The sequence below is a fragment of the Sphingomonas sp. SDUR79 genome (assembly GCF_056821745.1).
Map to the genome: position 1 here is coordinate 1471068 of NZ_JBPDIN010000001.1, position 112355 is coordinate 1583422.

At 66.1% G+C, this 112355-nt stretch carries 110 protein-coding genes (1 of these 110 only partly in view); 40 read left to right on the top strand and 70 right to left on the bottom strand.

Annotation, left to right across the window (positions count from 1 at the left end):
* Positions 1 to 2637, bottom strand: partial view of a hypothetical protein gene (locus tag ACRYLO_RS07085; protein WP_482659512.1) — the beginning only. The gene continues 4176 nt to the left of window position 1, outside the view; 2637 of the gene's 6813 nt are visible here — the first part of the coding sequence; the start codon lies at positions 2635 to 2637; the stop codon falls past the left edge of the window.
* Positions 2638 to 3129: 492 nt separating this feature from the next.
* On the opposite strand from ACRYLO_RS07085, the gene ACRYLO_RS07090 reads away from it, so the two are divergent.
* From ACRYLO_RS07090 to ACRYLO_RS07105, 4 genes are all read left to right on the top strand, one after another.
* Complete coding sequence (locus ACRYLO_RS07090) at positions 3130 to 3765, top strand: hypothetical protein (RefSeq protein ID WP_482659513.1); 636 nt, start codon at positions 3130 to 3132, stop codon at positions 3763 to 3765.
* Positions 3766 to 3886: 121 nt separating this feature from the next.
* The gene (locus ACRYLO_RS07095; RefSeq protein ID WP_482659514.1) at positions 3887 to 4480 is read left to right on the top strand and encodes a hypothetical protein; all 594 of its coding nucleotides are present in this window, start codon (positions 3887 to 3889) and stop codon (positions 4478 to 4480) included.
* A gap of 1 nt (position 4481) precedes the next feature.
* Positions 4482 to 5153: a hypothetical protein gene (locus ACRYLO_RS07100; RefSeq protein WP_482659515.1), complete on the top strand. Its 672-nt coding sequence runs from the start codon at positions 4482 to 4484 to the stop codon at positions 5151 to 5153.
* Between the two features lie 87 nt (positions 5154 to 5240).
* Positions 5241 to 5441: a hypothetical protein gene (locus ACRYLO_RS07105; protein WP_482659516.1), complete on the top strand. Its 201-nt coding sequence runs from the start codon at positions 5241 to 5243 to the stop codon at positions 5439 to 5441.
* A gap of 31 nt (positions 5442 to 5472) precedes the next feature.
* On the opposite strand, the gene ACRYLO_RS07110 is transcribed toward ACRYLO_RS07105, so the two are convergent.
* The 6 genes from ACRYLO_RS07110 to ACRYLO_RS07135 are packed head-to-tail and all read right to left on the bottom strand — an operon-like array spanning position 5473 to position 12043.
* A complete protein-coding gene (locus ACRYLO_RS07110) occupies positions 5473 to 6339 on the bottom strand; it encodes a hypothetical protein (RefSeq protein ID WP_482659517.1) in 867 nt (288 codons plus the stop codon).
* A 44-nt stretch (positions 6340 to 6383) separates the two neighbouring features.
* Positions 6384 to 6941 carry a hypothetical protein gene (locus ACRYLO_RS07115; RefSeq protein WP_482659518.1) on the bottom strand — a complete coding sequence of 186 codons (558 nt, stop codon included), beginning with the start codon at positions 6939 to 6941 and terminating at the stop codon, positions 6384 to 6386.
* A 56-nt stretch (positions 6942 to 6997) separates the two neighbouring features.
* Positions 6998 to 8452, bottom strand: a complete 1455-nt coding sequence (gatB, locus tag ACRYLO_RS07120) for an Asp-tRNA(Asn)/Glu-tRNA(Gln) amidotransferase subunit GatB (protein WP_482659519.1) — start codon at positions 8450 to 8452, stop codon at positions 6998 to 7000.
* A 1-nt stretch (position 8453) separates the two neighbouring features.
* Positions 8454 to 9938: an Asp-tRNA(Asn)/Glu-tRNA(Gln) amidotransferase subunit GatA gene (gene gatA, locus ACRYLO_RS07125; protein WP_482659520.1), complete on the bottom strand. Its 1485-nt coding sequence runs from the start codon at positions 9936 to 9938 to the stop codon at positions 8454 to 8456.
* Positions 9938 to 10225, bottom strand: a complete 288-nt coding sequence (gene gatC / locus ACRYLO_RS07130) for an Asp-tRNA(Asn)/Glu-tRNA(Gln) amidotransferase subunit GatC (RefSeq protein WP_310036847.1) — start codon at positions 10223 to 10225, stop codon at positions 9938 to 9940. The genes gatA and gatC overlap by 1 nt, the downstream gene beginning before the upstream one ends.
* 42 nt (positions 10226 to 10267) lie before the next feature.
* The gene (locus tag ACRYLO_RS07135) at positions 10268 to 12043 is read right to left on the bottom strand and encodes a DUF4153 domain-containing protein (protein WP_482659521.1); all 1776 of its coding nucleotides are present in this window, start codon (positions 12041 to 12043) and stop codon (positions 10268 to 10270) included.
* A gap of 111 nt (positions 12044 to 12154) precedes the next feature.
* Here ACRYLO_RS07135 and ACRYLO_RS07140 point away from each other — a divergent pair, with 111 nt between their 5' ends.
* A complete protein-coding gene (locus tag ACRYLO_RS07140) occupies positions 12155 to 13306 on the top strand; it encodes a DUF3089 domain-containing protein (protein ID WP_482659522.1) in 1152 nt (383 codons plus the stop codon).
* Positions 13303 to 13764, top strand: a complete 462-nt coding sequence (gene ruvX, locus ACRYLO_RS07145; protein ID WP_482659523.1) for a Holliday junction resolvase RuvX — start codon at positions 13303 to 13305, stop codon at positions 13762 to 13764. The genes ACRYLO_RS07140 and ruvX overlap by 4 nt, the downstream gene beginning before the upstream one ends.
* On the opposite strand, the gene ACRYLO_RS07150 is transcribed toward ruvX, so the two are convergent.
* Complete coding sequence (locus ACRYLO_RS07150; RefSeq protein WP_482659524.1) at positions 13761 to 14528, bottom strand: hypothetical protein; 768 nt, start codon at positions 14526 to 14528, stop codon at positions 13761 to 13763. The two genes, ruvX and ACRYLO_RS07150, sit on opposite strands and share 4 nt — an antisense overlap.
* A 158-nt stretch (positions 14529 to 14686) precedes the next feature.
* On the opposite strand from ACRYLO_RS07150, the gene ACRYLO_RS07155 reads away from it, so the two are divergent.
* Together ACRYLO_RS07155 and ACRYLO_RS07160 are read left to right on the top strand one after the other, a co-directional pair.
* Positions 14687 to 15679 (top strand): aspartate carbamoyltransferase catalytic subunit, encoded by a 993-nt coding sequence (locus tag ACRYLO_RS07155; protein ID WP_482659525.1) that lies wholly within the window; start codon positions 14687 to 14689, stop codon positions 15677 to 15679.
* Positions 15676 to 16884 (top strand): dihydroorotase, encoded by a 1209-nt coding sequence (locus tag ACRYLO_RS07160; protein ID WP_482659526.1) that lies wholly within the window; start codon positions 15676 to 15678, stop codon positions 16882 to 16884. Before ACRYLO_RS07155 ends, ACRYLO_RS07160 begins: the two co-directional genes overlap by 4 nt.
* A 53-nt stretch (positions 16885 to 16937) precedes the next feature.
* Here ACRYLO_RS07160 and ACRYLO_RS07165 read toward each other — a convergent pair whose 3' ends face one another.
* The 3 genes from ACRYLO_RS07165 to ACRYLO_RS07175 are packed head-to-tail and all read right to left on the bottom strand — an operon-like array spanning position 16938 to position 19533.
* The gene (locus ACRYLO_RS07165; RefSeq protein ID WP_482659527.1) at positions 16938 to 18263 is read right to left on the bottom strand and encodes an SPOR domain-containing protein; all 1326 of its coding nucleotides are present in this window, start codon (positions 18261 to 18263) and stop codon (positions 16938 to 16940) included.
* Positions 18264 to 18283: 20 nt separating this feature from the next.
* Positions 18284 to 18811: a hypothetical protein gene (locus tag ACRYLO_RS07170; protein WP_482659528.1), complete on the bottom strand. Its 528-nt coding sequence runs from the start codon at positions 18809 to 18811 to the stop codon at positions 18284 to 18286.
* Positions 18811 to 19533, bottom strand: coding sequence for a ParA family protein (locus ACRYLO_RS07175; RefSeq protein WP_294017893.1), 723 nt, complete (start codon positions 19531 to 19533; stop codon positions 18811 to 18813). Before ACRYLO_RS07175 ends, ACRYLO_RS07170 begins: the two co-directional genes overlap by 1 nt.
* Positions 19534 to 19718: 185 nt before the next feature.
* On the opposite strand from ACRYLO_RS07175, the gene ACRYLO_RS07180 reads away from it, so the two are divergent.
* Complete coding sequence (locus ACRYLO_RS07180; RefSeq protein ID WP_482659529.1) at positions 19719 to 20732, top strand: SPOR domain-containing protein; 1014 nt, start codon at positions 19719 to 19721, stop codon at positions 20730 to 20732.
* Between the two features lie 175 nt (positions 20733 to 20907).
* Here the strand turns inward: ACRYLO_RS07180 and serB are convergent, their stop codons facing one another.
* Complete coding sequence (gene serB, locus ACRYLO_RS07185; RefSeq protein WP_482661695.1) at positions 20908 to 21786, bottom strand: phosphoserine phosphatase SerB; 879 nt, start codon at positions 21784 to 21786, stop codon at positions 20908 to 20910.
* Between serB and miaA the strand changes: the two genes are divergently transcribed.
* The 6 genes from miaA to ACRYLO_RS07215 all read left to right on the top strand — a co-directional run bounded on the left by miaA (position 21779) and on the right by ACRYLO_RS07215 (position 28141).
* Entirely contained in the window at positions 21779 to 22708 is a 930-nt protein-coding gene (miaA, locus tag ACRYLO_RS07190) for a tRNA (adenosine(37)-N6)-dimethylallyltransferase MiaA (RefSeq protein ID WP_482659530.1), read from the top strand. The genes serB and miaA overlap by 8 nt on opposite strands.
* A gap of 85 nt (positions 22709 to 22793) precedes the next feature.
* Complete coding sequence (locus ACRYLO_RS07195) at positions 22794 to 24554, top strand: acetolactate synthase 3 large subunit (RefSeq protein WP_482659531.1); 1761 nt, start codon at positions 22794 to 22796, stop codon at positions 24552 to 24554.
* 4 nt (positions 24555 to 24558) lie between these two features.
* Positions 24559 to 25074 (top strand): acetolactate synthase small subunit, encoded by a 516-nt coding sequence (gene ilvN, locus ACRYLO_RS07200; RefSeq protein ID WP_482659532.1) that lies wholly within the window; start codon positions 24559 to 24561, stop codon positions 25072 to 25074.
* 107 nt (positions 25075 to 25181) lie between these two features.
* Positions 25182 to 26201: a ketol-acid reductoisomerase gene (gene ilvC / locus ACRYLO_RS07205; RefSeq protein ID WP_482659533.1), complete on the top strand. Its 1020-nt coding sequence runs from the start codon at positions 25182 to 25184 to the stop codon at positions 26199 to 26201.
* A 53-nt stretch (positions 26202 to 26254) separates the two neighbouring features.
* Positions 26255 to 27715, top strand: a complete 1461-nt coding sequence (locus tag ACRYLO_RS07210) for an ABC transporter substrate-binding protein (RefSeq protein ID WP_482659534.1) — start codon at positions 26255 to 26257, stop codon at positions 27713 to 27715.
* 30 nt (positions 27716 to 27745) lie between these two features.
* Entirely contained in the window at positions 27746 to 28141 is a 396-nt protein-coding gene (locus ACRYLO_RS07215; protein ID WP_482661696.1) for a DUF4112 domain-containing protein, read from the top strand.
* Between the two features lie 11 nt (positions 28142 to 28152).
* Here ACRYLO_RS07215 and ACRYLO_RS07220 read toward each other — a convergent pair whose 3' ends face one another.
* Both ACRYLO_RS07220 and nadC read right to left on the bottom strand, forming a co-directional pair.
* On the bottom strand, positions 28153 to 28602 hold the full coding sequence (locus tag ACRYLO_RS07220; protein WP_294017885.1) for a hypothetical protein: 450 nt from the start codon (positions 28600 to 28602) through the stop codon (positions 28153 to 28155).
* A gap of 37 nt (positions 28603 to 28639) precedes the next feature.
* The gene (nadC, locus tag ACRYLO_RS07225; RefSeq protein WP_482659535.1) at positions 28640 to 29485 is read right to left on the bottom strand and encodes a carboxylating nicotinate-nucleotide diphosphorylase; all 846 of its coding nucleotides are present in this window, start codon (positions 29483 to 29485) and stop codon (positions 28640 to 28642) included.
* Between the two features lie 136 nt (positions 29486 to 29621).
* Here nadC and ACRYLO_RS07230 point away from each other — a divergent pair, with 136 nt between their 5' ends.
* The 9 genes from ACRYLO_RS07230 (at position 29622) to nadA (ending at position 36454) form a co-directional block, all read left to right on the top strand.
* Positions 29622 to 29945 (top strand): DUF1476 domain-containing protein, encoded by a 324-nt coding sequence (locus ACRYLO_RS07230; RefSeq protein ID WP_482659536.1) that lies wholly within the window; start codon positions 29622 to 29624, stop codon positions 29943 to 29945.
* Between the two features lie 2 nt (positions 29946 to 29947).
* A complete protein-coding gene (locus tag ACRYLO_RS07235; protein WP_066661979.1) occupies positions 29948 to 30190 on the top strand; it encodes a BolA/IbaG family iron-sulfur metabolism protein in 243 nt (80 codons plus the stop codon).
* A gap of 2 nt (positions 30191 to 30192) precedes the next feature.
* Complete coding sequence (gene grxD, locus ACRYLO_RS07240; protein WP_482659537.1) at positions 30193 to 30522, top strand: Grx4 family monothiol glutaredoxin; 330 nt, start codon at positions 30193 to 30195, stop codon at positions 30520 to 30522.
* 367 nt (positions 30523 to 30889) lie between these two features.
* On the top strand, positions 30890 to 31258 hold the full coding sequence (locus tag ACRYLO_RS07245; protein ID WP_482659538.1) for a BlaI/MecI/CopY family transcriptional regulator: 369 nt from the start codon (positions 30890 to 30892) through the stop codon (positions 31256 to 31258).
* A complete protein-coding gene (locus ACRYLO_RS07250; RefSeq protein ID WP_482659539.1) occupies positions 31255 to 32850 on the top strand; it encodes a M56 family metallopeptidase in 1596 nt (531 codons plus the stop codon). The genes ACRYLO_RS07245 and ACRYLO_RS07250 overlap by 4 nt, the downstream gene beginning before the upstream one ends.
* A gap of 144 nt (positions 32851 to 32994) precedes the next feature.
* On the top strand, positions 32995 to 33852 hold the full coding sequence (locus ACRYLO_RS07255) for an MBL fold metallo-hydrolase (protein ID WP_482659540.1): 858 nt from the start codon (positions 32995 to 32997) through the stop codon (positions 33850 to 33852).
* Complete coding sequence (locus ACRYLO_RS07260; protein ID WP_482659541.1) at positions 33834 to 34574, top strand: DUF4230 domain-containing protein; 741 nt, start codon at positions 33834 to 33836, stop codon at positions 34572 to 34574. Before ACRYLO_RS07255 ends, ACRYLO_RS07260 begins: the two co-directional genes overlap by 19 nt.
* A gap of 58 nt (positions 34575 to 34632) precedes the next feature.
* Complete coding sequence (locus ACRYLO_RS07265; protein ID WP_482659542.1) at positions 34633 to 35406, top strand: hypothetical protein; 774 nt, start codon at positions 34633 to 34635, stop codon at positions 35404 to 35406.
* Positions 35407 to 35455: 49 nt separating this feature from the next.
* Positions 35456 to 36454, top strand: coding sequence for a quinolinate synthase NadA (gene nadA / locus ACRYLO_RS07270; RefSeq protein ID WP_482659543.1), 999 nt, complete (start codon positions 35456 to 35458; stop codon positions 36452 to 36454).
* A 3-nt stretch (positions 36455 to 36457) separates the two neighbouring features.
* Here nadA and ACRYLO_RS07275 read toward each other — a convergent pair whose 3' ends face one another.
* Positions 36458 to 37444, bottom strand: coding sequence for a phytanoyl-CoA dioxygenase family protein (locus ACRYLO_RS07275; protein WP_482659544.1), 987 nt, complete (start codon positions 37442 to 37444; stop codon positions 36458 to 36460).
* A gap of 79 nt (positions 37445 to 37523) precedes the next feature.
* Here ACRYLO_RS07275 and ACRYLO_RS07280 point away from each other — a divergent pair, with 79 nt between their 5' ends.
* A complete protein-coding gene (locus ACRYLO_RS07280; RefSeq protein ID WP_482659545.1) occupies positions 37524 to 38090 on the top strand; it encodes a Uma2 family endonuclease in 567 nt (188 codons plus the stop codon).
* 43 nt (positions 38091 to 38133) lie between these two features.
* Here ACRYLO_RS07280 and ettA read toward each other — a convergent pair whose 3' ends face one another.
* Together ettA and ACRYLO_RS07290 are read right to left on the bottom strand one after the other, a co-directional pair.
* A complete protein-coding gene (gene ettA / locus ACRYLO_RS07285) occupies positions 38134 to 39813 on the bottom strand; it encodes an energy-dependent translational throttle protein EttA (RefSeq protein ID WP_482659546.1) in 1680 nt (559 codons plus the stop codon).
* A gap of 75 nt (positions 39814 to 39888) precedes the next feature.
* Positions 39889 to 40347 (bottom strand): hypothetical protein, encoded by a 459-nt coding sequence (locus tag ACRYLO_RS07290; protein WP_482659547.1) that lies wholly within the window; start codon positions 40345 to 40347, stop codon positions 39889 to 39891.
* A 100-nt stretch (positions 40348 to 40447) separates the two neighbouring features.
* Between ACRYLO_RS07290 and ACRYLO_RS07295 the strand changes: the two genes are divergently transcribed.
* The 3 genes from ACRYLO_RS07295 (at position 40448) to ACRYLO_RS07305 (ending at position 42779) form a co-directional block, all read left to right on the top strand.
* Entirely contained in the window at positions 40448 to 41818 is a 1371-nt protein-coding gene (locus tag ACRYLO_RS07295; RefSeq protein WP_482659548.1) for a M28 family peptidase, read from the top strand.
* A gap of 142 nt (positions 41819 to 41960) precedes the next feature.
* Positions 41961 to 42185, top strand: a complete 225-nt coding sequence (locus ACRYLO_RS07300) for a hypothetical protein (protein ID WP_482659549.1) — start codon at positions 41961 to 41963, stop codon at positions 42183 to 42185.
* A gap of 255 nt (positions 42186 to 42440) precedes the next feature.
* The gene (locus ACRYLO_RS07305) at positions 42441 to 42779 is read left to right on the top strand and encodes a UrcA family protein (RefSeq protein WP_482659550.1); all 339 of its coding nucleotides are present in this window, start codon (positions 42441 to 42443) and stop codon (positions 42777 to 42779) included.
* A 55-nt stretch (positions 42780 to 42834) separates the two neighbouring features.
* On the opposite strand, the gene ACRYLO_RS07310 is transcribed toward ACRYLO_RS07305, so the two are convergent.
* From ACRYLO_RS07310 to ACRYLO_RS07320, 3 genes are all read right to left on the bottom strand, one after another.
* Complete coding sequence (locus ACRYLO_RS07310; RefSeq protein ID WP_482659551.1) at positions 42835 to 43578, bottom strand: LytR/AlgR family response regulator transcription factor; 744 nt, start codon at positions 43576 to 43578, stop codon at positions 42835 to 42837.
* Entirely contained in the window at positions 43568 to 44701 is a 1134-nt protein-coding gene (locus tag ACRYLO_RS07315; protein ID WP_482659552.1) for a sensor histidine kinase, read from the bottom strand. Before ACRYLO_RS07315 ends, ACRYLO_RS07310 begins: the two co-directional genes overlap by 11 nt.
* 121 nt (positions 44702 to 44822) lie before the next feature.
* Complete coding sequence (locus ACRYLO_RS07320; RefSeq protein ID WP_482659553.1) at positions 44823 to 45116, bottom strand: Hpt domain-containing protein; 294 nt, start codon at positions 45114 to 45116, stop codon at positions 44823 to 44825.
* Positions 45117 to 45197: 81 nt separating this feature from the next.
* On the opposite strand from ACRYLO_RS07320, the gene ACRYLO_RS07325 reads away from it, so the two are divergent.
* A complete protein-coding gene (locus ACRYLO_RS07325) occupies positions 45198 to 47495 on the top strand; it encodes a coiled-coil domain-containing protein (protein ID WP_482659554.1) in 2298 nt (765 codons plus the stop codon).
* A 94-nt stretch (positions 47496 to 47589) separates the two neighbouring features.
* Here the strand turns inward: ACRYLO_RS07325 and ACRYLO_RS07330 are convergent, their stop codons facing one another.
* From ACRYLO_RS07330 to ACRYLO_RS07375, 10 genes are all read right to left on the bottom strand, one after another.
* Positions 47590 to 48756 (bottom strand): serine hydrolase domain-containing protein, encoded by a 1167-nt coding sequence (locus tag ACRYLO_RS07330; RefSeq protein WP_482659555.1) that lies wholly within the window; start codon positions 48754 to 48756, stop codon positions 47590 to 47592.
* 13 nt (positions 48757 to 48769) lie between these two features.
* A complete protein-coding gene (locus tag ACRYLO_RS07335) occupies positions 48770 to 50026 on the bottom strand; it encodes a class I SAM-dependent methyltransferase (protein WP_482659556.1) in 1257 nt (418 codons plus the stop codon).
* 51 nt (positions 50027 to 50077) lie between these two features.
* Complete coding sequence (locus tag ACRYLO_RS07340; protein WP_482659557.1) at positions 50078 to 51445, bottom strand: cryptochrome/photolyase family protein; 1368 nt, start codon at positions 51443 to 51445, stop codon at positions 50078 to 50080.
* Entirely contained in the window at positions 51442 to 52407 is a 966-nt protein-coding gene (locus tag ACRYLO_RS07345; protein ID WP_482659558.1) for a metal-dependent hydrolase, read from the bottom strand. Before ACRYLO_RS07345 ends, ACRYLO_RS07340 begins: the two co-directional genes overlap by 4 nt.
* Before the next feature lie 12 nt (positions 52408 to 52419).
* Positions 52420 to 53445, bottom strand: coding sequence for a 2-oxoacid:ferredoxin oxidoreductase subunit beta (locus tag ACRYLO_RS07350; protein WP_482659559.1), 1026 nt, complete (start codon positions 53443 to 53445; stop codon positions 52420 to 52422).
* Entirely contained in the window at positions 53442 to 55319 is a 1878-nt protein-coding gene (locus ACRYLO_RS07355; RefSeq protein ID WP_482659560.1) for a 2-oxoacid:acceptor oxidoreductase subunit alpha, read from the bottom strand. Before ACRYLO_RS07355 ends, ACRYLO_RS07350 begins: the two co-directional genes overlap by 4 nt.
* A gap of 91 nt (positions 55320 to 55410) precedes the next feature.
* Complete coding sequence (locus ACRYLO_RS07360) at positions 55411 to 56313, bottom strand: histone deacetylase family protein (RefSeq protein ID WP_482659561.1); 903 nt, start codon at positions 56311 to 56313, stop codon at positions 55411 to 55413.
* Complete coding sequence (locus ACRYLO_RS07365) at positions 56310 to 58178, bottom strand: ABC-F family ATP-binding cassette domain-containing protein (protein WP_482659562.1); 1869 nt, start codon at positions 58176 to 58178, stop codon at positions 56310 to 56312. Before ACRYLO_RS07365 ends, ACRYLO_RS07360 begins: the two co-directional genes overlap by 4 nt.
* Before the next feature lie 135 nt (positions 58179 to 58313).
* Positions 58314 to 59483, bottom strand: coding sequence for a carboxynorspermidine decarboxylase (locus tag ACRYLO_RS07370; RefSeq protein ID WP_482661697.1), 1170 nt, complete (start codon positions 59481 to 59483; stop codon positions 58314 to 58316).
* 160 nt (positions 59484 to 59643) lie between these two features.
* Positions 59644 to 60849 carry a saccharopine dehydrogenase family protein gene (locus ACRYLO_RS07375; protein WP_482659563.1) on the bottom strand — a complete coding sequence of 402 codons (1206 nt, stop codon included), beginning with the start codon at positions 60847 to 60849 and terminating at the stop codon, positions 59644 to 59646.
* Positions 60850 to 60968: 119 nt separating this feature from the next.
* Between ACRYLO_RS07375 and ACRYLO_RS07380 the strand changes: the two genes are divergently transcribed.
* Positions 60969 to 61961, top strand: coding sequence for an alpha/beta hydrolase (locus tag ACRYLO_RS07380; protein ID WP_482659564.1), 993 nt, complete (start codon positions 60969 to 60971; stop codon positions 61959 to 61961).
* A gap of 97 nt (positions 61962 to 62058) precedes the next feature.
* Positions 62059 to 62499 carry an MAPEG family protein gene (locus ACRYLO_RS07385; protein WP_482659565.1) on the top strand — a complete coding sequence of 147 codons (441 nt, stop codon included), beginning with the start codon at positions 62059 to 62061 and terminating at the stop codon, positions 62497 to 62499.
* A gap of 22 nt (positions 62500 to 62521) precedes the next feature.
* On the opposite strand, the gene ACRYLO_RS07390 is transcribed toward ACRYLO_RS07385, so the two are convergent.
* From ACRYLO_RS07390 to ACRYLO_RS07455, 14 genes are all read right to left on the bottom strand, one after another.
* Positions 62522 to 64390, bottom strand: coding sequence for a hypothetical protein (locus tag ACRYLO_RS07390; protein WP_482659566.1), 1869 nt, complete (start codon positions 64388 to 64390; stop codon positions 62522 to 62524).
* Between the two features lie 101 nt (positions 64391 to 64491).
* A complete protein-coding gene (locus ACRYLO_RS07395; protein ID WP_482659567.1) occupies positions 64492 to 66381 on the bottom strand; it encodes an XrtA/PEP-CTERM system amidotransferase in 1890 nt (629 codons plus the stop codon).
* Between the two features lie 165 nt (positions 66382 to 66546).
* Positions 66547 to 68079: an exosortase A gene (gene xrtA, locus ACRYLO_RS07400; protein ID WP_482659568.1), complete on the bottom strand. Its 1533-nt coding sequence runs from the start codon at positions 68077 to 68079 to the stop codon at positions 66547 to 66549.
* Positions 68080 to 68081: 2 nt separating this feature from the next.
* Positions 68082 to 69302: a TIGR03087 family PEP-CTERM/XrtA system glycosyltransferase gene (locus ACRYLO_RS07405; protein WP_482659569.1), complete on the bottom strand. Its 1221-nt coding sequence runs from the start codon at positions 69300 to 69302 to the stop codon at positions 68082 to 68084.
* Positions 69302 to 70375: a FemAB family XrtA/PEP-CTERM system-associated protein gene (locus tag ACRYLO_RS07410; RefSeq protein ID WP_482659570.1), complete on the bottom strand. Its 1074-nt coding sequence runs from the start codon at positions 70373 to 70375 to the stop codon at positions 69302 to 69304. Before ACRYLO_RS07410 ends, ACRYLO_RS07405 begins: the two co-directional genes overlap by 1 nt.
* Positions 70372 to 71241 carry an XrtA system polysaccharide deacetylase gene (locus tag ACRYLO_RS07415; protein WP_482659571.1) on the bottom strand — a complete coding sequence of 290 codons (870 nt, stop codon included), beginning with the start codon at positions 71239 to 71241 and terminating at the stop codon, positions 70372 to 70374. The genes ACRYLO_RS07410 and ACRYLO_RS07415 overlap by 4 nt, the downstream gene beginning before the upstream one ends.
* A gap of 2 nt (positions 71242 to 71243) precedes the next feature.
* Entirely contained in the window at positions 71244 to 72350 is a 1107-nt protein-coding gene (locus ACRYLO_RS07420) for an AAA family ATPase (protein ID WP_482659572.1), read from the bottom strand.
* Between the two features lie 25 nt (positions 72351 to 72375).
* Positions 72376 to 73971, bottom strand: a complete 1596-nt coding sequence (locus ACRYLO_RS07425) for a TonB-dependent receptor (RefSeq protein WP_482659573.1) — start codon at positions 73969 to 73971, stop codon at positions 72376 to 72378.
* On the bottom strand, positions 73968 to 74975 hold the full coding sequence (locus ACRYLO_RS07430) for an AAA family ATPase (protein WP_482659574.1): 1008 nt from the start codon (positions 74973 to 74975) through the stop codon (positions 73968 to 73970). Before ACRYLO_RS07430 ends, ACRYLO_RS07425 begins: the two co-directional genes overlap by 4 nt.
* A gap of 10 nt (positions 74976 to 74985) precedes the next feature.
* Positions 74986 to 76509 carry an XrtA system polysaccharide chain length determinant gene (locus ACRYLO_RS07435; RefSeq protein WP_482659575.1) on the bottom strand — a complete coding sequence of 508 codons (1524 nt, stop codon included), beginning with the start codon at positions 76507 to 76509 and terminating at the stop codon, positions 74986 to 74988.
* Positions 76510 to 76527: 18 nt separating this feature from the next.
* Positions 76528 to 77172 carry an XrtA/PEP-CTERM system exopolysaccharide export protein gene (locus ACRYLO_RS07440; RefSeq protein WP_294017843.1) on the bottom strand — a complete coding sequence of 215 codons (645 nt, stop codon included), beginning with the start codon at positions 77170 to 77172 and terminating at the stop codon, positions 76528 to 76530.
* A gap of 250 nt (positions 77173 to 77422) precedes the next feature.
* Positions 77423 to 78265 carry an FkbM family methyltransferase gene (locus ACRYLO_RS07445; protein WP_482659576.1) on the bottom strand — a complete coding sequence of 281 codons (843 nt, stop codon included), beginning with the start codon at positions 78263 to 78265 and terminating at the stop codon, positions 77423 to 77425.
* Between the two features lie 110 nt (positions 78266 to 78375).
* The gene (locus ACRYLO_RS07450; RefSeq protein WP_482659577.1) at positions 78376 to 79578 is read right to left on the bottom strand and encodes a pyridoxal-dependent decarboxylase, exosortase A system-associated; all 1203 of its coding nucleotides are present in this window, start codon (positions 79576 to 79578) and stop codon (positions 78376 to 78378) included.
* Positions 79575 to 81086: an AMP-binding protein gene (locus ACRYLO_RS07455; protein WP_482659578.1), complete on the bottom strand. Its 1512-nt coding sequence runs from the start codon at positions 81084 to 81086 to the stop codon at positions 79575 to 79577. The genes ACRYLO_RS07450 and ACRYLO_RS07455 overlap by 4 nt, the downstream gene beginning before the upstream one ends.
* A gap of 120 nt (positions 81087 to 81206) precedes the next feature.
* Between ACRYLO_RS07455 and ACRYLO_RS07460 the strand changes: the two genes are divergently transcribed.
* The 4 genes from ACRYLO_RS07460 (at position 81207) to ACRYLO_RS07475 (ending at position 84133) form a co-directional block, all read left to right on the top strand.
* Positions 81207 to 81479, top strand: coding sequence for an acyl carrier protein (locus ACRYLO_RS07460; protein WP_482659579.1), 273 nt, complete (start codon positions 81207 to 81209; stop codon positions 81477 to 81479).
* Positions 81480 to 81520: 41 nt separating this feature from the next.
* Positions 81521 to 82177 carry an alpha/beta hydrolase family protein gene (locus tag ACRYLO_RS07465; protein WP_482659580.1) on the top strand — a complete coding sequence of 219 codons (657 nt, stop codon included), beginning with the start codon at positions 81521 to 81523 and terminating at the stop codon, positions 82175 to 82177.
* Positions 82165 to 82974: a hydrolase 1, exosortase A system-associated gene (locus ACRYLO_RS07470; RefSeq protein WP_482659581.1), complete on the top strand. Its 810-nt coding sequence runs from the start codon at positions 82165 to 82167 to the stop codon at positions 82972 to 82974. The genes ACRYLO_RS07465 and ACRYLO_RS07470 overlap by 13 nt, the downstream gene beginning before the upstream one ends.
* Before the next feature lie 124 nt (positions 82975 to 83098).
* Entirely contained in the window at positions 83099 to 84133 is a 1035-nt protein-coding gene (locus ACRYLO_RS07475) for a sensor histidine kinase (RefSeq protein ID WP_482659582.1), read from the top strand.
* A gap of 1 nt (position 84134) precedes the next feature.
* Here ACRYLO_RS07475 and ACRYLO_RS07480 read toward each other — a convergent pair whose 3' ends face one another.
* Positions 84135 to 85199 (bottom strand): serine hydrolase domain-containing protein, encoded by a 1065-nt coding sequence (locus ACRYLO_RS07480; RefSeq protein WP_482659583.1) that lies wholly within the window; start codon positions 85197 to 85199, stop codon positions 84135 to 84137.
* Between the two features lie 265 nt (positions 85200 to 85464).
* Here ACRYLO_RS07480 and ACRYLO_RS07485 point away from each other — a divergent pair, with 265 nt between their 5' ends.
* Entirely contained in the window at positions 85465 to 85773 is a 309-nt protein-coding gene (locus tag ACRYLO_RS07485) for a 1-deoxy-D-xylulose-5-phosphate synthase (RefSeq protein WP_482659584.1), read from the top strand.
* 353 nt (positions 85774 to 86126) lie between these two features.
* On the opposite strand, the gene trxB is transcribed toward ACRYLO_RS07485, so the two are convergent.
* Positions 86127 to 87098 carry an NAD(P)/FAD-dependent oxidoreductase gene (trxB, locus tag ACRYLO_RS07490; protein ID WP_482659585.1) on the bottom strand — a complete coding sequence of 324 codons (972 nt, stop codon included), beginning with the start codon at positions 87096 to 87098 and terminating at the stop codon, positions 86127 to 86129.
* 164 nt (positions 87099 to 87262) lie between these two features.
* Here trxB and ACRYLO_RS07495 point away from each other — a divergent pair, with 164 nt between their 5' ends.
* Entirely contained in the window at positions 87263 to 87901 is a 639-nt protein-coding gene (locus tag ACRYLO_RS07495) for a peptidylprolyl isomerase (RefSeq protein ID WP_482659586.1), read from the top strand.
* On the opposite strand, the gene ACRYLO_RS07500 is transcribed toward ACRYLO_RS07495, so the two are convergent.
* From ACRYLO_RS07500 to ACRYLO_RS07510, 3 genes are all read right to left on the bottom strand, one after another.
* Complete coding sequence (locus ACRYLO_RS07500; RefSeq protein WP_482659587.1) at positions 87898 to 88035, bottom strand: hypothetical protein; 138 nt, start codon at positions 88033 to 88035, stop codon at positions 87898 to 87900. The two genes, ACRYLO_RS07495 and ACRYLO_RS07500, sit on opposite strands and share 4 nt — an antisense overlap.
* 106 nt (positions 88036 to 88141) lie before the next feature.
* Positions 88142 to 89866 (bottom strand): hypothetical protein, encoded by a 1725-nt coding sequence (locus ACRYLO_RS07505; RefSeq protein WP_482659588.1) that lies wholly within the window; start codon positions 89864 to 89866, stop codon positions 88142 to 88144.
* 95 nt (positions 89867 to 89961) lie between these two features.
* Positions 89962 to 92115, bottom strand: a complete 2154-nt coding sequence (locus tag ACRYLO_RS07510; protein ID WP_482659589.1) for a prolyl oligopeptidase family serine peptidase — start codon at positions 92113 to 92115, stop codon at positions 89962 to 89964.
* Between the two features lie 458 nt (positions 92116 to 92573).
* Between ACRYLO_RS07510 and ACRYLO_RS07515 the strand changes: the two genes are divergently transcribed.
* Complete coding sequence (locus ACRYLO_RS07515; RefSeq protein WP_482659590.1) at positions 92574 to 92933, top strand: hypothetical protein; 360 nt, start codon at positions 92574 to 92576, stop codon at positions 92931 to 92933.
* Between the two features lie 427 nt (positions 92934 to 93360).
* Here the strand turns inward: ACRYLO_RS07515 and rplQ are convergent, their stop codons facing one another.
* The 8 genes from rplQ to soxR form a co-directional block, all read right to left on the bottom strand.
* Positions 93361 to 93783 carry a 50S ribosomal protein L17 gene (rplQ, locus tag ACRYLO_RS07520; protein ID WP_482659591.1) on the bottom strand — a complete coding sequence of 141 codons (423 nt, stop codon included), beginning with the start codon at positions 93781 to 93783 and terminating at the stop codon, positions 93361 to 93363.
* 161 nt (positions 93784 to 93944) lie between these two features.
* Positions 93945 to 95006 carry a DNA-directed RNA polymerase subunit alpha gene (locus ACRYLO_RS07525; protein ID WP_066659977.1) on the bottom strand — a complete coding sequence of 354 codons (1062 nt, stop codon included), beginning with the start codon at positions 95004 to 95006 and terminating at the stop codon, positions 93945 to 93947.
* A gap of 105 nt (positions 95007 to 95111) precedes the next feature.
* Positions 95112 to 95501 (bottom strand): 30S ribosomal protein S11, encoded by a 390-nt coding sequence (gene rpsK, locus ACRYLO_RS07530; RefSeq protein WP_066579261.1) that lies wholly within the window; start codon positions 95499 to 95501, stop codon positions 95112 to 95114.
* Between the two features lie 58 nt (positions 95502 to 95559).
* Positions 95560 to 95928, bottom strand: a complete 369-nt coding sequence (rpsM, locus tag ACRYLO_RS07535; protein ID WP_066659980.1) for a 30S ribosomal protein S13 — start codon at positions 95926 to 95928, stop codon at positions 95560 to 95562.
* Positions 95929 to 96170: 242 nt separating this feature from the next.
* Positions 96171 to 96686 (bottom strand): SRPBCC family protein, encoded by a 516-nt coding sequence (locus tag ACRYLO_RS07540; RefSeq protein ID WP_482659592.1) that lies wholly within the window; start codon positions 96684 to 96686, stop codon positions 96171 to 96173.
* Entirely contained in the window at positions 96683 to 98011 is a 1329-nt protein-coding gene (locus ACRYLO_RS07545; RefSeq protein ID WP_482659593.1) for a DUF418 domain-containing protein, read from the bottom strand. The genes ACRYLO_RS07540 and ACRYLO_RS07545 overlap by 4 nt, the downstream gene beginning before the upstream one ends.
* A 60-nt stretch (positions 98012 to 98071) precedes the next feature.
* A complete protein-coding gene (locus ACRYLO_RS07550) occupies positions 98072 to 100285 on the bottom strand; it encodes a S9 family peptidase (protein ID WP_482659594.1) in 2214 nt (737 codons plus the stop codon).
* Between the two features lie 60 nt (positions 100286 to 100345).
* Positions 100346 to 100831, bottom strand: coding sequence for a redox-sensitive transcriptional activator SoxR (gene soxR / locus ACRYLO_RS07555; protein ID WP_482659595.1), 486 nt, complete (start codon positions 100829 to 100831; stop codon positions 100346 to 100348).
* Positions 100832 to 100904: 73 nt separating this feature from the next.
* Here soxR and ACRYLO_RS07560 point away from each other — a divergent pair, with 73 nt between their 5' ends.
* The gene (locus tag ACRYLO_RS07560; RefSeq protein WP_482659596.1) at positions 100905 to 101279 is read left to right on the top strand and encodes a VOC family protein; all 375 of its coding nucleotides are present in this window, start codon (positions 100905 to 100907) and stop codon (positions 101277 to 101279) included.
* Between the two features lie 123 nt (positions 101280 to 101402).
* Here ACRYLO_RS07560 and ACRYLO_RS07565 read toward each other — a convergent pair whose 3' ends face one another.
* From ACRYLO_RS07565 to ACRYLO_RS07590, 6 genes are all read right to left on the bottom strand, one after another.
* Positions 101403 to 103040: a cation:proton antiporter domain-containing protein gene (locus tag ACRYLO_RS07565; RefSeq protein ID WP_482659597.1), complete on the bottom strand. Its 1638-nt coding sequence runs from the start codon at positions 103038 to 103040 to the stop codon at positions 101403 to 101405.
* A gap of 214 nt (positions 103041 to 103254) precedes the next feature.
* Positions 103255 to 103647, bottom strand: coding sequence for a hypothetical protein (locus ACRYLO_RS07570; RefSeq protein WP_482659598.1), 393 nt, complete (start codon positions 103645 to 103647; stop codon positions 103255 to 103257).
* Between the two features lie 90 nt (positions 103648 to 103737).
* The gene (gene rplS / locus ACRYLO_RS07575) at positions 103738 to 104130 is read right to left on the bottom strand and encodes a 50S ribosomal protein L19 (RefSeq protein WP_482659599.1); all 393 of its coding nucleotides are present in this window, start codon (positions 104128 to 104130) and stop codon (positions 103738 to 103740) included.
* Positions 104131 to 104135: 5 nt separating this feature from the next.
* A complete protein-coding gene (gene trmD / locus ACRYLO_RS07580; protein ID WP_482659600.1) occupies positions 104136 to 104861 on the bottom strand; it encodes a tRNA (guanosine(37)-N1)-methyltransferase TrmD in 726 nt (241 codons plus the stop codon).
* Positions 104858 to 105247 (bottom strand): PIN domain-containing protein, encoded by a 390-nt coding sequence (locus tag ACRYLO_RS07585; protein WP_482659601.1) that lies wholly within the window; start codon positions 105245 to 105247, stop codon positions 104858 to 104860. Before ACRYLO_RS07585 ends, trmD begins: the two co-directional genes overlap by 4 nt.
* Positions 105244 to 105555 carry an antitoxin gene (locus ACRYLO_RS07590; RefSeq protein WP_482659602.1) on the bottom strand — a complete coding sequence of 104 codons (312 nt, stop codon included), beginning with the start codon at positions 105553 to 105555 and terminating at the stop codon, positions 105244 to 105246. Before ACRYLO_RS07590 ends, ACRYLO_RS07585 begins: the two co-directional genes overlap by 4 nt.
* Before the next feature lie 43 nt (positions 105556 to 105598).
* On the opposite strand from ACRYLO_RS07590, the gene ACRYLO_RS07595 reads away from it, so the two are divergent.
* Entirely contained in the window at positions 105599 to 106507 is a 909-nt protein-coding gene (locus tag ACRYLO_RS07595; RefSeq protein WP_482659603.1) for an NAD(P)/FAD-dependent oxidoreductase, read from the top strand.
* Between the two features lie 6 nt (positions 106508 to 106513).
* Here the strand turns inward: ACRYLO_RS07595 and ACRYLO_RS07600 are convergent, their stop codons facing one another.
* The 7 genes from ACRYLO_RS07600 to ffh form a co-directional block, all read right to left on the bottom strand.
* On the bottom strand, positions 106514 to 106861 hold the full coding sequence (locus ACRYLO_RS07600; RefSeq protein WP_482659604.1) for a hypothetical protein: 348 nt from the start codon (positions 106859 to 106861) through the stop codon (positions 106514 to 106516).
* A gap of 107 nt (positions 106862 to 106968) precedes the next feature.
* Positions 106969 to 108465: a serine hydrolase domain-containing protein gene (locus ACRYLO_RS07605; RefSeq protein WP_482659605.1), complete on the bottom strand. Its 1497-nt coding sequence runs from the start codon at positions 108463 to 108465 to the stop codon at positions 106969 to 106971.
* A 49-nt stretch (positions 108466 to 108514) separates the two neighbouring features.
* Positions 108515 to 109015, bottom strand: coding sequence for an SRPBCC family protein (locus tag ACRYLO_RS07610; protein WP_482659606.1), 501 nt, complete (start codon positions 109013 to 109015; stop codon positions 108515 to 108517).
* Positions 109012 to 109344 carry an ArsR/SmtB family transcription factor gene (locus ACRYLO_RS07615; RefSeq protein ID WP_482659607.1) on the bottom strand — a complete coding sequence of 111 codons (333 nt, stop codon included), beginning with the start codon at positions 109342 to 109344 and terminating at the stop codon, positions 109012 to 109014. The genes ACRYLO_RS07610 and ACRYLO_RS07615 overlap by 4 nt, the downstream gene beginning before the upstream one ends.
* 132 nt (positions 109345 to 109476) lie before the next feature.
* Positions 109477 to 109995 carry a ribosome maturation factor RimM gene (gene rimM, locus ACRYLO_RS07620; RefSeq protein ID WP_482659608.1) on the bottom strand — a complete coding sequence of 173 codons (519 nt, stop codon included), beginning with the start codon at positions 109993 to 109995 and terminating at the stop codon, positions 109477 to 109479.
* 92 nt (positions 109996 to 110087) lie between these two features.
* Complete coding sequence (rpsP, locus tag ACRYLO_RS07625) at positions 110088 to 110597, bottom strand: 30S ribosomal protein S16 (protein WP_482659609.1); 510 nt, start codon at positions 110595 to 110597, stop codon at positions 110088 to 110090.
* A gap of 37 nt (positions 110598 to 110634) precedes the next feature.
* Positions 110635 to 112119, bottom strand: a complete 1485-nt coding sequence (gene ffh, locus ACRYLO_RS07630) for a signal recognition particle protein (protein WP_482659610.1) — start codon at positions 112117 to 112119, stop codon at positions 110635 to 110637.
* Positions 112120 to 112355 lie beyond the last annotated feature (236 nt).

A 112355-nucleotide genomic window follows, 5' to 3' on the forward strand; every position in this document is an offset into this window, starting at 1 on the left:
GTAATAACCGGGGTTGGATTCAGCGGGATCATAGCCGCCGACAAAGCTTGCGGCGGTCAGGTCCGATGCGCGCGTCAGTGACAGGAACATCACCATCACGCTGTCCGCGCCGGCGGTCCCGGTTGGATGGAACCACAGTTCGACGCCGCCCCCCGCACTGTCGCGCACCTGAATATGGCCAGTGGAAAAGGGGTTTAGCCCGGAGGCAGCTGTCCACGCATTGCCGGTAAACGCGGAAAGCGCCGCGCGGAAATCGATCTGGTTGCCAGTTTCGAATGCTAATTGGTAGAAATCGGACACGCGCAGGACGCCGCCCCCCGTGCCGAATCCGGCATCCAGCGTGATCACATCGTCGCCGCCGCCGAGCACCAGATCGACGTCGGAAGCGATCGACGCGACGCTGATCGCGTCATCGTCATCGCCCAGGTCGATGAACGCGCCGCCGGATCCGGCGAGCAGCGTCACCCGATCGGCGCCAATGCCCATCGATGCGCGATAGCCGGGGCCAACGGCGAGCGTTGCCTGATCATTGCCAATGCCCCCCTGGATATATCCTGGGCGAATATCGGAAAGCCATGGGGTCGATCCGACAACAAACACATCGTCGCCACTGCCGCCGATCAGGCCATCCTCCCCGTCCGGATCCTCGAACCGGTCGTTGCCGTCATGGCCGTCCAGATAATCGCGACCGGCTCCGCCGATCAGCGTGTCGTTACCCAATTCGCCTGACAGGATGTCATCGCCGTCCCCGCCCTGCAGCACATCGTCGCCCGCCTGGCCGATGATGATATCGTTTCCGCCGAGCCCGGACATCGTGTCCCCGGCATCGGTGCCGGACAGGCGATCGTCTTCCGCGGTTCCCGTCAGCGCCGTCGGGCGCGTCACGATCCCCAGGTTGAAATCGGTCAAGTCGGCGACGTTGGTGTTGCGAAAGATAACGAGGACCGGCGCGTTTGCGGTGTTCCCCATCCGCAGCAACGTGTCCGCTCCGGACTGAACCAGGACCGCATTGTCCTGATAGAACTGGTTGTACCAGGTCGGCAGGAACGGGTCGTAAATCGATAAGGGGCCATTGCCTCCCAAAACGGCCTGTGCGTACGCAAGCCAGTCGAGCCGGTCACCCGTATCGCCGGTCTGGAAATCGGTGATCTCGATCGTCAGGCGGGGGGGGCCTCCATTCGAATCCGGATGGATCACAATCACGTCCTGCCCGCTGCCGGTCGTGACTTGCAGGGGACCGGCGAGCGTCGTCATGCTATGCAGGACGAACCGATCATTGCCCGCGCCGAGATTGACCGCAACCGTGCCGTCCAGGTTGCTGCTCGAAAACTCGACCAGGTCATCGCCGCCTCCGCCATCGATCCGGATCGTTTCAGCCACCGGCCGCGAGCCATGCCGCACGATAATATGATCATTGCCTTCGCCGCCGTCGAGCGTGTCGGACCCTTCGCCCACGTCCTGCAGCACATCGTCGCCATCGCCGCCAATCAGCGTATCGTCGCCATTTCCGCCGGACAGCAGATCATCGCCCGCACCGCCATCGATCCGGTCATTGCCGTGGCTGCCAAGAATTTCGTCATCGCCGCCCAGCCCGTTCAGGACGTCGCCGCCGGCCGTGCCATCGATGAAATCCGCTCCGGCAGTGCCATTCAGCTGGACGCCGACCAGAGCCGAGCCATCGAGCGCAAATCCGTTGAGATTGAAGGCGGTGAGCGAAGACAGCGCAACGCCGTTGAGCCGCACCACCTGGGTCATGTCGCTGGACCCGCCATTCCCGTCATAATCCTGATAGATGACGGTGTCTGCCCCTTCCTGAACCGCGCGCAGGTGCCCGGTCGCAAAGGGATTGGCGTCGATCGTCCAGCCATTGGTGTTGGCGAGCGGACCAAGGTCGATCACGTCACCGCCGGCGCCCGCCTGGAAATCGGTGATGATGAGCGGCAGCGGGTCCGCGTTACTCCGCCATAAGTGGTAGTCCGCCCCAAGCTCCACGCGATCCTGGCCCGCGCCCAGAGTGACGGTCACTTCGACAATCCGGCTGCCGAGGTACAGGCGATCGTTGCCCGCGCCGAGATCGACCGCGGCCGTTCCGGTATAGCTGCCACCGCTGCCCCAGCGATCGAACCGAACATGCAAGTAAACCTGGTCGTTCCCGTCGCCCGCATGAATCGTCTGGGCAAAGCGAACCGGATCATAGGGAAACTGGTAGAATTGGGTTTCAAAGCGGATGATGTCGTCGCCCGCCCCCCCATCGAATCGGTTGTTCCCCACCATATCGGTCAGCACGTCATCGCCGTCGCCGCCGATCAGGACGTCGTCATTCCCGCCGCCCTCGAGGATATCGTCGCCCGTTCCTCCGCGCAGTTCGTCGCGCCCGTCCGACCCGGTCAAGCGGTCGTTGCCGCCAAGGCCGTCGATCACCGAACCCGCCGGGTCCGCGTTGAGCACGTCGTCGCCTTCGGTTCCGGTGATCACGGAATTGGCAGGATCCGCATCCTCGACCATAACGACAGGTCCGGGCTCAGCCGCTACCGCGACCGCATCAAGGTCGCGCACGAAACCGCCCCCGACCGGGGGCTGGTCAGCGACTTCATCCCGGTGAAACTGGCCCAGTCGCTGCTGTCCGAACGCTTCCATCATCTGCCCCCCGAGACAAAATCGCCAACAATTACAAGAATTATGCGCGCGATTCCCCCAAATCGGGGAAACTGATATTTCGGAATTGAAAGCAAAGCGAGACGGATTTTCACTGGCTATGCTGCACTAGGGCCGGGCAGCGCTGAACCAAAATATTGGCGGAGCGTTCGACAGGCACAGGAGACTCCCGATGCCCGTAGAACCGCCCATTCCAGCCCAGCCCTCCGTCCCGCCGCCCGAGGCGCCACCGACGCCTCAGCCCGGCCAGCCCGCCCCCGCGACACCCGAGATCGCGCCCCCGGCACCAGACATCGATATCCCGTCCCCACAACCCGGCGGCGATCCGCCGGCGACGCCGGTCCAGCCTGTGGCGTGAGGATCGCCTGGCCGGTCTGTTAAACCGCGCTGCTGTCGCCGGTGAGCCCCGATATTAGCCAGTTGACCGACGCACGTTCGAAGGGTTAGCCTCGGGTCAGGGCCAGGGGAATCAACATGGGTGCGATGTGGGTGATGGCCGCCATGTTGGCGGCTGCCGGGGTGCAGGACGACGCCGCGCCAAATTCCCAATTGCAGCCTTCTTGCGAACTTCACGTCTGGCCGGGATCGAAACTCGGGTCGGTCTATAGCGGGTGGGTCCGCGGCGGTATCGTCAACGGCGCGGTGACCGGGCGCGACGGCTATCCCAGGACGCCGGCGGACGCGATCAATACCGCGGAACAGGCGGAACTCCTCAAACAGGCCGGACTGCCAGCACTGCTGAAACTCGACACCTATCGGGTGGTGATGCACGCAGATGCCCTACCCAGCAGCGTCATACGGCGTTCGCCATCGCGCATCGCGACGTCGGAATCGCCTTGCTACGCGGAATTGATCGTCGACGACGTGATGATGCAGCATGACGCGTTCGTCTCCGGCAAGTTTTTGAAGGTTCTGTTCCGTTATCGGGAGTTTGGCACCGATCCGGCCCCGACCCGCGCTTTTGGAACATGGGTGCAGACGCGACTGGTGAAATTCCCACCGGCCCTTCCTGAGGAAGAAGAAGCCGCGCTCGCCGAAATCAAGCTGGCGTTCGCGAAAAACATCACTTCTTTCGCTGCCGCGTTACGGGCGCCAGCGAAAAAGCGCTGATCGGCCGGACATGACGATCTGGTTGGCATTCGCCGGTGCGGCACTTCCCGCACCAGCCCAGCCCCCTGCCGCCCTCCCCGATCAAGCGATATGCGAGCTGCATGTCTGGCCTGCATCCGGGATGACCAGCATTCGCCAACGCGCGTCCGAATCGAACCGGATGACCGGGTTGCTCCCGGAGCTGATTCAACGGGCCCAACGGCAGGCTGCGGAGCGTGCCGACGCAAAGGCGGACGCTCGGCTCGCCCAATCTGCGGCACCCGAACCCCTCTCGACCGCACGCCAGAAGGAAGTGCTCCACGCGCTTCCGCTTTCCGACCTGTTCGGAGGCTCCGACTATCGCACCGTGATTCACGGCGAACCGCTCGAAAGCCGGGCGATCCGATCCGTCAAGTCGCGCTATTCGGCCGCCACGATGCCCTGCTATGCCGAGCTTGTTCTGGTCGATGTGGTCTATTCGCGCGAATATGCGCGCGGGCGGAACCTCAAGACACTCTTCCGCTATCGTCAGTTCAATGGCTCGGCTGAGCCATATTACAGCTTCGGTACATGGGCCCAGACCAAGCTCGAGATCTTTTCGTTCGACCCGCTACGGTCGGACGAGGCCGCACTCAACGAACTTGCTTCGGCGCTGCGAAGCAATGTTGTGCTGTTCTCCGAATATTTGGAGCGCGGGCGACAGTCCACAGCGACCAACAATGGGAAGAGTGAATAGGATGAAAACATTCATCAGTCGCATCGCACTTGCGGCCTTCGGCGCTGCGCTGTGCACATCGACCGCAGCCGTGGCGCAGGACGCGGCGCCATGCGAACTCCACATCTGGCCGGCAGAACGTATGAACTCCGTAACGACGGGTCTCCTCGGTGGTGGCCTGCTCGATGCGGCCATTCACAGCGGGCGGGATGCCAGCAACAAGGCGAGCCTGGCGAGCGCGCTGGACAGCCCGTCGCAGCTCGAAGCCCTGGAATCCGTGAACCTTCAGGAACTGCTTCAGCTCAAGCCCGGCACCGTGCTCGTCAAGCACGAGACCCCGCTTGAGCGGAAGACCATGAGCAAGGTCAAGACGCGCCGTTCGGATTCGACCGCAGCCTGCTACAGCGAGCTGATCGTCGCAGACGTCTTCTATCAGAAGGCCGCAATTTACGGTCGTTCGCTCAGGACGCTCTTCATGCTGCGCGAGTTTGACTCGGCCCAGAAGATCGCGTTCGAGTACAAGGCATGGGGCGGTAACGGCCTCAAGCTGTTCCCACCCAAGGAAGGCGAGGATTCGATCGCCGCGCTCGACGAGCTCGTCACGGTCTTCAAGAAGAACTTTGAAGAATATGCGGGCAATGCCCGCAAGGCCATCGCCGCCCGCCCCGCGCCGAAGGCAAAGGCGAAGGGCTAAAAGACTCGCGTGACACGCGACTGAATAACCGATCACCCGGAGCATCTCGCCAATTGGCGCGTTGTTCCGGGTGAGAGGATTAAAGCCATGACCGATCGCCTGCCCGACCCGCATCCCGACAGCCTACCCGACGCAGACCATGACCAGCGCAGCGACCTCGAACGCGCGGTCACCGATACCAATCGCGACATCGAGAATGTTCAGGACGACACCCCGCCTGAGGGCGTCGACGGGGCAGTAGGCGGGACCGGGGGCGTCGTGAAGAATCAGGACGACACCGCGCAGTAACGCGAGTGCGCCAATCTAAACTATCGAATCCTCAGCGCCCGGTCGCGCCTCCGCGGGCCGGTGCGCCGGATTTGATATCGATCGCCCTGCCCCGCACATAGTCCAGCACGCCGGGGACGGGTCCCAGTCGATTGACCCCGCCATTGTTCAAATCGACGAAGCTCCCGACGGCAAAATACTCGGCCGGAGAAACGGTCATGCCCGCCAGAACGGCCGGAAGCGTGCCGTCGCGACGATCGGGGCGCACCGTCCCGCCGATCAGGAACCACGGCGTATCGCTGCTCGGTCCAAAGCCGGTTTCATCCTTCAGCTCCGGAATTTTGGAGCGGAACTTCGCCGTGTCGAAGAACATGGTGCCAAGGTCGCTGACCGTCCCCGCCTTTGCCGTGAACCCGACCGTCCCCAGGCACCAGCAAACTGCCAACCCCTGCGGCCCCATTCCCCAGGACGTGCCATAGAGCACATAATCGCCCGGAACCGCCTCGATCAGATAGAGGTTATCGGGCGTGCCCTTCGCCAACGGGAAATTGTGGCGGATCCCTGCAAGATTGGCGACGGCCGGATAGAAATAAGTGAATGTGTCGAGCGTGGGTTCGGGCGGTATCGGACCGCTCGGCTTGCGCCCCTGGCTTTCCTGCTCCGCGCGGCGGCGCAGGGCCTTTTCCCGCTCCTCGATCAGCTTCGGCCGGGCTTCCTCGAACGCCTTCGCCCGTGCCGTGCGATAATCTTCGAGCTCTGCCGATGTCGGCTTGCGCAGAAACACGGGCTCGAACGACGGAACGCCCTTGGGCCGGTGCATGCGGAACAGCAGATAGGCGCGGTCGGGGCGGATCGTGACCGGCTGTCCCTCACTGATCTCGACCAGCATGGGCTGAGGAGCGGCTGGCGTTTGCACCATCGCAGGCGCCGAAGCGGACAATGTTGCGAGCAAGGCGAGCAGCATCAGCGGTCCTCCGGCAGCGGGTCGGCATCGGGCCGCGGGCCCGACGCCGCCTTGGCCTGCATCGCGATCGAGGCGGACGAGAAATTGTCGGTCAGCAGCTCCCAGCGGCGCTCCTGCAGCGGATAGCGTTGATATCCGCGCGGCTCCATACAGCGGCGGAGCCGGGACTGATGCGCGCGGCGCACCAACGGCCCGGCAATGATCTCTCCGATCACCGCGCCGACAATTCCATAGGGTTGGATGACCGAGGGCTGCACCGTCGCGACGCTGGCCGCCTCCTCCCATGGCACGAACCGGGGGACCGAAGCGGTGGCATTGGGCGCCGGCATGAACCGATAGCAATCGGCGATGTCAGCATAGGCCTCGGCATAGCTGGTATCGGCGCGCCAGAAGTAGAAATATTTCCAGCCGTTGGACACGACCGCCGGATCGCGACCACCCGACAGGTCCGGGATGGTCACTGTGGCGGGATCGGGCGGCTCGACCGCCGTCTGAGCGAGCGCCGATGGTGCCAACGCGACCAGCATCAGCCCCGCGCATGCCATCCTGAGATCCATTCGCCCCTCCCCTGCGGGATGGTATCGCGCGCTCGAACTGCGCGCAATGCGAAGGATCAGCCCGCGAGCGCCTTCTTCAGCAGGTCGTTGACCACGCCCGGATTGGCCTTCCCGCCCATCGCCTTCATCGTCTGGCCGACGAAGAAGCCGAACAGAGCCTCCTTGCCGCCGCGATACTGTTCCAGCTGGCCGGGGTTCTTCGCCAGCACCTCGGCAATCACCGCCTCGATCGCGCCGGTGTCCGACGTCTGTTTGAGCCCGCGCTCCTCGACGATCTTGGCCGCGCTGTCGCCGGTTTCGAGCATGATCTCGAATACCTGCTTGGCGAGGCTGCCCGAGATGGTGCCGTCGGCGACCAGGCCCAGCAGCTCGGCCGCCTGGGCCGCCGCAACCGGCGACTCCTCGATGCTCTTGCCCAGCTTGTTGAGCGCGCCGAACAGCTCGGACGTCACCCAGTTCGACGCCGCCGCACCCTTTGCGCCCGCGTCGAGCAGCGCGTCGAAATAGCGCGCGGTCTCGACCTCGGCGGTCAGCACCCCGGCATTATACGGCGTCACCCCCGCCGCGATGTAGCGCGCACGCTTGGCATCGGGCAGTTCGGGCAGCGATGCGCGGCAATCGTCCAGAAACGCATCGTCCAGTTCGAGCGGGAGCAGGTCGGGATCAGGGAAGTAGCGATAGTCATGCGCGTCTTCCTTCGACCGCATCGACCGCGTTTCGCCGCGATCGGGGTCGAATAGGCGCGTCTCCTGCACGATCGTGCCGCCGCTCTCCAGCACCTCGATCTGGCGCTTCGCCTCGATCTCCACGGTCTGCATGACGAAGCGGACCGAGTTGACGTTCTTGGTCTCGGTGCGCGTGCCGAACTCCGCGCCGGGCTTCCGCACGCTGACGTTGACGTCCGCGCGCATCGACCCCTGATCCATATTGCCGTCGCACGACCCGACATAGCGCAGGATCGAGCGCAGCTTGGCGAGATACGCCCCGGCCTCAGCCGGCGAGCGCATGTCGGGCTTCGACACGATCTCCATCAGCGCGACGCCGCTGCGGTTGAGGTCGACATAGGACAGGCGCGGATGCTGGTCGTGCATCAGCTTGCCGGCATCCTGCTCGACATGGATGCGCTCGACCCCGATCGTCTTGGTCTCGCCATCGACGTCAATCTCGACTTCGCCCTCGCCGACCAGCGGGTGATAGAGCTGGCTGATCTGATAGCCCTGCGGCAGATCGGCGTAGAAGTAATTCTTGCGGTCGAACCGCGACCATTTGTTGATCTGCGCATCGATCGCCATGCCGGTGCGCACCGCCTGACGAATGCACTCCATGTTCGGTACCGGCAGCATGCCAGGCATCGCCGCATCGACGAGGCTGACCTGCGTATTCGGCTCCGCCCCGAACGCAGTCGCGGCGCCGGAGAACAGCTTGGCGTTGGACGTGACCTGCGCGTGGACCTCAAGGCCGATCACGACCTCCCACTCACCGGTTTCGCCTTTGATCCGATACTCGCTCATCTTACCACCACTGCTCCGGCCGCGCCGTAAATCCCGCGCGCTGTTCGATAGCGAGGCTCGCGTTGAGCACGCCCTGCTCGTCCAGCGGCTTGCCGATGATCTGCAGGCCGAGCGGCAGCCCGTCCTTGTCCAGCCCGCCCGGCACCGACATCGCCGGGATGCCCGCCAGCGAAGACGGCACGGTGAACACGTCGTTCAAATACATCGCCAGCGGATCGGCCGACTTCTCGCCCAGCGCAAATGCGGCGCTCGGCGCGGTCGGGGTCAGCAGCAGGTCGCACTGCGTCCACGCCCGCTCGAAATCGCGCGCGATAAGTGTGCGGACCTTCTGCGCCTGGGTGTAATAGGCGTCGTAGAAGCCCGCCGAGAGCACATAGGTGCCGATCAGGATGCGGCGCTGCACCTCCGGCCCGAACCCGGCGGCGCGGGTCGCGGCGTACATGTCCTGCAGCCCTGCGCCATCGGGCAGATCGCGCTGGCCATAGCGCACACCGTCATAACGGGCGAGGTTCGACGACGCCTCGGCAGGCGCGATGATGTAATAGGCCGGCAGCGCGTACTTCGTGTGCGGCAGCGAGACCTCGACGATCTCCGCGCCGGCATCCTTCAACCAGTCGATGCCCTGCTGCCACAACGCCTCGATCTCGCCCGGCATGCCGTCGACGCGATATTCCTTGGGGATGCCGACCTTCTTGCCGCGCAGATCCGCGCTGAGCCCTTGCTCCCACTTCGGCACGTCAAGCTTGAGCGAGGTCGCGTCTTTCGCGTCAAAGCCCGCCATCGCCTCCAGCATGATCGCGCAGTCGCGCACGTCGCGCGCCATCGGCCCCGCCTGATCGAGCGACGAGGCGAACGCCACCACGCCCCAGCGCGAGCAGCGGCCATAGGTCGGCTTGATGCCCGAAATGCCAGTGAATGCCGCAGGCTGACGGATCGATCCGCCGGTATCGGTGCCGGTCGCTGCGGGCACGAGCCGCGCGCTGATCGCCGCCGAGCTGCCGCCCGACGAACCGCCGGGCGCCAGCGGCGCATTGCCGCCATCCTTGCGCCGCCACGGGCTGATCACATTGCCGAAATAGCTGGTCTCGTTCGACGATCCCATCGCGAACTGGTCGAGGTTCAGCTTGCCCAGCATGCCCGCGCCCGCGTCCCACAATTTCTGCGAGACGGTCGATTCATAGACCGGCTTGAACCCCTCCAGCATATGGCTCGCGGCGGTGGTCTGCACGCCCTTGGTGCAGAACAGGTCCTTCATGCCGATCGGCACGCCGGCCAGCGGCTTGAGCGTTTCGCCAGCGGCACGCGCGGCGTCGGCTTCACGCGCGGCGGCGAGCGCATGCTCGGGGGTCTCGACGATGAAGGCATTGAGCTGCTTGGCCGCGCTCACCTTGACGATGAAGGCGTCGGCGACTTCGCGCGCCGAAAACTCGCCCGTGCGGATGCCGTCGCGCAGCGCGGCGACGCCGAGATTGGTGACGTCGGTCATTATTCGATCACCTTGGGCACGGTGAAAAAGCCATGCTCGGCGAGCGGCGCATTGGCCAGCACCGCGTCGCGCATGTCGCCGTCATTCACGACGTCCTCGCGCAGGCGCAGCGTGTTCGGGATCACGGCGGTCATCGGTTCGACGGACGAGGTATCGACCTCGCCCAGCTGCTCGATCCAGCCGAGGATGTTGTTGAGCTCAGGCGCGAGCCGCTCGGCGTCGGCATCGCTGATCGCGATACGCGCAAGGCTCGCGACCTTCTTCACGGTGGCGGGTTCTACGGACATGGGGAGCGCCTAGCAGCGACGCCCCCGTTTCAGCAAGCGGGGTTATTCGAACGGATCGCCGACCGGCACGCCGCCAACGAAGACCTGGCGGCGCTGGACGGGGCGGACTTCGATTGCTCCGGACTTCAGCCCGTCGGCTGAACGCGCGCGCGCAGATGGATCAGTCGCGGGGCTCGACACTGTGTTGGCATCGACCCATCGCCCGTTGACTGCGACGTGACGCTGCAAGTCCGCACTCCCTCCGTGACGAGCGGATCCTACCACTTCGAGCTTGGCAACCGGCGTTGCGGTAGACGCAGGCTCGGGTTCGAACTGCGAATGAACAAGCAGGACAGCCTCGTTATCGCCTGGAAGAAATGCGAGCGTGCAGCCCGTATCCCGGCATCGCCAATCGCGCGCAACTGCCTCGCGCAGTTCTGGCGGGAGCTGACGCCCGGCAGGCAAAATGCGCAGCGTCTTGTCGAGCGCCTCTTCGCGAACCGCTTGAGTGCCGTCCGGCGCGTCCCAGCGATACTTGGCCGTCGCAGCTTCAGTCGCCCCCTTGCGGATCCGCGCGTCCTTCGACGTTTTGAACCCATCCAACGCCCGCCGTCCTGGCTCCCCGAAATCGAACGCAAGCGCGCGCCAATCGAACTTCTCGGGCGTCACCTTGCCCGACTCAAGCCGCGCAACCTGATCGCGGGTCGAGATCGCGTTGAAGCTCACCAGCGGCGTTGCCAGCAGCAGTGCAACCCCGCAGACGATCATCGCCAGATGCAGGTTGGCGGGCCGCACCCGCTCCGCCCAGCCGCCGCGCCCGCGGATCACGCTGGCGAGGTACGCGACCGCCACCACGCTCGCGATAACGACAAAGGTCAGGCCCCACAGCCGCTCCGGCGTGAAACCATATTGCCCGATCCGAAGTCCAGTCGCGACGGCGGCGATCCCGACCAGCGGCAGGATCGCCACCGCCAGCACCAAAGCCGCCCAGCGGAGCGCGCGGTTGCGCGGCGCATCATCGCCGCCATTGCCAATCACCGCATTGACCAGCAACAGCGCCCCGACCGCGCAGGCGAGCAGGATCGGCGTCGTCGACTTGGTCGCTTCCCACAAAGGCTGCAGCCCGGTGAACGGCAGCGCGATCAGAAACAGCCCCAGCCCGACCGCCAGCACCGGCGCGAGCACCCCCAGCACCAGCATCGCGACATTTTGGAGCAATCCCACGATCCGCCGCTGTTCGCGCAGCAGTGCGAGGCCCAGCCCGAACGCCAGCCCGACGAGCGGGCGCCAGAACCACTCCTCCCGCAGCAGGTCAGAGAGCAGGTCGATCCCGATCAGGTCGAACAGCGCGGCAAGGAGAAAGGACAGCAGCAGCACCACGCCGACAAACGCCCAGCTGAGGCACCACAGCACCGCATTGGTCCAGGCGTGATCGTGCGCCATAGGATAGGAAATCGGCCGAAACCCGCCCTCACGCCCCGCCTGAAACAGCGGCGCGGCAATCCCGATGGCCAGCGCGAGGCAGACCAGCCGCCACCCCTCGGTCGCGCTCCACCCCGATGTCGCCCCGTTGAAATAGAGGATCAGCGCCGCGACCGCGCCACATCCGACCGCGAACGCCGCCGAGCGAATCAGTTCGGTACGGATCACGACGAACCCGAACAGGATCGCCGACACGCTGACAAAGCTGAGCAGCGCGAGCCGCAGGGCGCTGATCTCGGGCTGATAGCCGGTCCCGACGATCCAGTGCACGATCAGGCCCGCCGCGAGCCCCAGCCCGGCAAGGATCGGCGGCAGCAGCGGCCAGCGCTCGTCCCGTTGTTCGACCGCTTCACTCATCCCCTGCCCCCTCGATTGCGTTCGCCAAGGTTGCATCCTTCGCAACCATCGCGCAACGGAAAGCGATTGCCCGGCAGCGGCTCATGCTGCATTGCACAATGGAGAGCCGACGTGGCGCGTAAGTTCCTCTATCTCGTGGCGGTGTTGATCGTGCTCGCGCTTGCCGGCCATTTTGCATTCCAGTTCTGGGGCGTTGCTCTGACCCGCCAGTTCATGGTGCCAACCGGGAAATACGAATCGCAGGCCGCGCTCCCCGCCGACAGCTATGCCCGCCCCGAGATGTGGCTCGCGCGGCCCGACCGACCGGGCAACCCGGCGCTGTGGACGCCCGAAGGGATCAAGCCGGCAGCCAAGCCGGAGGCTGCGGTGTTCTTCATCCACCCCACCTCCTACCTCAACCGCGCAAAGTGGAATGCGCCGCTGGATGACAAGGAGGCGAATGACCGCGCCAAGCTGTTCCTGCGTGGCCAGGCGAGCGCGTTCAACGGCGCGGGGGCGATCTGGGCGCCGCGCTATCGTCAGGCAACGTTTGGCGCATTCCTCACGACCAAGGCGGACGCGCAACAGGCGCTCGACCTCGCCTATCGCGACATCACCGCCGCCTTCGACCAGTTCCTCAAGGAAGCGGGCGACCGCCCGATCATCCTCGCCGGGCACAGCCAGGGTGCGCTCCACCTCACCCGCCTGTTGCACGACCGCGTGGCGGCCAAGCCGCTCGCGAAGCGGATCGTCGCGGCCTATGTCGTCGGCTGGCCCGTGTCCAAAACAGCGGACCTTCCTGCGCTCGGCCTGCCCGAATGCACCGCCGCCGATCAGAGTGGCTGCATCCTGTCGTGGCAGAGCTTCGCCGAACCCGCCGATCCTTCGCTGATCCTCGACACCTTTGACGCCTCGAACGGCTTCACCGGCACCCCGCGCAATGGCAGCGCGATGATCTGCACCAACCCGGTGACCGGCAGTCCGGCGGCGAGCGAAGCGGCAATGTTCGATGTCGGCAATCTCGTCCCGGCTGCGGACCTGTCCTCGGCCACGCTGACCAAGTCTGCGACGGCGTTACGCTGTGACGGGCGCGGGTTCCTGATGCTCGGCACGGTGCCGTCGGGGGTTGGCGGCCAATATGTCCTCCCCGGCAACAATTATCATGTGTTCGACTATACGCTGTTCTGGAGCAATGTTCGCGCTGATGCGGAGCGACGGCTGACCGCGCATCGCGCGCAACGAACCAGCTGGATCGATCTGTTCGCGCGCCGGGCGGTGGGATGATCACCACCGACGCTGCCGTGTTCCGGGACGCCCTTCCCGCCGGCGGGCGGCTGCTCGGCCTCGATGTCGGGACCAAGACGATCGGCACCGCGCTGTGCGATGCCGGCTGGTCCTTTGCCAGCCCCGCGCATTTGATCAAGCGCACCAAGTTCACCGCCGACAAGGCAGAACTGGTGGCGCTGATCGGCCAGCAACAGGTTAAGGGGCTGGTCATCGGCCTCCCCCTCAACCTCGACGGGACCGACAGCCCGCGCACCCAGTCCACCCGCGCCTTTGCCCGCAACATGGACGACCTCGACCTGCCCATCTTCCTGTGGGACGAACGCTGGTCTACCGCTGCGGTCGAACGCCAGATGATCGCCGAAGACCTCTCCCGCGCCAAACGCGCCGAACGGGTCGACAAGCTCGCGGCAAGCTACATCCTGCAAGGCGCGATCGACGCGCTCGCGACCGGTTAACCGTCGACTTCGCGCGGCCGCACCAGTCCGCCGCGATCGAAGCGTGCGATCAGCCCGTCCAAAGTCCGCGCCGCCATCTCCCCGCGCGGCCGATTGCGATAGTCCGGCGAGTCGGGATCGGCGCGGTGCAGCCGTTGACCGAAGCGCTGAATATCGATGGCCAGCGTATCGGCATGTTCGGCGGCCGCCGCGAGCTTCGCACCGTGCGCACCGCGTCGCATCCGCCGCCCCAATCGGCGCAATGTCGCGCGGTTGGCTTCTGCCGCGACCGCGAAAGAGTCGCTCAGTCGCTGCAAATCCTCAAGATAGCGGAACGACACCACCTGTCCGGGCCGAAACCCAAGTTGATCGTCGCCATAGGCGACATTGCTGCCCACCCGGACCACCGCCTCGCGCAGATACAGTGCCGTCACTTCGCGCATCGTCGATGCCGCAACATCGCAGAATCGGGTCGTTGCCAGAATGGCAGGCGCCGTCCGCGCATCCACCGCATGGCCCAGAATCGCACATTTGTGGCGCAGCTGGCCCGCAACCTCGGCCTGACGCGCAATCGCCCGCCGCACCCGGGTCAGCCGCTCCAGCGGCGAAGCCTGATTTTCTCGGAACAACTCCCGCGATAGTGCGACCGCCGCCTGCGCCGTTTCGCCATGCGCCTCAAGCGCGGCATCGAGCAGCAGCCTGCGCAGCCCCGCCCAGCGCCACCGATCGACAATCCAGCTCCATAGCGGCACCGCGATGACCAGCAACGCGAGCTGTGCGGTCATGAACGTGATCACCACCGCCGGCGCGTCGGCAAGCCAAGTTTGCCATTGTCCCAACATCACGCCCCCCCGGCTCGCGATTTCTCATCGAATAGGGGCGAATTGCTTCAAGTGCACGACGCCTTGCGCCCGCCGCCCCGCCCCGCTAACCGGCACCTTTAATGCAACCGCCGATCGATCATCGCCCCGGCGCCCAGATTCAGGGGCGCGCCGTGTTTCCGCACGCGCACCTCACGGGCATTTCCGGGCTTCAGCCGCACGAAATCCTGTTCCTGCTCGACGAAGCGGAACAGTGGATCGAGGCGAACCGCAACCGCGCGCCCAGCGACCATCGCCTCGATGGGCTGACCCAGATCAATGCGTTCTTCGAAAACTCGACCCGCACGCTGCTGAGCTTCGAAATCGCAGGCAAGCGGCTCGGCGCGGACGTCGTCAACATGCACGCCGCGCAATCGAGCGTGAAGAAGGGCGAGACGCTGATCGACACCGCGATGACGCTCAACGCGATGCGCGCGGACGTGATCGTGATCCGACACATGAGCTCGGGCGCGGTGCAGTTGATCGCCGATAAGGTCGATTGCCCCGTGCTCAACGCCGGCGACGGCAGCCATGAGCATCCGACTCAAGCGCTACTCGACGCGCTCACCATCCGTCGCCGCCGGGGCGCGATTGCGCATCAGCGCGTGGTGATCTGTGGCGACATTCTGCACAGCCGTGTCGCGCGCTCGAACATCCTCGCGCTGACCGCGCTGGCGGCAGAGGTACGCGTGGTCGCCCCGTCGACGCTGATGCCCGCCGCGATCGAGAAGATGCACGTCACCCCCTTCACCGATTTCGATGCGGCGCTGGAGGGGGCGGATGTGGTGATGATGCTGCGGCTGCAGAATGAACGCATGTCGGGGGCGTACATCCCCTCGACCCGCGAATATCACCTCAATTACGGGCTGACGCTCGAACGGCTGAAGCGCGCCAAGCCCGATGCGCTGATCATGCACCCCGGCCCGATGAACCGCGGAGTCGAAATCGACTCGGTCGTCGCCGACCTGCCCGGCCGCTCGGCGATCACCGAACAGGTCGAGATGGGCGTGGCGGTGCGGATGGCGTGCCTCGATGTGCTGACCCGACGCGCGCGCGGCGTGGAGGGCTGGGCATGAACCGCATCTTCCGCAACGCCCGGCTAATCTGTACTGAGAACGGCGAGCGCAGCGGCGACCTGTTCGTCACCGATGAGCGGATCGTCGATACCGCACCCGACGGGGCCGAGGTGATCGACTGCGGCGGCAAGCTGCTCGCCCCTGCGCTAACCGATCTTGGCGTGTTCGCGATGGACAAGGCGGCGTGCCGCGCGGGCGGGATCGCGCGCATCGGCCTGATGCCCGACCAGTCGCCTGTGCTCGACGGCCCCGGCCTGGTCCAGCGCGCTGCCGACATGGGCAAGCCCGAGCTGTGGGTCCACCCGATCGCCGCCGCGACGCGCGGGCTGGAGGGGACCGACCTCGCCGAATATGCCACCAATGCCGGAGCAGGCGCACGCGCCGTCGGCACCGGTCGCGGCTGGATCGCGGACAGCGGCGTCATGCGCCGCGTGCTCGGCTATGCGCGCGATTGCGGGCTGGTCGTCATCTCGCACCCCGAAGACGCCGGACTGACCCGGAATGCCGTGGCAACGGAAGGCGAAACCGCGACCCGGCTCGGCCTCCCCGCCGCGCCCGCGATGGCTGAGGCGCTTGCGGTCCAGCGCGACCTGACCCTGGCCGAAGCGACCGGCGCAGCGCTGCATTTCCGTCAGCTCACCACCGCCGCCGCGTTCGACCTGGTCCGCGCCGCCAAGTCGCGCGGCGTACGCGTCACTTGTGGCATCACCCCGGCGCACCTGCTGCTGTCCGACATCAACCTGTCGGACTTCCGCACCTTCGCGCGCCTCTCGCCCCCGCTGCGCGACGACAGCGACCGCCATGCCGCGCTCGCCGCGCTGGCAGACGGGACGATCGATGTGCTGTGTTCAGGCCACGATCCGCGCGGGCCGGAGGAAAAGCGCCTGCCCTTCGCCGATGCGACGCCGGGCATGGCCGGTGCCGCGACACTGCTGACGCTGGGGCTGGGCCTCGTCCGTGAGGGGCATCTGACGCTCGACCGCCTGTTCGCGCTCGTTGCGCGCAACCCGGCGCGGATCCTCGGCATCGACACCGGCACGCTCGCGCCCGGCATGCCCGCTGACCTGGTGCTGGTCGATCCCGAAGTGCCGTGGCAGATCGTCGCCGACACCATGCCCGGCAAAGCTGGCAATACCCCGTTCGACGGCCTCCCGGTCCAGGGCAAGGCACTCCGCCTGTTCAAGGGCGGCAGCGAGGTCCACTGACACGAAAAGGGCCGGGAGTGACCCCGGCCCCTGGCTATTCCTGATTGGTGGCGTCAGCGCAGCCAGCTGGCCTTCTTGTCGCCCGCAGCCGGACGCACAAAGCAATTGCCGCCGTCACTGCGAACTTCACGGCACAGCGCATCGGCATCGGCACGGGCAAGCCCGCCGACCGACAGCCGCTGGAACGCGCCCGCCTTGGTCGAAACCCCGGCGCTCGCTGGAGTCAGTCCCTTGAGCTGCGGTGTGCGGCGGATCATCCGCCCCCATGCATCGCGCGCGACACCGATGCTGTCAAAAGCGCCGAGCTGAACATACCAGCTGCCCTTGGCGAAGCGCTGGGTCGAAGGCACATCGACCCGGACCGGCTTGATTGCACCGACGCTGGCGACCGACGTTTCGGCACGCACGGCGCGGGTCGGAACCGCCTGGACGATTTCCTGGCGCGGGCCAAAGACGATCTGCTGACCGCTCGGCGCGGTGACTGACGGACCCTGCGTGACTTCTGCAGCCGCCACATCCGCCGACGTTGCGGCTGCCGCTGCCGCCACCGCCTCGACCGGCGCAGGGCCGGGCATATAGGTTTCGACCGGATCGGCGACGCGGGTCGCGGCAACCGCACTGGTCATCGAATGCGCCAGCGCCAGCCGTTCGGGCTGGCCGTTGTCGGCGATCGGCGTAACGCCCAGCAGCGAGGCAACCTGATCATAGGCGTTCTGCGGCCGCGCAAAGCTCGCCCATTGCAGCATGCGGCCATCGACCTGATCGGGCGAGAGGTCGAGCGCGGCAATCGCCCGTGCCTGCGGCCACTGTCCTGCCAGCGCGAGGCTGAGCGCAAGATTCTGGCGCGTCTTGGCGTCGGCACCCGGCTGGCGCGCAATCTCCATCAGCAACGCCACCGCACCGGCCGGATCGCCCGCCAGGGCCATGGCGAGGCCACGGTCGCTCGCCGGGATGGTCGCGCTATGCGTCGCCAGGGTCTGGCGCGCGACGTCCCACTCGCCGGTCGCGATCTGCGCCAGCGCGAGGTTCAGCGCGGTGCGGCCATTGGCCGGATCGAGCGAAAGCGCCTCGTTCAGCGCCTGCGCCGCCGACACGAAGCGGCCTGCGAACAGATAGGTTTCGCCCAGCAGCTTGCGATATTCGCCATTGCGCGGATCGAGCGTGACCGCCGCCTCGGCATGCGTCACCGCCTTCTGCCCCTCACCCTTTTTCAGGGCCTTGGTGGCGGCGGCCGCTTCCTTGGCGGCGCGGCGCAGATCGGCGGTTTCAACGCCGCCGCTTGCGACGGCGAGTCCGCCGATCAGCGTCGGGCCACCGACGATCGGTGCGCCCAGCACCAGTGCAGAGACCGAAATGGTCAGGATACGACGAAGGTTCATGGCGCTCATTCCCCCAAAAATCAGCGAGCCTTGCCCGCAGGCAGCCGGTCAACCAGCGCCCCCAGTTCGGGCAGAGACTCGAGAAACACGTCCAGCGCCTCAGTGACGAGCAGCTGGGCCGATCGGCCCGTAACCGCCGACGCCAGGCGCAGCTTTAAATGACGTTCATGGTCGAGCCGCAGCGTGAAGGCGGCCTTGCCCTTGCGCGACGCGACCTCGCGCCCGATCCGGGCGGCGGTGGCGGTCGATACCGGACGTGCCGGCGCTTCAGGCTCAGAGATGTGCGCAACCGGTGCGGGAGCGGGATGCGACTCGGGCGCAAATTCCTCGACCAGTGTCTGGCGCTGCGTCAGCACCGGCGGCACCGGTTCGAACACCGGCGCGGGCGCGGGGATCTCGCCGCCCATGTCGTTCCAGCCGAGATCGTCGAGCGAGGTGCCCGGATCGAGGCCGACGAACCCCTGAGGGCGCATGGCGGGACGCGCCTGACCCTTGCGGGCGAGCAGGCCCGAAGACAGCGACGCGGCGGGCTTGGCAGAACCGAACATCAGCTCACCACCCGGCGGCCAAAGCCACCCTGCGGTCGGCCGGCAAAGGCGGCATGGGGCGCGGCCGCAACCGCGGGCGCGCTGAACACTGTGCGGCGGAAATTCTTCTCCAGCCGGTCATTGATATAGGCCCACAAAGCCGTCACCTCGGCGGCGGACTTGCCGTTGGGATCGACCTCCATCACCGTGCGCCCGTCGATCATCGACGCGGCGAAATCGGTGCGGTGATGCAGCGTTACCGGCGCGACCGTGCCGTGCTGCGACAGCGCGACGGCGGCTTCGCTGGTAATCTTGGCCTTGGGCGTGGCGGCGTTGACGACGAAGATCAACGGCTTGCCCGCGCGGTCGCACAGGTCGACCGTGGCACCCACGGCGCGCAGGTCATGCGGGCTCGGGCGGGTCGGAATGACGATCAGCTCGGCAACCTGGATCACGCTCTGGATCGCCATGGTGATTGCAGGCGGGGTGTCGATCACCGCCAGGCGGAACCCCTGCTGGCGCAAGACCTCAAGGTCAGCGGCGAGCCGGGCGACCGTGGTCTGCGCAAAAGCGGGGAAATCCGTCTCACGCTCGTTCCACCAATCGGACAGCGACCCTTGCGGATCGATGTCGATCAGAACGACGGGGCCATGGCCGGCCCGCTGCGCCTGCACCGCCAGGTGCCCGCTCAGCGTGGTCTTCCCCGAACCACCCTTTTGTGATGCCATCGCAAGTACGCGCATCGACCCCTCGAAAAAATCCCGGTTACCCAGATTTGGGGATGCCACCGGGAAGCTAAGAAGGGGTTAATACGGTAGTGATGCGGGGAATTGTCCCATGCCGGGCTTAACCAAAGCGCAAGCATATCTTGGCCATGCCATGGTTAACTGGCATTATCCAAGCGTGGCGGGATCGGGGAACTGACGGAATGAAGCACATGATCTGGGCGGCGGCGGCGGTCGGCGCGATGCTGGTCGGCGCGCCGGCATATGCACAGGCGGATGTGAAGACCGGGGTCGAGGCATGGCAGCGCGGCGATTATCGCGCGGCGGTCGCACAATGGCGCGGTCCGGCGGTCGCGGGCGATGCCGATGCCCAATTCAACATGGGCCAGGCGTACAAATTTGGCCGCGGCGTCCCCGCCGATCTCGCTCAGGCCGAGGAATGGTATCGCAAGGCCGCGCTGCAGGGACACCCGCAGGCCGAGGAAAATTACGGGCTCGCGCTGTTCGAAAATGGCAAGCGGCTCCAGGCTGCCGAATGGCTTGAAAAGGCCGCCGCCCGCGGTGCGCCGCGCGCGCAATATGTGCTGGGCACGATGTTGTTCAACGGCGATGCCGTGACCAAGGACTGGGTCCGCGCCTATGCCCTGATCGTCCGCGCCGCAGCGCAGGGTCTGCCGCAGGCATCGACGTCGCAGGCGCAGATGGACGGCTATATCTCTTTGGCCGACCGGCAAAAGGGGCTGGAACTTGCGCGCGTTTATGAACGCGACGCCGGTCGTCCGAGCATCGCCGCCGCGCAATCGCCACGCGGCACCCAGCCGCCCGCAGCGATCGGCCGGACGCAGCTCCCGCCATCTACGGCATATCAACCCCGCGACCCGATCCCGGCCCCGACCCAGAGCGCCGAAGTCCGCCCCACCCCGCCGATCGTCCGCCCGGCACCGAAACCGACGCCCAAGCCGGCGACGCCAGCCCCCGCGCCCACCGCAACCGCCGCAATCCGCGACGGCGGCTGGAAGCTGCAGCTCGGCGCGTTCGGCGAACCGGGCAATGCGCAAAAGCTGTGGTCGCAAGTCAGCGGCCGCTTCCCGGGCCGCAAGGTCAGCTATGTGAAATCGGGCCGCCTGACCAAGGTGCTGGTCGGGCCCTTCGCCTCCAGCGCCGAAGCGGGCGCGGCGTGCCGCGGGCTAAGCCCCTGCGTACCGGTGCGGGAGTAGATCTCATTCCTCCCCCGCGCAGCAGGGGAGGTGGCAGCGCGCAGCGCTGACGGAGGGGCCGCCCCGCAGAGGGCGGAATTTTGCCAAGCTGTGTTCGGCCGTCTGCGCGGTAGCCCCTCCACCACCGCTTCACGGCGGTCCCCCTCCCCTGAGACAAGCTCAGGATAGGAATAGGTCACTCCACCCACTCGCGCCGCGCAATCCCCTGCGCGTAGAGCAACGCGGTCAGGTCGCCATGGTCGATCCGCGCGCCCGCCGCCGCCGCAACGATCGGCTTGGCGTGATAGGCGACGCCCAGCCCCGCCTTGCGGATCATCGCCAGGTCATTCGCACCATCGCCAACCGCCATCGTCGCCGAGGCGTCCAGCCCCAGCTCCGCCATCGCACCGAGCAGGGTTGTTTCCTTGGTCGATGAATCGACGATCGGCTTGGTCACCGCGCCGATCAGCGCATCGCCCGCGATCAGGAGCTCATTGGCGATCACGCGGTCGAAGCCGATCTGCGCGCCCACCGGCTCGGCAAAGCGCGTGAAGCCGCCCGACACCAGGATCGCCGTCGCGCCGCGCGCCTTCATCGTCTGCACCAAAGTCCGCGCGCCCGGCATCAGCCGCACCCGCTCGGCAAGGCAGCGGTCGATCGCGTCGGCGCCCAGCCCCTTGAGCAGCGCCACCCGCGCATCCAGCGCCTCGGCAAAATCCAGCTCGCCGCGCATCGCAGCTTCGGTCACTTCGGCGATCTGCGCCTTGATCCCGGCATAGTCAGCCAGTTCATCGATGCACTCGACCGTGATCATGGTGGAGTCCATATCGGCGACGATCAGCGCCTTCTCGCGACCTTCCGCAGGCTGAACGACCACATCGACCCGGTCGAACGCCCCCTCCAGCGCCGCCCGCGCCGCATCGGGGTCGGCATCGAAGAACAGGTCGCTCGCCTTGTCCTCGTCCAGCGTCTCGACGCCGCGCGGCGCGCACCCGGCATCGCTCAGCTTGTCCAGCGCGGAGGAAATATCCGCCGCGTCGAGCCGATCCGCTGCTATCAGCGTCGCGATGAACATGCCGCACTCCTCCAGGCCAAGGGTCGCGCTCATTGCAGGACCGACCGCCAGCGGCAAGTCCGCTTTGGCAATCGCACTGGCACAGGCGACCGGCGGGACGGTGATCAACGCGGATTCGGCCCAGGTCTATGCCGAACTGCGCGTGCTCAGCGCGCGGCCCTCGGCGGAGGAAGAGGCACAGGCCGCGCACCGCCTGTTCGGCCACGTCACCGGCACCGACGATTATTCCGCCGCGCGCTGGGCCGCAGAAGCCAAGGCGGAGATCGCAGCGGCGCAGGAGCGTGGCAGCCTGCCGATCCTCGTCGGCGGGACCGGCATGTATATCCGCACCCTGCTCGACGGGATCGCCCCGGTCCCCGGCATCGACCCCGCAATCCGCGCCGAGGTACGCGCGCTACCGGTTGCCGAAGCCCACGCGCTGCTGGGCAAACGCGACCCCGAAGCCGCCGCACGGCTCGCCCCCGCCGACACCACCCGCGTCGCCCGCGCGCTCGAGGTGGTCACCGCCACCGGCCGCACGCTTGCCGGGTGGCAGCGGGCCAAGGTCGGCGGCATCGGGGATCAGATCGACCTCGCCCCGCTGATCCTCCTACCCGACCGTAGCTGGCTCACCGAGCGTTGCGACCGCCGCCTTGCCGGGATGTTCGACGCAGGCGCGATCGACGAGGTCGCCGCCCTGCTCTCCCGCGACGATATCCCTCCCGAAGCCCCGGTGCGCAAGGCGATCGGTGTGCCGGAGATCGCCGCGATGCTCGCCGGCGAAATCGGGCGTGCCGAGGCGCTTGAGCGCGCACAAGCGGCGACCCGGCAATATGCCAAACGGCAATATACCTGGCTGCGTCACCAGCCGCCGCCCGATTGGCCGCGCACTGATGCGACAGATATTATCAATCGAATGCCACATTTCGCACGAATCGTATAAAAACAATTCTTGACACGCATCATTCATACGCATAGCAGCGCGCTTCCCCCATCGCATTGCACTGCGGCAAACAAGGAGACCTGACGTGGCCGAGAAAAGCGGAGCCGATATCCTGATCGAGGCGCTGGTCGACCTCGGTGTGGAGGTCGTGTTCGGCTATCCGGGCGGCGCGGTGCTCCCGATTTACGATGCGATCTTCAAGCAAAAGAAGATCCGCCACATCCTCGTCCGCCATGAACAGGCGGCGACGCACGCGGCGGAGGGCTATGCCCGCTCGACCGGCAAGCCCGGCGTCGTGCTCGTCACCTCCGGCCCCGGCGCGACCAATGCGGTCACCGGCATCACCGATGCACTGATGGATTCGATCCCGATGGTCGTCATCACCGGCCAGGTTCCGACGCACCTGATCGGCAGCGACGCGTTCCAGGAAGCGGACACCGTCGGCATCACCCGCCACTGCACCAAGCATAATTATCTGGTGAAGGACCCCGCGCAGCTCGGCGCGGTGGTGCATGAGGCGTTCCATATCGCAACCTCCGGCCGCCCCGGCCCGGTCGTGATCGACATCCCCAAGGACGTCCAGATCGCGACCGCGCGCTACAGCAAGCCCGGCCCGATCCAGCACAAGACCTATCGTCCGCAGGTCAAGGCCGACAAGGCGCTGATCGAGGCGGCGGTCGAGATGCTGGCGGCGGCGGAGCGACCGATCTTCTATACCGGCGGCGGCGTCATCAACTCCGGCCCCGGCGCGTCACAGCTGCTGCGCGAGCTGGCGAAGATCACCGGCGCGCCGGTGACGTCGACGCTGATGGGTCTGGGTGCCTTTCCCGCTTCGTCCGACCAGTGGCTCGGCATGCTCGGCATGCACGGCACCTATGAAGCCAATTATGCGATGAACCAGGCCGACCTGATCATCGCCGTCGGTGCGCGCTTCGATGATCGCGTGACCGGACGGCTCGACGCCTTCGCGCCCCACTCAAAGAAGATCCATATCGACATCGACCGTTCGTCGATGAACAAGACGGTGCGGGTCGACCTGCCCATCGTCGCCGATGTCGGCCACGCGCTGGAAGACATGGTTCGCATCTGGAAGGCGCGCCAACACCCCAAGCCCGATCTCTCCGAATGGTGGCGCCGCATCGAAGGATGGCGCGCGGTCAAATGCCTCGACTTCCCGGAGGAAGGCGCCGGCATCGACGCCAACACGATCATGCCGCAACGCGCCGTCCGCGCCTTGTGGGAGGCAACGCGCGATCAGGCCCCGATCATCACGACCGAGGTTGGCCAGCACCAGATGTGGGCGGCGCAGCACTTCCACTTCGAAAGCCCGAACAAGTGGCTGACCAGCGGCGGTCTCGGCACGATGGGCTATGGCCTGCCTGCCGCGATCGGCGCGCAGCTGGGCAACCCCAATGCGCTGGTGATCGACATCGCCGGCGAAGCGTCGATCCAGATGAACATCCAGGAGCTGGCAACCGCGACCCAGTACCGCCTGCCAGTCAAGATATTCATCCTCAACAACGAATATATGGGGATGGTCCGCCAGTGGCAGGAACTGACCTATTCCAGCCGCTATTCGGAAAGCTACAGCGACTCGCTGCCCGATTTCGTGAAGCTCGCCGAAGCCTATGGCTGGAAGGGCATTTTGATCGAGCATCGCAGCGATCTGGAACGCGGCATTCAGGACATGCTGGCCTATGACGGGCCAGTGATCGTCGATTGCCGCGTGGCAAAGCTCGCCAACTGCTTCCCGATGATCCCGTCGGGTGCCGCCCATACCGACATGCTCCTCCAGGCCGCCGAAGTATCCGGCGAAATGGACGACGAAGCCAAGGCGCTGGTTTAAGCTCATGCACATCAAGGAAGAAAAGGCCGAGCGGCACACGCTCGCCGTGATCGTCGACAACGAACCGGGCATCCTCGCCCGGATCGCCGGCCTGTTCACCGCGCGCGGCTACAATATCGAGAGCCTGACGGTGAGCGAGATTACCGACGACAAGTCGGTCAGCCGCATCACCATCGTCACCAGCGCCAGCCCGCACGTGCTGGAGCAGATCGTGTCGCAGCTCGATCGCCTCGTGCCGGTGCACAAGGTGCGCGACCTCACGGCTGAGGGCGATCATGTCGAGCGTGAGCTGGCACTGGTGAAGGTCGCGGGCACGGGCGATCACCGGATCGAGGCGCTGCGCCTCGCCGATGTCTATCGCGCGCGGGTCGTCGATGCGACGACCTCCAGCTTCGTGTTCGAAGTGACGGGCAGCACCGAAAAGATCGACAAGTTCATCGAACTGATGGGCGAAGTCGGCCTGATCGAAGTCGCCCGCACAGGCATCGTCGCCATCGCGCGGGGGCGTGAGGCGGCTTAGGCCTCAAAAGAATTTCGTCATCCCCGCGCAGGCGGGGATCCATTATCACTGGCGTTGGCGAGAATGGATTCCCGCCTGCGCGGGAATGACAAGGGGAAACCTAGAACATGCGTGTCTATTACGATCGTGACGCCGACCTGAACCTGATCACGGGCAAGAAGATCGCCATTGTCGGCTATGGTTCGCAGGGCCACGCCCATGCCCAGAACCTGCGTGACAGCGGCGTGGCCGAAGTCGCCGTTGCGCTGCGCGCCGGTTCGGCGACCGCCAAGAAGGCCGAAGGCGCAGGCTTCAAGGTCATGTCGACCAAGGAAGCGGCCGCATGGGCGGACATCTTGATGATTCTCGCCCCCGACGAGCATCAGGCCGCGATCTGGGCCGACGACATCGCCGGCAACATGAAGCCGGGCGCCGCGCTCGCCTTCGCCCACGGCCTTAACGTCCATTTCGGCCTGATCGAGCCGCCGGCAGACATCGACGTGATCATGATCGCGCCCAAGGGCCCCGGCCACACCGTGCGCAGCGAATATGTCCGCGGCGGCGGCGTCCCCTGCCTGATCGCGATCCATCAGGACGCGACCGGCAACGCACATGACGTCGCGCTCGCTTATGCCTCGGGCGTCGGCGGTGGCCGGTCGGGCATCATCGAAACCAACTTCAAGGAAGAGTGCGAAACCGACTTGTTCGGTGAGCAGGCCGTGCTGTGCGGCGGCATCACCCATTTGATCCAGGCCGGGTTCGAAACGCTGGTCGAGGCGGGCTATGCTCCCGAAATGGCCTATTTCGAGTGCCTGCACGAGACCAAGCTGATCGTCGACCTGCTCTATGAAGGCGGCATCGCCAACATGCGCTATTCGATCTCGAACACCGCCGAATATGGTGACATCAAGACCGGCCCGCGCATCATCACCGACGAGACCAAGGCCGAAATGAAGCGCGTCCTCGCCGACATCCAGTCGGGCCGCTTCGTCAAGGACTTCGTGCTCGACAACCGCGCCGGCCAGCCCGAACTGAAGGCCAGCCGCAAGGCCGCCGCCGCACATCCGATCGAGCAGGTCGGCAGCGAGCTGCGCGCGATGATGCCGTGGATCGGTGCGAACAAGCTGGTCGACAAGGAAAAGAACTAACTCCGGAGCGGGGCGGGGTTGGCTTCCCCGCCCTGCCTCCATAAAGCTGGGGCATGCGCTCCCCTGCCCTGCCCTTCGCCGTCGCGCTCGCGCTGATCGCTGGCGGCTGTCAGGAGCGCCGTCCCGATGACGTGCCGGTCATCGTAAGCGCCATTGGCGGCCAGGCGACGTTACGCGATCCCGCGCGCGGCCCGCTCGACTTTCCTGACGCCGTCCTGCTCGGCGCCACCGCGCAGGGGCTGGTACGGTTCGACGCCAATGGCGGCATCGAGCCCGGCGTTGCGGAACGCTGGATCGTCAGCGACGAAGGGCGCAGCTACATCTTCCGTATCCGCAATGCCGAATGGCCCGACGGAACCAAAGTGACCGCCGCCGACGTCGTCGCGAGCCTGCGCGCAGCCATCGCGCCCAGCGCACGCTCACCCTATGCGCCGTTCGTCGCCGTCATCGACGAAATCGTCGAAATGACCCCGCAAGTGATCGAGGTAAGGCTGGACCATCCCCGCCCGGACCTGCTCAAGCTGTTCGCCCAGCCCGAATTTGCCATTCTGCGCCGCCCCCGCATCGCGGGAACGGGGCCGCTCCGTGCTGACGCCGAAGGCGGCGGCAGTCCGCTGCTCCGCCCTGTGCCAGATCCTTATGCGGTCATCGAAAATGCCGCCGCGCCCGAAGCTGCAGACAATGTGCGCCTCATCGGCGAACGCGCGGCGATCGCGCTGGCGCGGTTCGCAGCGCGCGAGTCTGACCTGATCCTCGGAGGCAGCTTTCACGACTGGCCCCTGCTCGACCATGCGGGGGTCGCGCCAGCCAATCTGCGCGTCGACCCCGCTGCCGGACTGTTCGGGCTGGCGATCGTATCGGAAGAAGGCTTCACCGCCGATCCGGCCAATCGCGCGGCGCTGGCCATGGCAATCGACCGCGCGGCGCTCACTGCGCGTTTCCGCCCTGAATGGACACCGGTTGAAACGCTGCTGCCCGCTCAACTCGACTCGGCTGCAGCGCCCGCCGCTCCGGCATGGCTTGCGCAATCGCTGGACGCGCGGCGCATCCTTGCGCGCAATCGGGTTGCCGCGTGGCGCGCCGCCAATCCCGACGCATCGCCGGTCATTCGCATCGCAATGCCGCGCAGCCTCGGGACGAAGCTGCTCTGGTATGGCCTCGTGCGCGATCTGCGCGCGATCGGCCTCCAGCCAGCCTGGGTGGAGGAACGCGCGGACGCCGATCTGCGGCTGATCGACGCGGTCGCGCCCTATGACAGTGGTCGCTGGTATCTTGCCACCGCCTGCCGCCAGTGCCCCGACGATCTGGCTGCGGTGATCGACGCGGCACGCGATGCGCCAACCCTTGCCGACCGTGCACGGCGCATCGCAGAAGCGGACCTCGCGCTTACGGCCGCGCATCGCTATATCCCGATCGCACAACCGCTGCGCTGGTCGGTGGCGGCGCTCAGGCTCAGGGCGTTTCAGACAAACCCCCGCGCCTGGCACCCGCTGACCCATCTGCGCGAACGATAAGGGAGGACCGACGTGGCCAAGGCGACCCGCATGCAACGCATCCCCGGCTTTCCGGTCGGTCGCGACCCTCATTCGGTGCGCCAGCGCGTCATCGCGATGGAAAAGCTGCTGGAGCGCAGCTTCACCATTCCCGGCACGCGCCAAACCGTCGGCCTTGATGCGCTGATCGGCCTGATCCCGGTCGGCGGCGATGTGATCGCAGCGGCGATGGGCCTCTACATGATCTGGGAGGCGCGAAATATCGGCATGTCGCGCGGCGCGATGCTGCGCATGGCCGGCAATGTCGGCTTTGACTGGCTGCTCGGCCTGATCCCGGGCGTGGGTGACGTCGCCGACTTTTTCTACCGCTCAAATTCGCGCAACTTGCGCATCATCAAGCGGCATCTCGACAAGCACCACCCGGCGACCGCGACGATCGACCGCTAGCCCCGATTTGGTCAGGCGACCGGCGGGGGCGGCGGCACGCTTCCGTCGCTCGCGCGGAACCACGCAGAGGCGTCGGACCGGAACAGCATCCAAACCGCGACCGCGTTGAGCGCAAAGGTCACCACGTTCAGCACGACTGGCAAAATGCCCGTCCGCTCAAACCCCGCGAGGGTAAAGGGCAGTCCCACCGCCGAAAGTCCGAAAAAGGCGACGATGATCCACTTTGCGACCTCGCTCGCCTTGCGCGCAGTGAAATACCAGAGCAGCAACGACACGAACAACGCAAACAGGGTAAGGCCGATCAACAGCCCGCGCATCGCCGGGATCATCTCTGGCATTTGCGCAAATGACGTTTCGACGGCGGCGATCTGCGTCCCCCAGCCAAGCGCCGTATTGATGCCCCACACGGCGATCGACGCCAGATAGGCCTGTTCGAACCGAATGATCGACTGCGGTCGCATGCTATTGCCTCCCCCTGAGTATCCTAAATGCTAAGCGTCAGGCGGGCGCGAAGTCCAGCCCGATATCGACCGCCGGTGCCGATTGGGTCAGGCGCCCGACGCTGACATAGGTGACCCCGGTTGCGGCAATCGCGGCGATCGTGTCCATGCGGACCCCGCCTGACGCCTCGGTCGGCACGCGGCCGGCGACCAGCGCGACCGCCTCGCGCAGCAGCGTCGGCCCCATATTGTCGAGCAACAGGTGCGTCGCCCCCGCCCCCAGCGCGGGTTCGATCTGCTCGATCCGGTCGACCTCGACGATGATCGCGCCGATCCCCGCGCGCACCGCACGCGCCACCGCCTCCTCAACCGATCCGGCGACAGCGACATGATTGTCCTTGATCATCGCCGCATCCCACAGGCCCATGCGATGGTTCTGCGCCCCGCCCATTCGGGTCGCATATTTTTCCAGCCGGCGCAGACCCGGGATGGTTTTGCGCGTGTCCAGCAATGTCGCGCCACACCCCGCCATCGCGTCGACATAGGCGCGCGTCATCGTCGCAATCCCGGAGAGATGCTGGACCGTATTGAGCGCGGAGCGCTCGGCGGTCAGCAACGCGCGCGCATTGCCGCGCAGCCGCATCAGGTCGCTTCCCGCCGCAGCCGCGTCACCCTCGGCCACGAGAATCTCGATTTCCACCGCCGGATCGAGCGCGCGGAAAAACGCAGCAGCGATCGGAAGCCCGGCCACGACCACCGCGTCGCGGCTGTCCATCACCCCGTCGAATACCGCATCGGGCGGGATGACCGCGTTCGCGGTTAAGTCACCGGAACCCACATCCTCAGCCAGTGTGGCGGACACGAACGCGTCGAGATCGAACCCATCGAGCTGAAAGACGGACATGCTGACTCCTCAATCCTGCACCGCCGCCTATCGCCCCCGGCCGGTGGGGGCAATGTCGGTCAGCGCCCTCGCGCCCGTTGCCATGCGCGCGGGCCGCCCCTATTTCCATGGAGAAACACTTTTAGGGGTAAGCGACATGACCACCTTCGACGACCGCGAGCGCGCGTTCGAAGCCAAATATGCCCGGGACGAGGAAATGGCGTTCCGCGTGACCGCGCGCCGCAACCGCCTGCTCGGCCAATGGGCGGCGGCGAAGATGGCGCTGACCCCGGAAGAGACTGACGCCTATGCCAAGGCCGTGGTCCAGGCCGATTTCGAGGAATCGGGCGATGAGGACGTCATCCGCAAGCTGCTCGGCGATCTGACAGCCGCCGGGATCGAGGTTGACGACGCGGCTGTGCGCGCGGCAGTCGAGGCAATGACGGTCGAGGCCCGCCGCCAGCTGATGGAAGCGCAGTAATCATGCCAATGGCGGCGAGCGAGATCGAGGCGCTGATCCGCGCCGGCATCCCCGACGCGGCGGTCGAGATCACCGACCTGGCCGGGGACGGCGATCATTATGCCGCGCGCGTGACCAGTGAGAGTTTCCGGGGAATGCCGCGCGTGCGGCAACACCAGGCCGTATATGCCGCGCTTGGCGGTCGGATGGGCGGCGTGCTGCACGCGCTCCAGCTGACCACCGCCGTGCCGGCAGGGAGTGAATGACCATGACCGACGATACCAACGCCCGCATCCAGACCCTTGTCGATTCGAACGACGTGCTGCTGTTCATGAAGGGAACGCCGCTGTTCCCGCAGTGCGGCTTCTCCAACCGCGCCGTGTCGATCCTCAACCATCTCGGCGTCGAATTCGGAAGTGTCGACGTACTGCAGGATCAGGAGGTCCGTCAGGGCATCAAGGCGTTTTCAGACTGGCCGACCATCCCTCAGCTCTATGTGAAGGGTGAGTTTGTCGGCGGGTCGGACATCATGATGGAAATGTATGAGAGCGGCGAACTTGCCCAGCTGCTCGACGACAAAGGCGTCGCCGCGGCCTGATCTGCGGCGATCCTGATTGCGCGGGCCGCCAGCGTGCGGCCCGCTGCTTCGGCGTGCACCGCCGGCCAATGCACTCGATATCGCTACAACGGGAAAGGGCGGATGGCTCGAAAGCCACCCGCCCCTGAAGCGTCGCACCTGACGGTGAACACATATGCGTGAAGTGTTGCACCGCGCGTGCCAGATCGCGCGACCCACGCATTTCCGCGCGTGACGCTGGTTAACCAAATCCGCCGCTACGCAAAGCTGTCAGCTTTTCCGACACCTGCGTCCACCCCACGCAGCCTGAACATCATTCATCGCGCGTTCAGCCCATTGACTACAGATGTGATCGAAGCGATTACACCCGTAGTCAAAGAGGGACGCAATGACCGAGCGAATCAGCGAAGCCGAACATGCGGTGATGGAGGTGCTGTGGGACGAATCCCCGCTCGCCGCCCAGGATGTGGTCGAGCGCGTCGCCCCGGCGCGCGGCTGGAGCGCCAATACGGTCAAGACGTTGCTTGGCCGCCTGCTCGCCAAGAATGTCATCGCCGCCGATGAGGATGGCCGCCGCTATCAGTACCGCCCGCTGGTCGAGCGCGGCGACTATGTCGAGGGTGAATCGCGCCGCCTGATCGACCGGCTGTTCGGGGGCAAGCTCACCCCGCTGGTCGCGCACCTCGCCGAGCGCGACGCGCTGACCGATCAGGACATCGCCGAGATCGAAGCCCTGCTGAAGGAGATCAAACAATGATCGCCTGGATGGTCGAAACCTGCATCGCCACCACGCTGCTGATGCTGCTGGTCCTCGCGCTGAGAAAGCCCGTCCGCGAACAATTCGGCCCCAACATCGCCTATGCGCTGTGGCTCTTGCCCGTGCTGCGACTATTGATGCCGCCCTTGCCCGGCGCGTGGAGCTTCACCGAACAGCTCGGCGGGCTGACCGCGTCGGCAGAAGCTCCCGCCGCCGCACCCGCCAGCACCCAGGCTATCATCGACCAGGCGGTGCTTCAGGCCCATGCCGACATGGCCGGCAGCGCGACGACCACGGTAGCGGAGACCAGCGTGATCATGTCGAGCGGCCCCAGCCTGCTGCTCGTCCTCGGCGCAATCTGGGCCGCTGGTGCGATCGGTTTTCTGCTGTGGCATATCGTGTCGCACAGCCGCTTCTGCGCCAATCTGATGCGCAAGGCCGAAATTCGCCGCACCGTCGCCGACGGGCGCGTCCATGTCATCGAAACCGACGCCGCAACCGGCCCGCTCGCCTTCGGCATCTGGCGCAAATATGTCGCGTTTCCGCGGGATTTCGCGGAGCGTTATGACCCGGTCGAGCGCAACCTCGCGCTTGCCCATGAACTCGGGCACCATCTTCGTGGTGACCTGATCGCCAACTGGATCGCGCTGGTCGTGCTCGCGCTCCATTGGTTCAACCCGGTCGCTTGGCGGGCGTTCCGCGCCTTCCGCGCCGACCAGGAACTGGCCTGCGACGCCCTAGTGCTCTCAGGCCGCGCACCGGCGCTGCGCCATGCCTATGGCCGCGCCATCGTCAAGTCCGCGCATGGGGGTGCGGTCTCGGCAGCTTGCCACCTACACACCGTCAACGAACTAAAAGGGAGGCTCAAAATGCTCTCGAAACACAATCCCAAGTCGCGTGCCCGTGTCACCACCGGAATTGCTGGCGCCGCGGCGCTGACCCTCGCCGGCCTTGCACTCACCGCCTCGGGTGCCGGCGCCGCCATTGCTCAGGCCGACGTGCCGACGCCGCCCGCCGCGCCCGAGGCCCCGGCTGCACCGACCGCACCATCCGCACCGACGGCTCCCGAAGCGCCTTCCGCGCCCGACGCTCCTGAAGCGAGCAAGGAAACGCGCGTCCACCGCATCGTCATGGTCGAACGCAAGGACGGCAAGGACAAGGACGGCAAGACCGTCAAGCACGAGACCCGCGTCATCCGCATGAAGGGCGACGGCAAGGAGTTCGTCTGGACCGGCGACATGGACATCGATGTTGACGTCAAGTCGATGAAGTGCGGCGGATCGAAGGATGACTCGGTCAAGGTCGAGAAGCGCGACGGCGACAAGCGGATCGTCGTGCTCTGCACCGACCGCATCGAAATGCGGGCCGATGCGGCCGCGGCCAAGGCCAAGGGTGCCGAGGCGCTCGCGCGCCGCGCCCAAGTCTTTGCCATCGCCAGCGCCGACATGGGCAAGCGCCACGCCATGATGGGCCTGAAGATGGCCCGGCGCTCGATCGAGGAACAGACCGACCTGGGCGCCGAACAAAAGGCCGCCGCGCTCAAGGGCATCGATGATGCGGTGCGCGAGCTGGAGGCCGCCGACAAGAACTGATCGCAAAGCGGACCACCGCGCGGCAGCCCATCGCCGCGCAGTGGCTCGACCAGGGCCGGCCGCGACCCCCTTCACGCGGCCGGCCCGTTCGCGTGTGCGCCTTCCGGGGTTGTGCGCGCCGCGACGAACCGCCATTTCAAGGCGATGGACGAAGCGACAACTGGCGTGGCGATACAGCTCGAACCGCTGGTGGCACGCGTTCTCGCGGCCAATCCCTCCCCCTTCACTTACACCGGCACCCAGACCTATCTGGTCGGAACCAGCGACGTCGCGGTGATCGACCCCGGCCCCGATCTGCCCGAGCATCTCGATGCCTTGGTCGCCGCAATCGCCGGTCGCCCGGTCCGCGCGATCCTCTGCACCCACACCCATCGGGACCACAGCCCAGCCAGCCGTCCGCTCGCCGCCGCCACCGGAGCGCCGATCATCGGCTGCGCTCCCCTCGCGCTCGACGATGACGGGCCGCGCTCCGACGCAGCCTTCGACCGCGACTACGTCCCGGACCGGGTGTTGGCGGACGGGGAACGCGTGTCCGGCACGGGCTGGACGCTCGAAGCGGTCGCGACCCCCGGCCACACGTCCAACCATCTCTGCTTCGCACTGCGCGAGAGCGGCGCATTGTTCACCGGCGACCACATCATGGGCTGGTCGACCAGCGTCGTCGCACCGCCCGACGGCGACATGGGTGCCTATATGGCCAGCCTCGACAGGCTGCTCACCCGCGATGACCGCGTTTACTACCCCGCCCATGGGCCGGAAGTGACCACCCCCCACCGCCTGGCGCGCGGAATGATGGGCCATCGCAAGCAGCGGGAGGGCCAGATCCTGCGCCTGATCGACCAGCAGGTTGGCGCGATCCCCGACATGGTGACACGCATGTATGTCGGTCTCGACCCGCGTCTCACCGGAGCGGCCGGTCGCTCGGTGCTGGCGCATCTGATCGACCTGCAGAACCGCGGGCTGGCGAAGGAGGAGGACGGCCAATGGCTAAGAACAGCGTGACGGACCGCCCGCTGCGCATCCTGCTGGCAACCGCCGCGCTCGCGGTCATCGCCGCAACCGCGTGGATCTCATGGGATCGCTTCGCCGAAACGCGGCTCGAAACCCTGCCCGCCGATGGCGGTGACCCGGTGACTCAGATCGTCACCGCGCGCCTCGATGGTGCAGGAACGCTCAAGGTCGCCGAGCTGACCGGCACGGTCCAGGCGACCGCGTCCGACACCCGCGCCCTTGGCCTCTTGCGCAGCGATCAGGTCGTGAAGATGCCCTATTCGGTCAGCTATTTCGTCGATGTGTCGCGGCTGAATGCGGATGATCTGCAATGGAACGGCCAGACGCGCACGCTGATCGTCGACGCGCCCGACGTCACCGCCGCCCCGGCCAACACCGACGAAGGCCGCCGCACCCTGGTCGAAACCAAGGGGCTGTTCGTCACGCGCGAAGCCGCCGAGGCGCTGAGCAAGAGCACCTCCGCCCGGGCGACTGCGGTGGCCGAGCGCGAGGCGAAGAGCCCCGAGCGTATGGCGCAGGCGCGCGAACTCGGTCGCACAGCCATCGCCCGCCTGCTCGCCCAGCCGCTCGCCGCAGCGGGAATGGGCGAGGTGCGGGTGGTCGTCACCTTCCCGCCGGAGCGGGCGCTGCGCGACGGCGAACGCTGGGACATGTCCAAACCAGTCGATCAGGTGCTGCGCGAACGCGCGGAGCGTGAGGGCGCGACAAAATAGTTATGAAGCGACGGCAGGCATGTTATGTCGCACCCGAAACTTTATCGGGGCGGACACTATGGCTACCCATGCACGAGCGGGTCTGATTTCAGCGCGGGACGATGGGTTCTTCCTGTGGGGCGGGCTCGCCATGGCCGCGATTATCGCGGCCGGATTTATCTTCTTCATCGCCATGGGCATTTCCAGCTTCCGTGCGCCGCTGGTCGTCCATGCCCATGCCGGCGTATTTTTCGGCTGGGTCACCATCTATGTCCTCCAAACCGTGCTCGCGACACGGGGCGGCCTGACGCTGCATCGCCGCCTCGGCTGGATCGGCGCGGTCTGGTTGGCAGTGATGGCGATCGTCGGCCCGCTGGTCGCGGTCGAGGCGATCCGCCTCGGTCGCGCCGCGCCAATCTACGAGCCAGCCTTTTTCCTCGTCATGGCGCCCCTTACCGTCTGGACCTTTGTCGGGCTGTCGACCGCCGCCATCATCATGCGACGGCGCACCGACTGGCACAAAAGGCTGCATTTTGCCGGGATGGCGGTACTCACCGGGCCCGGCATTGGCCGCCTCTTTCCGATGCCGCTGGTGATGCCGCATGCAGCGATCGTTGAGTTTGGGCTGGTCATGCTTTGGCCGCTCGCTGGCATGACGTGGGACCTGCGCAAGCATGGCCGGATTCATCCCGCCTGGCTGTGGGCAGTTGCCGCAGCTGTCGCGATGCGCGCGCTGTCGAACCTCATCGCCTATAGCCCGGTCGGCTTGTCGCTGTTCGAAGCCGTGACGACCGGCCAGCCGGGCGGTGCGCTTGCGCCCTACGCCTTCCCGCCGATGCCGCCAATGGGTTGAACCGCGTGCCGGACAAGGCCATGTGAGGCCCGAATCAGAGGGCATCATGATGAACGCACGCACCGACCTGTCCGGCATCGACATCCGCGCCGAGATCGACCGCCTGCGCAAGGAGCGCAACGCGGTCATCCTCGCGCATTATTACCAGAAGCCGGAGATCCAGGACCTCGCCGATTTCGTCGGCGACAGCCTGGAGCTGAGCCGCAAGGCGGCGGAGACCGATGCCGAAGTCATCGCATTCTGCGGCGTGCGCTTCATGGCCGAAACGGCAAAGATCCTGTCGCCCGACAAGACCGTGATCCTGCCCGACATGAACGCCGGGTGCAGCCTGGAGGACAGCTGCCCGCCCGACCAGTTCGCCGCGTTCCGCGCGCAGCATCCCGATCACATCGCGCTGACCTACATCAACTGCTCGGTCGAGGTGAAGGCGCTCAGCGACATCATCGTCACCAGCTCGTCCGCCGAGAAGATCCTGAGCCAGATCCCACCGGAGCAGAAGATCATCTTCGGCCCCGACAAGCATCTTGGCGGCTATATCAACCGCAAGATGGGCCGCGACATGCTGCTGTGGCCGGGCGTGTGCATCGTGCATGAGGCATTCAGCGAGACCGAGTTGCTCAAGCTCAAGGCACAGCACCCGAACGCCCCCGTCGCGGCGCACCCTGAATGCCCACCGCATGTGCTCGACCATGCCGATTATGTCGGGTCTACCAGCGGCATCCTGCAATATGCCAAGGACTTCGACGGCGACACGCTGATCGTCGCGACCGAGCCGCACATCATTCACCAGATGGAAAAGGCGGTGCCGGACAAGACCTTCATTGGCGCGCCGGGTGCGGACGGCAACTGCAACTGCAACATCTGCCCGTACATGGCGCTCAACACGCTCGAGAAGCTCTACGTGGCGCTCCGCGACCTCGAACCGCGGATCGAGATTGCCGATGATATCCGGCTCAAGGCCAAGAAGAGCCTCGACCGGATGCTGGCCATGGCGAGCGGTACGGTGGGGCTGGGCGACCTGGGGCCACTGCGTGTCACCGGCGACTGAGCCTCACCGCCAGTCGCGGTGGACGGTCAGCGTGGGCGAGTAGAAGTTCACATATTGCGCCATGCGCGGCCGGTTCGACCGGTTCGGGCTGGCGCCGTGCGGCAGGTCGTGGCGCCAGATCACCAGATCCCCCGCCCCCGCCGCGACCGGCACCGCTTGCGGATCGAGATGGACCATGCGCGGGTCGGTGTCGCCGATCTCCGCCAGCCACGCATCGAGCCGGTGGTGAAAGCCGGGCAACAGCGCGAACGCCCCCTGATTTGCCGCTGTATCGGTGAGGTAGAGGATGCCCTGCGTTGCAAACGGAATCGGCGGGGCGAGGCTGACGTCCCAGTGCATTTTCGGCCCCTGAAACGGCCGACCCGGGATTTCGGGCGGGTTGAAGCTCATCCGGTCGACGATGCACCACAGGTCGCTGGTGCCCCACAACTGCGCGAACGCCTTGTGCACCCGCGGCGCGCGGCGCGCGATCTCCAGCGCCGGATCCTGAAAATGCTGGACCATGATGCCGTTGAGGTCCTGCCCGTACCAGCTCTCCGGCCGCGCCGGATCGGCATCCAGCAACCGCCACAACAGCGCCTCCACCTGCCCCGCCTCGTCACGCGAGATCGCGCCGCGCAGCGTCACCCAGCCCTCGCGCTCCCACTGCGCCAGATCGTCCGCATCCAGCACGTCCGGCATCGCGTCGATCGCATCGAGCCGCGCCTGAACCACCTCAGGCAGCGGTACCCCGTCCAGCGTCGCGTAGTAGCGCGCAACGGTCAGCGGATCGGGCCGCCCTGCCGTCGCGATCACCCAATCCTCGAACGCATCGAGTTCGGCCCGCTCCCACCCCAGATACTGGATAAGCTGCTCCAGCCCCAGCCCGAGCGTGTCGATCAACATCCGCTCGCTCTGATCCAGCCGCACAACGCGCGGCGCACGGAACGTCAGCTCCGCCCACAGCGTCTCGAAACCACGGATATCGCGAAGCCCGGCCAGGGTCTGCATCGTCGCCACCATTCCGGGCGGAGGGCAATGCGTCAATGGCGGGGATTGAGGACCACCCCATCTATGATAGGATGTCGCCATGACCGCGCAGGACGTCCTCACGACCCCGCACCGCGCCAGGCTCCGCGTGGCGGACTTTCTGTTGCTCGCGGAATCGGGCGCATTCGCCGACTATGCCCGCACCGAGTTGATCGAGGGGGAAATCTGGGTCGTGAACTCCGTCCACCGCCGCCACGCCCGCGTCCATGCGCAATTGACGATCGAGCTCGGCATCGCGCTGAAGGAGATCGAGTCCGAGTTCGTCCTATACACCGCGCCATCGACCGAGCTGTCCGACGACTCGCTTCCCGAACCCGACATCGCAATTGGCGAGGTTAGCGACGCCAAGATTTTCCCCGGTCCGGCCATGCGGATCGCGATCGAGGTATCGGACACGACGCTGGACATCGACCTTGGCCGCAAAGCGCGACTCTACGCCCGCTACGGAGTCCCCGAATATTGGGTGGCTGACGTAGAGGCGCGAACCATCCACCAAATGTGGGGGCCGCAGGGCGATCACTATGCCGAGCGCCGCACGATCACTTTCGGCCAGATCATCACGGCAGCGACGCTGCCCGACCTAACGGTTGAGACCAACTCGCTCTGATCGGTAGGAAACGGCGGCGGACCCAAGTCCGCCGCCGCCAGTTTCACCGCGTCAGCTTCTTGTACGCCAACCGCGTCGGACGATCCGCAGCATCGCCCAGACGACGCCGCTTGTCCTCTTCATACGCCTCAAAATTCCCCTCGAACCATTCGACGTGCGAATTGCCTTCGAACGCGAGGATATGCGTCGCGAGACGATCAAGGAAGAAGCGATCGTGGCTGATGACCACGGCGCAGCCGGCGAAATTCTCGATCGCCTCTTCCAGTGCACCCAGCGTTTCGACGTCGAGGTCGTTGGTCGGTTCGTCGAGCAGCAGCACGTTGCCGCCGCGCTTCAGCATCTTGGCGATGTTGACGCGGTTGCGCTCACCGCCCGACAGCTTGCCGACATTCTTCTGCTGGTCCTGGCCCTTGAAGTTGAACGCACCGACATAGGCGCGGGTCGACTGGTCGTGGCCGTTGACCTTCATGTAATCGAGGCCGTCGGAGATTTCCTCCCAGACATTGTTGGCCGGATTGAGGTGGTCGCGGCTCTGATCGACATAGCCGAGGCGGACCGTGGTCCCCATCTCGATCGTGCCGCTGTCGGGCGTTTCCTGCCCGGTGATCAGCTTGAACAGCGTCGACTTGCCCGCGCCGTTTGGCCCGATCACCCCGACGATGCCGCCCGCCGGCAGCGTGAAGGACAGGTTCTCAAACAACAGCTTGTCGCCATAGGCCTTTGACACATTGTCGAGTTCGATCACCTTGCCGCCCAGCCGCTCGGGAACCTGGATGACGATCTGGGCCTTACCCGGCGTGCGCTGCGACTGCGCTTCGACCAGCTGCTCGAACTTGGAGATACGCGCCTTGGACTTGGTCTGGCGGCCCTTCACGCCGGCGCGGATCCACTCCAGCTCGTCCTTGATCGCTTTCTGGCGGCCGGTGGCCTCGCGGTCCTCCTGCTCCAGGCGCTTGGCCTTCTTCTCCAGATAGGTCGAGTAATTGCCCTCGTACGGGAAATACTTCCCACGATCGAGCTCGAGGATCCAGTCGACCACATTGTCCAGGAAATAACGGTCGTGGGTGATCATCAGCACCGCGCCGGCATATTCCTTGAGGTGGTTTTCCAGCCACTTGACGCTTTCGGCGTCGAGATGGTTGGTCGGTTCGTCGAGCAGCAGGATCGAGGGCTTCTGGATCAGCAGCCGAGTCAGCGCCACGCGGCGCTTTTCACCGCCCGAGAGGTTCTCGACCGCCCAGTCGCCCGGCGGGCAGCGCAGCGCTTCCATCGCGATCTCGAGCTGGTTGTCGAGGCTCCAGCCATCCACCGCGTCGATCTTGGCCTGAAGATCGCCCATCTCCTCCATCAACGCGTCGAAATCGGTGTCGTCCTTGGGATCGCCCATTTCCGCGCTGATCGCGTTGAACCGCTCGACCAGATCGGCGGTCTCGCGCGCGCCGTCCTTGACGTTTTCCAGCACCGACTTGCTGGGATCGAGCTGCGGCTCCTGCTCCAGATAGCCGACGGTGATATTCTCACCCGGCCACGCCTCGCCGCTGAAATCCTTGTCGATGCCGGCCATAATCTTGATCAGGGTCGACTTGCCCGCGCCGTTCGGACCGACGATGCCGATCTTCGCGCCCTGATAGAATTGCAGGCTGATATTGCTCAGCACCGGCTTTTGCGCGCCGGGGAAGGACTTGGTCATGTCCTTCATGACATATGCGTATTGGGCGGCCACTTGTGGTCTCCGTTCGATCGAACTGGTGGGTCGGGATTTGACGCGCGATGTAGCGACGGCGCGCCCTCAAGGCAATCAGCGCAGCCAGCGGACCATTGCGGGATAGGCCGGAGCCCCCTCCGGCGCGGACAACGCACTATGCGCCATGCCCGCCGCAACCAGCTCGGGCAGGCCGATATAGAGGCCCATCGCATAGGACTGGCCAAGCATCGGTCCGCGCCCGTGATAGCCGCCCTCATGAAACACCACACCGGGGTCGATGCCCAGTTGCACCGCCGCAGCATAGGACCACGCCATCGCCGCAAGTTCGAGCGCGCGGTCGTCCGGCACGGCACCGCTTCGCGCGTCAGCCTCCAGCACCGCCAGATGCCCCGCCTCATGCAGGATGTCACCCGGCCATTGCAGGCGTGCGCGGTCCACCACCACGCCACCGCCAGCCACCGCGACAGCAGGCAGGAACGAATCGGCTGCGACCAGGTCCTCCGTGACCGGAATGCCGATCGCGCGCACGAATGCGACGATTCGGTCAAACATGTCTGACTCGCCATCCATCAGCCTGACCTACCGCAGTTTTTGTCGATCTGAAGGGTTTTCGGCCCATGACGAATGCGATTTGGGATTCTAGGAGCGGGGCATGACGCATCTCCTCACCCGCCTCGCCGCCGCAACCGCCCTGTTTGCGCTTCCTGCCACCGCCTCTGCGCAAGCAATGGACCCGGTCGCCCTGCGCGACGCCGCGCTCAAGGACGATCTGGCCTATGAGATTACCGAAGGACTGACCACCGAAGTCGGCCCGCGCCTTGCCGGGACCGAGGCGGAGGCACGGGCGCGCGCCTGGGCGCTCAAAAAGCTGACCGCCCTTGGCTTCAAGAATGTCCGGAACGAACCGTTCGAGATGAAGACCTGGGTGCGCGGCGTCGAAACGCTCGAAGTGCTCGCCCCCTTCCCCCAGCCGCTGCACCTGACCGCGCTCGGCAATTCGGGCGCGACCGGAGCAAAAGGGCTTGAAGCCGAGATCGTCTATTTCCCCGACCTCGCCGCGCTCAACACAGCGCCCGATGGCAGCCTCAAGGGCAAGATCGTCTTTGTCAGTCACGGCATGACCCGCACCCAGGACGGATCGCAATATGGCGCCTTCGGTGCCGCGCGGCGGAGCGGGCCGACCGTCGCGGCGCGCAAGGGCGCGGCGGCGATCCTGATTCGCTCGATCGGCACTGACTATCACCGCAATCCGCATACCGGCGTCACCAATTTTGCCGAGGGCGTCGCGCCGATCCCCGCAGCTGCATTATCCCTTCCGGATGCGGAGCAGCTGGAGCGCATTCTGAAGCGCGGTCAGCCGGTAAAGGTCAAGCTGACCCTGACCCCGCGCCAGATCGGCACCACCGAATCGGGTAATGTCATCGCCGAAGTCCCCGGCAGCGATCCCGCCGCCGGCATGGTCGTGGTCGCCTGTCACCTCGACAGCTGGGACCTTGGCACCGGTGCGTTCGACGACGCCACCGGCTGTGGCATCGTGGCTGCTGCCGCCAAGCGGATCATGGACGCTGGCACCCCGCGTCGCACGATCCGCATCCTGTGGGCAGGCGCCGAAGAGGTCGGCGTGTTCGGCGGAAAGGCCTATTTCGACGCGCACAAGAGCGAAAACCACGCGCTCGCCGCCGAATCGGACTTCGGGGCCGATCGCGTCTGGCGGGTCGATTTCCGACTGCCCGACAGCGCCAAGGCGGTCGGGGACCGGGTCGCCGCCGCATTGGCCCCGCTCGGTATCAGCCGCGGGCGCGACCGCGCCGGCGGCGGGGCGGATGTCGCCGCGCTGATCGCGGCGGGTGTTGCTGGGATCGACTTGCAACAGGACGGCAGCCGCTATTTCGACCTCCACCACACCCCCGACGACACGCTCGACAAGGTCGATCCGGCACAATTGCGCCAAAATGTTGCGGCATGGACCGCAATGCTCGCCGTCGTGGCCAACGCGCCTGAGGAAATCGGCCCGGTAAAGTGATGCACCGCACCATTTCGGGTGGTCGCAAACCTTGCTGAGAGATGAATTTCCATTGACGGACGCGTAACGGGCGCTATTCCGACTAACTCGCACGGCAATCGGGCCGGGGCGAACCGAAATAGCTTTGCTTGGGAGCAAACGAATGAAGAAGATTCTCATCGTCGCTGCCGCGACCGGCCTGATGTCGCTCGCTGCTTGCAACACGCCTGCTGCGAACAACACCGCCGAGAACGTCGCTGCCGGCATGGAAGCCGAAGCCGACAACATGGAAATGGTTGCCGACAACGCGACCAACGAAGTCGTCGAAGACGCGGCCGAGAACGCTGCCGACAACCTGGAAGCAGCTGCCGACAACGTCGCTGGCTAATTCCGGTTCGGCCTACCGGCTCGTTTGAGCCGGTCGAATCGAAAGGGCGTCCCTGCGGGGGCGCCCTTTTTTCTTGGGCGGTGACCGCTGCGGGGCATGTCGCCTGTCGATGATCAACGGCGTTTGATCGCCACCAACGAACCTGATCGACTGGCTCATGCCCCCAGTCGATGCGGCGTCGTCCCCATTGCGTCCCACGGCTAGCTGCGGACCTGCGTTCAGCCCCCGAACGCGTTGAACCCAAAGAGGTCCGTGATGTTCTCCACTCTGTTCCGCACGGCCGCGCTCGGCGCGGTGCTGCTCCTTTCACATCCCGCTGCGGCTACCCCGGGCAAGTCGGTGACGGTGCGCCACGCCGATCTCGACCTCACGGTCGCGGCCGGAAGACAGACGCTCGAGCGGCGCATTGCGCATGCCGCCATGGCGGCCTGCGGCGGCCGTCCCGACTATCGCAACTTGACGGAAACCCGCGCGCACAACCGTTGCGTCGCCAGCGCGCTCGAATCCGCGCGACCTTCCATCGATCTTGCCTTTCGCAGCGCGGCCACGCGCCAGCTCGCTGCCCGCGACCAAAATGTCAGAGTAGCTCCCTGACATTCCCTGCTCCGCCCGGCGAACGAGTCGGGCGGAGCCTCTTTGCGGATCGGCACTATCGGCCCGCCAGGAACGCCTTGACTGCGGCCTGATAGGTGCGTCCGATCCGCACCTGCGCATCGTCGATCAGCTCGGCGTACCACACCCCCAGCCCATCATGGCGCAACTTCACGATGCGGTCGCGCCGCACGATCACCGACCGATGCAAACGGATGAAGCGTTCCGGGTTCAACCGTCGCTCCAGCTCGCTGATCGTCTGGTGGATCAGATAGCTGCGCCCGCCGATGCTCAATCGCATATAGTCGCGCTCTGCGTCGATCCGCTCGACATCATCGGCGCGGACCCGAATCATCTCGGACCGATGCGGGACCCAGAAATCCTCGATCCAGCGGGAGGGCGGTGGTGCGGGGTCGCCGCTCCGCAGCCCCTTCGCCTCGGCCGCCCGGGCGACGGCACGCGCCAGCCGCTCGGCGCTGACTGGCTTTAGCACATAATCCACCGCCGCAACCTCGAACGCGGCCACGGCATGCTGGTCGAATGCGGTGCAGAAGATCACCGCCGGCCGGTGCAGTGCGCGCGCCAGCGACTGCGCGACCGAAATTCCGTCGCAATGCGGCATGGCGATATCGAGCAGGACCAGATCCGGCTTCAACACATCGATCAGGCGCAGCGCCGCGTCGCCATCCACCGCCGTGCCGACCAGGTCCACCTGATCCAGCCCCGCGCACAATATCTGCATCCGCTCGACCGCCAGCGGCTCGTCATCGACGATCAGCGTGCGCAGCCGCTCAGCAGCCATGGGTCGTCACCGGAACGCGGATGGTCACGGCGAACCCACCCTCGGGGCGCGGCCCGGCCTCCAGTGACGCCGCGTCGCCGAACCGCACGGTCAATCGGTCGCGAACATTTCGTAGGCCGACGCACGTGCCTTTTGCCCCTTGTACGCCTTCGCCATCGTCGATTACCGCAATCACGAGCATTGCGCCGTCGATCCGCGCGCGGACGCGGACCTCGACCGGACGACGCGCGGGCGCCACACCATGCTTGATCGCATTCTCGACCAGCGGTTGAAGCAATAGCCCGGGCACGCAGGCGCGCTCCGCCTCCGGTGCGATGTCGAACGCACTGCGCAGCCGCTGGGGAAAGCGGATCGCCTCAATGTCCAGATACAGGCGCTGCAACGCGATCTCGTCAGCCAGCGGTACGTCCTCGGTCGGCTCGGCAGACAGGCTGGTGCGGAAAAACGTCGACAGGTTGAGGATCATCGTTTCGGCATCCTCGTGCCGCCCGGCCATCACCAGCGACGAGATCGAGTTGAGCGTATTGAACAGGAAATGCGGATTCACCTGATAGCGCAGCGCGCGCAACTCCGCGGTCTGGGCCGCGGTGCGCAGCCGCGCCGCCTCCCGCTCGGACGCACGCACCGCTCCGGCATAGGACAAGGCAAGGTAGAGAATCGCCCAGGCGAGGTTGAAGAAATACCAGTGGATCGCATTGTCCGCGATTACATGGGCGGGTCCCTTCTTCTCCTCATGCGCCTCCTGCCCCTCGCGCGTCGCGGACTTCTCCGCGTCCGATTTTTCCAGTTCGGGCTTTGGATCGACGACGTAAAAGGACAGATAGTTGACCGTCGAATATGCGGTGGACGACACCGCCGCGAACAGGAATGCTGCCGCGATGCGTAACCGCAGGCTGCGCTGCTCCAGTGGACGCAGCGCCAGGTACATCAATGTCGTGAAGCCAATCCCGAACAACGACACCCAAGCACGGTTGTCGAGCATTACCCAGTGATCCGGGTAATCCATGATCCAGGCGCGCAGCGTGACGCTGACATAATAAAACGCCCAGAAGCCGATGATCGACAGCACCGCAACGCGCGGCGAGACCGTGAATTGGGAGGGCGCGTGCGGGTGACTGGCCATCACGTCATCTAACGTGATCGCCCCTTCCGATACCACTAACGCAAGGCGCGTTGGTCGAAGCGGATAGGTCGTCCGTCGAAAGCCGGTTTGTACGCGGCGCACATCGCGCACCGCTGCCCGATCAGAGCCGTTCCACCGCGCGCTCGAGCTTGCGCAGCACCGCGCGGTCGCCGGCGGGCGCATCCGCCGCGTCCTGTGCCAGCGCCATCAGGCGGATCGCGCCAAAGCTCGCCGCCAATCCCTTGAGCCGCAGCGCGGCACCACGCCAAGCCTCGGGATCATCGGCCTTCGCCAACCCTTCCAGCGCGCGCTTCGCGCTTTCGAGGAACGCCCCGCGAAGTTCCGCGATCAGCCCGGGCTCATCGCCCACCGCCGCCGCCAGAGTCGCATCGATTGCACCGGGATCATACGCCATGCCTGACTCTAGATTCGGCGTGCTTAATGAGTGGTTTCACAATGCTAGGCGGCGATGGTGCGATTGTGCTAAACCGGGACGATGAACGGGGGAACGAACAAGATGGGGCCGCGTCCGCTCGACGATGCGGATGACGAACTGCTGCTCGTCGAAGAGGCGCCTGAACCGATCATGGGCACGCCCGCGACGGATGTTGCGGATGAAGACGAGCCACCGGCGCTGCGTACGCCTTGGCTCGCCGCGACCTTCGCCATCGGGCTGGTCGTCGCCTGGATCGGTGTGGCCGGCTGGTTGCTGCAGCCGCTATTCGCCGCGCCGCCACCTCCTGCCCAGCTTGTTCAGTTGATCGCGGCGCTGTGCGTGCCGCCGGCGCTGATCGGCATCCTGTGGCTGCTCGCCCAGCGCAACAGCGCGGCGGAAGCGCGCCGCTTCGGCCAGACCGCCCGCGCCATGCGGGCCGAAGCCGCGAGCCTGGAGCGCGTCGTCGCCACCCTGTCGCGCAAGATCGAGGCGAACCGAGCGGAGCTCGCCGATCAGACCACAGCACTGATGGCGATGGGCGACCGCGCCGCCGAACGGCTTCAGGCGATCTCCAACGGCATGGCCGCCGAAGCCCGCGCCGTGTCCGACAGCGCACAGAAACTGGTCGACAGCAGCGCCACCGCCGAAAAGAGCGTGGGGATCGTTCTCTCCTCACTACCGCGCGCGCATGAGGAAATGACCGGCATGGCCGCGACGCTCGACGCCGCGGGTATGAAGGCCAGCGAACATGCCTCCGCACTCGACGCGCAGCTCGCCGCGCTCGGCGAGCGCGGGCGTGAGGCGGACAACATCGCCGGTGGCGCCGCCCAGCGCCTCGCCGCACACATCGCCCGCATGGAAGCGACCAGCGAGAATGCCGGCACCAAGCTGGAGGGCGTCGCCGCCAGCATGTCCGAAACCGTCGACGCAATGCTCGACCGCGCCGCCGCTGCTGTGGACGAGGCGCGCAAGGGCATTGCCGCCCAAGGCGAAGCGATGCTCGCCATGCTCGCCGCCAACCAAGCCTCGCTCGACAAGGCCGGGCGCGACAGCATCGATACGGTCGGCGCACGCATCGGTGAGGTCGAGGAGACGATCGGCCGTATCGCCGACCGGCTGGGCGAGGAACAGACCCGCGTCGACATCCTCCTCGCCTCGGTCACCGGCGGTATCGCCCAGGCCGATGGCCAGCTCGCATCGCTCCACAGCCACGGCATGGAACGCACCCAGGCGCTTGCCGCGTCGATCAGCGCGCTCGACAGCTCGGCGAGCGCCATGACCGAAACGCTGCGCGACGGCGACGCCACCGCCCGCCGCGTCATCGCGACCGCCGAAGAACTGCTCACCGCGCTCGACGCCTCCGCCCGCGAGATGGACGAGACGATGCCCGAGGCGCTGGTGCGGCTGGAGGAACGGATCGGCGCGACGCGCGGCGTCATCGCCGCGTCGAAGCCCGAACTGCTCGCTTTGGTCACCGCTGCCGAAAGCACCCATGACGCGATCGAAGCCATTGCCGACGTTGTCCGCACCCAGCGCGACATGCTCGCCAAGACCCAGGCGTCGCTGCTCGAATCGCTCGAAGACGGTCAGGCCAAGACTGCCCAGTTGGAGGATGTCGTCGATCGCGCCATCGCCAATGCGCGCCGCTTCGCCGAGGACGCCGCACCCCAGCTGGTCGATGCGCTGCTCCGCATCCGCGAAACCGCCAACGCGGCGTCCGATCAGGCTCGCGCCGCGCTCGCCAGCATCGTACCGGAGGCGACCCGTCAGCTTGAAGACGCTGGCTCCGCCGCACTGCGCCGTGCGCTCGACGCGAGCGTGCGCACCCAGTTGATCGAGCTGGGCGAAGTGACTCAGGGCGCGGTCAACGCCGCCGCGCGCGCCAGCGAACGGCTCGCACAGCAGATGCTGTCGATCCACGACGCATCGGCTCAGGTCGAGGCGCGGATCGACGAAGCCCGTGCCGAACGCGAAAACGCCGATCGCGACAATTTCGCCCGCCGCGTGTCGCTGTTGGTCGAAGCGCTCAACTCCGCCTCGATCGACATCTCCAAGGCGTTCGCGCACGAAGTGTCCGACAGCGCCTGGGCGGCCTATCTGAAGGGCGACCGCGGCGTCTTCACGCGCCGCGCCGTCCGCCTGCTCGACAGCGGCCAGGCCCGCGAAGTGTCGTCGCTTTACGAAGGGGACCCCGACTTCCGCGAGCAGGTCAACCGCTACATCCACGATTTCGAAGCGATGCTGCGTCAGGTCCTTGCCCTGCGCGACGGGGCGCCACTGGGCGTGACGTTGCTCTCGTCCGACATGGGCAAGCTCTATGTCGCACTGGCACAGGCGATCGAACGGCTGCGGGGATAGTCCTCACAGCCGCTTGCCCTGAGCCTGTCGAAGGGCGAAATACACAGCTGTCAGGAGCAGCCCTTCGACAGGCTCAGGGCAAGCGGCGAGAGACTTACTCCTTCGCCGCCGCCTGCACCTTCATCGCAAACGCCATCCGCTCCTGCGCCAGCGCCCGGTCGCTTGCACGCGGCCAGGCGGCACTGGTGACCATCACCAGCTTGTTCGCCGGATCGACGATGATCGATTGCCCGAAAATGCCCTGAGCCGCGAACACTCCGCCCGCCGGGACCCACCATTGATAGCCATAGCCGCCGCCGGGGAAGCTCACCTGCGCCTTGGTCGCGTCGGCGAACCAGCCGGCGGGAACGATGCCCTTCCCGCCCTCCAGCGCCATCTGCCCGATCCGCCCATAATCGCGCAGCGACACCGACAGGCAGCATCCCGACACTTCCGCCCCGGTCTGGTCGGTCATCCAGAACGCATCGCGCTCCATGCCGTACGGCTTCCAGATCTTCTCTTCGAGATAGGCCGAGAGCGTCTTGCCCGTCGCGCGGCGCACCAGCACGCCGATCAGATTGGTCTCGCCGGTCTTGTAGACAAACTTCACCCCCGGATCGCTCTCGCGCGGCAGCTTGCGCATGTAGAAGACGGTCGGGTCCTGCCCGGCCGGCACCGCTTCGGCGAACATCCGCGCCACATCGCTATTGGGGTTGGTGTAATCCTCGTTCCACTTCACACCCGACGTCATCGTCAGCAGCTGGCGGATCGTCACTCCGTCATAGCCCGCCCCGGCGAGATCGGGGATGTAGCGGGTGACAGGATCGTCGATCGACTTGATATAGCCATCCTTGATCGCCGCACCGACCAGTGTCGACGTCACCGACTTGGCGACCGAAAAGCTGGTCCAGCGCCCCTCCGGCCCATAGCCGCGGGCATACCGCTCCAGTCGCACCTTGCCGTCCTGCAGCACCAGCAGCCCGGTGACATTTTGCGCGGCCATGAACGCTGACACATCCGCCTCAGCGATCGGCAGCGGCACGCCCTTGGGCAGCGCGCGGACCTTGCGCCCGGCCTTGGCGGTGGTGCCGGGGAAGATCGTCTCCATCGCCGGGAAGTTCTTGAACCGCTCCTCCTGCGACCAGAACAGCACGGCGGCACCGACCTGACGCAGCTTCGCGACATCCTGCGGCGCGACCTGTACGGCCGGCGGCGGCGTTCCTGCACCCGCTGCGCAGCCCGCCAATGCCAGCGCGCTGAGCGCTACTCCCCATGCCCGCATCATCGCTCTCCCTTTAGTCTTTTATCAGCGTGACTTGCGCGACATGGATGCCCCTGCCGCGAAACCCGCCTTCGCAATACATCAGGTAATAGCGCCACAGATCGACGAAATGGGAATCAAATTCGGCGGGCAGCCGCCTCTCCGCCACCGCCGCGTCAAACGCCTCCCGCCACAGCTTCAGCGTATCGGCATAATCGACGCCGAAATTGTGCTGATCGGCCCAGCGCAATCCCTGCGCCTGCGCCATCGCGCGGAACCTGCTCTCGGAAAGCAGCATCCCGCCCGGAAACACATAGGCCTGGATGAAATCGACGTTGCGCGCATAGGCGTCGAAGATCGCGTCATCGATCGCGATATACTGGATCGCCGCGCGCCCGCCGGGCTTCAGCACCCGCGCGATCGTCGCCAGATAGGCGGGCCAATAGTCCTGACCGACCGCCTCGACCATCTCGATGCTCGCCACCGCGTCGAACACTCCGGTGACATCGCGATAATCGGTCAGGCCGACAGTGACGCCCTCCAGCCCCGCCCGCGCCATCCGCGCCTCGACATAGGCCTTCTGCTCCGCCGACAGCGTGATGCCGTGCACCTGTCGCCCGCCACGCGCGGCCAGCTCCGCGAACGAACCCCAGCCACACCCGATCTCGAGAATGCGGTCCCCCGGCCCGGTCCCGGTCCGCTCCAGCACCGCCGCCAGCTTCGCCGCCTGCCCCTGCGCCAGCGACGCCACGCCGGGGGCGAACAGCGCGCTCGAATAGGTCATGCTCGCGTCCAGCCACGGCGCGTAGAAGTCGTTCCCCAGATCGTAATGATAAGCGATGTTGCGCCGCGATCCCTTGCGCGAATTGCGCTGGAACCAGTGCCACACCCGCTTGGCAATCCGCCCCACACCCCCTGCGCGTCCGGCATCGCCCAACGTCGCGCGGTTGCGCACGAACAGGTCGAACAGCGGCACCGGATCGGGGCTGGTCCACTCACCCGCCGCCCACGCCTCATACCAGCCCGCCGACCCGCCGGTCGCCAACCGCCACAGCGCGCGCCAGCTGCGGATCACCACCACCGCCTCCGGCCCCGGCGCCCGCCCGCCGAGCCGCCGCTGCATGCCGCCGGGCAAGGTCGCCGCTATCGCACCCTCGGCCAGCCCCGCATCGATCCGGTCGAGCAGCCGGTGGAGCCACGGCTCCGCCACCCCCGCAATCAGCGCGCTCGCCGTGCCACGGAGGTGCGCTCCGTCACGACGGCCACGGTTGCGGGTATGGGTCTGGTTCACGCGCGCAACAACCACGGCCAACACGAGTCGGGCAAGGTGCAATCGGCCGGATTAAATCCCCCGCACCGCCGCCAGCGCCCGTTCGCGCGCTTCGCGATGCCCGATGATCTTGCGCGGATAGTCGCTCGGCCGCCGCCCATGTTCTTCCGGATCGTGGATCACATCGTCATGCAGCCGGGCCAGTTCCGGCACCCACTCACGGATATAGCCCGCCGCATCGAACTTCTCCGACTGCGACAGCGGCGCCATGATCCGCACGAACATGTTCGAATCGATGCCCGTCCCCGACACCCATTGCCAGTTCACCGCATTGCTCGCGTAATCGGCATCGGCCAGCGTATCCCAGAACCAGCGCTCCCCCGCGCGCCAGTCGATCAGCAGATGCTTGATCAGGAAACTCGCCGCGATCATCCGCACGCGATTGTGCATCCACCCGGTCGCCCATAGCTGCCGCATCCCGGCATCGACAATCGGGTAACCCGTCCGCCCCTTGGTCCAAGCGTCGAAATCCGCGCGGACTGCGGTAGACCCGGTGTCACGCCATGGGATTGCGTCGAACTTCTCCCGCGCATTCTTTGCGGCATAATCGGGGAATTGCAGGATCACATTCTGCGCATAATCGCGCCACCCGATCTCGCTCAGGAACACGTCCACCGACCCGCCCGCATCGGCAACCCGGTGCCACACATAGGCCGGCGATACCTCGCCGAAATGCAAGTGGGGGCTAAGCCGCGAGCTGCCCTCGATCGACGGCAGGTTGCGCGTGCGGTCATAGCCCGCCGCCTTGTCGACAAAGGCATCAACCCGCTTGCGCGCACCCGCCTCGCCCGGCTCCCACTCGGCAAAGCCCGTCGCCCAGTCGGGCTTAGTCGGCAGCAGCCCCCAATCCTCCAGCCGGTCCGACTTCGGCCAGCTCGACGGCGCAGGAATGTCGCGCGGCCGGTTCACCGGAGGGGCCGGCGGCATTCGCCCCTGCAACGCCCGCCAGAACGGCGTGAAAATCTTGTACGGCTCGCCCGACCCCGTCGTCACCGATCCCGGCGGGGCGAGGTAATTGCCGTCATGGCACACCAGTTCCAGCTGCTTCGCCACCGCCCGCTCGGCATTGCGCCACCACGGCTCATAATGCCGGATGCAATGGACTCGCTTCGTCCCGACTTCCTCCGCCAGCGTCGCCAGCACCGCATCGCACTTGCCCCGCCGCAGGATCAGCCGCGCCCCCTTCTCCCGCAGCGCCGCGTCGAGGCTGGCCAGGCTATGGTGCAGCCACCAGCGCGACGCCCCGCCCATGGCGCGATGCTTGGGCGTCTCGTCGTCCAGGATATAGACCGGCACCACCGGCCCCTCCCCCGCCGCGGCGATGAGCGCCGCCTGATCCGACAGTCTCAGGTCACGGCGAAACCACAGGATGCTCGTCATTCAGTTTCCCTGTCGGGCGGGATGCGGACGCTGAACCGTCCGCGCGCCAGCTCGTTTCCGAAGCGCTGGTCGCCGATGACGATGCTGTCATCCGCGCGCAGCTCTGCAAAGGGCATGCGCGACCAGAACAGGAATGCGCGAACTTCGGGGTCGCGCGCCGCCGCCGCCGCGATGCGCGGATCGTCCATCCCGATCGGCAGCGGCCCGCGCTCCGGCTCGGCGAACAGGCTGGGCAGCACGCCACCGGTCAGGTTCAGCGACCCGCTCCCGCGCTGCCCCTCCCCACGCCACAGCGTCTCGCGTTGCCAGAAGGCGATAGGCACCGGGTTGGCGACCACCAGTTCGGGCGTGATGCCATAGTCCGCCCGCACCCGCTCTGCCGTCTGCGCTTCGGCGAGGCCCGTCAGCACGCCATTGCCCAGGATATAGGCGCTGATCGCCACCACCACGATCCCGCCGCGCCGCCGCCAGTCACCCCCGCGCCGCTCGGCCCGGCGTGACCACAGGAAGCCGCCAATCAGCATCGCCCACATCCACACATCGATGATGAAGATGCTGTCGCCATAGAACCAGCGCGACGAAAACGGTTCGAGCAACCGAACGCCATAGCTGTTGAGCCAGTCGAACGCCGGATGGCTGAGCGTCCCGATGAACGCCAGCAGCAACAAATGCCACGGCCGCACCGGCGCGCGCGCCTCGGGCCGCTTGCCCCGCCGCGCCTGCCACCGGTCGAACCCGACCATGATCGCGGTCAACAGCACCGGCAGCACCAGCATCGCGATCGGCCCATGCGTCAGCCCGCGCCGCATCTCCAGTGACTGGATGCCGTAAACGGTGCACGCCGCGTCCAGATCGGGGATGTTCGCCGCGATGATCAGCGTCGGCATGCCCAGGCCCGACAGCTTCTTGAGCCCCGCCTGCCCCAGCGCAGCACCGATCATGCTGTGTGTTAGGTTATCCATAAGGCAGGTGCCCTATGCTTCGCGGGGTTCCTTGTCGACCTGCCAGGTTTGGCCCTTGCTGACGAGCTTTTGCAGGTCCGGAACCTTGCCCTCGCTCGCCGCGCGGTTCTGCGCCACCACCGCGCTTTCAAACGTCGGCGCGGGATCGTCATAGATCACGCCCAGTGCCATCGGGAACGGCCCGAACGGCATCTCGACCAGCATGTGCGCAAGCCCGCGATTGGTCTGGTCGTGCACCACCACGCCCGACACATCGCCATCGACGATGTCGACCACCTTCAGCGTCAGCCGCTCGACATCCAGCGCCAGCCCCTTGGTCCCGCCCGCGAATACCAGCGGCTTGCCATGCTCGACCCACAGCTGATGCCCGGCATTGGCCTTGTCCACGAACGACGCGAACACATCGGCGTTGTAGACGATGCAATTCTGGAAAATCTCGACGAACGCCGCGCCCTTGTGCGCATGCGCCGCCTTGAGCACCACAGGCAGATTCTTGTTCACGTCGATCCCGCGCGCAATGAACCGCGCGCCCGATCCGAGCGCAAAGGCGCAGGGCTTGGCGGGGTGGTCCACCGACCCGAACGGCGTGGAGGGCGACCGCGTCCCCTCCCGGCTGGTCGGCGAATATTGGCCTTTGGTCAGGCCGTAAATCTCGTTGTTGAACAACAGGATCTGGCAATCGAGGTTGCGTCGCAGCAGGTGCATCGTGTGATTGCCACCGATGCTCAGCCCATCGCCATCCCCGGTGATGATCCACACATCCAGGTCCGGATTTGCCAGCTTCACCCCCGTCGCCACCGCCGGCGCACGCCCATGGATGGTGTGGAAGCCATAGGTTTCCATATAATAGGGAAAGCGCGACGAGCAGCCGATGCCGCTGACGAACACCGTCTTCTCAGGCGTCGCGCCGATCTCCGGCATCGTCCGCTGCACCGCCTTCAGGATCGCATAGTCGCCGCAGCCGGGGCACCAGCGGACCTCCTGATCGGTCTCCCAGTCCTTCGGCGTCGACGGGCGGATGGTGGTGATCTCGTTCATGCCAAAGCCTCCTCGATCGCCGCCTCGATCTCATGGATCCGGAACGGCTGCCCCGACACCTTGTTCAACGGCCGCGCATCGACCAAGAACTGATCCCGCAGCACCGTCTTCAACTGCCCGGTGTTCATCTCGGGCACGAGCACCTTCTCGTAACTCTTGAGCAAATCACCCAAATTCCCCGGCATCGGCCAGATATGGCGGATATGGATGTGGCTGACGTCCAGCCCCTTGCGCCGCGCGCGCCGCACCGCCTGGGTGATCGGGCCATAGGTCGATCCCCAACCGACGACGACCAGCTTCCCGCCCGGCGCGCCCTGCTCCACCACCTGATCCGGGACATCGATCCCCGCCACCTTGTCACGGCGGATATTGGTCATCGCCTGATGATTGTCGGCCGAATAATCGAGATTGCCCGTGTTCAGCTGCTTCTCGATCCCGCCGATGCGGTGAAGCAGGCCCGGCGTCCCCGGCTTTACCCATGGCCGCGCCAGCTTTTCATCGCGGGCATAGGGTTGAAACTTCTCCCCCTCACCCGGCGCATCGGTTTTGAACGTCACCGGGAACGGCGCATAGCCGCTCATGTCCGGCACCTTCCACGGCTCGGCGGCATTGGCGATATAGCCGTCGGTCAGGATCATCACCGGCGTCATATATTGCGTCGCGATCCGCACCGCTTCGATCGCCACGTCGAAGCAATCGGCGGCGGAGCGCGTCGCGATCACCGGCATCGGCGCATCGCCATTGCGGCCATAGACCGCCTGATACAGGTCCGACTGCTCGGTCTTGGTGGGAAGGCCCGTGGATGGCCCGCCACGCTGCGAATTGACGATGATCAGCGGCAGCTCGGTCATGATCGCGAGGCCCATCGCCTCGCCCTTCAGCGCGATGCCCGGCCCCGAGGATGAGGTGACGCCCAACTGCCCGGCATAGGACGCGCCCAGCGCCGACGCGATTGCCGCAATCTCGTCCTCCGCCTGGAAGGTGGTGACCCCGAACTCCTTCAACCGGCTGAGATAATGCAGGATCGCCGACGCCGGCGTGATCGGATAGCCGCCAAAGAACATCGGCAGCCCGGCCAGCTGCGCCCCCGCGACCAGTCCCATCGAAATCGCTTCGGCCCCCGTCACCGTGCGGTACAGCCCCGGCTCGACCGGCGCGGCGGGAACATGGACCTGCGCAATGCCCAGCGCGCCCAGCTCCGCCGTCTCGCCATAGGCATGGCCTGCATTGAGCGCGGCAATATTCGCCTCGGCCAGCTCCGGCGCCTTGGCGAATTTGGTCTTGAGCCAGTCGATCAGCGGCCCGCGCTCACGGTCGAACATCCACAACGCCAGCCCCAGCGTCCACATATTCTTGCAGCGCAGCGCTTCCTTGTTGCCAAGCCCGAACGGCTTCACGGCATCCAGCGTCAGCTGCGAGATGTTGAGCTTGAGCAGCTGCCATTTGGCGAGGCTGTCGTCCTCCAGCGGGTTCGCGGCGTATTTCGCCTTGTCGAGGTTGCGTTTGTTGAACTCGCCTTCGTCCGCGATGATCAGCCCGCCGGGCTTGAGATCGCCGACATTGGTCTTGAGCGCCGCCGGGTTCATCGCGACCAGCACATCGGGCGCATCGCCCGCCGTCTCGATCGCCGCCGACCCGAAATTGATCTGAAAGGCGGAGACCCCGAACAACGTCCCCTGCGGCGCGCGGATTTCGGCGGGGAAGTCGGGGAAGGTGGCGAGATCATTGCCCGCCAGCGCGGTCGACAGGGTGAATTGCCCCCCGGTCAACTGCATCCCGTCACCGGAGTCGCCAGCAAATCGGACGACGACCGCCTCGGGTGGCGGATTGGCGGAAGCCTCTTCGGGCGTGACCTGATGGGCGGCAGTGGCCATTCAGTCTCTTCCTGCAATGTCCCACCCTCTTACGCCTCGGGGTGGGTTGCATGGAAGGTAGAAGGATGGTGCGCGGTTGCAACCGCTTCTTTTAGGGGGCGCCGCCCAGCGCCAGGATCGACGCGACATGCCGCGCCGACACCTCCAACGCATCGACGCCATAGCCGCCACCCAATGCGCTCGCGAGCGGCAGGCCGCGCCGCAGCGCGAGTGTCGCGATCCATGAGTCGCGCACGATCAACCCTTCCAGGCTCAGCGCCAGCCGCCCGAGCCGGTCGCCCTCCCATGGATCAACCCCGGCCTGATACAGCAGGATCGTTGGCTCGAACGCGTCGACCAGCCCCGGCAACGTCGTGGTCAGCGCGTCCATATAGCCCGCATCATCCACCGCATCGGGCAGCGCGACATCGAGCGTCGATCGCGCCTTGCGCACCGGGAAGTTCTTGTCGGCATGGATCGAATAGGTCGCAATATCGGTGCGCCCGGCGGTCAGCGCCGCAGTGCCGTCGCCCTGATGCACATCGCAATCGACGATCAGCACCCGCTCCCCCTCCTCCGCCAGCCGGTGCGCGGCAATGGCGAGGTCGTTGAAGACGCAGAACCCCGCCCCCGTCGCGTGCAGCGCATGATGGCTGCCCCCCGCGGTATTTGCGGCAAAGCCCCGCTGCTGCGCGATCTTCGCCGCCGCATAGGTGCCACCCGGCACGGCCAGCGCCCGCGCCGCTACCTCGGGCGTCACTGGAAAGCCGATGCGCCGCTCCTTTTCGCGCGGCACACGGCTCTCGATCACCTCGGCGACATAATCGGGATCATGCACCGCCTCGATCCAGTCACGCGGCATCGGCTCAGGCTCATGCCATTCCAGCGCCTCGCCCAGATCGCGCAACAGGTCGCGAACGAGGCCGTTCTTGTTCCACTGATACTGGCTGCGCGCAGGGGCCGGCGCGACGTAAAGTGGATGGTGGACGACAGCGATGGCCGTCCCGCTACTCACGCCGCCAGCGTCTCCAGCGCCTCCTGCGCCTCCAACCACGTCACTTCCGCCGCCTCGATCGCCTTCACCACCACGCCGCGCTGTTTCATCAGCTCGGTCATGGTCAGCTTGGTGAACTCGGGCGCAGCGCTCGACGGGTCGAACATCGCCCGGTCGATCGCGCTCAGCTTTTCCTGAAGCTTGGCCAACTCCGCCTCCGCCGCCTTGGCGGCCTTGCGCATCGCATTGCCCTTTTCGCGCGCCTCGGCTGCCTCACGCCGCGCATCTTTGCGGTTGACCCCGCCCTTCGCGCCCTCAGCCTTGGGCTCCTTGGCGAGCACGAAGGCGATGTAATCCTCGATGCTCCCGTCGAACGGCTTGGCGGTCCCGCCATCGACCAGCACCAGCCGGTCGGCGGTCATCTCGATCATATGCCGGTCATGGCTGACGATCACGACACAGCCCTGATAGGCGGTCAGCGCCTGGATCAGCGCCTCACGCGAGTCGACATCCAAATGGTTGGTCGGCTCGTCGAGGATCAGCATGTGCGGCGCGTCGCGGGTGATCAGCGCCAGCGCCAGCCGCGCGCGCTCGCCGCCCGACAGCTTGCCGACCTTGGTCATCGCCTTGTCGCCGGCAAAGCCAAACCGACCGAGCTGGCCGCGCACTGCCGACGGCTTCTCGCCATCCATCAGCCGTTGCATATGGTCGAACGGCGTCTCGTCGCTGTGCAGCTCCTCGACCTGATACTGGGTGAAATAGCCCACCCGCATCTTCGCCGACGCCGCCTTCTCGCCCTCGATCGGGGTCAGTTGCGCCGCCAGCAGCCGCGCCAGCGTCGTCTTGCCGTTGCCGTTGCGCCCGAGCAGCGCGATGCGGTCGTCCGGATCGATCCGCAGGTTCAGCCGCGACAGGATCGGCGTTCCGTCATAGCCGACACTGGCATGGTCGAGCGTGATCAGCGGCGGGCGCAGCTGGTCGGGATCGGGAAAGCCGAACGCCAGCGTCGGATCGTCCATGACCGCCGCAATCGGCTGCATCTTCGCCAGCGCCTTGGCACGCGACTGCGCCTGTTTGGCGGTCGATGCGCGGGCCGAGTTGCGCGCGACGAAATCCTGCAGCTTCGCGCGCTCCGCCATCTGTTTTTCGCGCGCGGCCGCTTGCTGCGCCTGTCGCTCGGCGCGCTGGCGTTCGAACGCGTCATATCCGCCGGGATAGAGCGTGAGCTTGCCCCGCTCGAGGTGCAGGATATGGTCGACGACGTTGTTCAGGAAATCCCGCTCATGGCTGACGATCACGATCGTCGCGGGGTAGGAGATCAAGAAATCCTCAAGCCACAGCACCGCTTCAAGGTCGAGGTGGTTCGACGGCTCGTCGAGCAGCAGCAGGTCCGGCTGGCTGAACAGCAATGCCGCCAGCGCAACGCGCATCCGCCACCCACCCGAGAAGCTGTCGAGCGGACGATGCTGCGCCTCCTCGTCAAACCCCAGACCGACCAGAATCCGCGCTGCCCGCGATGGCGCGGTATAGGCGTCGATCGCGCCCAGCCGCTCATGAATCTCGCCCAGCCGGTGCGGATCCTCAAGGCCCTCCGCCTCCGCCATCAACGCCGCGCGCTCGACATCGGCTTCCAGCACCGTCTCGAACGGCGTCGTCTTGCCCGCCGGAGCCTCCTGCGCGACATAGCCCAGGCGCGCACCGCGCGGCATGTCGGCGCTGCCCTCGTCCGGGTCGATCATCCCGGCGATGACCTTGACCAGCGTCGACTTGCCCGCGCCGTTGCGCCCGATCAGGCCAATGCGCCCCTTCGGCGGCAACGCCGCGCTCGCACGGTCGATGATAACGCGGCCACCAAGGCGCACGGTGATTCCGGAAAGATTCAACATGACTCGCTCACAAAATGCCTCGTCGCCCCGGCGGAGGCCGGGGCCGCCATGTGGTAAGCGCTGCGCCCAAAACGGGGCGGCCCCGGCCTGCGCCGGGGCGACGGATTTGCGGCGGCCCTAACACCGCCACCCGATTCAGGAAAGCCGCCCCTCGAAATCCGCATAGCCGAACGACTTCACGATCCGCAGATCGTCAGTCCGGCTGTCCCACAGCGCGATGCTCGGCAGCGGCACGCCGTTGAAGGTCGTCGTCTTGACCATCGAATAATGCGCCTGATCGAGGAACGCGAAGCGCTGCCCCGGCACCGGCCATTCCGGAAAGCGGAAATCGCCCAGGATATCGCCGGCGAGGCACGACGGCCCGCCCAGCCGCACCAGCACATCGCCCTCCTCGCCCAGCATCGCGGGGCGATAGGGTGCCTCGATCACATCGGGCATGTGACAGGTGGCGGAGATATCAACGACTCCGATCGGCATGCCGTTGGTGAAGACATCGACGAACTCGCCGACCAGAATTCCGGTATCCAGCGCGATCGCCTCGCCCGGCTCGAGGATGACCTCAAGGCCTGTCTCGTCACGCACCTGCTTGAGGAAGTCGACCAGATCGTCGCGCTGATAATCGGCGCGGGTGATATGATGCCCGCCCCCGAAATTGAGCCATTTCAGCTGCCCCAGATAGGGCGCGATCCGCGGCTTCAGTGCCTCCCATGTCCGGCGCAGCGGCGGGAAATCCTGTTCGCACAGCGAGTGGACATGAATACCATCCACGCCCTCCAGATGCTCCGCCTTCAGCTGGTCGGCGGGAAAGCCAAGCCGCGAGTGCGGCTGGGCGGGGTCGTATTTCTGGACCTCACCCTCGCTGTGCATCGGGTTCAGGCGCAGCCCGACTTCGAACGTCTCGCCCCGCGCCCGCGCCGCCGCCAGTTCGCTCTTCATCGCCGCATGCTGGAACGGCGTGTTGAAGATCACATGATCGGAAATCGCGCAGATTTCCGCCATGTCGGACTTTTTATAGCCCGAGCAATAGGTCGCGATCTCGCCATGATAATGGTCCCGCGCGAGCCGCGACTCATACAGGCCCGACGTCGCGACGCCGTCCAGATAGCGCCCAACCAGATCGCCCAGCGACCACATCGAAAACGCCTTGAGCGCCAGCAGGATCTTCACCCCCGCGCGATCCCGCACATCGGCGATGGTCTTGAGGTTCCGCTCCACCGCCGCCGCATCGACGACGAAACACGGCGATGGCACGCGGCTCAGGTCAAACCCGGCAAACGCGCCCGGATCCCCGGCCTTGGTGGACATGACGGGCGACGCTGCACGGGTATCGGCCAAGGGACTAAACTCCGTTTGCCCTGAGCTTGTCGAAGGGCGGTCTTGTATCTGGAAAAAGGGAGCGGTGCTTCGACGACCCCGGATCAAGTCCAGGACAAACGAAAGAAGGGAGCCGAAGCCCCCTTCCCCATCAGAACTTCAGCGGCTCGGGCAGCTCATGCACCTGCCACGGCAGGCCATGCTGGTTCAGCATGTCCATGAAGGGATCGGGATCGAACTGCTCCATGTTGAACACGCCTTCGCCCCGCCACTGGCCATTGAGCATCAGCGCCGCGCCGATCATCGCCGGAACGCCGGTGGTGTAGCTCACCGCCTGGTTGCCCGTCTCCTCGAACGCATCCTCGTGGTCGCAGACATTGTAAACGTAGAAGGTCTTCTCTTCCCCGTCCTTCATGCCGGTCGCGATGTCGCCGATATTGGTCTTGCCCTTGGTCGTGGTGCCGAGCGTCGATGGCTCGGGCAGCACAGCCTTCAGGAACTGCAGCGGCACGATCTCGCGGCCTTCGTACATGATCGGCTCGATCGAGGTCAGGCCGACATTCTGCAGCACGCGCAGATGCGTCAGATACTGTTCGCCGAACGTCATCCAGAAGCGCGCGCGCTCCATTTCGGGGATGAACTTGGCCAGGCTCTCCAGCTCCTCATGGTACATGAGGTACATGTTCTTCGCGCCGACCTGATCGAACTCGAACACCTGCCGCGTCGACAGCGCCGGGGTCTCGACCCATTCGCCATTCTCCCAGTGCCGCGCGGGCGCGGTGATCTCGCGGATGTTGATCTCGGGGTTGAAGTTGGTCGCGAAATGCTGGCCGTGATCGCCGCCATTGCAGTCGAGAATGTCGAGCGTGCGGATCGTGTCGAGCAGATGCTTCTTGATGTACATCGCGAACACGCTGGTCACGCCCGGATCGAAACCCGAACCCAGCAGCGCCATCAGCCCCGCATTCTTGAAGCGGTCCTGATAATCCCACTGCCAGCCATAATGGAACCGCGCCTCATCGCGCGGCTCGTAGTTCGCGGTGTCGAGATAGTCGGTGCCGGTGTTCAGGCACGCGTCCATCAGGTTCAGGTCCTGATAGGGCAGTGCAAGGTTGACCAGCAGGTTCGGCTTAACCTGCTCGATCAGCTTCGACGTCGCCGCGACGTCGTCGGCATCGACCTGCGCGGTGTCGATCGTGACGCCAAAGCGCTCCTTGACCGATTCGGCGATCGCATCGCACTTGAACTGGCGGCGGCTGGCGAGCGTGATCTTGCCGAACAGCTCGGGATTCTTCGCCATCTTGTGCACCGCGACCGACGAAACGCCGCCTGCGCCGATTACGAGAACGTCCTTCACGCCTTGTCCTTCCTCTAATGTCCCGGGGGAATGCGGCCCCCATATGGGAGGCGCGGCCCGGATGCAAAGGGCGAAGCACGGGCTGGCCCCGAGCCGCTGAATTCCCCTATGACTGCGACATGAGCATGACGATCGGACGCAGGACATTCATCGGCGGCGCGGCCGCATTCGGCCTGAGCGGCACGGCCGCCGCGCAATCGGCGCAAAAGGTGTTTGCCCCGCTGCCGCCCTGGCCGCCGCGCGAAACGCTGATGCTGTGGCCGACCCTGCCGCCCGGCACCCCGCCCGGCATCGCGCCGTCGAAGGAGCCGGTCCCCCTGCCCCCCGGCACGCCGCAGCGCTGGGAAAAGGGCATTCGCCACCCGTACATCGGCGTGTTCCGGCCGCAGCGGCCCGACGGGCGCGCGGTGCTGGTCATGCCCGGCGGCGGCTATGTCTTTGTCAGCCTGATCAATGAGGGCGTGAACGTCGCGCGCGTGCTCAACCCGCTCGGCATCACCGTGTTCGTCCTCGCCTACCGCCTGCCCGGCGAAGGCTGGTTCAACCGCACCGACGTTCCGCTGCAAGACGCGCAGCGCGTGATGCGCCTGATCCGCGCCAATGCCGTGCATTACCGGATCGACCCGGCCAAGCTTGGCATTCTCGGCTTTTCCGCCGGCGGCCATCTCGGCGGCACGCTGACCGTCGGCCATGCCGATCCGGTGTACAAGGCACGCGACACCGCCGACAGCCTGTCCGCAAGGCCCGCCTTCTCCGGCCTGATCTACCCCGTCACCCAGTTTGCCAGCGCCGGCCCCAACAGCCGCTCCGGCCCCAATTTGTTCGGCGGCCCGCCCCCCGCCGGTGCTGCCTCCGCCCGCTTCGACGTCCTCACCCGCGCCAGTCCGGCGATGCCGCCGCTGTTTATCGCGCATGCAATGGACGACGGCACCGTTCCGGTCAGCCAGAGCATCGCCCTGATCGAAGCCGCGCGCCGCCACAAGGTGCCGGTGGAGGCGCATCTGCTCGAACGGGGCGGCCACGGCTTCGGCGCGCTGTCGCTGAAACCAACCAACCCCGGCCACAAATGGCTGGAGTGGTTCGCCACCTGGACCGCGATGCACACCAAGTAGCCAATTCCTCCGCTGGGCAAGCTCAGGGGAGGAATTGGTTGCAAACCCGTTCCAATCGCCGCACCCTCCCACTCAAACAAAAGGGGGAGGACACACAATGCACAGCGCCATCTTCGGCCCAGTGATCGCACTGATCGGCTGGACCCTCATCATGTGGCTATGGATGTACTTCACCCGCATCCCCGCGATGAAGGCCGCCGGGATTGACGTCGCCAAACTGACCGGCGGCACCGGTGCCGACCTGCGCGCGAAGATCGAGACGAAATCGCAATGGCCCGCCGACAACTACAACCACCTGCTCGAACAGCCGGTAATCTTCTACGCTATCTGCATCGTGCTGGCGCTGATGGATCAGGGCGACAATCTCAACGCGACCGTCGCCTGGGCCTATGTCGCCCTGCGCATCGCCCACAGTCTGGTTCAGGTCACCACCAACCGCGTGATCATCCGCTTTTCGCTGTTCAGCCTCGCAACGATCGCGCTGATCATGCTGACGGTGCACGCCGCGATGACCTACTGGGGCGTCAGCTTACACTAGAGCCGCATCTGGCGCGCGGTCGTCAGCGCGGCTGCGGCGTCGGCGTCGGCGGTGCGCTCAAGCGGATGCGCGGTGCCGGTGTGGGGGACGGAGTCGGCGTCGCACGCGGCGCGGGTGCCGCTCCCTGCCGGGGAACGACCAATGGGGCGCGATTGCGCGACGCGTCGGGCTGCGTCGGGGGAAGCGGTGTGCCCGCGCCGGGTGCCTTGATCCCTTTCGGCACCCCGCCCGGCGTCAGATTGCGTAACGTCTGGACCCGATCGACCCGCACCGCGCGCGACTTGGGCACCGCCGCAGCATAGATCGGGGTCGTGACGGCGGCATAGGTGGATTTGGGCTTCGCCTTGCGCGCCTGCCCCGCCGCGATCACCGCATCGTCGGCAATCGCGCGGATCGCGTTGCTGCACGCGGGGGTCGGACAGCCCTTACCCCAATGGGCGACAAATCCGGTGGACCACGCCTTCGGCCCCTTGTCCCACCAGGCCGCCTCGACCGCGAGCGCCGCGTTTTCCTCGGCCTTGTCAAAGGCCGGGCGCGTCAGCAGCGCATAGCTCGGCTGCCCGTCGAACATCTTGGCCTTCGGGGCCTCGGCCTGGGCATTGGCGCGGATCAGCGCGACAGCCGCGCGACAATTTGGCGTCGGGCATTTGGCCTGCCAGCGCGCCTCGAAATCCTTGCCCCATAGCGGCAGCTTCGTCGCGAACTCATTGGCCAGCAACTGCTCCTGCTGTGCAAACCACGCTGCGCGCTCGGCCCCGGTCGAACATTGATAGGGGCCATTGGGACGCTTGCTGCAAAAGGTCAGATCCTTGCAGGTAAATTCGAACGGCGTCTGCGCCAGCGGGTTCGACTCGGAAATTCCCCCCGGAAACTTGACGCTCAACGTGCCTCCCATCGGCGCGCAATATTGCGCGGCAAAGGCGTTCGCGGTCTGCACGCCGGTGGGCGGAGGCGGTGGTGCCTTGGCCTTGGAACAACCCGCTCCGAAATAGCCATAGACGGTGCAGACGACCTTCTTGCCCCCCTGATAAGCCGCGCTGACCCCCGCCTCCGCCAGGCCGACCCCGCCGTCGATCAGTCCGTTGATCCCGTCGATCACCGTTCCAACGAACCCCGCGCACGCGCCTTTGGCCAGTTGACCCAGAATCGGCGTCCGCCCGATCACGCCACCCAGCACCGCCTGGTCGACCAGCGAACATGCGACCTGCTTGTCGGCGCCAAGCGTCATCAGCAGCTTGACCCCGGTGACGACATCGCCCTCGCGCATCGCCGCATAGACATCGCGCACCAGCCGCGCCTTGGCCGACACCAGCGTCTGGATGTCATTCTCGATCGTAAAATCCGTCTCGAAGGCAAAGCGGCAGATCGTCTCGATATCGCCGAAATAGGGCACTGCCTCGGTCAGTTGCCGCTTGGCTTCCTCCCGCGCCTCATTCGTCTGCGCCTGGGCATAGGCCGCAGCAAAGTCTGCTGCCGACTGCATCGCCGCATTGGTGTCGGCCTTGCCCTTGGCACTGCTGATCTTGTTCGACGCCTGATTGAACACGCCATCGACCGCGGTAATCGGAAAGACGCATTTGGCGTAGGTGAACACGCCGATCTTGGGCAGCGTCTCGCCCTTCGCCGCCTTCGCCGCGCCGACCAGTGCAAAGAACGGGTAATCCTGCGCGGCGGCACGGGCATAGACGGTCGATGCCTCGGTCGGCCGCGAAATCGTGAACGCAGCCATCTCGATTTCATCGGGCTTTACCCCGATCGCCAACAGCGTCGGACGCAACTTCTCGAGCAGCGTGTCGGCAAAACCCGCCCGCGCCGGAACGGTAGACGGCCCGGCGATCAACCCAGCCAGAGCGATCGTCGCAAGGATCACGCGAACAGAATGCCAGGCCATAGCTACCGCCCCATTCTCAGGATCGTTACGATGACGCTACGACTAACCGCGCATCGTGACAATCCGGCATTGCGCGCCTCGATCCGGCGGAAGCTATCGGATCACGGGAACAGCCGCGCGAGGCTCCGCTCCAGCATCATCAGCTGCCACAAGGTTCGCCCATGTTCCGCGCGGCCCGACCGATGCTCCTCCGCCAAACGGGCGATCGCCTTGGGCTCGAACCACCCGCTCCCGGCCAGCACGCGCGACCGCGCCAGCCCGGCCGCTTCGTCCGCCAGACCTTTACGGAACCACGCCGACACCGGCGTCACGAACCCCATTTTCGGGCGGTACAAAATGTCCTTGGGCAGATACGGCTCCAGCGCCTTCTTCATCAGCCATTTGCCCTGCCCGCCCCGGATCCGCATCGATGCGGGCAGGGTCGCGGCGAACTCAACAAAGCGGTAATCCAGCAACGGCTCGCGCGCCTCCAGGCTCACGGCCATGCTGGTGCGGTCCATCTTGGTCAGGATATCGCCGGGGAGCCAATGCTTGAAATCGGCATATTGCGCGCGGTCCAGGCCGTCGCGCGCTGGAGCCTCCCGCATCGTCGCGACATAGCGCGTCTCGGCGCGATACTCGCCCAACGTCGCCCGCGCGGCATCGGTATAAAGGCCAAAGCGCACCCCCGGCGTCGTCACCCCCACCGCCTTGGCATAGGCCGCCCCGCCCTCGTCCGCCAACGCCAGCAGCGTCGTCTTCGCGCGCAGCGGTCGCGGCGCCCAATCGGCCTTGGGATAGACCCGCCCCAGCGCCCCGAACATACCGCGCACCGATTCCGGCAGCACCGAGCGCACCCGCTCCTCCGCCGCATGGAATTTGTATCGCCGATACCCGGCCAGCGCCTCGTCCGCGCCGTCGCCCGACAGCGCCACCGTCACGCTCTCCCGCGCCAGCTCGCACACCCGGTACGTCGCCAGCGCCGACGCATCGGCAAACGGCTCATCGAAATGATGCACCAGCGTGTCGATCAGCGCGTAATCATCCGCCGCGACGGTTTTCACCCGATGCTGAGTGGCAAAGCGCTCGGCGATCAGCGCGGCATGCGCCGTCTCGTCATAGCCCGCCTCGTCGAACCCGATCGTACAGGTCTTGACCGCCGCCCGGCTCGCTTCCGCCATCAGCGCGACCACCGCGCTCGAATCCACCCCGCCCGACAGGAACGCGCCCAGCGGCACATCCGCGATCATCCGCGACCGCACCGCAGCGCGCAGATGGTGGATCAGCTCCGCCTCCAGATCGCGCGCCGACCCCTTGGCCCGCTGCGAAAAGTCGATGTCCCACCATTTCACCGGCGCAGGTACGGGCTTGCCGCGCTCGAGCAAAAGATAATGCCCGGCCGGCAGCTTCTTCACCCCCGCCAGCACGCTCGCATCGTCGGGGACGTAGCCCAGCCCCAGAAAATCCTCGATCGCCGTGAAATCCGGCGTCCGCCGGAACAGCGGATGCGCCAGCAGCCCCTTGATCTCCGAAGCAAACGCCACCGCTCCGTCCGACAGCTCGACATAATGGAGCGGCTTCACCCCCATCCGGTCACGGGCGAGCAACAGCGACTGCGTGCGCGCGTCGTAGAGCGCGAAGGCGAACATCCCGTTCAGCCGCTCCAGCACCCGAACGCCCCACGCGCGCCAGCCATGCAGCAGCACCTCGGTATCGCTATGGCTGACAAACACCGCGCCCTTCGCTTCCAGCTCGGCGCGGACCTCCTGAAAATTATAGATTTCGCCGTTGAAGCTGACGACGACATCGCCCTGCGGCGTCGCCATCGGCTGCCCGCCACCCGCCAGGTCGATGATCGACAGCCGCCGATGCCCGAGGCCAACGCCCGGCCCGGTCCACACGCCTGCCCCGTCCGGCCCGCGATGCACCAGCGCATCGGTCATCGCCCGCACCCGTGCCGGCTCCACCGGCTTGGGCGTCCCGGGATAGTAAAGGCCAGCTATGCCGCACATCGTATCGTGAACCCCGCCCGCTCAGCCGTCACCCCCGCGAAAGCGGGGGCCCATCTCCGGCACTCTCCCAAATTACCACGATCGTGCTGGGGGCACGTCCGGGAGATGGGCCCCCGCTTTCGCGGGGGTGACGAAAGGTTGCAAGCCCAGCCCGACGAACTGCCTCTATTTCGCCCCGGCCGCCTGATCGGCCAGCACATCCACCGGCGGCATTGCGCCCAGAAACCGCTTGATCGCTGCCCGCGTCGGCAGGTCGGACTTCTCCGCCGACACCATCACCGCCACCGCGCGCTGCCGCCCGCCGAGCAGCTTCGCCTTCAGCGTCTCCGCCTTCACCCGCGACGGGCTGCCCGTCACCGTGTCGCCAACGCGATACCAGGTCACGACCTCACGCTCGACCGGTCCGGGCGCCGTCATCCGCAGCGCGCTTCCGCCCTCCAGCGCGGGCAGATCCTCGATCCGCACCCAGCTGTCATTCTCGCGGATCGCGCCCTGCCCGAACCCGACCAGCTCCTTGCCCTCGCGCTGGCTGGCATAGACGGCGATCACCAGATCGACCTGCGCGCCCATGCCATCGGAATAGCGCGTCATCACGAAATGGTCCGCGCCCGGAAAATTGGGTTTCCACACCGCGCGGGTGCTCAACGGCCCCTGCGTCCACCCCGCCACCTGCGGCGCGACGACCTTCGCGGGCAAAGTATCGGCACGCGCCGCGATCACCCCGGCCCAGGCCATGAACAGGCTCACCACCGTCAGCGCAACCAGCGCCACCACCGCCGGCATCTGCGCGGTACCCGGCCAGCGCGCCTGAAGCTTGGCGGGATCGAACCACGGCGCATCGGGATCGCGGTCGAACCACTTCCACCCGATCGCCAGCACGCCCGCCATCACCGCGCCGAAAAACACCCAACCATACAGGATATGGTCGAACCCTGTCGCAGCCTCGACCGATGTCAGATACGCGGCATAGACCGTCCCGAACGCGCGCACGCCATTGGCCAGCATCGGCACGATGAGCGCGACCGCCATAAACGCCACGCGCCGGGTCCAACGCGTGTAGCAAACATTCGCCACCAGCGCGCCGTACGCGATCATCGCGATCACGAACTTCGCGCCCGAACACGCCTCGGCCACCTCGAAATAGCCATTAGGGGTGGTGATCAGCACGCCATCGACATGCGCCGGCACGCCGAACAGGTCGAGCAAGGGCACCAGGATCGCGACGGTCAGGTCCTGCAGCGGCTTTTCCAGCCCTTCGCCAAACGGAACCAGGAAGATCATATAGGCCAGCGGAAACGCCAGCGCCCGCACCACATTGGGTCCGAGCAGCGCAATCACCGCCCCCTGCAGCATCACGACCAGCCCAAGATGCCGGAACAGCGCAACACCGGCAGCATCGCCCAGCATCCACGCCCCCGCGCCGCCCGCAACCACGACCAGCCCCGGCCACCAGGCGACAGGCGGCACCTTGGCCAGATCCACCCGCCGTTGCCACACCAGCCAGCCGACGACCGGCGCGACGAACAGGCAATGGCCGAAGGTGGTGTTGGTCCAGTAGATGGCGGCCAGATCGCCGACATCGCCGCGGAACAGGATCAGCAGCAGCGCCCACACTCCGGCCACCATCGCCGCGTGCCGCTGCCACACCGTGTCGAACAGCGGCTGGCCCGCCGCGACCGGAACCGCCGCGCTCGCCATGTTCAGGCGGCCGCCGGGCGAGCCGTGCGGCGATCGTTGCGGCCGCGCAGCCCCAGAAGTTCGTCCAGCACCGACAGGCGGGCATCCCAGCTATAATGGTCGATCACCCGCTGCCGCGCGAGCGCACCGAACTCCGCGCCGGTCTTCGGGTCGGCCAGAATGCGCGTGACCGCATCGGCGATCTCGCCCACCGTTCCACCCACCTCGATCGTGCCGCCATGGTCGATGCCGGTCGCCGCCGCCGCCGAAGCCACGACCGGCCGCGCCATTGCCATCGCCTCCAAGACCTTGTTCTGGACCCCGCGTGCCAGCTTCAGCGGTGCGACCACCACCGATGCCGCCTGCAACCAAGGACGGACATCCGCGACCTCGCCGGTCACGGTAACGCCAGGGTGCTTGGTCAGCGCCTTGACCGCGTCGGTCGGCTTGCGCCCGACAATGGCAAAGCGTGCATTGGGATGGCGCAGCCGGATATGCGGCAGGATCGTCTCGACGAACCAGGTCACGCCCTCGATATTCGGGCGATAATCCATCTGGCCGGTGAACACGATCAATTCGCCCATCGTGTCGATGCGCTTGAACTGCGCGCCGGGGTCGAAAATGCTCGTGTCGATGCCATTGCAGACCGCATGGACCCGCTCCGCCCCGGTGCGCTGGCGGAACAATCGTGCTTCCTCTTCGCTGACGAACAGGCTGGCATCGGCGCGCGCAGCAATCGCCTTCTCATGCGCAGCCAGCAGCCGCGCCTCGCGCCGCATCATCCATCCGGTAAAGCCCCGGCTGGTCTCGCCGTAACTCGCGAACTTGGCCGAATCCATGTCGACAAAGTCCATCACGACACGCTGCCTTGGGCGCAGCGGGACATATTGCGCCATCTGGCTGGAAAAGACGTAGATCGTGTCGATCGCATGCCGCGCCAGCATCGCATCGACCGCGCGATGCACCTCGGCATTGTCGAACGCGGTCAACGACACTGGCCGATGCGACAGCAACGACTGTACTCCCGCCAGCGCCTGTGGCTTGCTGCGCCACACGATCTGGCGGTTGCCGGTCAGCTTGGCGAGGCCCGACTTGCGCTTGAGGTCAGCCGGATCGTCGGCGAACGCGATCAGGTGCACCCGCTTGCGCTCGCTCAGGTAGCGGATGATGTTGAACGCGCGGATCTTGTCGCCGCGATCGGGCGGAAACGGCACGCGATGCGCCAGGAACAGGATGTCACCCATCAGCCGAGCCCCCGCGAAATCCACGGGCCCACGCGGTTGGCGATGGCAAGCGGCAGCTTGCTCCAGACGGCGACCTGCAGCCGGTATTTGGGGTTCAGCGGATTGGCGTCACGGATCGCCGCGCCCTCGGCAACCCGGTCATAATAGGTCAGCGGCTGTGGCTCGAAGCCCCAGTTTTTCTTGAACGCCGCCGCCCCAGTGCCGACCTTCGACCGGCCGAAATCGAAGCGGGTGCAGCCCCGCTCGCGCGCATGACGCATCAGCTCGAAATACATGCGGTCATTGGCGCGCAACCGGCGCGCCTCCGCCGTGCCGCCGCCCCAATAGGGAAACACCGTTCGCCGCCAATAGAGACTCAACACAGCGGACACCGGCCTATCCTCACGCCGCACAACCAGTACATCGGCTGCGCTACCGAATTCCTGCAACACTTCCGTGAACAGTGCACGCGGAAACACCGGAGTACCCAGATTGCGCACCGATTCTGCATAAACGGCATAGTGCGTCGCGACATTGGCCGGGTCGCGCCCGACGGACACGTTCAGGTCGGTGTCCAGCGCCTTGCGTATCTCGGCCCGCTGCTTGCGCGGGATAGCGAGCAGTTCGGCACCGTCATCCTCTGCCAGCGGACGGGCAAAGCCAAGATAATGGCTGTCGTCCTCACTCCATTCCGGCCCGGGTCGCGGCCCGCCACGCACCTCGACACTCGGGCAGCTCAGCCGCTGCGCCAGCGCCCAGCACGCCTCCGCGAGCGCCTCGGCTACGACTGGCTTGTCCGCCAATATGCCACCGCCCACACCGAACCCGGCGGATGCCAGCACCCGTCCGAACAGCGGCGAATGCAGCTCGGTCAGCGGCATGACTCCGACGATGCCGCGCTCGCCACGCTCGGCGACAAGGTAATGGCTGCGCTGCCCGCACCCCTTAGCCACCGCCGCGCTCCACGCGGGCAGGTGAAACGGCGTGGCATCGACATGCTCATGAACATAGGCGCCGATCCGCGCGCGATCGATCGTATCGCCAAGGTCAGCGACGCGCAGCGTCAGCGGGCGCAGCTGCATCGGTGCGTTCATGCCGCCACCTCCAGTGCCGGAACGAGATCGAGCAAGGCCGCTTCCGCCGCCGCCACCCGATCGGTGCGATCCCAGCGATGCGTCGCGAACAGCGTCCGCAGTTTCCCCGCCATCGCCCCCAACCGGCTGTAATGCCGCAGCTTCGACTTGAACGGCGCATTCTCGACGCGCGGCTGGCCCGGATCGACCTCCCACGGATGGAAATAGAACACCGCCGGCTGCCCCTGCGCATTCATCGCGCGGATCGCCCCCTGCACCACGCTGCCCGGTAACAGGCGGAAAAACCCGCCCCCGGTCGTCACCTCCCGCCCCAGGAAGCGCGCCGTCGTCACCGGCAGCTCGATCAGGTCGCTCCCCACCACCGGGCGATAGGCGCGGCGCGGCGCATCGGCCCAGCCATAATGATCATGCCCGATCGGCGCGACGCTGGACGAATAGGCATAGCCCTCCTCCGCCAACACCTGATGCGCCCAGGGCGTGCGGACATCGATCGAAAAGCTCGGCGCGCGATACCCGCTCACCTTCTGCCCGGTCGCATCCTCCAGCACAGCACGCGCGCGACCGATATCGGCGCGAAACTGTTCCGGCCCCATGGTGAAGACGCGCTGATGGTCCCAGCCATGGCTGGCCACCTCATGCCCCGCCTCGGCAATCCGCCGCATCAGCGCGGGATAGCGCTCGGCCACCCAGCCCAGCGTGAAGAACGTCGCCTTGACTCCGCCCTCGCCGAACAGCGCCAGCACCTTGTCGGTATTCGCCTCGACGCGGTGCTCCAGCGCCGCCCAATCGTCGCGCGCGATCACCGTCTCAAAGGCGCCGACCTGGAACCAGTCCTCGACATCGACCGAAAGGGCGTTGGCGACCATCGTCAGGCAGCGGCTCCCCGCCGCGTCGGCCGGGCATCCTCGACCTCGATGAAGTCGACCATCAGCGTCAGCACGCGGCGCAGCGCCGCATCCTGTTCCTCGATCCGCGCCTCCAGCCGCGCGAATCGCGCCGCCAGATCGGCATCCACCACCGGCGCGGGGACGGGAGCCGCTGCCGGCGCAGCAGGAGCGGAAACCTCACGCCGCAACGCCTCACGCGCAGCCTGTGCAGCCTCGGGCGGTGCCGGAACCGGAGCGGCAGCCGGACGCACAGGCGCGGACGGCGGCATCGCTCCCGACAGATCGCCTTCCAGATCGGCAATCACCGCCTCGACATCCGCGCCGGTAAAGCTCGTAATCTCCTCGATCGCGCCGAGCAGCAATACGCGGCCGGCGAGCAGGTTCACCTTGCGCGGAATCCCGCCCGACCAGCGATACATCGCCGCCACCGCATCATTGGTGAAGCGCGGCTTGCCCCGCCACCCGACACAGGACAGCCGGTGGATCAGATAGGGTTCCAGCTCATCCGCGCCCATCGGGTCGAGCGCGTGCATCGCGATCACCCGCTGGCGCAGCTGGTCGAGCCGCGGATCGGACAGCCGCGCACGAAACTCGGGCTGGCCGAGCAGGAAGATCTGCAGCAGCGGATAGCCGCCCGCCTGGAAGTTGGAGAGCATGCGCAGCTCTTCCAGGCTCTCCAGCGGCAATGCCTGCGCCTCGTCGGCGATCAGCAACGTCCGCCGCCCCTGCCGCGCGACCGCGTGCAGCTGCTTTTCGATCGCCGCGAGCAGCTGCGCCTTGGCGAGGTGCGCGCCATCGATGTTGAGCCCCGCCGCGACCAGCAGCAACAGGTCCTCGGCTTCGACCTGAGTCGTCACGATCTTGATGACGTGCAGCCGCTCGGGGTCGATCGTCTCCATCAGGTGACCGACCAGCGTCGTCTTGCCCGCACCGGGTGCGCCGGTGATGACAATGAACCCCTCGCCCTGGCTCAGGCCATAGCCAAGATAGGCCATCGCCTTTTTATGCGTGGCGGTATCGAACCAGAACGCCGGATCCGGCGTCAGCTGGAACGGTCGCCCGCTCAGTCCGTAATGGTCGTGATACATACTGCCATCCCTGGACCAAAAACCTTCAGAAACCGTAGCGAAGGCCGAGCTGCGCCTGTGCCTGGGTGTTGCTGCCCTCGCCATCGACCTCGAAGCTGGAGATGCCGAGCGAGGCGACCGCACTCAACGGGCCGAAGCTATGATAATAAGACCCCGCCGCGCCGCCGCCGAACACGCCCGGCGCTCCGGCGATACCGCTCTGGAAATAGTTGACGAACACATTGCCGTTCACCCCGGACCGGCCACTCAGCGCGCGGGATGCGAACAGCTGCGCATAATAGGTGTCGTCGCTGCTCCCGGCCAGGACCGAGCTGCCTGCCGGGACCAGATAGCGGCGGTTGGCATAGCCTGCCCCCAGCCCCAGCGTGGTGCGGCCCGAATTCATCGCCAGCACGCCGGTGATCCCGCGTGCACGGTAATTGGCGCTGGCGACCGATCCCAGCGCGTTGGTCAGGCACCCGCCCGCCGCCGTGCCGCTGTCGCCGAAGATGCACCCATCGAACTGATCGCCGAATGAATCGGTCGGCACATTGAAGCTGGTCGGCAGCGCGGCCAGATCGCTGGCCAGCTGGCGGCCAAAGCTCTGCACCGAATCATACACCCCGACCTGCAATCCCGAACGCCGCGAGATCTGCCACTGCAGCGACCCGGTATAGCTCATCGAATCGTACCGACGCCCTGCCCGCGCCTCCAGCATCAGCCGCGCATTGGGCTTGTACAGCACCCCCGCGTCCCAGAAGATACCCTCGATTTCGTACGCGATCCGCGGTGGCGATGCCGGATCGGTCACGAACCGCCCCGCCCCGTCGCGCACGATCGCGCCGGTCCCGTCGCGCAGCGCGTCCTTCTGCGTGATCTCGATCTTTTCATAGCCCACGCCACCGACGACCGCGAGGCCGCGACCGATCGGCAGCACCGCGTCCGCGCGGCCATATTTGCCGTCGAACTTCTGGTCGAGCTGGCTCATCTCCTCGCGCTGCCACGCGCCCGCCACGCTCAGGCCCACTGGCAGGAATGTCCCCGCCTTCACCCCCGCGCGCACCTGCGCCAGGTGATTGGTCGAACTGTCGAACACGTCCACCGCCGGCGCGGTCGGGTCGATCGACGAGATCGTCGGCGCCTCGACCTTGGTATAGCCAAAGCGATAGGCGGCACTGACGCTCGCCGGACCATTGCCGGTGTGGAAGGTCGGCCCGCCATAGACGGAATAGACCTGGCTCACGTTGCGGACATTGCCTGCCAGATTGGTCGGCGCATCGCCGCGAATATCGCTGCGCGCGCGCGTCGCCAGCGCCCCGCCCTCGACCGTGAAGCCGGGCGCGACCTTCACCGCTGCGCGCGCCAGGCCGCTATGCGTGTCCTGATCGGCGACTGGCTTCTGATAGTCGAAGCGGCGCTCATATTTATACGACAGCTGCACCTCGACCCGGCGCGTCTGGATCGACGCATCGACCCCGGCACCGATGGTGGAATAGGTCAGCACCTCGCCCCCGCCCGACAGGTCGGCGACCAGCACCTGCCCCGCATCGACATAGGGAGTGATCGACTTGCTCTTGTCCTTCGCAACGGCCGGAGCCGCGATCAGGGCGGTGGCGGCACATGCCGCGGCAAACAGCCTCATTGGTCGGGTTCCCCATAATAGGCGCCATAGCTGCCAAAGCGGCGCCCGCCCGGTTGGATGGAAACGCTGTTGAGCAACAACTGGATATGGTCGCACCCGTCGAGCAGCCCGACCGCATCGCGCAGCTCGCTCTCGCGCGTGCGGTCGGCGCGGACCACCAGCATCACCTGCCCGACATGGCTGGCAAGCGCGCTGGCGGGCGATGCGGCGAGGATCGGGGGCGAATCGAAGATCACGATACGGCGCGGATTGGCTGCTGCCAGCCCGTCGAGGATGGCATGTGCCCGCGCGCTGGCCAGCAATTCGGTGTCGGCCACGCTGCGCGTTCCGGCGGGCAGGACCGACAGCTGCGGGACATCGGTGTCGATGATGCAGTCCTCGACATTCTTCACGCCACCCGACAGCGCATCGAGCAGCCCCGGGCCGTCCGGCGCACCCAGCCGCGCCAGCACATCGGGCTTGGCGAAATCGGCATCGACCAGCAGGATTTCGACATCCTTTTCCGCCGCCAGCGACAGCGCGAGGTTGATCGCGCAGAACGTCTTGCCGTCATTCGGCTTGGCCGAGCAGACCAGGATCATCCGCGACCGGTCGTCCGCGCCGTCTCCGCCGCCCGCACGGATCTGTCGCGCGGTGGTCAGCAACTGGCGCTTCACCAGCCGGAATTCCTCGGCCAGCGCGGTCACCGTCGCACCGGGCACCAGCATGCCGTGCTCGGCCAGCTTCTTGCGATCGATCGCCACGCGCCGACGCGTGCTCGGTTCCTGGACAGGTTGCGCTGCGGCGACCGGCTCCGGACGTACCAGCGGCGCACGCGGCGCTTCCACCGCGCCGAATACCGGAATGTCATGGCGCGGCTTCGGCACGGGCGGGGCCACCGGGGCCGCAGCCGCTTGCTGCGCCGGAGCATGTTGCTGCGCAGCCTGGCGCTGGACGAACGCCTGATGCGCCGCCGCCCGCTCGACTAGCGATCCGCCAAGGCGTTTTGGGGTCTGGTCGTTCATGGCCTGCCCCTCACGCGCTCATGCCGCGCTGAAGCATTTCCAGCCCCAGCAACGCCACCCATGCCACGACCAATCCGGCGGTCGCCGCAGCAAACATCTGCAGCCGCTTGCGACGCAGCGCGGTCTGCGCGCTCGTAACGACTTCGCCGATCGATCCGATCACCGGCATCCCGCTCATCTTTTCCAGCCGCGCCGTCGTCGGGAACGTCCCCGCGAGCTGGCTCAGGCCGAACGCCACAGCGACGCCTGCGCCCAGTCCGACGATCAGCACGCCGGTCAGCAACAGCGGCCGGTTGGGCGCGGTCGGAGAACGCGGCGCGGTCGGCGGATCGATCACGTTGAACTTGACCGCATCGGCCTGGCCTGCAGCCTGGCTGCGCAGCTTCACCTGCTCGCGATCGGCGAGCAGCTTGTCGTACGCGGCCTTCATCACCTGATAATTGCGGTCGATCTCGGCCTGTTCCTGCGCGGCCGCGGGATCGCCCGCGATCTTGTCGTCGATCGCGGCCATGTCGGCCTCGATCTGCGCCTTGCGGTTGGTCAGCGCGGCGACCTGCGCCGACTTGTCGGCCTGCATCGCCTTGAGGCTGAGGTAGAGCGGGTTGGCGCTCGCGCCGCCGCCGCCGCCCGAATAGACCGGCTCGCGCTTCGCCGCGCTCTGAGCCGCCGACAACTGGCTCTTGAGCGCGATGACATCGGGGTGGCTGTCGGTCCAGCCGCGCGCGCGCGCCTCGGTGAGCTGCCCCTGGATCGCTGCCAGCCGCGCCCGTGCCGGCCCGGCCACCGCGCCACCGCCGCCCGCTCCTGCGACCGTCGCGGACGTGCCCGCCATCTGGCCGTTGACCGCAGCAAGGCCGCTCTGCGCCGCTGCCAGCTCCTGATTGACCTGCGCCAGCTGCGCTCGCGCCGCCGAGAGGCGCTCGGCGAGCGTGCCGGTGCCGGGCAACGAACCGAGATAGCGGTTCTGGAAATCGGCCTTCTTCGCCTCGGCCTCCTGCAGCGCCTTTTGCCGCTGGGCGAGCTGCTGGTCGAGGAACTGGAGCGACTGGCTCGCCTCGTCGCGGATCGTGCCGAGATTATCCTCGACGAAAATGTCGATCAGCTTCTGGACGATGGTGCGCGACAATTTGCCGCTGTCCGCCGTGGCGGTGATCTCGAACAGATTGTCCTGCTGCGCGGTGATCTTGATCTTCTTCTGCAGCCCCGCAACCCGGTCCGCGACATCGCGGTCGGTCGCGACCGTGTTGGCCAGGTCGGTGCCGCGCACCACCTTTTCCAGATTGGTCGCGCTGGCCAGCGTGGTCCGGACGCGATCGATGTCCTTCTGCTGCTCCTGCTGCGTCGCAATGCCCTCACCGGGCAGGATCGACCGCAGCTGCACGAAGATGCGCGCACGGCTCTCATATTGGTTGGGGATCTGCGACACCACCAGCCATCCCGCCAGGCACACCGCCCAGGCGACGGCCATGGCGATCCAGCGGCGTTGCCACACGCCGTGAAGTGCCGTCCTGATCTCGTCCCACAATCCCCCCACCGGGCGGTCTCCGTCTGGTTAGAACATGCTTTCGGGAATGATGATTACGTCGCCCGGCTCCAGCCGGACGTTCGCGCTGGTGTCGCCATTCTTCAGCAGGTCGGACAGGCGCACCTTATATTCGCGCTGCTTGCCCGTCGCCTTGTCGTACCGGACCAGCCGCGCGCGATTGCCCGCCGCAAATTCGCTCAGCCCACCCACCGCGATCATCGCGTCGAGCAGCGTCATGTTGGCGCGATAGGGCAAGGACGCCGGCTTTTCGGTGGCACCGACGATGCGCACCTGCTGGCTGAACGTGCCCGAGAAGCTCTTGACCACGACTGACACGATCGGGTCCTTGATATACTCGCCCAGCGCGTATTTAAGGTCATCGGCCAGCATCGCGGGCGTCTTGCCCACCGCCGGCATGTCGCTCACCAGCGGCGTGGTAATGCGTCCGTCGGGGCGAACCTGCACCTCCGCCGACAATTCCTGGTTGCGCCAGACAAAGATCTGCAGCGTGTCGAGCGGGCCGATGACATATTCCTCGCCCGGCCCCTCACGGCTCGCGACGAAGGTGGTCGGCGGCAGCTCCGGGCGATTTCCGCCGCCCATACAGCCCGAAAGCGCCACCGCCATCATCAGCGGAAGCGCCAACTTCTTGCCGGCATGTCCCAAACGCATCACTCTCAAACCTCCTGACGCTCGCGCAGTCCCGGCGTCCCGGGACGACGTGCACGAACAACCGCTTTGCTATGGCGGCGGGAGGTAAAGATTGCGTTAGGAACGCGGCCGCTGGCGGCGTGACGTCAACCTTCGCAGCGCCTTTGGCACTGCGGCGTCTGGCGGCGGTCTCGGCGGCGGTTGGGTGCCTCCAAATCGCCCGACGCGCTCTGGAGTGCCAACCGGCGCATCGTCGCCCCCTGATATCAGCTCAGTTTCGGGAGATGGAGACGTTACTCACGTTCCAGGTGAGCGACCGCGCGCCAATCGCATCGACGCGATCGTTGCGCACGAGGACATAATTTGCCTCGAAAAAGCGATCAATTTCAGGGTTCCAGTGGTCGAACAGATCAACTCCGCCGGAAACCACCCGCCCCAATTTATACGGAATGTCCTTGATTAACTGGAACACTTCAAACAGGCTACCCTGGTTCTGGAGCCAGCGGTGATTATACTCGAACTGAAGTAGCTCGATCTTGCCCGATTTCAGAAATTCGATGTTGGACCGCAATATCTGAATATCGTGACCCTCGGTATCCATCTTGACCAGGTGAACGGTATCGATTCCGCCACGCTGCATAAAGCCTTCCAGCGTCACCAGCTTCACCTGGACCGCTTCCGTCGCGCTGGTCGGCCGCGCGTCGAGGCTGTTCGTTCCCGCCGTTGGCGCGACAAGATGCATGGTCGTTTCGCCGTCCTCACTGGAAACGGCGCAACGGTTGATCGTCACGTTCGGCACACTGCCGACGACCTGGGCAAGATGGTTGGCGGCGGTCGGTGCCGGCTCGAACACCTCCAGGCGGTACGGCGATTCGCCGATTTCCCTGATGAACGTCGACGACCATTCGCCAAGGTGTCCGCCGATATCAAAAGCCACAAACGCGCCCGGTTCGGAACGCGCGCGCCATGCGCTGATGGCCGACCGGATCAATTGCGCTTCGCCGTTTTCGCTAATCCCGTTGGATGCCTCGCCACGCGCGCTGAGGTACAGGCTCCGGCCAATCCGCCACGATAGCTGGCGACCGAGAAGTTTGGATGCAAATGCTGTCAACATGGCCGCCCCCTAGGGAATTTAAGCAAATATTCAAATAGCGCGTGATCATTTCCATCAGAAAATGATGTGCGTGTGAATGCACCAGGGCCTGTTGGCGGCGTGACGTCAGGTCAAGCGACGATTTCGGCCGCCGGACCATGGCCCAGAAAGCCCGCCGGGCTGGCACTCGCCCCATAGGCTCCGGCAAGAAAAACCGCGACCACATCGCCGACCTGCGCCTCCGGCAGCGCAACCTTGTCACCCAGCCGGTCCAGCGGCGTGCATAGCGGCCCGACGACCGAAACCGTGTCCGCCGCCTCGGCCCCCATTCGATCCGCAATCGCGATCGGATAATTGCGCCGCACCACCGTGCCGAAATTGCCCGATGCCGCGAGTTGATGGTTCAACCCACCGTCACAGATCAGGAAGGTTTCGTCCCCGCTCACCTTCCGGTCGACAATCCGCGTCAGATAAACGCCGCACTCCGCCGCGATCCACCGTCCCAGTTCGATCGCATAGCCCTGATCCGGCTCGAGAACTTCGCTAAGCCGCGCGCCAACCAGCCCGATGTCTACCGGCGTATCGCCCGCGAAATAGGGCACGCCCAGGCCACCGCCGATATTCACCAACGGCGCCCGCGTCCCCACCGCCTCGGCCAGCTCGCGCGCCAGCCCGACGGTCGCCGCCTGCGTCTCGCAGATCGCTTCGCTGTCCAGCGCCTGCGACCCGGCAAAGATATGAAACCCGCGCCAGTCCGCGCCCGCCGCGATCAGCCGCTTGACCAGATCGGGCACCCGCACCGCATCGATCCCGAACGGCGAAGGCCGCCCGCCCATCTTCATGCCCGAGCCCTTGAGCTCGAACGACGGATTGACCCGCACCGCCAGCTTTGGCGTCACCCCCAGCCGCTCGCCAATCGCGAGCGCCCGGTCGGCCTCGCCCTCGGATTCAAGGTTCAGGGTCGCCCCGGCGACAATCGCCGCCTCCAGCTCGACATCGCGCTTGCCCGGCCCGGCAAAGCTGATGTGCGCCGCATCCTTGACCGCCAGCGCCTCGGCCAGCTCCCCCCCGGACGCCACGTCAAGCCCGCCGACCAGCGGAGAAACCACGGCGAGAAACTCGGCTAAGGGGTTGGCCTTGATCGCAAAATGGATCTCGACCGCATTCGGCAGCGCCGCGCGCAACTGCCCCAACCGCTCGCGCACGATTCCCGTGTCATAGACGAACAGCGGAGTCCCCGCCTGCGCCACCCAGTCGCGCGCCGCGCGTCCGGCGATCCGCAAGTCCCCACGCTGCCCCGCAAAATAGGGCGGGATCGGCCCCATCGGCTTCATGCCGTCAACTCCGCCTTCAGGCCCGACCGGTCGAGCTTCCCGTTCGCATTGCGCGGCAAATCGTCACGCCAGACATAGCGCGCAGGCTGCATGAACGCGGGCAGCTCGCGCCGCAACCGCTCGCGCAACGCCGCCTCCGCCGCCTCGGCCTCGCCCCGCGCCACCGCGATCACCACCACCGCCTGCCCAAGTCGCGCATCCGGCACGCCCAGCGCGACAGCTTCGCGCGCCTCGCCAGCGGCAAGCACCGCTTCCTCAACCTCGGTCGGGCTGATCCGGTTGCCCGACGACTTGATCATCTCGTCATCGCGCCCGACAAAGCGCAAGAGCCCGTCCGCGCCCTCGACCACCGTATCCCCCGAAAACACCGCCATCCCGCCATAGCTGGACTCGGCCGGTGCCGGCTTGAACCGCAGCGCGGTCCGCTCCGCATCCTGCCAATAGCCTTGCGCGACCAGCGGCCCGGCATGCACCAGCTCGCCCGCCTCGCCCGGATCGGCGCGCGTCCCATCGGGCCGCACCACCATGATCTCGGCGAACGGAATCGCCCGCCCCATCGATTCCGGGTGCGCGTCGACCAGCGCCGGATCGAGATAAGTCGACCGAAACGCCTCGGTCAGCCCGTACATCGGATACAGGTCCGCCGCCGCAAACCGCGCCCGCAACTCCCGCACCATGCCGACCGTCAGCGCGCCGCCCGAATTGGTCAGCCGCTTCAGCTTGCCCGCGACCTCGACCGGCCATTCCGCTTCCAGCAGCTGCGTCCACAGTGGCGGCACCCCGGCAATCGTGGTGGCGTCATGCCGGTCCACCGCCTTGATCACATCGCGCGCGGTCAAATAATCCAGCGGGATCACCCGCCCCCCAGCGGCCCAGGTCGACAGCAGCTGGTTCTGCCCATAATCGAAGCTCAGCGGCAGCACGCCCAGCACGCGGTCGTCCGCCGCCACCTTGAGATAATGCGCGACGCTGATCGCGCCGAGCCACAAATTGGCATGGCTGAGCATCACCCCCTTGGGCCGCCCAGTCGATCCCGATGTATACAGGATCGCCACCAGATCGCCGGGATTGCGCTCCGAAAACACCAGCCCTTCGCCCGCCAGCGGCGCATCGCCATCGAACACGACGCGGCTCCCGGCGGGCACATCGCCATCCTCCAGCGTCCCCGCCCGCGACCCTTGCGTCAGCAACAACCGCGCCCCGCTATCGGCCAGAATATGCGCCACCTGCGCCCGCTTCAGCACAGGATTGACCGGCACATGCACCAGTCCCGCCCGCGCCGCCGACAGCGGCATCACGCACGCATGCCGCGTCTTGGGCAACCAGGTCGCAACCCGGTCGCCCGGCTCCAGCCCCTGCGCGCGCAGCCACTGCGCCAGCGCAGCGACCGCAGCCTCAAGCTCAGCATAGGTCAGCGTCCCCGCGCGATCCTCCAGCGCGACTGCATCGGGCACACCGCGCGTCGTCAGCGCATCGATCGGGTACGGGGTCGGGTCGAGTTCCACCATCGCGCCTGCATATCCCGCATCGGTTAACGATCCAGTGTCTATTATCGCTTAGCGGGTGCAGCACTTGGCATCGCCGCGTCCAGCGCGTAACGGGCGCAAAACAACCGGGGATTTTGGGCCGTGCAGCCTGACGGATATAATGAAGTCGAAGAAACCGTGCGCGGCGTGCTGCGCGACGTGCTGGGCATCGACGCCGCCCGCGCCGCGACCTTCGACGAGGCGACGCCGCTGTTCGGCGCGCTCCCCGAACTCGATTCGATGGCGGTCGCCGGCGTGCTGACCGAGATCGAGGATCGCCTCGGCATCATCATCGACGATGATGAGGTGGACGGCGACATGCTCGAAACCTTCGGCGCGCTGGTGCAGTTCGCCGCGTCCAAGGCGCTGACCTGATCCGCGCAGACGCCTATGACTGGGCCGAGGGCCGCGAAGCGATGCTCCGCTTCGGCCCCGACACCGGTCCCGTAGTGGTTGTTGCGCTCCCCCTGTTCGAAGAAGCCAACCGCACCCGCGCCTTCGCGGTAACGATCCTGCGCGCGCTGGCGGAGCGCGGCATCGCGGGCGCACTCCCCGACCTGCCAGGGCAAGGCGAGAGCCTCCTGCCGACCCACGAAACCGATCTCGCCAAATTGCGCACGGCCTTCGCCGCCGCCGTCGCCAGCCTCGCCCCGCCCATCTTCACCCTCGCCATCCGCAGCGGCGCCCTGCTCGACGCCGACGCAGCCGTCACCGCCCGCTACCACCTCTCCCCCACGACCGGGGCAGAGCTGCGCCGCGAACTCATCCGCGCGCGCCAGGCATCCGCGCGCGAGTCCGGTGAGCCGTTCGATCCCGCCAGCCTCGACACCGCCACCGCTCCGGTCGAGCTCGCCGGCAATCTGATCAGCCCGGCCCTGCTCGCCCAGCTCAGCGACGCCACGCCGTCACCCGATCAGACCCGCACCGTCCGCCTCGCCACCGAAGCCAAGCCCGCCGACGCCAAGCTCCCCGGCAGCCCGCTCTGGCGCCGCGCCGAACCCGACAACGACCCCACCTTCGCCCAGGCCGTCGCCGACGACATTGCCCAATGGATCGCGACATGCGCCGACTGATCAGCTTCCCCTGCGCCGGCGAAACCCTCGCCGCCACGCTCGACGAAGCGCCCGGCGCTACCGGCCTCCTCATCGTCTCGGGCGGCAATGAAATCCGCATCGGCGCGCATCGCGGCATGGCCGAACTCGCCGCAACCGTCGCCGCAGCGGGCCATCCGGTCTTCCGCTACGACCGCCGCGGGATCGGCGATTCATCGGGTGAAAACAATGGCTTCGAATCCACAGCGCAGGACATTTCCGAAGCTGCAACCGCCTTCCTCCGCAAAGCCCCGCACCTCACCCGAATCATCGCTTTCGGCAATTGCGACGCCGCCAGCGCCCTTATCCTGTTCCACGCACAGGCACCGATCGACGCCCTGATCCTCACCAACCCCTGGACGATCGAGCCCAGCGCCGACGGCAACGACCTCCCCCCCGCCGCCGCGATCCGCTCACGCTATGTCGAAAAGCTGAAGAACCCCCGCGAACTCATCCGTCTGGTCACGGGCGGCGTCAATATACGTAAATTAATCAGTGGCTTGGCCAAGGCATCGGTGAAACAGTCTCAACCCCCGACCCGCCTCCCCGCCCGCCTCGCATCGTCGCTCGCGACGACGCAAATCCCGGTCACGATCCTCCTCGCCGAACGCGACAACACCGCCCTCGCCTTCGCCGACCAATGGAAGAGCGCGGCGTTCGCCCCCGCCCGCACCCGCCACACCCTCACCACCTGCCCCACCGACAGCCACAGCTTCGCGCGGCCACAGGACAAGGCATGGCTGACCGATCAGGTGCGCGCCGCCCTCGCGCCCGAATAAGTTAGGGCCACCCCCGGAAGCGTGCTACGATCCCATTGGGCAGATTTGCCCCATCTTCAATCGTCTCGACGTCGCTACCCCGGGGATGGATCGCTCACCGCGAACCTCCGGCCTTTTCTGGGCCATGCCAATGCGTTCCGCGCCGTCACTGCCGCCGCTCCCCAACAGTCTGGGGATTGCGCTCGTCATCTCGTCTGCAACGCCGTTGTTGTTGCTGGACAAGGATCTGTGCGTGGAAGCCGCCAGTCGGTCCTTTTGCAGCGCGTTCGAACTCGATCCCGCGCAGGTCGTCGGCGCGGACTTGTCTGCCCTTGGCAACGGCGAATGGGCGGCGCCCCAGCTCCGCTCGCTGCTGCGCGCGACGATGGCGGGCAATGCCGCGATCGATGCCTATGAAATGGAGCTGATCCGCACCGGCCAACCGACCTTGTGCCTGATCCTCAACGCGCACCTTCTTGAGATCGACGGCGCCGATCAGCGGCGGATGGCGCTTGCGGTGCTCGATGTAACTGCGATCCGCAAGGCGAAGAAGGCGTGGGCCGCCGCCGAACGCGAAAAGGACGTGCTGCTGCGCGAATTGCAGCACCGTGTCGCCAACAGCCTCCAGATCATCGCCAGCGTGCTGATGCAAAGCGCCCGCCGCGTCCAATCGGATGAGGCGCGCCTCCACCTGCACGATGCCCATCACCGCGTCATGTCGATCGCCACACTTCAGCGCCAGCTGGCAGCAGGCACGCCCGGCGACGTAAAATTGCGCTCCTATCTCAATGACCTGTGCGACAGCATCGGCGCATCGATGATCTTCGACCACAGCCTGACGCGGATCGACGTCATCGTCGATGACACCAGCACCAGCGCCGACGTCTCGGTCAGCCTTGGCCTGATCGTCACGGAACTGGTCATCAACGCGCTCAAACACGCGTTCCCCGATCCCGCCAAGGCCGGCTGCATCACCGTCGAATATTCCAGCCGCCCGACGGGGTGGCAACTCACCGTCTCGGACGACGGCATCGGCATGCCGCCCGAAGGCGACGCGAAGAAACCGGGCCTCGGCACCGGCATCGTCGATGCGCTATCAAACCAGCTCGACGCCACCGTCATCGTCACCGACATCGCCCCCGGCACGCGGGTGGCGATCACGCATCTGCAGACGGCGTAGCTTACCGCGCCCCCGCCTGAGCCGCCGGAATCACCCCCTCCGCCAACAACCGGTGCAGCGCATCGATATGCCCGCCCTCGCGCGCCGCATCAGATTGCGACGTCATGACGACCGTCAGCTTCAGGCTCGGCACGATATACAGCATCTGCCCGCCATAGCCCCAGCCATAGCGAACCGCATGCCCGCCCATCTCGCCGACGAACCAGCCATAGCCATATTGGCCGCCGCTCCATGGCGACACGGCGCGCGGGGTCCAGCTTGCCGCGATCCATTCGGCGGGCAGGATGCGCTTGCCATCGATCACACCACCAAGGCGATAGAGTTCGCCGAACCGTGCCAGGTCCTGCGGGCTGATCAGCATGTCGTTGCCGCCGAAATACACGCCCTGCGGATCGCGCGGCCAAGGCGGGATGGTGATGCCCAGCGGCTCGCCCAGCCATGCGCGCGCCAGGTCGAGCGTGCTGCGCCCACTCGCCCGCGTCAGCATCGCCGAGACAAGGTGGCTGCTGCCGGTCGAATAGAGCATTCCCCCGCCCGGCTCGTCGACGAAAGGTCGCGACAGCGCAAAGCGCACCCAATTCGGGCTGGTGACCCAACGCCCGTAATTCGGGCCGGATGTCCGCTCCAGCCCCGCCTGCATCGACAGCAGATTGCCGAGCGTCAGCCGCGCCAGTCGGGGATCAGGGTTGGCGGGCGCGTCGGCCCGCAAGACCGATACCACCGGCTGGTCGGCCCCGGTCAGCACCCCGCGCGCGATCGCGATTCCCGCCAGCGCGGACAGCACCGATTTGGAGGCCGATTTGATGTTTACCGGGCGGTCGAGCGGCGGTCCGCCGTTGAAGCGATGCTCCGCCAGCGTCTGCCCGTCCCGCAACACCAGCAACGACCGCAACCGCGGCAACCGCTCCGCCGCCGCCACCGTCTGCGCCATCCGCGCCGGATCGAGCCCGGTCGTTGCTGGCTGAGCCTGTTGACGGGCATTCCCGGTCGGAGCCTGGATGGGGGCAGGCGCGGCATTGCAGCCGATCAACAGGATCGGGAGCAGCGCTTGCGCGGAAAGCGACAATCGGGTGCGTGAAGGCATTGCGATCCAACGCCCCGCTTCCAGACTTGATCCTGCCGACATGGTCACCAACGCAGCCCCCGGTCCGCGCGTTTCGATCACGGGCAAGGTTTAGCCGCGCAGGCTGGCCCACCCACCGTCGCCCCGGCCTTGAGCCGGGGCTGGGCTTCTACCCCCGCGCCCTTAAAAGCCCGCGACAACGAACATCGGACGATGTTCATGCAACGCTGAGATTTGCATGTTCGAACCCACACGTTACATTTTGTGCATGTCCGCAGCCAAGACCCGCATCATGTATATCGAGGACAAATCCGCTGGCCTTGATGGCCCCGCCCGGATCGGCCGCGTAACCTTCTCAAAGTCGGGCCGCTCGATCCATTATGCCGGACGCACCTATCAGTCCCTCGACGGCAGTGGCTTTAAGGCGAACTATTTCGACAGCGAATCCGGAGATAAATTTTGGATCTCCGGTCCGCGTAAGGACGGTGCCGATCGTCTGTACGGCAGTTCGAAGCCGGTCGAAATCGATCCGGATGTCGAACAGGAATATTGGCGCGATATCCGCGGGCGCAGGTGAACGCGCGCGCTGCTACGTAACCCCTCCCATCGTCGCCCTAGGTTTGAACCGGGGCAAGGCTTCTAGTCAACCGCACGATGCAGACCGGCCCGGCCCTAACCAGGGGCGACGAGGTGAATGGTAGGGCTTTCCTACAACACCCCGAAAAGCGCATACACTGGTCGATGCACCGCCGACTCGCCCAGCCCCGCCTACTCCGAGACAACGGAGCCGCGCGACCGCCTAGTAACAGGGGCGGCCAAGTGTCAGCTTCCACCCCGCGCGCGCATGACACCCCGCGCATTCCGTCAGCTTCGTCATGCAAAGCTGACAGAATCCCACGCGTTGCCCCAAACTTCGTCAGTTTCCCCGGATCATTCCGCAGCCTGCGCAACCGCCTCGAAATCCGCCTCGGCCAGAAACCGCTCCGCATCCAGCGCGGCCATGCACCCCGTGCCCGCCGCCGTGATCGCCTGGCGATAGACCTTGTCCATCACGTCGCCGCACGCAAACACGCCGGGCACGCTGGTGCGCGTCGTCCCCGTCTCGACGGTGATATAGCTGTCCTCGTCCAGCTCCAGATGCCCGCGGAACAGCTCGGTCGCCGGATGGTGGCCGATCGCGACGAAACCACCCTCGACATCGATGCGCGATTCCTCGCCGGTCACCCGGTCCTTCAGGTTCAGCGCCACCAGCCCCTCGGGGTCGCCACCGCCGACGAACTCGACGACTTCCTTGTTCCACAGCACCTTGATCTTGGGATTGGCGAACAGCCGCTCCTGCAGGATCTTCTCGGCGCGCAGCGTATCGCGGCGGTGGATCAGCGTCACGTCATGGCTGTGGTTGGTCAGGTACAGCGCCTCTTCGACCGCAGTGTTACCGCCGCCGATCACCGCAACCTTCTTGCCGCGATAGAAGAAGCCGTCGCAGGTCGCACAGGCCGACGCGCCCTTGCCCTTCATCGCCTCTTCGCTCTCCAGCCCCAGCCACTTGGCCTGCGCACCGGTCGCGATCACCAGCGTATCGCCCGAATAGACGGTGCCGCCATCGCCGATCAGGCGGAACGGGCGCTGCGACAAATCGACCTCGACGATCGAATCATACATCATCTGCGCGCCGACATGCTCGGCCTGCGCCTGCATCTCTTCCATCAGCCACGGGCCCTGGATCACCTCGCGAAAGCCGGGGTAATTCTCGACATCGGTAGTCGTGGTGAGCTGGCCGCCCGGCTGGATGCCCTGCACTACGATCGGCGCCAGCCCCGCGCGCGCGCCGTAGATGGCGGCGGACAGGCCGGCCGGGCCGGAACCGAGGATCAGCATGCGGGTCGAGTGGGTGGCGGTCATTCGAGAATCCTGTTCAGTCCCGGGAAGCGGGTCACGGCGCTGCATCTAGGGGGGCAGCGCCGTCTAAGGCAACATGGGTGGTGTCACATCCGCCGCCAGCAAAGCGATTCTGTTGTGGACGAAAGCCGGTTGAAGGGCGGCGCGCGGCTGGGCAGACTGACGGCATGACATTGCGCCGCACCCTGATCGCCGCAGCCTTGCTGCTCCCATTCCCCGCGTTGGCTCAGGAGGCACCCGCGCCAGCTCCGACGCCCACCCCTGCCCCGGCGCCCAAACCGGCAACACAAAAGGTCGCGCTCGACACCAGCTTCGGCCGCATCGTGCTGGAACTGGAGACCGAGCGCGCCCCGATCACCGCGCGCAATTTCCTGCGCTATGCCGATCAGAAGCGGCTCGACGGCATCGCCTTCTACCGAACGGTGAAAGTCGCCGACAAATTCGGCTTCATCCAGTTCGGGATCGACAACGACCCCAAGCGCATCCTGCCGCCGATCAAGCATGAGCCGACCACGCAAACCGGGGTGAAGCATGTAAATGGCGCGATCTCCACCGCCCGCCTCGCCCCAGGCACCGCGCGCGGCGAGTTCACGATCAGCGTCGGGGACCAGCCCTCGCTCGACGCCGATCCAACGCGGCCCGGCGACAATCTCGGCTATGCCGCCTTCGGCAAGGTGGTCGAGGGGATGGAGGTAGTGTGGAAGATTCTCGACGCCCCGACATCACCCACCGCGGGCGAAGGCGTCATGAAAGGCCAGATGCTCAGCCCGAAAATCCGGATCCTGAAGGTGACCCGAGTGCCTTAAGCCGCACTGAACATCAGAAGGACGAATAGCCAGAACAGCAGCGAACCGCACACGACCATCAGAAAGCCCGAACCGGCGGGCAACGCGTCGTTCGTCGCGTCATCCGCGCTGGCAATCTCGTGGTAAGACGACATGGCAACTCTCCGCTCGATGCTGCCATGCCTGCCACGCCTTGGGCGGGTTGCCCATATCGGGAAAATGCAGTCGGGATACTACGTGGGTCCGCATTAACCCTCGCGATCATTGTGCCGGCGGATATTTCTCGGCCAGTGCGGCGCGGACATCGGCCACCTTGATCGCCCGCCATTGCCGCGACGGTTCTTCGCCTGCCGCCAGGCTGATCGGCCGGATCAACAGGCGATATTCAAATCCCTGTGGCGTCCCGGCGCTGTAGCGATGATAGCCATAGGTCACCGTGCGCTCGACCAGCAACGCGCTCTCGATGATGAAGGCGTCCTTGCCCAGGCCGCGCACATGGTCTGCCGCGACCAGCATCGCCGCCTCCTCGACCATCGCCGGGCTCGCCGACAGGCTGCCCATCCGGAGGTTGACCAATTGGGGATCGTCGCCCTTCATGACGCGATACCCCTCCATATCGGTGCGCCAGAAATTGCTCCCCTCGTCCCGCATCTTGGGCTTGGCAGCGGCATGCTCACCGCGCGGCAACAGCTTCACCAAGTCGGCAAAGCCAAGCTGCAGCATCCGCGTGGTGCTCACGTCCTGCATCCGCCGGATCTCGCCGATCGTCGCATCGATCGCACGGGATTCTGCCGGTTCGTCCGCCCGCAGCTGTGCGATCAGGTCCGACATGACAACCAGCGCCTCGCCGCGCGGCCGCTCCGGCTCGTCGGCGAGCGCCTTCATCGTCATCTTGCCGGCACGCAACCGCAGGGCGATGGCGCGCGACCAGTCGTCGAGCACTGCGGTGGCCTTGTCCCCGGCAGCGACGCGGCGGCGATGATCCTCCTCGACTCGCTTGGGCTGCTTGCGCCCGTCGGGGCGTGGCGGGGGAGGTTCGACGGCAAATGCCACCTCGTCCCGCGCACCCTTCAGCTCGATCGCCGACTGCTCGGTCTTGCCCGAAGCGAGCAGCGCATAGGCCCTGGCGCCCCGGATCGCCGCGCGCCCTTCAATCTCTTCATATTTGCGATCCGCCTCGCCGCTCAGCGTCCAGCCGCCCCGGCCCTTGGGCAGGTCGAAGCTGATCTGTTCGGCATAGAGCGCGGCATTTTCAAAATCGCCGGTCTGCAGGGCGATCATCAGCATGAGCCGAAGCATGTTCGGATTGTACGATGCCTGTTCGCGCAACTGCGCGATGCGGTTGCCGCGATCGGTGTCGAACAACAGCCGGATCGCCGAAGCCAGCCGCCGCACGCTGGGCGAAAAGGGCCGCCGCGCGACGATTGAATCGAGCAATTTCTGCGCGTCTGCGGTCTTCTTGGTACGATACAATGCGATGGCGCGCAGCGCATCGCTGCCCAGGCGCGATGCGGCAAGCTCCTCTGCCGTAGCATAGGTCGCGTGAAACGCGTCGAATTCGTCCAGCGTGGCCAGTGCAGTGGCGTCGCTCTTCTCGGCCAATTCGTGCAGCACGCGAGCGCGGAGCAGCGACAGGCGGCGGTTGCGGAATTCTGGGACCAGCATCGGGTCGGCGAGTGTTCGTTCGCACGCTGCGCTGCCCTGGACGCCGAACGATCGCAGGCGGATGCCATAGTTCGGCCCAAGCCCGCCCCAAGCGCGGTGCTCGGGCTGTTCCTCGCCCGGCTTGAGCTTCTTCTTCGGGTTCGGGACGGGATAGCCGTCACAGGCCGGATAGTCGGCGGCGACTGCCGGCTGGGGCGCGACCGGGGCCGGCGGTGGCGGCGGGGATGGCACTTCGACCACTTCGGTCTGCCCCGCCGGTGCGCCACCCATTGCCCCACCGGTCGCCAATGCGCCGGCCAGCACCGTCCAGAATCCGTTCACCGAAAGCCCCCTTGCGATTCGCAGGATGATAGCTTCGGCAATCCGGGGCAGAAAGCGGTAACGAACCGATCCGCCGCCCAGCCCCGGAGCCCCGATTACTCGACCGGCTTGACCTCAAGCCCGGTCCACTTGGCTGCAAACGCGTAGAGGTCGGACGTCTCCTCGATCACCTTATCGGTCGGCTTGCCGGCGCCATGCCCGGCCCGCGTTTCGATGCGGACGAGGTGGGGCTTGGGGCCGATGTCCGCCGCCTGAAGCGCGGCGGTGTATTTGAAGGTGTGGCCCGGCACGACGCGGTCATCGGTGTCGGCCGTCGTCGCCAGGATCGCGGGATAGATCTTGCCCGACTGGATGTTATGGTACGGCGAATAGGCGCGCAGCCGCTTCCAGTCCGCCTCCTTCGACGGGTAGCCATAATCGTCGACCCAATAGCGGCCGGCGGTAAAGCGGTCGAAGCGGAGCATGTCCATCACGCCGACCGCGGGCATCGCCGCCGCGAACAAGTCGGGCCGCTGGTTGACCACCGCGCCGACGAGCAGGCCGCCGTTCGACCCACCCTGGATCGCCAGACCGTCCTTCTTCGTAACGCCCTGAGCGATCAAATATTCGCCGGCGGCGATGAAGTCGTCGAACACATTCTGCTTGTTCGCCAGGCGCCCGCCGTCATGCCACGCCTTGCCGTACTCGCCACCGCCGCGGATGTTGGCGAGGACGAACGCCCCGCCCTGCTCCATCCATGCGACCCGCGCAGCGGAGAAGGCCGGCGTATAGGCGATGTTGAACCCGCCATAGCCCCACAGGATCGTCGGCGCAGGGCCGGTCGTGGTCTTCTTGCGTACCACGAACATCGGCACGCGGGTGCCGTCTTTCGACGTGTAGAATTTCTGATCGACGACATAGTCGGTCGGGTTGAACGCCACCTTGGGCTGCGCCCAGACCGTCGCCTTGTCGGTTGCGACGTCGTAGCGGAAGATGGTCGTGGGATAGTTGAAGCTGGTGAAGGCAAAGAACGTCTCATTCTCGTCCGGCTCGCCGCCAAAGCCCGCTGCGGTGCCGATGCCTGGCAGCGTCACCTTGCCCAGCAGCTTGCCGTCGAGCGCATGGCGGCGCACTTCGGTCTTGGCGTCGACCAGATAGGACAGGATCAGCTTGCCGCCGACAATCGACGCGCCGCCCAGCACCGCTGCATCCTGTGCCACGATTTCGCGCGGGGTCAGGTCGGCGCTGGCGACGTCGATGGTAACGACACGGCTGCGCGGCGCATCCTTGTTGGTCGACAGGTAGAAGGTCGATCCGACATTGCCGATCACCGACCAGTCATGCGTCAGCGCGCCGATGATCGTCTTCGGCTTGGCGGCCGGATCCTTGAGGTCGATGACGTGCAGCAGGTTGCGGTTGTCCGTCCCCTCGCTGGTATAGATCACCAGCCAGCGGCCATCGTCGGTCAGGCCTGAATAATGGCTCTGCTTGGGCTGGCTCGGGGTTTCATAGACGAGGCGGTCGGCGCTCTGCGGCGTGCCGAGCTTGTGGAAATAGATGCGGTGATTTTCGTTCAGCGCCTGGAATTTGGCGTCGGCCGGCGGCTCGGGATAGCGCGAGTAGAAGAAGCCCGATCCGTCCTTGGCCCAAGACGCGGCCATGGCGAACTTGGCCCATTCGACCTTGTCGTCGAGCACCTTGCCGGTCGCGACGTCGAGAACGCGGATCGTGCGCCAGTCGCTGCCGCCATCCTGGATCGAATAGGCGAGCAGCTTGCCATCTTCCGATGGCAGCCATTCGCCGAGCGCCGTCGCGCCGTCCGCCGCCCAGCTATTGGGATCGATCAGGACGCGGCCTTCGCCATTAAGGCCATCGCGGACATACAGGACGGCCTGGTTCTGGAGCCCCGAGTTGCGCGAGTAGAAATAGCGCGTGCCCTTACGATACGGCATTCCAAAGCGCTCATAGTCGAACAGCTTGGTCAGACGCGCCTTGAACGCGTCGCGACCGGGCAGCGTGTCGAGATAGGCGTCGGTCACCTTGTTTTGCGCCGCGACCCACTCGGCCACTTCCTTGTCGTTGCGGACGTCGTTTTCGAGCCAGCGATAGGGGTCGGCGACCTTTTCCCCGAACACCTCGTCGACGACATCGACGCGGCGGGTGTCGGGATAGGTGATCGGTGCAGTCATGGTCGGCGCGGACTCCGGGCTGGCGAATGCGGTGGGGGTAACGAACAAAAGCGGCAGGGCGAGAATCGACGCGCGGCGCATTGGTATCTCCTGAAACGGAAGCGCCTTACCCTATTGCCACACTGCGCAGGGTCAAGCGGGCGGTCCGACGAAGCTGACGAAAAAGCGGGGGTTTTCGGCTGACGCGACCGGTTTGCGACCGCAGCAGGACGCCAACGCGACAATCACGCGCCGTTTGGACGACAGTCACGCAAATGACGTCAGCGCGCTTTCATAGGCGACCCAGCTCATCACCATCAGTGGGAGCGTTGCAAAGGCGAGTGCCACCGCGTTGCCAGCTCCAGTTCCGCGTGTATTCTTCATCTGATCCTCCTGCGCCGCATTGCTTGCAGGGCGCGTGCCAAATCGGCGATCGGCGGATTTCCGTCGGTTCTTCCGTGACACGATAGATGGGGAGCCGGACGCCACGCCAAAGTTCAGCGATTCTTACGGGGCCGCAACATTAGCTTGGGGCTGCCGAGCATGGCAGAGTGGCGGCGATGATCCTATCTGCCCTCCTCCTAACCACTCTCGCGCAAGCCGATCCCGCTGCCGATGCCAGTCGCTGTATCCGCGCGGTCGCGCCCGCCAGCGGGACGATCGGAACGCTGGAGAATCGCTGCACCGAGCGGTTGGTGGTGTTCATGTGCGTCACCGGCCCACCGTTGAGCGCGCGCGAGACGTATTTCGACTGCGCCAAGGGGCAAGTCGGCAGGTATGACGTGAAGGCAGCGGGCAGCGCGCCCGCGATCTTTGCCGGGGCGCGGCGGGTGCATCTGTTTGCGTGCCGGTTTCCGCAGTTCCTGCCGCGTGACGTGCGGTACCATCATGGGCGGGGGTTGAAGGGGGTTTGTCGGTGAGGTGGTAACGCCCTTTTCGGCGGCACGCTGAGCTTGTTTCAGCGCCAGCCCGCCGCCTGGCACCCCGTCGCTTGTGGAGCGGTGGATGCTGAAACACGTTCAGGATGACGGAAGAAGAAGAAGACCCTCCCCAACCCCTCCCGCTTGCGGGAGGGGCTTAAGAAGAAGACGCTGGAAATCGCGTTTCGACCGCCGATCTCATCAATCCCCCCCCCCGCCAGGGGGAGGTGTCAGCGCAGCTGACGGAGGGGGAGGAAGCACGACGGCACGAGGCGATAGCGCGAAGCCGTCCTCCCCCTCCGTCGCCTTCGGCGCCACCTCCCCCTAGCGGGGGAGGATATTTGAAGGACGGGCAACGCCCCAAACGAGAAGGGGCGGCCGCACCGTCGTGCGACCGCCCCAGCTCTGGTCGATGAAGTGCCCGAAATCAGGCGGCTTCGTCGAAATCCTCGTCACCCATCACCGGACCCGAATCCTGGCCCTTGGCCGAGACGTCGCGGTCGACGAGTTCGATGATCGCCATCGGCGCCGCGTCCGAAGCGCGCGGGCCGGTCTTGATGATCCGGGTATAGCCGCCGTTGCGGTCGGCGTAGCGCGACGCGAGCACGTCGAACAGCTTCGCCAGCTGCGCATCGTCGAGCAGACGCGCGTGCGCAAGACGGCGGTTCGAAAGGCCGCCCTTCTTGGCCAGCGTGATCAGCTTTTCGACGTAGGGACGCAGTTCCTTCGCCTTGGCGACGGTGGTGGTGATCTGCTCATGCTTGATCAGCGCGGCCGACATGTTGCGGAACAGCGCGATGCGATGTGCCGAGGTGCGCTGAAGCTTACGACCGCCGTATTTATGACGCATGGGTATTCCTTTCAGTTCGTTCGGGGGCCGTATCAGGTACCCCGGACCAGGCAGGGACGGTGCGCCTGCCGAGTTCCGTCGCCCCGGCGGAGGCCGGGGCCGCTATGAGGTGAGCTCCACGTCAAGCGACGTGGCGGCCCCGGCCTTCGCCGGGGCGACGCTTAGCCCATGATTTCCTGTTCGAGCTTCTTGGCCATCTCTTCGATGTTCTCAGGCGGCCAGCCCGGGATTTCCATGCCGAGGCGCAGACCCATCGACGACAGCACTTCCTTGATTTCGTTCAGCGACTTGCGACCGAAATTCGGGGTGCGCAGCATCTCGGCTTCGGTCTTTTGGACCAGATCGCCGATATAGATGATGTTGTCGTTCTTGAGGCAGTTGGCCGAACGGACCGACAGCTCGAGCTCGTCCACCTTCTTGAGCAGGTAGCGGTTGATCGTCGCGGTGTCGCTGCTGCCTTCCGACGCAGTCGACTGGGCGGCGACGCCGACCGGCGCGCTGCGCGTGATCGCCGAATCGTCGAAGTGGACGAACAGCGCCAGCTGGTCCTGAAGGATGCGCGCGGCATAGGCGAGCGCGTCTTCCGGGGTGACGGTGCCGTCGGTTTCGATCGACAGGCTCAGCTTGTCATAGTCGAGTTCCTGCCCAACGCGGGTGTTCTCGACCTTGTAGCTGACCTGACGGACGGGCGAATAGAGCGCATCGACCGGGATCAGACCGATCGGCGCGTCGGCCGGACGGTTGGCACTGGCCGGGACATAGCCCTTACCGGTGTCGGCGATGAGCTCCATGTTCAGCGTCGCGCCATCATCGAGATGGCACAGCACCAGTTCCGGGTTCATCACTTCGATGTCGCCCGACACGGCGATGTCGCCGGCCTTGACTTCGGCCGGGCCGGTTGCGCTGAGCTGAAGGCGCTTGGCGCCCTCACCCTGCATGCGCAGGGCGATCTGCTTCACGTTGAGCACGAGATCGGTGACGTCCTCACGCACGCCGGCCAGCGAGCTGAACTCGTGCAGGACGTTTTCGATCTTGATCGACGTGACCGCGGCGCCCTGAAGCGACGAGAGCAATACGCGGCGCAGCGCGTTGCCGAGCGTCAGGCCAAAACCACGCTCAAGGGGTTCGGCGACGAACGTCGCCTTGCGCTTGCCGTCGCCGCCCTTTTTCTCAAGGCCGTTCGGCTTCTTAAGTTCCTGCCAGTTCTTTGCATTGACAGACACAGGCTTCCCCTGGGTTGGGCAGGATGGGGGGTGCATCCTGCCAGTAGAGAGAACCGCCCCACCCCGGCCCGGCTTCCCGGACCGCAGATGAAGCGGAAAGGTAAATCAGACGCGGCGACGCTTCGACGGGCGAACGCCGTTGTGCGGGATCGAGGTCACGTCGCGGATCGACGTGATCTGGAAACCGACCGCCTGCAGCGCACGAAGCGCCGATTCGCGGCCCGAACCCGGACCCTTCACCTCGACCTCGAGCGTGCGGACGCCGTGCTCGGCAGCCTTGCGGCCCGCGTCCTCGGCAGCGACCTGGGCCGCATAGGGGGTCGACTTGCGCGAGCCCTTAAAGCCCATCATGCCGGCCGACGACCAGCTGATCGCATTGCCCTGGGCGTCCGTGATCGTGATCATGGTGTTGTTGAAGCTGGCGTTCACATGGGCGACGCCGGCGGTGATGTTCTTGCGTTCGCGACGGCGAAGACGCTGTGGTGCTTGTGCCATTGTTCAGTAATCCTTCGAAAATCGAAGCAGGCGGGCCGTCGTAAAACGGCCCAGCGGCTTACTTCTTCTTGCCGGCGATCGGCTTCGCCTTGCCCTTGCGGGTGCGGGCGTTGGTGTGCGTGCGCTGACCGCGAACCGGCAGGCCCTTGCGGTGACGCAGGCCACGATAGCAGGCCAGATCCATCAGACGCTTGATGTTCATCGCGGTCTGACGACGCAGATCGCCCTCGACCGTGTGGTCGGCGTCGATGGTCTCGCGGATCTGCAGCACTTCCGAATCGGTCAGGTCCTGCACGCGGCGCTCAACGGTGATGCCGAGCTTTTCGGTGATTTCCTTGGCCTTTGCCGGGCCGATGCCGTGGATATACTGAAGCGCGATCAGAACGCGCTTGTTGGTGGGCAAGTTAACGCCCGCAATACGTGCCATGAACCATATTCTCCCAGCTCCACGGGGCGTGCATGGCAGCATGCCCCATCTCGTCGCGTTGACCCGAAACGCATGCGCGCGGCAGACGTGCACGCACGCTGCCGTTGGCCGGTGTTTCGGAAGATGGGCGACATATTGACCGCAGCCCGCACTGTCAAGCGCCGGGTCGGGGTAAAAATCGGTTCGACTGCCATACACCAAAGCTGGGCAGCGGCCAAGCGGTCAGCATGGTGCCGATGGCCCTATTCGGCACGCTCCGCCGCCGCCTTGAGCCCCGGCATCTGCGCCGCAATCACGCCGTCGACCGGCGCGGCGAGCGTGGTGAGGCCGGCCGGGTGGAAGCCGCCGACGACATAAGTGACGGTGAGCGCCGTCCCCTGCCCCTCCGGCTTGAGTGCGAAGGTCATCGTCGCGGTGACGGCACCGCTTTGCAACGGACCGAACGCGCCCGACAGGCGCAGCGTCTTGCCGCGCACGGCATAGAGCGTGCGGCCATGTTCGACCGCGCCGCCGTCGAGCTTCTCGCACCAGCAGCCGCCGGGGCGCGTGTCCCAGCTGATGTTGGCGCTGTCGCCTGAGTAGGTGTGATCCTTGCTCCACCAGAGCGCAGGCCGCGCGATGGTGTCCCACACTTTTTCGGGCGGGGCGGCGATAACAAGCCGGTGGGTCGAGACGAAGGCGGTGGCGTCCGACTGCGTCAGCTCCGCCGAAGCCGGAGCTGCACAGAGCACCAGCGCAGCTGCAATGATCGGTTTCATGCCGTCGGTCCTTCCTCGGCCCCCCGCAGAAACGGTTGCCGCTTGACATAGGACAGGCTGCGCCACGCCCATTCGAGCGGACCATTGGCGAAGCGCAACACCCACAGATTGGCGACCACCACGCACAGGGCAATCACGCCGGTCGCGATCCAGAATTGCGTCGCCCAGCCGAACTTGCCCCACAGACCAAGGCCATAGGGCGCAAACAGGATATGCAGCCCGATAATCTGCTGCAGGAAATAGAGCGAGAAGGCGGTGCGCCCGCACGCCTTGAACGGCGCGAGGATGCTGCGCCCCACTGCAACCTTGAACAACAGGTTGATCAGCGCGACATGGCCGATGCTGGTCGCGATCCGCGCCGCTTCGACCGTGATCCAGATCGTTTTGGGATAAGGTGCAAAGCTGCTGATCTCGAGCGCTCCGAAGTAACGGGCGGTCAGGCCGAAGCCATAGGCGCATGCGAGCAGCACGGCATAAAATCGCGCACTACGCAGGCCCTGGATCACGCCCCATTTCCACAGCGCGATGCCGATCAGCATCACGCAGAACGCCTCGATCACCATGATCAGAAGCAACCCCTTGCCGATGAAGAAGCTAACCCAGTTGCTCCACATATATTGGGCATAGGGCAGCCAGCCACCCGAATAGGCCTGACGCTCCTTCTCCAGCGCCTTCTGCGTTTCGGCGTTCGGCTTGAAGCGGTCGAGCTTCTTCTGCCACTCGGCCAGTGCCTTTTTATGATCGGCGGAGAGCGCCGCCCCCTTGGCCTGCTGTGCCTGCGCCGCCTCGACCCGCGCAACCAGCGCAGTGCGCCCGCTATATTCAATCGCACCGGTGACCGCAGTGAACAGCGCGAACAGACAGCCGAGCCCGAGCAGCAGGCGCGGCCCGAGCAGGCGGAAGGGGAAGAGGAACAGCGAGGCGAGCGCGTAGGTGGTGAGGATATCGCCGACCCACAGGACGAGAAAGATGTTGAGCAGGCCGAAGACGAGCAGCCACAGGGTGCGGCGCATGAAGAGGTCGGCGACCGCGACCGGACCCTCTGGGTGCATCGCCCGTGCCGTCAGCACCATGAAGCCGGCCCCGAACAGCAGTTCCAGCACCCCGCGCTGGGTTCCTTCAAGCAGGGTCTGGACCCAGATCCAGGTGGTGCGATCCGCCGCGGTCCAGCCGATCGCCCGAAAATCGCCGAACAGCGCCGTCACCGACGATGCCTGAAAACCGATGTTCATGTAGAAGATCAGCAGGATCGCGAGTCCGCGCAACACGTCGAGAATCTCGATCCGCGCGCGGCCCGCGACCGGTGCTACAACTGCTTGCTCCACCACGACTCGCCCCCGCCCCGTGAAGGCGCGAGGGTGATGCGTGGCCGACTACCGGTCAATTCATTTCGCGGGCGGCGAATCCTTGCCCATCCGCCGGTCGAGGAAGTTGAGGATCGTGGTCCACAGATGCACGCTGATGCCCGGCCCGGCGACGCGATGGGTCTGGCCGGGGTAGAGCATCGTTTCGAACGGCACTGCCGCGCCCTGCATCTTTGCCATCATCACGGTCGAATGCTCGAGCACGACATTGTCGTCGGCCATGCCGTGGATCAGCAGCAGCGGATCGGTGATCTTTGTGGCGTCAGCGACGGTGTTCGCCTTGTCATAGGCCGCCTGCACCTGGCGCGGGTCGCCCATGTAGCGCTCGGTATAATGGGTGTCGTACAGCTCCCATTTGCTGACCGGCGCGCCGGAGATTCCGGCCGCGAAGGTGCCGGGCGCGGCCTGGAGCATCTTGAGCGTCATATAGCCGCCATAGGACCAGCCATAGGTGGCGATGCGGCCCGCATCGACGAAGTCGAGGGTCTTGAGATAGGCGGCGCCGGCGAGCTGATCCTCGACCTCGACCCCGCCCATGGCCTGGTAGAGATGATCCTCGAACGCCTTGCCGCGATTGGCCGCGCCGCGATTGTCGAGCACGAACCAGATATAGCCGCGATCGACCAGATATTGCTGGAGCGCGCCGCCCCATGCGCGGCTCACCTGCTGCGAATGCGGGCCGCCATAGTGATGGAAGAAGACGGGGTATTTCTTGCCCGGCTCAAGCTTGGGCGTGATCATCTCCCAGTGGAGGACGGTGCCGTCGGCGGCCTTGATGGTGCCGAACTGCTTTTGCTGATGGCTGGCGAGATAGGGGGCGTAGGGGTGGTCGCCCGCGACCTTGTTCTCATTGACCCAGGCGAGGCGCTTGCCCGTCGCGTCGGTCAGCATGACCTGGGCCGGCTGGTCGCTCTTGGAGCGGGTGAGGATGATCTTGCTGGCGGTGCCGTTGGCGCTGGCGCCGTGCCACCAGCCGGGTTCGGTGATGCGGGTGACGGTGCCGGGCTTGTTGAGGTTGACGGTGTAGAGGTGGCGTTCGAGCACGCCGTCCTTGTTGCCGGTGAAGGTGATGCGGCCGCTCGCCTCATCCACCCCGACGATGTCGGCGACTTCCCAATCGCCCTTGGTCAGCTGCGTCCACTTGCCCGATTTGAAGCGGTAGAGATGACCGTGGCCGTCGCGCTCCGACCACCAGATCAGGCTGCCATCCTTCATCGGGTGATAGGCGTCGGACAGGTTGATCCAGCTGCGTTCGCCCGACTTCTCGCTGAACAGCACGCGCGACGCGCCGGTCGCGGGATCGACGGCGAGCATGTCGAGCACCGTCTGTGCGCGGTTCTGGCGCTGGACGAGCAGGGTCTTGCCATCGGGCGTCCAGTCGACGCGGGCGAGGTAGATGTCGCTTTCGGTGCCAAGGTCGACCTTGACCCGGCCCGAGCCGTCCGGGTTCATCACATAGAGGTCGACCAGCACGTTCGCGGTGCCCGCCTTGGGATAGCGCTGGTCATAGATCTTGGTGCCCTCCGCCCCGATCGCGGCGCGGCTGACGATGCCGACGGGGCTTTCGTCGAAACGCTGAACGGCGATGCGCTTGTCGTCGGGCGACCACCAGTAACCGGTGCGGCGGCCCATTTCTTCCTGCGCGACGAACTCGGCCTCGCCGAAATAGACGGTGCCAGCGCCCTCAGTCGTCGCCTTGACCTCCTTGGCCGTTGCGATGTCGAGGACGACGAGATTCTGGTCGCGGACGAAGCTGGCAAAGCCGCCGCGCGGGCTGATCACCGGGTTGAGCTCACCGCCCTCGGTCGCGGTCAGGCGGCGGACATTGCCGTCGAGCGTGGCGAGATAAAGGTCGCCGTCGAGCGGCACGAGGATCGACTTGCCGTCGGGCGCCCAGTCATAGGCGACGATGCCCTTGCTGCCGCCGATGCGCGCGCGCTCGCGCTGCATCTTTTCCGCTTCGGACAGTTCCGCGCCGGTGCCGAGTTTCAGACTGTCCACCAGCATCCGCCATTGCCCGGTGGCGGTGTCCATCGCCCACAGGTCGAAGCGCTGATTGTCGTCGGGGCGGTTGCGCAGCACCGTCACCAGCGTGCCATCGGGCGACAGGCGCAGCGCGCGCGGCGTGGTGCCGGCGAGGTCGGGACTGGCGAAGACGCGTTCGAGCGTCAGATCGCTGCCCGCCACCTGCTGTGCCTCAACCGGCATCGCCACCCCCGCCGACAACAACGCCATCGCGCCCAACGCCGCTTTCCACATCCTGCAAACCGTCCATCGTTATCACTGTGCCCACGCCTATCGGGCTTCCCGGGGGCGAGGTAAAGTCTCGGCGGCAACCGCGTCGCTCAGCACGTAGCGCGGCCCCGTGCCGCTAAACGCTGCTTCGTCGCCCGGATTGTAGAGACCGCATTTCTTGAGCGACAGGCAGCCGCAGCCGATGCAGCCGTCCAGCTTCTCGCGCGTACGCTCCAGCAGCGCGATGCGGCGATCGATCTCGGCGCGGAAATGGCGGCTGATGCGCGTCCAGTCGGCCGCAGTCGGGGTGCGACCGTGCGGCAGGCGCTTCAGCTCGGTCGCAATCTCCTCGATCGTCAGCCCAAGCTTCTGCGCGATCAGCGCAAAGGACAGGCGGCGGATGTCAGAGCGCAGGAAGCGGCGCTGATTACCGCTGGTGCGGATCGGCGCGACCAGCCCCTTGCCCTCGTAAAAGCGGATCGCCGACACGCTGAGGCCCGTGCGTGCCGCAAGGTCGCCGATGGTGAGCAGTTCGTTGCCGCGCATTTTCCGTTTGACCTCAACTTAAGTTGAGGTTGTAGTGGAACCGGGCACTCACGCAAACCGCAAAGGAACCGCGATGCCCACGACCTTTATCGAACACGCCAACCTGACCGTTACCAGCCCCGCACGCACCGCGAAGCTGATCCAGCATCTGTTCGGCTGGCACATCCGCTGGCAGGGCGCGGCGCGCGACGGCGGCACGTCGATCCATGTCGGCGACGACCGCAGCTACCTCGCGCTCTACGCCCCGCCGGTCGAGGCCGAGCGGCGCTATCCCAAGGGCCAGCCGCTCAACCATGTCGGCTTCGTCGTCGACGATCTGGATGCAGTGGAGGCCAAGGTCGCGGCGGCTGGGCTCAAGCCGTTCGGCCATGACGATTATGAGCCGGGGCGGCGGTTCTACTTTTTCGACTTTGACGGGATCGAGTTCGAGATTGTGAGCTACGGGTGACCCAAGGGCGTCATCCCCGCGAAAGCGGGGACCCATCTCCCAAGCTATCCCGCACGACAGCCGTAGTGGCGAGAGGAAACTGCAGGAGATGGGTCCCCGCTTTCGCGGGGATGACGATAGAGGTTACCCCCGAGCCGCCCGCGCCGCGCACAGGCTGAGCATGCGGCTGGCGATCTCGCGCTCGCCGACCACGACATCACCCGCGCCGCGCGCTTCGAGATGCTCGACTTCAGCGTCCGAATGCGCGCGCGCGACGATGGCGATGCCGGGGTTGAGTTCGCGCGCTGCCTGGACGACCGCGCCGCCCTCGAACCCATGGGGGATCGCGATCAGCAGCTTTGCCGCGCGATCGACCCCGGCGGCCTTCAGCGCCTCGGGATCGACGCCGTTGCCGCGCACGACGTCGAGCCCCGCCCCCTTCGCGACATTGGCGATGTCCGCCTGATCCTCGATCAGGATGAACGGGCGCTTCCTCGCCAGCAGGTCGCGCGCGATCAGCTTGCCGACCCGGCCATAGCCGACCAGCACGATATGGCCCGTGCGGTCGCCGGTATCGAGCGGCGGTTCGATCGGGTCGGTCTGTTCCTGCCGGCGCGGGACGAAGGCGTTGAAGATGAACGGGTTGGCGAGGATCGACAGCAAAGCGCCCGCCAGCACCAGATCGCGCCCCTCCGGCGGCAGTATCTGCAGCGACACGCCCAGCCCCACCAGGATGAACGAGAATTCGCCGATCTGGGCGAGGCTGGCGGCGGCGGTCACCGCGATGCGGTGCGTGCGACCGAGCGCGCGGACGATGGCATAGGCGACCAGCGACTTGCCGACCACGATGATCAGGAAGGTCGCGATCAGCGGCAGCGGCTGCTCCACGATCACCGCCGGATTGAACAACATGCCGACCGACACGAAGAACAGCACCGCGAACGCATCGCGCAGCGGCAGCGTCTCTTCGGTCGCCTGACGGCTGAGCGGTGTTTCGCCGAGGATCATTCCCGCGAAGAAAGCGCCGAGCGCGAAGGACACGTCGAACACCACCGCCGCACCGAATGCGACCCCGAGCGCGATGGCCAGGACGGCGAGGCGGAACAGCTCCCGCGACCCGGTATGCACGACCCAGTGCAGCGCCATCGGGATCAACCGGCGCGCGACCAGCAGCATGACGACGAGGAAGCCGGTGACCTTGAACCCGATCTGCGCCAGCGGGACGAGCAGAGCGCTCCAGGTCATCGGGCCGTCGCTCGTCACCACCTGCGCCAGCACCGGGAGCAGCACCAGCGCGAGCACCATCACCAGATCCTCGACGATCAGCCAGCCCACCGCGATGCGACCGCGTTCGGTATCGACAATGCCAAAGCCCTGAAGGCCCCGCAGCAGCACCACGGTGCTCGCGACCGACAAAGCAAGGCCGAAGACGAACCCAGCGAGCGGGTCCCAGCCCAGCGTCCAGGACAGGCCCATCCCCATCACCACCGCGGCGGCGATCTGGCCAATCGCTCCGGGCACCGCGATCTTGCGCACCGCGAGCAGGTCGCGGAGCGAGAAATGCAGGCCGACGCCGAACATCAGCAGGATGACGCCGATCTCGGCCAGTTCGGCGGCAAGGTTGCCGTCGGCGACGAAGCCCGGCGTGAACGGCCCGACCATGATCCCGGCGAGCAGATAGCCGGCGATCGGCGAAACCCTCAACTTGTGGGCGATCGCCCCCATGATGAAGGCGATGACGAGTCCGGCCACGATCGTGGCGATAAGCGGTGTGTGGTGCATAGGCTGGCAGCTGTCCCGGTTGTGGCCCGGACCGTAACGTACGGCCCGGGCAGTGCGTTCAGCCGCTGGTGCCGCCGATCACGAGCGCCGCAGCCGCCGTGCTGGCCGCCACTCCACTCCAGACGATCGGCGCAAACCACCAGGGCTGCCGTTTGTCGTGCGCATTGTTCATGACATCTCTCCTGAAACCGCGCCGGAGCGCGAACGGGGAATGTCAGGCGGTGGGTGGGCCGCGCGGGCTGCCGACACGCGGTGGGTGAGACGGGCTGACGGGGACGGACGCGACGGCGGAGGGGTGCGCGTCGATGCCATCGGGGGCCGCGACGATCAGCGGTATTGCCGTGCCGGAGAGCGTGGCGTTACCCGCTCCAGCTACGGGATCGGGGTCGGGGCGCACATTGGGTGCCACGACCCGCGGTGCGGGCCGCAGCGGGCGGAGCGCTTCAACCATGGTTGCCGGGTTGAACGCCGAGCCAAACGCCACGGTGCGCGGCGGGCCGCTGCTGAGCAGGGACGATGCCAGTGCGACGAGCAGGGCGATCCACAGCGCCGCCGCCCGGACTGACCGGGACTCTTGGGCGAGGAAGGCAATGGAGCGGGCTGTCACCCGTTCAACTTAGTGTCGCGTGGTCCGGAATCAAACGGGGCGCGGAAGCTTTCGCCCCCGCGCCCCGCGCTTGTTCCTGCCGAAGGCCGATTACTCGGCGGCGGTGGTCGCCTTGGCCGGACGCGGGTCACGGCGTTCGGCGATACGCGCCGACTTGCCGGTGCGGCCACGCAGATAATAGAGCTTGGCACGACGCACGACGCCGCGACGGACGACTTCGATGCTGTCGATGTTCGGCGAATAGAGCGGGAAGACGCGCTCGACGCCCTCACCGAACGAAATCTTGCGAACGGTGAAGTTGCTGCCCATGCCCTTGTTGGCGCGGGCGATGCAGACGCCTTCATAGGCCTGAACGCGGGTGCGCTCGCCTTCGACGACCTTCACGCCGACGCGCAGCGTGTCACCGGGACGGAATTCGGGGATCTTCTTGTCGGCAGAGAACTTTGCAACATTCTCGGCCTCGATCTGCTGGAGCAGGTTCATGGCTCTCATTCCTTTTCGTGCCGCGCGCCAGAGGGAGACTGGACCCGAGCGCCCTCATGGCGCTCCCAAAGATCCGGCCTCCTTAGCCGTGTATCGGTCTCGGCCTGTTGCTTTCGCCAGGCCGCGATCCGCGCATGATCCCCCGATCGCAGCACTTGCGGGATCATCCGCCCTTCCCATTCGACGGGTCGGGTAAATTGCGGATATTCGAGGAGGCCGCTTTCGAAGCTTTCCTCGACTCCGCTGGAAGGCGCGCCCATTACGCCGGGAAGCAGCCGAATGCAAGCGTCGAGCAGCACCAGCGCGCCCATCTCTCCGCCCGACAGGACATAGTCGCCGATCGACACCTGTTCGATCGGGCGCGCGTCGAACAGCCGTTCGTCAAACCCCTCGAACCGGCCGCACAGGATCGACACGCCGGGACCGGCGGCGAGCGCGCGCACCCGGTCCTGCGTCAGCGGCGCGCCGCGCGGGGTCATCGCCAGCATCGGGCGGTCGTAGCCGACACTGTCACAGGCGGCGGCGAGGATATCGGGCTTGAGCACCATCCCCGCCCCGCCCCCGGCTGGCGTGTCGTCGACGGTGCGATGCCTGTCGGTGGCAAAGTCGCGGATCTGGACGGTGTCGAGGCTCCATTTCCCCTCGCTCAACGCGCGCCCGGCGATCGAATGGCCGAGCGGGCCGGGAAACATGTCCGGGTAGAGGGTCAAGACGGTGGCGGCGAAGGTCATCGGGTCCAGTTTTCCACTTTGAGACCCGGCACATCGGCGAAGTCACGTTCGTTGTTGGTCACCAGCAGCAAGCCACGCGAGCGGGCGTGTGCTGCGATCAGCCGGTCGAAGCTTCGGCGCCGCACGCCAACCTGTCGGACGATATCGGCATAGTCCTCAGCAGCAGCGGCATCGAAGTCGAGCAAAGTGAGTGAGTGGATCAGCAGATCGAGCCGCCGGGCATCGGTCGGGTCCGCCCCCGGTGCCTTCGCTCCGACCCGCAATTCGGCCAGCGTCACCGCCGAGATCGCGATGCCGCCCTCAAACGCCTCTCCCAGCCGGTCGCGCAGCCGATCGCTGCGCGCCTTGGCGAAGTCGATACAGGCATTGGTGTCGAGCATGATCATGCGGCGCGATCCGGTGCCGATCCGCTCCAGTCGCGCTCCTCTTGCTCGGTGTCGCCGCGGCCATCCGCCATGAACCCGTCGGAGAAGGCTCCGTACAGGCTGAGGAACACGCGCTTGGCCGAACCGCTCGGCCAGAAGGAGAAGCTGCCATCGGCATGCGGCACGATCGTCACCTCGTCGCCATCGCTCAGCCCGAGCGCCTTGGGCAGGCGCAGCGCGACCGAATTGCCCGATTTGAACGTGCGGGTTTTGAACTCGTCACCCATATGCGCCTCCGTATAGTCCGAATGTATATACATTCGCGTCATCGGCTTCAAGGAACCTACCCGCCCCCGCCGCGCTATGGCGGTCATGGAAGACTGTATCATCGTCGGCGCTGGGCCGGCTGGACTGACGGCGGCGATCTATCTGGCGCGCTATCACCTGTCGATCCGGCTGTTCGATTGCGGGTCGAGCCGCGCGGCGTTGATCCCGCGCACGCACAACCATGCCGGCTATCCCGAGGGGATCGAGGGGGTCGAGCTGTTGCGGCGAATGCTGGCGCAGGCGGAGCTGTATGGCGCGGTGCGCGAGCCGGCCAAGGTGACGCGGGTCGAGCCGGTCGCGGAGGGCTTTATCGTCCATTCGGGCGAGCGGCGGGTGGCGACACGCTCGGTGCTGCTGGCGACCGGGGTGGTCAATCACCGGCCCGAGGGGCTGGCGGATGCGGTGCATGATCCGGCGCTGGCGCGTGGGCTGCTGCGCTATTGCCCGGTGTGCGATGGCTATGAGGTGACCGACAAGCGCGTCGGCGTGATCGGGACCGGCGATCATGGGATGCGCGAGGCGCTGTTCCTGCGCGGCTTTACCCGCGACGTGACGCTGATCGCGCCGGATGTAGAGCATCGGCTGGATGCGGCGTGGCTCGCCAAGCTGGAGGAAGCGGGAATCGCGCGGGTGGATGGGCCGTGCGGGGGCTATGCGATCGAGGGGGATCGGATAGCGCTGGATACCGCGCAGGGGCGGATGGCCTTCGACAGCATCTACCCGGCGCTGGGGTCGCGCATCCGCTCCGACCTGGCGGTGGCGGCGGGCGCGGCGGCGACGGTGGAGGGCTGTCTTGAGGTGGACGACCACCAACGCACCAGCATCCCCGGCCTGTTCGCGGCGGGCGACGTGGTCAAGGGGCTGGACCAGATCAGCAACGCGATGGGTCAGGCGGGCGTCGCGTCGACGACGATCCGGAATATGCTGAGCGCGCAGCGGGCGATTTGGCGGTAGTGCGGCCTAACGCTCGCCGGCCGCAGCGCACGAAATCTCGGTCTGGAAAGCCGTCGGCAATGTGAGCGAGAGGCCTCCGACATAGCCCGCAACAGTCAGCACTGTGCCAACAAACAGCAGCAGACGCTGAGCGCGCGTGCCGACGACCGTGACATAGGCTCCCGTGATGCCAAAGAGAGCGAAGAACGGAGCTGCGATCCACCAATGCACCTCCTGCGGGGTGCTGCATTCGGATGCGATGGGGATTGAGGCGGTGAATCCAGCGGTAGTCAGGGCCACACCGGCGACGATGACCGCGATCCATCCCTTGGCTGTATTGCGGTTTGGCAAGGTCTCGGCTCCGAAGGTTGGCAAGCGCCACCTGTTTACTTGTCGCCCCGGGCTTGACCCGGGGCAAGGCTTCTTTCTCGAGGTCAAAGAGACAGCCCAGCCCCGGCTCAAGGCCGGGGCGACGGTGGGGGTTAGTCGGGTCGCGGCGCGAACCGCAGCGCCTGGATCGTAGGCGGGTTGGTCGGGGCCATGAGGATCTGGCCGTCGAGCTTCCCCTTGGCGCAGTTCCAGCGGAAGGCGGTGGTGAGGTTGCCGGTTGCAAACAGCGGTTCGGCGGTGGCGCAGTCACCGACCAGCCCCTTGATCCGCGCGAATTCTACCCGCCAGTGCGCGGCGTCGCGGTCCATCAGGAAGTTCATCGCGAGCTTGCCGTCGAGCGGCTTTAGGTCGCCGGCGGCATAGGCGGCGCGGGCGGCGTCGTGCATTTGCGCCAATAGCGGATTGAGCGGCACCGCGCGGGGGTCCGCCGCTCCGGCCCGCGCCAAGGACCAGAGCGACTGCCATACCGGCACGGCGGGGGCGGTATAGGTCTTGTTGGTGAAGGCGAAGGCGGCGATGCCGCGCTCCGGCACCAACACGACATAGCTGCCATAGCCGGGATAGCCGCCACCATGCTCCAGCGCGACGCCGAGGTCGCAGTCGCTGGTGATCCGCAGGCCCATGCCATAGGCGGTGCCGTGCTTGCACGTGTCGCCCTCCGGCGCACCGCGTCGCGGCCCGACGCGGACGAAGTTGAGGCCCTGCACCATTTCCCGCACCGTGGCGCGCTTGACCGGGCCGGTCTCGGCGCCGTCGCGCGGGGGCCAGGCCGACAGCAAGAAGCCGACCCATTTGCCATAGTCATTGGCGGTGGTGATCATCCCGCCCATCGCCCCGAATGCGCCGTCACGCATCTCCGGCTCGGCCACCCACTTTTCGTCCTCCCAGCGATAGCCGAGCGCGAACTTGTCGCGCGGCACCTGCGCGATGTCATAGGTGGTCGCGGTCATGCCGAGCGGCTTGAGGATCGTGCGGCCGATATAGGCCTGATACGGCTCACCCGAGGCGTTGGTGATGATGCGGCCGAGCAGCGCATAGCCATAGTTGGAATATTCGTGCGCCATCCCGCCGGTACGGCTCCACGGCACGCCCTGCGCGATCATCGCACTGAACTGCGCCTCGCTCAGCACCTGTTGCCGGTCGCCCCAGGGATCGTCGGTGACCATGCCGCCGACATGCGCGAGCAGGTCGCGAATGCGGATGCGCGGGCTGTCGCTGGTCGGGTATTTCCAGCCGCGCATTTCAGGGATGTGCTGTTCGGCCAGGTCGTCGAGGGCCAGCCGCCCCTCGTCGCGCAATTTCAGGATCGCGAGCGCGGTAAACGCCTTGCTCATCGACGCGATGCGGAAGCGGGTGTCGAGCGTGACCGGCGCGCCGCCGAGGGTCTGCGTCCCGACCATCGCAGACAGCGCCGGCTTGCCGTCCTTGATGACCATATAGACCATGCCGGGGGTCGGGTTCTGGTCGCGATATTTGGCGAAATGATCGCCGATCTCGGTGACCTGAGCGGGCGGGATCTGGCCCGCTGGGGTCTGGGCGAGCGCGGGCAGCGGGGCGAGCGCGAGGGCGGCGGCGAGGCGGAGCTTCATGGCGCGCAGCCAACCAGAATTCCGCCCCGCACGCAAACCCCTGCGCGCGTTACGCCGCGAGGTAGCTGTCGAGCTTGTCGAAGCTGCCGCTCCAGCCACCGGTCATCGATTCCATCGCCGCGACGAAGCTGGCCGCCTGCTCGGCGGTCGGATCAATCGGGATCCAGCGCAGGGTGATGCGCGTGCCGCCCGCGACCGCCTCGAACCGGATATCGGTGCGCAGCGTCGCGGGCCAGGCGTCGAAGAACGGGCATGGCACGATGTTGCCGTCGGCATCGGCGAAGCTCTGATCATAGACGAGGTGGTCGGGGCGATCGACCGTGCGATAGTCGCACAGCGTGTGGAGCACACTGCCATCCGCCGCGTCCGAGCGGGCGTGCAGCGTTGCACCGGTCGCGATGGTGCCGCTGAGCACCGTCACCCGCGTCCCCTCCGGCCCTGACCAGCGCGCCATCTGCACCGGGTCGGCCCAGGCGTCGAACACGCGGTCGAGCGGGGCGGCGAAGGTGCGCTGGATGGTGAATTCGGGGGTCACGGCGGCGTCGGTCATGCGGGGTCTCCAGTGTTGAGCGTGGCGAGATAGGCGTCGAGGCGGTCGAACTTGGCATCCCAGTCGGCACCGAGCCGGTCGAGCCAGTCGGCGGCAAGCGCGAGCGCGGCGCGGTTGAGACGGCGCGGGCGCGACTGGCCGGCGGTGGCGGTTTCGACGAAACCGGCGCGTTCGAGCACCTTGAGATGCTTGGAAATGGCGGGCTGACTGACCGCGAACGGTGCGGCGAGTTCGGACACCGTGGCCTCCCCCTTTGCCAGCCGTGCGAGGATCGCGCGGCGGGTGGGGTCGGCCAGGGCGGCGAAGGCTAGATCGAGCGACTCATCCATATCCGTATAGATATATAACTTACTGGATATGTAAAGCGCATTGCTTACGCCCAGGGTGATGCGCAGCCGCCCTCGCCGCGTCGAGCGCGCTTAAGGCACTGAGTACATCGGAATTATTCGAGCCGGCTCGCTCTATTCCGCCCAGCCGTCGGCGATGGTGAGCGTGTTCGCGTCCCATGCGGGCACCGCTTCTGCGCGCATCGGGACCATGAAGCGCTTGCCGTCGGGTTTTTCGATTTCGAGCACATCGCCCGCGCCGAAATTTTCAACCGTCACGATCGTGCCGATCGGGTCGCCGCTTTCCGCGACGACGGACAGGCCGAGCAGGTCGGCGTGGTAATATTCGCCCTCGCCCAGCGGCGGGAGTTCGGCGCGTGCGACGGTGAGTTCGGTGCCGCGCAGCGCTTCGGCCGCGTTGCGGTCGGCGACTTCGGCAAAGCGCGCGATTGCGCCATTATTGCCGGGGCGCACCGATTTGAGCGTCAGCGCACCGCCGTTGAAGCGGCGGTGCACCGACAGATCTTCGGCAAAGACCTTGAGGCGGACCTCCCCCGTCACGCCGTGCGCGCCGATGATGACGGCGAGCGTGACGGGCAGGTCTCCCCTCCCGCTTGCGGGAGGGGTCGGGGGAGGGCTTGTCTCAGGCGGCATCGCGGGCGGACATGCCCTCCCCTAGCCCCTCCCGCAAGCGGGAGGGGAATGATTGAGCGCCCCTCCCGCAAGCGGGAGGGGGACTTGATAGATCAGCCCTCGGCCTTTTCTTCGCCAGCTTCGGCAGCCGGAGCTTCCTCGGTGGTCGCTTCTTCAGCTGCCGGAGCTTCTTCAGCGGCTGCTTCTTCAGCGGCGGGCTCTTCGGCCGGAGCAGCAGCGGCGGCTTCGGCAGCGGCCTTGGCTTCGGCGGCGGCTTCCTCGGCGGCCTTCAGCTTCTCAGCCTTTTCCTCGGCGCGCTCGACGGCCTTCTCGCCCGGCTTGCCCTTGTTCGGGTTGTTCTTGGCAGCGCGCTCCTTGACGCCGGTGACGTCGAGGAAGCGGGCGACGCGGTCGGTCGGCTGCGCGCCGACGCTCAGCCAATGCTTCGCACGATCGGTGTCGAGGATGATGCGCTTCTCGTCATCCTTGGCGAGCAGCGGGTTGTAGGTGCCGATCTTCTCGATGAACTTGCCGTCGCGGGGCGAGCGCGCATCGGCAACGACGATGCGGTAATAAGGGCGCTTCTTCGAACCGCCACGCGACAGACGCATGCTGAGAGCCATTTAATCTTCCTTCTGTAAATTCAAAGCGTTGAAACGATTACTTCTTCTTGTTCAAAAACTTGGCGAGTTCGGGCGGGATGTCGCCGCCACCGCCGGGCAGGCCGGGCAGCCCGCCGCCGGGGCCGCCCATCTTGCCCATCATGTCGCCCATGCCCGGACCGCCCAGCGCGTTGCCGAGGCCGCCCATGCCGCCCTTGCCGAGCATGCCCAGCATGCCCTTAAGGCCGCCCATCTTCTTGAGCCGCTTCATCGCGGTGGACATTTCCTGGTGCATCTTGAGCAGCTTGTTCACGTCCTGAACGGTCGTGCCGCTGCCCTTGGCGATACGGATCTTGCGCTTGGCGTTGATCAGTTCGGGCTTGGCGCGTTCCTTGACGGTCATCGAGGTGATGATCGCGTCCATGCGCAGCAGGATCTTGTCGCCGCCGGCCTGTTCGACAGCGCCTTGCGCCTTCTTCATGCCGGGGATCATGCCGGCGAGCGCGCCGAGGCCGCCCATGCGGCGCATCTGCGCAAGCTGGCCGCGCAGGTCGTTCATGTCGAACTGACCCTTGGCGAGGCGCGCCGCCATCTTCTCGGCGTCTTCGGCCTCGATCGACGCGGCGGCCTTTTCGACCAGCGACACCACATCGCCCATGCCGAGGATGCGGCCGGCGACGCGCGAGGGGTGAAACGGCTCGATCTGGTCGAGCTTTTCACCGACGCCGGCGAACTTGATCGGCTTGCCGGTGACCGCGCGCATCGACAGCGCCGCGCCGCCGCGCGCATCGCCGTCCATGCGGGTCAGCACGACGCCGGTCAGCGGCACCTGATCGCTGAAGTTCTGCGCCACATTGACCGCGTCCTGGCCGGTCAGCGAGTCGACGACGAGCAGGATTTCCTGCGGCTTCGAGATGTCGGCCACCGCCTTCATCTCGTCCATCAGCTGCTGGTCGACGTGCAGGCGGCCCGCGGTGTCGAGCATCAGGACGTCGAAGCCCTGCAGCTTGGCGGCCTGCATCGCGCGGCGGCCGATATCGACCGGTTGCTGCCCCGCGACGATCGGCAAGGTCGCGACCTCGATCTGGGTGCCGAGCACCGCCAGCTGCTCCTGCGCCGCCGGGCGATTGACGTCGAGCGACGCCATCATCACCTTCTTGCCCTGCTTCTTCAGCAGGCGGGCGAGCTTGGCGGTCGTGGTCGTCTTGCCCGAGCCCTGCAGGCCGACCATCATGATCACGGCGGGCGGGGTGACGTCGATCTGCAGCTCGGCCGTGTCCGGGCCGAGCATCGCGACCAGCGCGTCGTTGACGATCTTGACGACCTGCTGCCCCGGCGTGACCGAACGCAGCACCTGTTGCCCCACCGCCTGTTCGGTGACGCTGTCGACGAACTGGCGGGCGACCGGCAGCGCGACGTCTGCCTCGAGCAGCGCGATACGCACTTCGCGCATCGCGGTCCGCACATCCGCTTCGGTCAGCGCGCCACGGCCCTTGAGACGGTCGAATACGCCGCCAAGCCGTTCGCTCAGACTGTCAAACACTCGCTTCTCCCATTGCTCTCACGTCCGAAACGCATAAAACGCCGGCGGACGAAACCTCGTCAGCCAGCGTTGCCGGGGGCATATGTCGTCGCGTTCGTGAGAACGGTCGGAAGCGCGCTTAGCCGCAAACCAAGATAAGTGCAACTGTCGCGACGTTAACCCTCTTCCTGCGTTTGCCTTAACCCCTTCTACACGGTCGGCATGGGATATCCCCGGCTCGTATCAAGGGGAGCAAT

Coding starts and splice junctions, on each gene's coding strand:
- ACRYLO_RS07115 (WP_482659518.1), bottom strand. CDS start 6,941: ATGGATCTCAGGATGGCATGCGCGGGGCTGATGCTGGTCGCGTTGGCA.
- ACRYLO_RS07220 (WP_294017885.1), bottom strand. CDS start 28,602: ATGCGACCGCAGTCGATCATTCGGTTCGAACAGGCCTATCTGGCGTCG.
- gatA (WP_482659520.1), bottom strand. CDS start 9,938: ATGACCGACGTCACCAATCTCGGCGTCGCCGCGCTGCGCGACGGCATC.
- ACRYLO_RS07405 (WP_482659569.1), bottom strand. CDS start 69,302: ATGGGTGACATCCTGTTCCTGGCGCATCGCGTGCCGTTTCCGCCCGAT.
- ACRYLO_RS07250 (WP_482659539.1), top strand. CDS start 31,255: ATGATCGCCTGGATGGTCGAAACCTGCATCGCCACCACGCTGCTGATG.
- soxR (WP_482659595.1), bottom strand. CDS start 100,831: ATGCGCGGCAACGAACTGCTCACCATCGGCGACCTTGCGGCACGCACG.
- ACRYLO_RS07465 (WP_482659580.1), top strand. CDS start 81,521: ATGCTCCGCTTCGGCCCCGACACCGGTCCCGTAGTGGTTGTTGCGCTC.
- ACRYLO_RS07350 (WP_482659559.1), bottom strand. CDS start 53,445: ATGAACGAGATCACCACCATCCGCCCGTCGACGCCGAAGGACTGGGAG.
- ACRYLO_RS07210 (WP_482659534.1), top strand. CDS start 26,255: ATGCGCTCCCCTGCCCTGCCCTTCGCCGTCGCGCTCGCGCTGATCGCT.
- ACRYLO_RS07215 (WP_482661696.1), top strand. CDS start 27,746: ATGCAACGCATCCCCGGCTTTCCGGTCGGTCGCGACCCTCATTCGGTG.
- xrtA (WP_482659568.1), bottom strand. CDS start 68,079: ATGGCGAGCGCGGCGGTTCCGGTCGCGGCGGGCCAGCCGCTGTTCGAC.
- ACRYLO_RS07420 (WP_482659572.1), bottom strand. CDS start 72,350: ATGTATCACGACCATTACGGACTGAGCGGGCGACCGTTCCAGCTGACG.
- ACRYLO_RS07330 (WP_482659555.1), bottom strand. CDS start 48,756: ATGCGGGCATGGGGAGTAGCGCTCAGCGCGCTGGCATTGGCGGGCTGC.
- rplQ (WP_482659591.1), bottom strand. CDS start 93,783: ATGCGTCATAAATACGGCGGTCGTAAGCTTCAGCGCACCTCGGCACAT.
- ACRYLO_RS07365 (WP_482659562.1), bottom strand. CDS start 58,178: ATGTTGAATCTTTCCGGAATCACCGTGCGCCTTGGTGGCCGCGTTATC.
- ACRYLO_RS07095 (WP_482659514.1), top strand. CDS start 3,887: ATGACCAGCATTCGCCAACGCGCGTCCGAATCGAACCGGATGACCGGG.
- ilvN (WP_482659532.1), top strand. CDS start 24,559: ATGCACATCAAGGAAGAAAAGGCCGAGCGGCACACGCTCGCCGTGATC.
- ACRYLO_RS07410 (WP_482659570.1), bottom strand. CDS start 70,375: ATGAACGCACCGATGCAGCTGCGCCCGCTGACGCTGCGCGTCGCTGAC.
- ACRYLO_RS07105 (WP_482659516.1), top strand. CDS start 5,241: ATGACCGATCGCCTGCCCGACCCGCATCCCGACAGCCTACCCGACGCA.
- ACRYLO_RS07590 (WP_482659602.1), bottom strand. CDS start 105,555: ATGACGCGAATGTATATACATTCGGACTATACGGAGGCGCATATGGGT.
- ACRYLO_RS07430 (WP_482659574.1), bottom strand. CDS start 74,975: ATGAACGACCAGACCCCAAAACGCCTTGGCGGATCGCTAGTCGAGCGG.
- ruvX (WP_482659523.1), top strand. CDS start 13,303: ATGATCACCACCGACGCTGCCGTGTTCCGGGACGCCCTTCCCGCCGGC.
- ACRYLO_RS07275 (WP_482659544.1), bottom strand. CDS start 37,444: ATGCAGACCCTGGCCGGGCTTCGCGATATCCGTGGTTTCGAGACGCTG.
- ACRYLO_RS07245 (WP_482659538.1), top strand. CDS start 30,890: ATGACCGAGCGAATCAGCGAAGCCGAACATGCGGTGATGGAGGTGCTG.
- ACRYLO_RS07165 (WP_482659527.1), bottom strand. CDS start 18,263: ATGAACCTTCGTCGTATCCTGACCATTTCGGTCTCTGCACTGGTGCTG.
- ACRYLO_RS07305 (WP_482659550.1), top strand. CDS start 42,441: ATGTTCTCCACTCTGTTCCGCACGGCCGCGCTCGGCGCGGTGCTGCTC.
- ACRYLO_RS07310 (WP_482659551.1), bottom strand. CDS start 43,578: ATGGCTGCTGAGCGGCTGCGCACGCTGATCGTCGATGACGAGCCGCTG.
- ACRYLO_RS07340 (WP_482659557.1), bottom strand. CDS start 51,445: ATGACGAGCATCCTGTGGTTTCGCCGTGACCTGAGACTGTCGGATCAG.
- ACRYLO_RS07175 (WP_294017893.1), bottom strand. CDS start 19,533: ATGCGCGTACTTGCGATGGCATCACAAAAGGGTGGTTCGGGGAAGACC.
- ACRYLO_RS07470 (WP_482659581.1), top strand. CDS start 82,165: ATGCGCCGACTGATCAGCTTCCCCTGCGCCGGCGAAACCCTCGCCGCC.
- ilvC (WP_482659533.1), top strand. CDS start 25,182: ATGCGTGTCTATTACGATCGTGACGCCGACCTGAACCTGATCACGGGC.
- nadA (WP_482659543.1), top strand. CDS start 35,456: ATGAACGCACGCACCGACCTGTCCGGCATCGACATCCGCGCCGAGATC.
- ACRYLO_RS07510 (WP_482659589.1), bottom strand. CDS start 92,115: ATGCGCCGCGCGTCGATTCTCGCCCTGCCGCTTTTGTTCGTTACCCCC.
- ACRYLO_RS07280 (WP_482659545.1), top strand. CDS start 37,524: ATGACCGCGCAGGACGTCCTCACGACCCCGCACCGCGCCAGGCTCCGC.
- ACRYLO_RS07290 (WP_482659547.1), bottom strand. CDS start 40,347: ATGTTTGACCGAATCGTCGCATTCGTGCGCGCGATCGGCATTCCGGTC.
- ACRYLO_RS07610 (WP_482659606.1), bottom strand. CDS start 109,015: ATGACCGACGCCGCCGTGACCCCCGAATTCACCATCCAGCGCACCTTC.
- ACRYLO_RS07475 (WP_482659582.1), top strand. CDS start 83,099: ATGCCAATGCGTTCCGCGCCGTCACTGCCGCCGCTCCCCAACAGTCTG.
- ACRYLO_RS07585 (WP_482659601.1), bottom strand. CDS start 105,247: ATGATCATGCTCGACACCAATGCCTGTATCGACTTCGCCAAGGCGCGC.
- ACRYLO_RS07485 (WP_482659584.1), top strand. CDS start 85,465: ATGTCCGCAGCCAAGACCCGCATCATGTATATCGAGGACAAATCCGCT.
- ACRYLO_RS07355 (WP_482659560.1), bottom strand. CDS start 55,319: ATGGCCACTGCCGCCCATCAGGTCACGCCCGAAGAGGCTTCCGCCAAT.
- ACRYLO_RS07265 (WP_482659542.1), top strand. CDS start 34,633: ATGGCTACCCATGCACGAGCGGGTCTGATTTCAGCGCGGGACGATGGG.
- ACRYLO_RS07565 (WP_482659597.1), bottom strand. CDS start 103,040: ATGCACCACACACCGCTTATCGCCACGATCGTGGCCGGACTCGTCATC.
- ACRYLO_RS07180 (WP_482659529.1), top strand. CDS start 19,719: ATGAAGCACATGATCTGGGCGGCGGCGGCGGTCGGCGCGATGCTGGTC.
- trmD (WP_482659600.1), bottom strand. CDS start 104,861: ATGACCTTCGCCGCCACCGTCTTGACCCTCTACCCGGACATGTTTCCC.
- ACRYLO_RS07495 (WP_482659586.1), top strand. CDS start 87,263: ATGACATTGCGCCGCACCCTGATCGCCGCAGCCTTGCTGCTCCCATTC.
- ACRYLO_RS07540 (WP_482659592.1), bottom strand. CDS start 96,686: ATGAAACCGATCATTGCAGCTGCGCTGGTGCTCTGTGCAGCTCCGGCT.
- ACRYLO_RS07395 (WP_482659567.1), bottom strand. CDS start 66,381: ATGTGCGGCATAGCTGGCCTTTACTATCCCGGGACGCCCAAGCCGGTG.
- ACRYLO_RS07155 (WP_482659525.1), top strand. CDS start 14,687: ATGCAACCGCCGATCGATCATCGCCCCGGCGCCCAGATTCAGGGGCGC.
- ACRYLO_RS07170 (WP_482659528.1), bottom strand. CDS start 18,811: ATGTTCGGTTCTGCCAAGCCCGCCGCGTCGCTGTCTTCGGGCCTGCTC.
- ACRYLO_RS07550 (WP_482659594.1), bottom strand. CDS start 100,285: ATGGCGTTGTTGTCGGCGGGGGTGGCGATGCCGGTTGAGGCACAGCAG.
- gatB (WP_482659519.1), bottom strand. CDS start 8,452: ATGAGCGAGTATCGGATCAAAGGCGAAACCGGTGAGTGGGAGGTCGTG.
- ACRYLO_RS07415 (WP_482659571.1), bottom strand. CDS start 71,241: ATGGTCGCCAACGCCCTTTCGGTCGATGTCGAGGACTGGTTCCAGGTC.
- gatC (WP_310036847.1), bottom strand. CDS start 10,225: ATGTCCGTAGAACCCGCCACCGTGAAGAAGGTCGCGAGCCTTGCGCGT.
- ACRYLO_RS07295 (WP_482659548.1), top strand. CDS start 40,448: ATGACGCATCTCCTCACCCGCCTCGCCGCCGCAACCGCCCTGTTTGCG.
- ACRYLO_RS07150 (WP_482659524.1), bottom strand. CDS start 14,528: ATGACCGCACAGCTCGCGTTGCTGGTCATCGCGGTGCCGCTATGGAGC.
- ACRYLO_RS07515 (WP_482659590.1), top strand. CDS start 92,574: ATGATCCTATCTGCCCTCCTCCTAACCACTCTCGCGCAAGCCGATCCC.
- ACRYLO_RS07110 (WP_482659517.1), bottom strand. CDS start 6,339: ATGGTGCAAACGCCAGCCGCTCCTCAGCCCATGCTGGTCGAGATCAGT.
- ACRYLO_RS07605 (WP_482659605.1), bottom strand. CDS start 108,465: ATGAAGCTCCGCCTCGCCGCCGCCCTCGCGCTCGCCCCGCTGCCCGCG.
- rpsP (WP_482659609.1), bottom strand. CDS start 110,597: ATGGCTCTCAGCATGCGTCTGTCGCGTGGCGGTTCGAAGAAGCGCCCT.
- ACRYLO_RS07315 (WP_482659552.1), bottom strand. CDS start 44,701: ATGGCCAGTCACCCGCACGCGCCCTCCCAATTCACGGTCTCGCCGCGC.
- ACRYLO_RS07260 (WP_482659541.1), top strand. CDS start 33,834: ATGGCTAAGAACAGCGTGACGGACCGCCCGCTGCGCATCCTGCTGGCA.
- nadC (WP_482659535.1), bottom strand. CDS start 29,485: ATGTCCGTCTTTCAGCTCGATGGGTTCGATCTCGACGCGTTCGTGTCC.
- rpsK (WP_066579261.1), bottom strand. CDS start 95,501: ATGGCACAAGCACCACAGCGTCTTCGCCGTCGCGAACGCAAGAACATC.
- ACRYLO_RS07560 (WP_482659596.1), top strand. CDS start 100,905: ATGCCCACGACCTTTATCGAACACGCCAACCTGACCGTTACCAGCCCC.
- ACRYLO_RS07325 (WP_482659554.1), top strand. CDS start 45,198: ATGAACGGGGGAACGAACAAGATGGGGCCGCGTCCGCTCGACGATGCG.
- ACRYLO_RS07300 (WP_482659549.1), top strand. CDS start 41,961: ATGAAGAAGATTCTCATCGTCGCTGCCGCGACCGGCCTGATGTCGCTC.
- ACRYLO_RS07345 (WP_482659558.1), bottom strand. CDS start 52,407: ATGGATAACCTAACACACAGCATGATCGGTGCTGCGCTGGGGCAGGCG.
- ACRYLO_RS07135 (WP_482659521.1), bottom strand. CDS start 12,043: ATGAGTGAAGCGGTCGAACAACGGGACGAGCGCTGGCCGCTGCTGCCG.
- ACRYLO_RS07385 (WP_482659565.1), top strand. CDS start 62,059: ATGCACAGCGCCATCTTCGGCCCAGTGATCGCACTGATCGGCTGGACC.
- ACRYLO_RS07445 (WP_482659576.1), bottom strand. CDS start 78,265: ATGTTGACAGCATTTGCATCCAAACTTCTCGGTCGCCAGCTATCGTGG.
- rpsM (WP_066659980.1), bottom strand. CDS start 95,928: ATGGCACGTATTGCGGGCGTTAACTTGCCCACCAACAAGCGCGTTCTG.
- ACRYLO_RS07090 (WP_482659513.1), top strand. CDS start 3,130: ATGGGTGCGATGTGGGTGATGGCCGCCATGTTGGCGGCTGCCGGGGTG.
- ACRYLO_RS07595 (WP_482659603.1), top strand. CDS start 105,599: ATGGAAGACTGTATCATCGTCGGCGCTGGGCCGGCTGGACTGACGGCG.
- trxB (WP_482659585.1), bottom strand. CDS start 87,098: ATGACCGCCACCCACTCGACCCGCATGCTGATCCTCGGTTCCGGCCCG.
- ACRYLO_RS07390 (WP_482659566.1), bottom strand. CDS start 64,390: ATGGCCTGGCATTCTGTTCGCGTGATCCTTGCGACGATCGCTCTGGCT.
- rimM (WP_482659608.1), bottom strand. CDS start 109,995: ATGCCGCCTGAGACAAGCCCTCCCCCGACCCCTCCCGCAAGCGGGAGG.
- ACRYLO_RS07235 (WP_066661979.1), top strand. CDS start 29,948: ATGCCAATGGCGGCGAGCGAGATCGAGGCGCTGATCCGCGCCGGCATC.
- ACRYLO_RS07160 (WP_482659526.1), top strand. CDS start 15,676: ATGAACCGCATCTTCCGCAACGCCCGGCTAATCTGTACTGAGAACGGC.
- ACRYLO_RS07255 (WP_482659540.1), top strand. CDS start 32,995: ATGGACGAAGCGACAACTGGCGTGGCGATACAGCTCGAACCGCTGGTG.
- rplS (WP_482659599.1), bottom strand. CDS start 104,130: ATGAACCTGCTCCAGCAGATCGAGGCCGAGAATGTTGCAAAGTTCTCT.
- ACRYLO_RS07455 (WP_482659578.1), bottom strand. CDS start 81,086: ATGGTGGAACTCGACCCGACCCCGTACCCGATCGATGCGCTGACGACG.
- ACRYLO_RS07320 (WP_482659553.1), bottom strand. CDS start 45,116: ATGGCGTATGATCCCGGTGCAATCGATGCGACTCTGGCGGCGGCGGTG.
- ACRYLO_RS07380 (WP_482659564.1), top strand. CDS start 60,969: ATGAGCATGACGATCGGACGCAGGACATTCATCGGCGGCGCGGCCGCA.
- ACRYLO_RS07615 (WP_482659607.1), bottom strand. CDS start 109,344: ATGGATGAGTCGCTCGATCTAGCCTTCGCCGCCCTGGCCGACCCCACC.
- ACRYLO_RS07370 (WP_482661697.1), bottom strand. CDS start 59,483: ATGTCCACCAAGGCCGGGGATCCGGGCGCGTTTGCCGGGTTTGACCTG.
- miaA (WP_482659530.1), top strand. CDS start 21,779: ATGAACATGCCGCACTCCTCCAGGCCAAGGGTCGCGCTCATTGCAGGA.
- ACRYLO_RS07230 (WP_482659536.1), top strand. CDS start 29,622: ATGACCACCTTCGACGACCGCGAGCGCGCGTTCGAAGCCAAATATGCC.
- ACRYLO_RS07500 (WP_482659587.1), bottom strand. CDS start 88,035: ATGTCGTCTTACCACGAGATTGCCAGCGCGGATGACGCGACGAACGAC.
- ACRYLO_RS07100 (WP_482659515.1), top strand. CDS start 4,482: ATGAAAACATTCATCAGTCGCATCGCACTTGCGGCCTTCGGCGCTGCG.
- grxD (WP_482659537.1), top strand. CDS start 30,193: ATGACCGACGATACCAACGCCCGCATCCAGACCCTTGTCGATTCGAAC.
- ACRYLO_RS07450 (WP_482659577.1), bottom strand. CDS start 79,578: ATGAAGCCGATGGGGCCGATCCCGCCCTATTTTGCGGGGCAGCGTGGG.
- ACRYLO_RS07425 (WP_482659573.1), bottom strand. CDS start 73,971: ATGAGGCTGTTTGCCGCGGCATGTGCCGCCACCGCCCTGATCGCGGCT.
- serB (WP_482661695.1), bottom strand. CDS start 21,786: ATGTTCATCGCGACGCTGATAGCAGCGGATCGGCTCGACGCGGCGGAT.
- ACRYLO_RS07440 (WP_294017843.1), bottom strand. CDS start 77,172: ATGCGTTTGGGACATGCCGGCAAGAAGTTGGCGCTTCCGCTGATGATG.